103 protein-coding genes and 4 tRNA genes (2 of these 107 running past the window's edge) are annotated in these 115,343 nt (G+C 38.3%); 63 read left to right on the top strand and 44 right to left on the bottom strand.

What is annotated here, in order from left to right; all coding sequences use genetic code 11:
- From FAZ19_RS08425 to FAZ19_RS08370, 12 genes are all read left to right on the top strand, one after another.
- Nucleotides 1–83 carry the final stretch of a glycerol-3-phosphate dehydrogenase/oxidase gene (locus FAZ19_RS08425; protein WP_136820266.1) on the top strand. The gene continues 1,483 nt to the left of window position 1, outside the view, so only the last 83 of its 1,566 coding nucleotides appear in the window; its start codon lies beyond the left edge, outside the window; the stop codon is at nt 81–83.
- 31 nt (nt 84–114) lie between these two features.
- On the top strand, nt 115–1,611 hold the full coding sequence (gene glpK / locus FAZ19_RS08420) for a glycerol kinase GlpK (protein WP_136820265.1): 1,497 nt from the start codon (nt 115–117) through the stop codon (nt 1,609–1,611).
- 22 nt (nt 1,612–1,633) lie between these two features.
- Nucleotides 1,634–2,359, top strand: coding sequence for an MIP/aquaporin family protein (locus FAZ19_RS08415; protein WP_136820264.1), 726 nt, complete (start codon nt 1,634–1,636; stop codon nt 2,357–2,359).
- A gap of 74 nt (nt 2,360–2,433) precedes the next feature.
- Nucleotides 2,434–5,679 (top strand): SusC/RagA family TonB-linked outer membrane protein, encoded by a 3,246-nt coding sequence (locus FAZ19_RS08410; RefSeq protein ID WP_136820263.1) that lies wholly within the window; start codon nt 2,434–2,436, stop codon nt 5,677–5,679.
- Nucleotides 5,680–5,685: 6 nt separating this feature from the next.
- On the top strand, nt 5,686–7,161 hold the full coding sequence (locus FAZ19_RS08405) for a SusD/RagB family nutrient-binding outer membrane lipoprotein (RefSeq protein ID WP_136820262.1): 1,476 nt from the start codon (nt 5,686–5,688) through the stop codon (nt 7,159–7,161).
- Between the two features lie 94 nt (nt 7,162–7,255).
- Complete coding sequence (locus FAZ19_RS08400) at nt 7,256–8,509, top strand: DUF5689 domain-containing protein (RefSeq protein WP_136820261.1); 1,254 nt, start codon at nt 7,256–7,258, stop codon at nt 8,507–8,509.
- A gap of 20 nt (nt 8,510–8,529) precedes the next feature.
- Nucleotides 8,530–10,509: a calcineurin-like phosphoesterase C-terminal domain-containing protein gene (locus FAZ19_RS08395; RefSeq protein WP_136820260.1), complete on the top strand. Its 1,980-nt coding sequence runs from the start codon at nt 8,530–8,532 to the stop codon at nt 10,507–10,509.
- Between the two features lie 8 nt (nt 10,510–10,517).
- A complete protein-coding gene (locus FAZ19_RS08390) occupies nt 10,518–11,927 on the top strand; it encodes a calcineurin-like phosphoesterase C-terminal domain-containing protein (protein ID WP_136820259.1) in 1,410 nt (469 codons plus the stop codon).
- Between the two features lie 11 nt (nt 11,928–11,938).
- Complete coding sequence (locus FAZ19_RS08385) at nt 11,939–12,841, top strand: glycerophosphodiester phosphodiesterase family protein (RefSeq protein WP_136820258.1); 903 nt, start codon at nt 11,939–11,941, stop codon at nt 12,839–12,841.
- An 8-nt stretch (nt 12,842–12,849) separates the two neighbouring features.
- On the top strand, nt 12,850–14,190 hold the full coding sequence (glpT, locus tag FAZ19_RS08380; protein WP_136820257.1) for a glycerol-3-phosphate transporter: 1,341 nt from the start codon (nt 12,850–12,852) through the stop codon (nt 14,188–14,190).
- Nucleotides 14,191–14,746: 556 nt separating this feature from the next.
- Nucleotides 14,747–15,913, top strand: coding sequence for a cysteine desulfurase family protein (locus FAZ19_RS08375; RefSeq protein ID WP_136820256.1), 1,167 nt, complete (start codon nt 14,747–14,749; stop codon nt 15,911–15,913).
- An 83-nt stretch (nt 15,914–15,996) separates the two neighbouring features.
- Nucleotides 15,997–16,323 (top strand): HesB/IscA family protein, encoded by a 327-nt coding sequence (locus tag FAZ19_RS08370; protein ID WP_136820255.1) that lies wholly within the window; start codon nt 15,997–15,999, stop codon nt 16,321–16,323.
- A gap of 62 nt (nt 16,324–16,385) precedes the next feature.
- On the opposite strand, the gene FAZ19_RS08365 is transcribed toward FAZ19_RS08370, so the two are convergent.
- Genes FAZ19_RS08365 through FAZ19_RS08355 form a run of 3 tightly spaced genes read right to left on the bottom strand, consistent with a single transcriptional unit; the run spans nt 16,386 to nt 19,364 of the window.
- Nucleotides 16,386–17,894, bottom strand: coding sequence for a carbon-nitrogen hydrolase family protein (locus FAZ19_RS08365; protein WP_136820254.1), 1,509 nt, complete (start codon nt 17,892–17,894; stop codon nt 16,386–16,388).
- A gap of 13 nt (nt 17,895–17,907) precedes the next feature.
- Complete coding sequence (locus tag FAZ19_RS08360) at nt 17,908–18,228, bottom strand: DUF3467 domain-containing protein (protein WP_136820253.1); 321 nt, start codon at nt 18,226–18,228, stop codon at nt 17,908–17,910.
- Nucleotides 18,229–18,245: 17 nt separating this feature from the next.
- Nucleotides 18,246–19,364, bottom strand: coding sequence for a M42 family metallopeptidase (locus tag FAZ19_RS08355; protein ID WP_136820252.1), 1,119 nt, complete (start codon nt 19,362–19,364; stop codon nt 18,246–18,248).
- Between the two features lie 126 nt (nt 19,365–19,490).
- Between FAZ19_RS08355 and lgt the strand changes: the two genes are divergently transcribed.
- Nucleotides 19,491–20,348: a prolipoprotein diacylglyceryl transferase gene (lgt, locus tag FAZ19_RS08350; protein ID WP_136820251.1), complete on the top strand. Its 858-nt coding sequence runs from the start codon at nt 19,491–19,493 to the stop codon at nt 20,346–20,348.
- A gap of 50 nt (nt 20,349–20,398) precedes the next feature.
- Entirely contained in the window at nt 20,399–21,598 is a 1,200-nt protein-coding gene (locus FAZ19_RS08345) for a multidrug effflux MFS transporter (protein WP_136820250.1), read from the top strand.
- Here the strand turns inward: FAZ19_RS08345 and aroQ are convergent.
- Both aroQ and FAZ19_RS08335 read right to left on the bottom strand, forming a co-directional pair.
- Nucleotides 21,593–22,009 (bottom strand): type II 3-dehydroquinate dehydratase, encoded by a 417-nt coding sequence (gene aroQ, locus FAZ19_RS08340; RefSeq protein ID WP_136820249.1) that lies wholly within the window; start codon nt 22,007–22,009, stop codon nt 21,593–21,595. The two genes, FAZ19_RS08345 and aroQ, sit on opposite strands and share 6 nt — an antisense overlap.
- A 42-nt stretch (nt 22,010–22,051) precedes the next feature.
- On the bottom strand, nt 22,052–23,686 hold the full coding sequence (locus FAZ19_RS08335; RefSeq protein WP_136820248.1) for a gliding motility protein RemB: 1,635 nt from the start codon (nt 23,684–23,686) through the stop codon (nt 22,052–22,054).
- Nucleotides 23,687–23,960: 274 nt separating this feature from the next.
- Here FAZ19_RS08335 and FAZ19_RS08330 point away from each other — a divergent pair, with 274 nt between their 5' ends.
- Nucleotides 23,961–25,373 (top strand): glycoside hydrolase family 125 protein, encoded by a 1,413-nt coding sequence (locus FAZ19_RS08330; RefSeq protein WP_136820247.1) that lies wholly within the window; start codon nt 23,961–23,963, stop codon nt 25,371–25,373.
- Between the two features lie 66 nt (nt 25,374–25,439).
- Nucleotides 25,440–26,264 carry a glutamate racemase gene (gene murI / locus FAZ19_RS08325; protein WP_136820246.1) on the top strand — a complete coding sequence of 275 codons (825 nt, stop codon included), beginning with the start codon at nt 25,440–25,442 and terminating at the stop codon, nt 26,262–26,264.
- 15 nt (nt 26,265–26,279) lie between these two features.
- Here the strand turns inward: murI and FAZ19_RS08320 are convergent, their stop codons facing one another.
- Together FAZ19_RS08320 and FAZ19_RS08315 are read right to left on the bottom strand one after the other, a co-directional pair.
- On the bottom strand, nt 26,280–26,705 hold the full coding sequence (locus tag FAZ19_RS08320; RefSeq protein WP_229707380.1) for a SufE family protein: 426 nt from the start codon (nt 26,703–26,705) through the stop codon (nt 26,280–26,282).
- A 45-nt stretch (nt 26,706–26,750) separates the two neighbouring features.
- Entirely contained in the window at nt 26,751–27,974 is a 1,224-nt protein-coding gene (locus FAZ19_RS08315; protein WP_136820510.1) for an aminotransferase class V-fold PLP-dependent enzyme, read from the bottom strand.
- 243 nt (nt 27,975–28,217) lie between these two features.
- Here FAZ19_RS08315 and FAZ19_RS08310 point away from each other — a divergent pair, with 243 nt between their 5' ends.
- Nucleotides 28,218–29,213 carry an acyl-ACP desaturase gene (locus FAZ19_RS08310; protein WP_136820245.1) on the top strand — a complete coding sequence of 332 codons (996 nt, stop codon included), beginning with the start codon at nt 28,218–28,220 and terminating at the stop codon, nt 29,211–29,213.
- 37 nt (nt 29,214–29,250) lie between these two features.
- Here FAZ19_RS08310 and FAZ19_RS08305 read toward each other — a convergent pair whose 3' ends face one another.
- A complete protein-coding gene (locus FAZ19_RS08305) occupies nt 29,251–29,469 on the bottom strand; it encodes a hypothetical protein (protein WP_136820244.1) in 219 nt (72 codons plus the stop codon).
- 218 nt (nt 29,470–29,687) lie between these two features.
- On the opposite strand from FAZ19_RS08305, the gene FAZ19_RS08300 reads away from it, so the two are divergent.
- The 6 genes from FAZ19_RS08300 to FAZ19_RS08275 all read left to right on the top strand — a co-directional run bounded on the left by FAZ19_RS08300 (nt 29,688) and on the right by FAZ19_RS08275 (nt 37,321).
- Nucleotides 29,688–30,131, top strand: a complete 444-nt coding sequence (locus FAZ19_RS08300) for a MarR family winged helix-turn-helix transcriptional regulator (RefSeq protein WP_136820243.1) — start codon at nt 29,688–29,690, stop codon at nt 30,129–30,131.
- A gap of 1 nt (nt 30,132) precedes the next feature.
- Nucleotides 30,133–31,137, top strand: a complete 1,005-nt coding sequence (locus FAZ19_RS08295; protein ID WP_136820509.1) for an NAD(P)/FAD-dependent oxidoreductase — start codon at nt 30,133–30,135, stop codon at nt 31,135–31,137.
- Between the two features lie 14 nt (nt 31,138–31,151).
- Nucleotides 31,152–31,484 (top strand): 2Fe-2S iron-sulfur cluster-binding protein, encoded by a 333-nt coding sequence (locus tag FAZ19_RS08290; RefSeq protein ID WP_136820242.1) that lies wholly within the window; start codon nt 31,152–31,154, stop codon nt 31,482–31,484.
- Nucleotides 31,485–31,665: 181 nt separating this feature from the next.
- Nucleotides 31,666–32,985, top strand: a complete 1,320-nt coding sequence (locus tag FAZ19_RS08285) for an NAD(P)/FAD-dependent oxidoreductase (RefSeq protein ID WP_136820241.1) — start codon at nt 31,666–31,668, stop codon at nt 32,983–32,985.
- Between the two features lie 330 nt (nt 32,986–33,315).
- Nucleotides 33,316–35,529 (top strand): bifunctional alpha,alpha-trehalose-phosphate synthase (UDP-forming)/trehalose-phosphatase, encoded by a 2,214-nt coding sequence (locus FAZ19_RS08280; protein ID WP_136820240.1) that lies wholly within the window; start codon nt 33,316–33,318, stop codon nt 35,527–35,529.
- The gene (locus FAZ19_RS08275) at nt 35,522–37,321 is read left to right on the top strand and encodes a glycoside hydrolase family 15 protein (RefSeq protein WP_136820239.1); all 1,800 of its coding nucleotides are present in this window, start codon (nt 35,522–35,524) and stop codon (nt 37,319–37,321) included. Before FAZ19_RS08280 ends, FAZ19_RS08275 begins: the two co-directional genes overlap by 8 nt.
- Nucleotides 37,322–37,406: 85 nt before the next feature.
- Here the strand turns inward: FAZ19_RS08275 and FAZ19_RS08270 are convergent, their stop codons facing one another.
- From FAZ19_RS08270 to FAZ19_RS23850, 3 genes are all read right to left on the bottom strand, one after another.
- Nucleotides 37,407–37,916, bottom strand: coding sequence for an RNA polymerase sigma factor (locus FAZ19_RS08270; protein ID WP_136820238.1), 510 nt, complete (start codon nt 37,914–37,916; stop codon nt 37,407–37,409).
- A 302-nt stretch (nt 37,917–38,218) separates the two neighbouring features.
- Nucleotides 38,219–38,872 carry a response regulator transcription factor gene (locus FAZ19_RS08265; RefSeq protein WP_136820237.1) on the bottom strand — a complete coding sequence of 218 codons (654 nt, stop codon included), beginning with the start codon at nt 38,870–38,872 and terminating at the stop codon, nt 38,219–38,221.
- Nucleotides 38,873–39,662: 790 nt separating this feature from the next.
- Nucleotides 39,663–39,815, bottom strand: a complete 153-nt coding sequence (locus FAZ19_RS23850; RefSeq protein WP_169305609.1) for a hypothetical protein — start codon at nt 39,813–39,815, stop codon at nt 39,663–39,665.
- A gap of 344 nt (nt 39,816–40,159) precedes the next feature.
- Here FAZ19_RS23850 and FAZ19_RS08260 point away from each other — a divergent pair, with 344 nt between their 5' ends.
- Nucleotides 40,160–41,851, top strand: a complete 1,692-nt coding sequence (locus FAZ19_RS08260; protein WP_136820236.1) for a DNA polymerase/3'-5' exonuclease PolX — start codon at nt 40,160–40,162, stop codon at nt 41,849–41,851.
- 148 nt (nt 41,852–41,999) lie between these two features.
- Here the strand turns inward: FAZ19_RS08260 and fabV are convergent, their stop codons facing one another.
- Complete coding sequence (fabV, locus tag FAZ19_RS08255) at nt 42,000–43,199, bottom strand: enoyl-ACP reductase FabV (RefSeq protein WP_136820235.1); 1,200 nt, start codon at nt 43,197–43,199, stop codon at nt 42,000–42,002.
- A gap of 293 nt (nt 43,200–43,492) precedes the next feature.
- Between fabV and FAZ19_RS08250 the strand changes: the two genes are divergently transcribed.
- The 8 genes from FAZ19_RS08250 to FAZ19_RS08215 all read left to right on the top strand — a co-directional run bounded on the left by FAZ19_RS08250 (nt 43,493) and on the right by FAZ19_RS08215 (nt 49,535).
- On the top strand, nt 43,493–45,178 hold the full coding sequence (locus FAZ19_RS08250) for an RluA family pseudouridine synthase (protein ID WP_136820234.1): 1,686 nt from the start codon (nt 43,493–43,495) through the stop codon (nt 45,176–45,178).
- 29 nt (nt 45,179–45,207) lie between these two features.
- Entirely contained in the window at nt 45,208–45,786 is a 579-nt protein-coding gene (locus tag FAZ19_RS08245) for a Crp/Fnr family transcriptional regulator (RefSeq protein WP_136820233.1), read from the top strand.
- A gap of 8 nt (nt 45,787–45,794) precedes the next feature.
- Nucleotides 45,795–46,367 (top strand): pentapeptide repeat-containing protein, encoded by a 573-nt coding sequence (locus FAZ19_RS08240; protein WP_136820232.1) that lies wholly within the window; start codon nt 45,795–45,797, stop codon nt 46,365–46,367.
- Between the two features lie 80 nt (nt 46,368–46,447).
- Nucleotides 46,448–46,906 (top strand): SRPBCC domain-containing protein, encoded by a 459-nt coding sequence (locus FAZ19_RS08235; protein ID WP_136820231.1) that lies wholly within the window; start codon nt 46,448–46,450, stop codon nt 46,904–46,906.
- Between the two features lie 288 nt (nt 46,907–47,194).
- Nucleotides 47,195–47,614 carry a VOC family protein gene (locus tag FAZ19_RS08230; protein ID WP_136820230.1) on the top strand — a complete coding sequence of 140 codons (420 nt, stop codon included), beginning with the start codon at nt 47,195–47,197 and terminating at the stop codon, nt 47,612–47,614.
- A 15-nt stretch (nt 47,615–47,629) separates the two neighbouring features.
- Entirely contained in the window at nt 47,630–48,004 is a 375-nt protein-coding gene (locus FAZ19_RS08225; protein ID WP_136820229.1) for a MauE/DoxX family redox-associated membrane protein, read from the top strand.
- 72 nt (nt 48,005–48,076) lie between these two features.
- Nucleotides 48,077–48,517 carry a VOC family protein gene (locus FAZ19_RS08220; RefSeq protein ID WP_136820228.1) on the top strand — a complete coding sequence of 147 codons (441 nt, stop codon included), beginning with the start codon at nt 48,077–48,079 and terminating at the stop codon, nt 48,515–48,517.
- Nucleotides 48,518–48,704: 187 nt separating this feature from the next.
- The gene (locus FAZ19_RS08215; RefSeq protein ID WP_169305608.1) at nt 48,705–49,535 is read left to right on the top strand and encodes a VOC family protein; all 831 of its coding nucleotides are present in this window, start codon (nt 48,705–48,707) and stop codon (nt 49,533–49,535) included.
- 82 nt (nt 49,536–49,617) lie between these two features.
- Here the strand turns inward: FAZ19_RS08215 and FAZ19_RS08210 are convergent, their stop codons facing one another.
- Together FAZ19_RS08210 and FAZ19_RS08205 are read right to left on the bottom strand one after the other, a co-directional pair.
- Nucleotides 49,618–49,929, bottom strand: a complete 312-nt coding sequence (locus FAZ19_RS08210) for a HopJ type III effector protein (RefSeq protein WP_136820226.1) — start codon at nt 49,927–49,929, stop codon at nt 49,618–49,620.
- A gap of 261 nt (nt 49,930–50,190) precedes the next feature.
- Nucleotides 50,191–50,859 carry a CDC27 family protein gene (locus tag FAZ19_RS08205; RefSeq protein ID WP_136820225.1) on the bottom strand — a complete coding sequence of 223 codons (669 nt, stop codon included), beginning with the start codon at nt 50,857–50,859 and terminating at the stop codon, nt 50,191–50,193.
- Nucleotides 50,860–51,166: 307 nt separating this feature from the next.
- On the opposite strand from FAZ19_RS08205, the gene lon reads away from it, so the two are divergent.
- The gene (gene lon / locus FAZ19_RS08200; RefSeq protein WP_136820224.1) at nt 51,167–53,638 is read left to right on the top strand and encodes an endopeptidase La; all 2,472 of its coding nucleotides are present in this window, start codon (nt 51,167–51,169) and stop codon (nt 53,636–53,638) included.
- A 101-nt stretch (nt 53,639–53,739) separates the two neighbouring features.
- Entirely contained in the window at nt 53,740–54,249 is a 510-nt protein-coding gene (locus tag FAZ19_RS24455) for an FUSC family protein (protein WP_136820223.1), read from the top strand.
- Between the two features lie 11 nt (nt 54,250–54,260).
- On the opposite strand, the gene FAZ19_RS08190 is transcribed toward FAZ19_RS24455, so the two are convergent.
- Complete coding sequence (locus FAZ19_RS08190; protein ID WP_136820222.1) at nt 54,261–56,090, bottom strand: alpha-L-fucosidase; 1,830 nt, start codon at nt 56,088–56,090, stop codon at nt 54,261–54,263.
- A 163-nt stretch (nt 56,091–56,253) separates the two neighbouring features.
- Between FAZ19_RS08190 and FAZ19_RS08185 the strand changes: the two genes are divergently transcribed.
- The 5 genes from FAZ19_RS08185 (at nt 56,254) to rimK (ending at nt 60,152) form a co-directional block, all read left to right on the top strand.
- Complete coding sequence (locus tag FAZ19_RS08185) at nt 56,254–56,754, top strand: ribonuclease H family protein (protein WP_136820221.1); 501 nt, start codon at nt 56,254–56,256, stop codon at nt 56,752–56,754.
- Nucleotides 56,755–56,859: 105 nt separating this feature from the next.
- The gene (locus FAZ19_RS08180) at nt 56,860–57,339 is read left to right on the top strand and encodes a DNA-deoxyinosine glycosylase (RefSeq protein ID WP_136820220.1); all 480 of its coding nucleotides are present in this window, start codon (nt 56,860–56,862) and stop codon (nt 57,337–57,339) included.
- 216 nt (nt 57,340–57,555) lie between these two features.
- Nucleotides 57,556–58,734 (top strand): AIR synthase related protein, encoded by a 1,179-nt coding sequence (locus FAZ19_RS08175; RefSeq protein WP_136820219.1) that lies wholly within the window; start codon nt 57,556–57,558, stop codon nt 58,732–58,734.
- Nucleotides 58,735–58,740: 6 nt separating this feature from the next.
- The gene (locus FAZ19_RS08170; RefSeq protein ID WP_229707381.1) at nt 58,741–59,172 is read left to right on the top strand and encodes an ATP-dependent zinc protease family protein; all 432 of its coding nucleotides are present in this window, start codon (nt 58,741–58,743) and stop codon (nt 59,170–59,172) included.
- Nucleotides 59,173–59,219: 47 nt separating this feature from the next.
- Nucleotides 59,220–60,152 (top strand): 30S ribosomal protein S6--L-glutamate ligase, encoded by a 933-nt coding sequence (gene rimK, locus FAZ19_RS08165; RefSeq protein ID WP_136820218.1) that lies wholly within the window; start codon nt 59,220–59,222, stop codon nt 60,150–60,152.
- Between the two features lie 84 nt (nt 60,153–60,236).
- Here the strand turns inward: rimK and rplT are convergent, their stop codons facing one another.
- The 4 genes from rplT to thrS form a co-directional block, all read right to left on the bottom strand.
- A complete protein-coding gene (gene rplT / locus FAZ19_RS08160) occupies nt 60,237–60,581 on the bottom strand; it encodes a 50S ribosomal protein L20 (RefSeq protein ID WP_136820217.1) in 345 nt (114 codons plus the stop codon).
- A gap of 104 nt (nt 60,582–60,685) precedes the next feature.
- Nucleotides 60,686–60,886 carry a 50S ribosomal protein L35 gene (rpmI, locus tag FAZ19_RS08155; protein WP_136820216.1) on the bottom strand — a complete coding sequence of 67 codons (201 nt, stop codon included), beginning with the start codon at nt 60,884–60,886 and terminating at the stop codon, nt 60,686–60,688.
- 34 nt (nt 60,887–60,920) lie between these two features.
- A complete protein-coding gene (infC, locus tag FAZ19_RS08150) occupies nt 60,921–61,445 on the bottom strand; it encodes a translation initiation factor IF-3 (protein ID WP_373287723.1) in 525 nt (174 codons plus the stop codon).
- A gap of 48 nt (nt 61,446–61,493) precedes the next feature.
- A complete protein-coding gene (thrS, locus tag FAZ19_RS08145) occupies nt 61,494–63,419 on the bottom strand; it encodes a threonine--tRNA ligase (protein ID WP_136820214.1) in 1,926 nt (641 codons plus the stop codon).
- 210 nt (nt 63,420–63,629) lie between these two features.
- On the opposite strand from thrS, the gene rlmF reads away from it, so the two are divergent.
- The gene (gene rlmF / locus FAZ19_RS08140) at nt 63,630–64,538 is read left to right on the top strand and encodes a 23S rRNA (adenine(1618)-N(6))-methyltransferase RlmF (protein WP_136820213.1); all 909 of its coding nucleotides are present in this window, start codon (nt 63,630–63,632) and stop codon (nt 64,536–64,538) included.
- Between the two features lie 459 nt (nt 64,539–64,997).
- Here the strand turns inward: rlmF and glmM are convergent, their stop codons facing one another.
- Nucleotides 64,998–66,380 carry a phosphoglucosamine mutase gene (gene glmM, locus FAZ19_RS08135; RefSeq protein ID WP_136820212.1) on the bottom strand — a complete coding sequence of 461 codons (1,383 nt, stop codon included), beginning with the start codon at nt 66,378–66,380 and terminating at the stop codon, nt 64,998–65,000.
- A 174-nt stretch (nt 66,381–66,554) separates the two neighbouring features.
- Here glmM and FAZ19_RS08130 point away from each other — a divergent pair, with 174 nt between their 5' ends.
- Nucleotides 66,555–67,151: a phosphatase PAP2 family protein gene (locus FAZ19_RS08130; RefSeq protein WP_136820211.1), complete on the top strand. Its 597-nt coding sequence runs from the start codon at nt 66,555–66,557 to the stop codon at nt 67,149–67,151.
- A 28-nt stretch (nt 67,152–67,179) separates the two neighbouring features.
- Here FAZ19_RS08130 and FAZ19_RS08125 read toward each other — a convergent pair whose 3' ends face one another.
- A complete protein-coding gene (locus FAZ19_RS08125; RefSeq protein ID WP_136820210.1) occupies nt 67,180–67,641 on the bottom strand; it encodes a MarR family winged helix-turn-helix transcriptional regulator in 462 nt (153 codons plus the stop codon).
- Nucleotides 67,642–67,757: 116 nt separating this feature from the next.
- Between FAZ19_RS08125 and FAZ19_RS08120 the strand changes: the two genes are divergently transcribed.
- Entirely contained in the window at nt 67,758–67,997 is a 240-nt protein-coding gene (locus FAZ19_RS08120; RefSeq protein WP_136820209.1) for a FeoA family protein, read from the top strand.
- Nucleotides 67,997–70,099 (top strand): ferrous iron transport protein B, encoded by a 2,103-nt coding sequence (feoB, locus tag FAZ19_RS08115; RefSeq protein WP_136820208.1) that lies wholly within the window; start codon nt 67,997–67,999, stop codon nt 70,097–70,099. Before FAZ19_RS08120 ends, feoB begins: the two co-directional genes overlap by 1 nt.
- A gap of 304 nt (nt 70,100–70,403) precedes the next feature.
- On the opposite strand, the gene FAZ19_RS08105 is transcribed toward feoB, so the two are convergent.
- From FAZ19_RS08105 to dinB, 4 genes are all read right to left on the bottom strand, one after another.
- Complete coding sequence (locus tag FAZ19_RS08105; RefSeq protein ID WP_136820206.1) at nt 70,404–72,314, bottom strand: glycoside hydrolase family 97 protein; 1,911 nt, start codon at nt 72,312–72,314, stop codon at nt 70,404–70,406.
- A gap of 139 nt (nt 72,315–72,453) precedes the next feature.
- The gene (locus FAZ19_RS08100; RefSeq protein WP_136820205.1) at nt 72,454–74,418 is read right to left on the bottom strand and encodes an alpha-L-arabinofuranosidase C-terminal domain-containing protein; all 1,965 of its coding nucleotides are present in this window, start codon (nt 74,416–74,418) and stop codon (nt 72,454–72,456) included.
- A gap of 6 nt (nt 74,419–74,424) precedes the next feature.
- Entirely contained in the window at nt 74,425–75,972 is a 1,548-nt protein-coding gene (locus FAZ19_RS08095; RefSeq protein ID WP_229707383.1) for an alpha-N-arabinofuranosidase, read from the bottom strand.
- A gap of 95 nt (nt 75,973–76,067) precedes the next feature.
- Complete coding sequence (dinB, locus tag FAZ19_RS08090) at nt 76,068–77,114, bottom strand: DNA polymerase IV (RefSeq protein ID WP_136820204.1); 1,047 nt, start codon at nt 77,112–77,114, stop codon at nt 76,068–76,070.
- 194 nt (nt 77,115–77,308) lie between these two features.
- Between dinB and FAZ19_RS08085 the strand changes: the two genes are divergently transcribed.
- The 5 genes from FAZ19_RS08085 (at nt 77,309) to FAZ19_RS08065 (ending at nt 82,609) form a co-directional block, all read left to right on the top strand.
- A complete protein-coding gene (locus FAZ19_RS08085) occupies nt 77,309–78,184 on the top strand; it encodes a carbon-nitrogen hydrolase (RefSeq protein ID WP_136820203.1) in 876 nt (291 codons plus the stop codon).
- 93 nt (nt 78,185–78,277) lie between these two features.
- On the top strand, nt 78,278–79,324 hold the full coding sequence (locus FAZ19_RS08080) for an agmatine deiminase family protein (RefSeq protein WP_229707384.1): 1,047 nt from the start codon (nt 78,278–78,280) through the stop codon (nt 79,322–79,324).
- A gap of 15 nt (nt 79,325–79,339) precedes the next feature.
- A complete protein-coding gene (locus tag FAZ19_RS08075) occupies nt 79,340–80,542 on the top strand; it encodes a porin (RefSeq protein ID WP_136820201.1) in 1,203 nt (400 codons plus the stop codon).
- 279 nt (nt 80,543–80,821) lie between these two features.
- Nucleotides 80,822–81,937, top strand: coding sequence for a lipid-A-disaccharide synthase (gene lpxB, locus FAZ19_RS08070; protein WP_136820200.1), 1,116 nt, complete (start codon nt 80,822–80,824; stop codon nt 81,935–81,937).
- A gap of 36 nt (nt 81,938–81,973) precedes the next feature.
- The gene (locus FAZ19_RS08065) at nt 81,974–82,609 is read left to right on the top strand and encodes a hypothetical protein (protein ID WP_136820199.1); all 636 of its coding nucleotides are present in this window, start codon (nt 81,974–81,976) and stop codon (nt 82,607–82,609) included.
- A 28-nt stretch (nt 82,610–82,637) separates the two neighbouring features.
- On the opposite strand, the gene mnmA is transcribed toward FAZ19_RS08065, so the two are convergent.
- Nucleotides 82,638–83,729, bottom strand: a complete 1,092-nt coding sequence (gene mnmA / locus FAZ19_RS08060) for a tRNA 2-thiouridine(34) synthase MnmA (protein WP_136820198.1) — start codon at nt 83,727–83,729, stop codon at nt 82,638–82,640.
- A 183-nt stretch (nt 83,730–83,912) separates the two neighbouring features.
- On the opposite strand from mnmA, the gene FAZ19_RS08055 reads away from it, so the two are divergent.
- Both FAZ19_RS08055 and FAZ19_RS08050 read left to right on the top strand, forming a co-directional pair.
- A tRNA-Phe gene (locus tag FAZ19_RS08055) sits at nt 83,913–83,988 on the top strand.
- Between the two features lie 38 nt (nt 83,989–84,026).
- A tRNA-Phe gene (locus tag FAZ19_RS08050) sits at nt 84,027–84,099 on the top strand.
- A gap of 227 nt (nt 84,100–84,326) precedes the next feature.
- Here the strand turns inward: FAZ19_RS08050 and FAZ19_RS08045 are convergent.
- The 7 genes from FAZ19_RS08045 to FAZ19_RS08015 form a co-directional block, all read right to left on the bottom strand.
- Complete coding sequence (locus tag FAZ19_RS08045; protein ID WP_136820197.1) at nt 84,327–85,286, bottom strand: MBL fold metallo-hydrolase; 960 nt, start codon at nt 85,284–85,286, stop codon at nt 84,327–84,329.
- A complete protein-coding gene (gene coaE, locus FAZ19_RS08040; protein ID WP_136820196.1) occupies nt 85,286–85,870 on the bottom strand; it encodes a dephospho-CoA kinase in 585 nt (194 codons plus the stop codon). The genes FAZ19_RS08045 and coaE overlap by 1 nt, the downstream gene beginning before the upstream one ends.
- Before the next feature lie 4 nt (nt 85,871–85,874).
- Nucleotides 85,875–86,822, bottom strand: a complete 948-nt coding sequence (locus FAZ19_RS08035) for a hypothetical protein (protein ID WP_136820195.1) — start codon at nt 86,820–86,822, stop codon at nt 85,875–85,877.
- Nucleotides 86,823–86,960: 138 nt separating this feature from the next.
- On the bottom strand, nt 86,961–87,287 hold the full coding sequence (gene yajC, locus FAZ19_RS08030) for a preprotein translocase subunit YajC (protein ID WP_373287730.1): 327 nt from the start codon (nt 87,285–87,287) through the stop codon (nt 86,961–86,963).
- A 27-nt stretch (nt 87,288–87,314) separates the two neighbouring features.
- Nucleotides 87,315–87,770 carry a DUF1573 domain-containing protein gene (locus FAZ19_RS08025; RefSeq protein ID WP_136820193.1) on the bottom strand — a complete coding sequence of 152 codons (456 nt, stop codon included), beginning with the start codon at nt 87,768–87,770 and terminating at the stop codon, nt 87,315–87,317.
- Between the two features lie 73 nt (nt 87,771–87,843).
- On the bottom strand, nt 87,844–88,791 hold the full coding sequence (gene nusB, locus FAZ19_RS08020) for a transcription antitermination factor NusB (protein WP_169305607.1): 948 nt from the start codon (nt 88,789–88,791) through the stop codon (nt 87,844–87,846).
- Nucleotides 88,792–88,837: 46 nt separating this feature from the next.
- Complete coding sequence (locus tag FAZ19_RS08015) at nt 88,838–89,905, bottom strand: Leu/Phe/Val dehydrogenase (protein WP_136820192.1); 1,068 nt, start codon at nt 89,903–89,905, stop codon at nt 88,838–88,840.
- A gap of 443 nt (nt 89,906–90,348) precedes the next feature.
- On the opposite strand from FAZ19_RS08015, the gene FAZ19_RS08010 reads away from it, so the two are divergent.
- From FAZ19_RS08010 to FAZ19_RS07995, 4 genes are all read left to right on the top strand, one after another.
- Nucleotides 90,349–92,127, top strand: coding sequence for an ABC transporter ATP-binding protein (locus tag FAZ19_RS08010; RefSeq protein ID WP_136820191.1), 1,779 nt, complete (start codon nt 90,349–90,351; stop codon nt 92,125–92,127).
- Nucleotides 92,128–92,230: 103 nt separating this feature from the next.
- The gene (locus tag FAZ19_RS08005; RefSeq protein WP_169305606.1) at nt 92,231–94,210 is read left to right on the top strand and encodes a DUF3857 domain-containing protein; all 1,980 of its coding nucleotides are present in this window, start codon (nt 92,231–92,233) and stop codon (nt 94,208–94,210) included.
- Complete coding sequence (locus FAZ19_RS08000) at nt 94,203–96,116, top strand: DUF3857 domain-containing protein (protein WP_229707386.1); 1,914 nt, start codon at nt 94,203–94,205, stop codon at nt 96,114–96,116. Before FAZ19_RS08005 ends, FAZ19_RS08000 begins: the two co-directional genes overlap by 8 nt.
- 67 nt (nt 96,117–96,183) lie before the next feature.
- Nucleotides 96,184–96,257 (top strand) — tRNA-Ala (locus FAZ19_RS07995).
- A 115-nt stretch (nt 96,258–96,372) separates the two neighbouring features.
- Here the strand turns inward: FAZ19_RS07995 and FAZ19_RS07990 are convergent.
- The 5 genes from FAZ19_RS07990 to folB form a co-directional block, all read right to left on the bottom strand.
- Nucleotides 96,373–97,659, bottom strand: coding sequence for a DEAD/DEAH box helicase (locus tag FAZ19_RS07990; protein ID WP_136820189.1), 1,287 nt, complete (start codon nt 97,657–97,659; stop codon nt 96,373–96,375).
- A gap of 158 nt (nt 97,660–97,817) precedes the next feature.
- Nucleotides 97,818–98,081, bottom strand: a complete 264-nt coding sequence (gene rpmA / locus FAZ19_RS07985; protein WP_136820188.1) for a 50S ribosomal protein L27 — start codon at nt 98,079–98,081, stop codon at nt 97,818–97,820.
- A gap of 43 nt (nt 98,082–98,124) precedes the next feature.
- The gene (gene rplU / locus FAZ19_RS07980; RefSeq protein ID WP_136820187.1) at nt 98,125–98,436 is read right to left on the bottom strand and encodes a 50S ribosomal protein L21; all 312 of its coding nucleotides are present in this window, start codon (nt 98,434–98,436) and stop codon (nt 98,125–98,127) included.
- Between the two features lie 145 nt (nt 98,437–98,581).
- Complete coding sequence (locus FAZ19_RS07975) at nt 98,582–99,025, bottom strand: Hsp20/alpha crystallin family protein (protein WP_136820186.1); 444 nt, start codon at nt 99,023–99,025, stop codon at nt 98,582–98,584.
- 185 nt (nt 99,026–99,210) lie between these two features.
- On the bottom strand, nt 99,211–99,573 hold the full coding sequence (gene folB / locus FAZ19_RS07970) for a dihydroneopterin aldolase (protein ID WP_136820185.1): 363 nt from the start codon (nt 99,571–99,573) through the stop codon (nt 99,211–99,213).
- A gap of 198 nt (nt 99,574–99,771) precedes the next feature.
- Here folB and FAZ19_RS07965 point away from each other — a divergent pair, with 198 nt between their 5' ends.
- Both FAZ19_RS07965 and FAZ19_RS07960 read left to right on the top strand, forming a co-directional pair.
- Complete coding sequence (locus FAZ19_RS07965) at nt 99,772–100,512, top strand: 3-keto-disaccharide hydrolase (protein WP_136820184.1); 741 nt, start codon at nt 99,772–99,774, stop codon at nt 100,510–100,512.
- Nucleotides 100,513–100,558: 46 nt separating this feature from the next.
- Nucleotides 100,559–102,733: a S9 family peptidase gene (locus FAZ19_RS07960; RefSeq protein WP_136820183.1), complete on the top strand. Its 2,175-nt coding sequence runs from the start codon at nt 100,559–100,561 to the stop codon at nt 102,731–102,733.
- Between the two features lie 42 nt (nt 102,734–102,775).
- Here FAZ19_RS07960 and FAZ19_RS07955 read toward each other — a convergent pair whose 3' ends face one another.
- Nucleotides 102,776–104,479: a protein-disulfide reductase DsbD family protein gene (locus tag FAZ19_RS07955; protein ID WP_229707431.1), complete on the bottom strand. Its 1,704-nt coding sequence runs from the start codon at nt 104,477–104,479 to the stop codon at nt 102,776–102,778.
- Nucleotides 104,480–104,605: 126 nt separating this feature from the next.
- Complete coding sequence (locus FAZ19_RS07950) at nt 104,606–105,673, bottom strand: PLP-dependent cysteine synthase family protein (protein ID WP_136820181.1); 1,068 nt, start codon at nt 105,671–105,673, stop codon at nt 104,606–104,608.
- Between the two features lie 191 nt (nt 105,674–105,864).
- Between FAZ19_RS07950 and FAZ19_RS07945 the strand changes: the two genes are divergently transcribed.
- The gene (locus FAZ19_RS07945) at nt 105,865–106,323 is read left to right on the top strand and encodes an Lrp/AsnC family transcriptional regulator (protein WP_136820180.1); all 459 of its coding nucleotides are present in this window, start codon (nt 105,865–105,867) and stop codon (nt 106,321–106,323) included.
- Between the two features lie 39 nt (nt 106,324–106,362).
- Here FAZ19_RS07945 and FAZ19_RS07940 read toward each other — a convergent pair whose 3' ends face one another.
- Nucleotides 106,363–106,725, bottom strand: coding sequence for a hypothetical protein (locus FAZ19_RS07940; RefSeq protein ID WP_136820179.1), 363 nt, complete (start codon nt 106,723–106,725; stop codon nt 106,363–106,365).
- Nucleotides 106,726–107,570: 845 nt separating this feature from the next.
- Between FAZ19_RS07940 and FAZ19_RS07930 the strand changes: the two genes are divergently transcribed.
- A complete protein-coding gene (locus FAZ19_RS07930) occupies nt 107,571–108,359 on the top strand; it encodes an undecaprenyl-diphosphate phosphatase (RefSeq protein ID WP_136820178.1) in 789 nt (262 codons plus the stop codon).
- Here the strand turns inward: FAZ19_RS07930 and tnpA are convergent.
- Together tnpA and FAZ19_RS07920 are read right to left on the bottom strand one after the other, a co-directional pair.
- Nucleotides 108,314–108,520, bottom strand: a complete 207-nt coding sequence (gene tnpA, locus FAZ19_RS24450) for an IS66 family insertion sequence element accessory protein TnpA (protein ID WP_136820177.1) — start codon at nt 108,518–108,520, stop codon at nt 108,314–108,316. The two genes, FAZ19_RS07930 and tnpA, sit on opposite strands and share 46 nt — an antisense overlap.
- A gap of 582 nt (nt 108,521–109,102) precedes the next feature.
- Nucleotides 109,103–109,176: transfer RNA gene (locus tag FAZ19_RS07920), tRNA-Pro, on the bottom strand.
- Nucleotides 109,177–109,479: 303 nt separating this feature from the next.
- Between FAZ19_RS07920 and rplS the strand changes: the two genes are divergently transcribed.
- The gene (rplS, locus tag FAZ19_RS07915; protein WP_136820176.1) at nt 109,480–109,827 is read left to right on the top strand and encodes a 50S ribosomal protein L19; all 348 of its coding nucleotides are present in this window, start codon (nt 109,480–109,482) and stop codon (nt 109,825–109,827) included.
- Between the two features lie 74 nt (nt 109,828–109,901).
- On the opposite strand, the gene FAZ19_RS07910 is transcribed toward rplS, so the two are convergent.
- Nucleotides 109,902–110,888, bottom strand: coding sequence for a potassium channel beta subunit family protein (locus FAZ19_RS07910; RefSeq protein ID WP_136820175.1), 987 nt, complete (start codon nt 110,886–110,888; stop codon nt 109,902–109,904).
- 102 nt (nt 110,889–110,990) lie between these two features.
- On the opposite strand from FAZ19_RS07910, the gene FAZ19_RS07905 reads away from it, so the two are divergent.
- The 4 genes from FAZ19_RS07905 to yidC form a co-directional block, all read left to right on the top strand.
- Entirely contained in the window at nt 110,991–112,094 is a 1,104-nt protein-coding gene (locus FAZ19_RS07905; RefSeq protein WP_136820174.1) for a carbohydrate-binding family 9-like protein, read from the top strand.
- Entirely contained in the window at nt 112,087–113,163 is a 1,077-nt protein-coding gene (locus FAZ19_RS07900; RefSeq protein WP_136820173.1) for a family 10 glycosylhydrolase, read from the top strand. The genes FAZ19_RS07905 and FAZ19_RS07900 overlap by 8 nt, the downstream gene beginning before the upstream one ends.
- Before the next feature lie 164 nt (nt 113,164–113,327).
- Nucleotides 113,328–114,932 carry a CTP synthase gene (locus FAZ19_RS07895; RefSeq protein WP_136820172.1) on the top strand — a complete coding sequence of 535 codons (1,605 nt, stop codon included), beginning with the start codon at nt 113,328–113,330 and terminating at the stop codon, nt 114,930–114,932.
- A gap of 44 nt (nt 114,933–114,976) precedes the next feature.
- A protein-coding gene (yidC, locus tag FAZ19_RS07890) for a membrane protein insertase YidC (RefSeq protein WP_136820171.1) crosses the window boundary here: on the top strand, nt 114,977–115,343 show its start. 1,430 nt of this gene lie beyond the right edge of the window; only the first 367 of its 1,797 coding nucleotides appear in the window; the start codon lies at nt 114,977–114,979; its stop codon lies beyond the right edge, outside the window.

The following is a 115,343-nucleotide window of genomic DNA, read 5'->3' as shown; positions in this document are numbered from 1 at the left end:
CAAAAGAAATGAAAAAAGACGAAGAATGGGTAACGAAAGAGATAGAAGAGTATGAACAACTGGTAAAAAAATACACGATATAAAAAACATCATAACCACATAAACCATAAGCATATGAAGAAGGAGTATATACTGTCTTTAGATCAAGGAACGACAAGTTCTAGGGCTATTCTATTCGACAAACGGGGAAAAATAATCAATATAGCCCAAAAGGAATTTACGCAGATCTTTCCAAAATCAGGCTGGGTGGAACATGATCCCCAAGAAATTTGGTCCACTCAGGTCGCCGTAATGACGGAAGTTATTGCGAAATCCAAACTAAAAACAGAATCCATTAAGGCAATCGGAATTACCAATCAGCGGGAAACAACGATTGTATGGAATAAAAAAACAGGCAAGCCAGTTTACAATGCGATCGTATGGCAAGATAGGCGCACTGCAGATTATTGCAAAACAATTGCAGAAAAAGGCTTGGCTAAAACTATCCAAGAAAAAACTGGGTTGTTAATTGATTCCTATTTTTCAGCTTCCAAAATTAATTGGATTCTAAACCATGTAAGTGGAGCTCGAAACATGGCGGAGAAAGGGGAACTTGCTTTCGGAACAGTAGATTCCTGGCTAGTTTATAATTTAACAAACGGAGAGAAACATATTACCGATGTAACCAATGCTTCACGTACACTTCTCTTTAATATTAATACTCTTGCATGGGATGAAGAACTTCTAGATATTTTTGAAATACCCGAATCCATGCTACCAAAAGTATGTAGTAGCTCGGAAATATATGGCGAAACAAGTACTGAACTGGGAACCAATCGTATTCCTATTGCCGGCATAGCAGGCGACCAACAAGCTGCACTATTCGGGCAGCTTTGCACGCAGAGAGGCATGGTAAAAAACACGTATGGTACAGGTTGCTTTTTATTGATGAATATCGGTGATAAGCCGGTAATATCACGTAATCATTTGGTGACGACCGTTGCCTGGAAGATCGGCAAAGAAGTTAACTATGCACTGGAAGGAAGTATCTTCATAGGGGGAGCAGTGGTACAATGGCTACGCGACGAATTGGGAATAATAAGAAAATCCAATGAAATTGAAAAATTAGCGACGAGTGTTCCAAATACCGACGGCGTTTACCTGGTGCCTGCCTTCTCGGGGTTAGGCGCGCCACACTGGAACTCCCAGGCAAGAGGAACATTATTAGGTCTTTCAAGAGGCTCAAATAACGCACATATCGCACGTGCTGCCCTAGAAAGTATAGCTTATCAAACCTACGACATATTAAAAGCCATGGAAATTGACTCAAAAGCAAAAATCAAAGAATTACGTGTAGACGGTGGGGCTACTACTAACAATTTCCTTATGCAGTTTCAGGCAGACATCCTAAAAACAAATGTAATAAGACCTGCTATAACCGAGACAACGGCTATGGGAGCCGCTTTTTTGGCTGGTTTAGCTGTCGGATATTGGAAAGACATAGAGGAACTAAAAGCCCTTTGGAAAGAAGATAAAACTTTCCATCATGTACAGGGAAAAAATTTCGAGACACAGCTCCATGAATGGAAGAGAGCTACGGATACTGCGAAATATTGGGCTGATTACAACTAACTAATATAAGAACCTTATTGTTATGACACCATTTATAGCAGAATTAATCGGCACCGCAGCAATGATATTATTAGGGGGCGGGGTAGTTGCTAATGTAGTTTTAAAAAACACAAAAGGCAACAATTCGGGTTGGATTGTGATTTGCACAGGCTGGGCACTAGCCGTATTCGTGGGAGTAACCATTGCAGGTCCGCACAGCGGCGCACACTTAAACTGGGCGGTTAGTATCGCTAACTTTATGCTAGGAAAATTAGATATATCTACTACCCTATCCTACATGTTGGCCCAACTTTTGGGTGCGATGATCGGTGCGTTATTGGTATGGATTATGTACAAAGATCATTTTAACCAGACGGACGATGCTGGCGCAAAACAAGCCGTCTTCTGTACCGCTCCAGCAATCCGAAATTTACCGATAAATCTTTTTAGCGAGGTACTCGGCACCTTTGTACTCATTTTCACGATTTTACATTTTAAAGAGGCGTCGCTATCCGACTCCACTCCTATTGGATTAGGATCGATAGGCGCTATACCGGTCACCTTTTTGGTATGGGTGATTGGCCTATCTCTTGGCGGTACAACTGGTTATGCCATCAATCCGGCAAGGGATTTAGGACCGCGGATTATACATGCTATTTTACCAATTAGAAACAAAGCAGGCTTTCATACTTCGTACGCGTGGGTTCCGGTAATCGGTCCGATAATAGGGGGCACTATCGCTGCATTATTGTACGCAGTATTAAACTAAAAACGCATAAATTAACATTTTGTTAATATTAGAAACCTCATTTTTGCAACCAATATTAAAATAAAGAAAACCTTATGTTAACAAGAAAGCTTGAAAAAGTAATACCTCACAGAAACCTTTCAAAGGTTTTATGGCTTGCTTTGGCTACAACTTGCTATTCAGGAAGTACTGCGTACGCCAACATCGTCCATCCTATGGAGCAGACAAGCAGCCAAGAAAAGGTGCGGATCAAAGGAAGAACAGTAGATGGCAGTACAAGCCAACCTTTGGGATCAGTTTCGATACGTGCGAATGGACAGTCACTCATGTCTAGCAAAGCAGATGGAACATTTGAGCTCGAGGTACCTATAGGCGCTCAGATTAGCTTCCACTTGCTCGGTTATGAAAGTTTTACAAAGGCATATACAGAAAACGCTGAAAATATAGTGGTGTCTCTTATCGAATCTTCGCAAGAAATTTCGGAGGTTGTTGTCACGGCGTTGGGAATAAAACGTGATCAAAAGGCATTAGGATATGCGGTAAGCACTGTTTCCGGAGAGCAGTTAACTGATGCCATTTCAAACAACTGGTCTGACGCGTTGGTCGGAAAAGTTGCAGGTCTTAATATCACCAAATCCAATGGAGGTCCTCTTGGTTCGAACGAAATTATTCTTCGCGGGGAAACGTCACTTTCGGGCGACAATAGTGCCCTTATCGTTATTGATGGCATCGTGATGGCAGCAGGTAAAACATCGACTTCCAGCGGCAGCAACAATTACATCAGCTCAGACGCTCCGGTAGATTTCGGATCATCGCTATCCGACCTTAATCCCGATGACATAGAATCAATCTCTGTACTTAAAGGGCCGGCAGCATCGGCTTTGTATGGATACCGCGGAGCCAACGGAGCATTAATCATAACGACCAAAACCGGACGTAAAGGAGGTGGTTTTGGAGTCTCCATCAATTCCAACACCGCAATGGGCACCATCAACCGATGGCCGGATTATCAGTATGAATATGGACAGGGTAACGACGGGCAAGACCTGTACTACTCCTACGGGCAGACGGAAGACGGGGCTAGTACCCTTAGTACGTCTTCAGCCTGGGGTCCAAAATTTAACGGACAGATGTATTACCAGTACAATCCGGATTATTACCGGGAAATCCCGCCCGAACGCACCTTATGGAGAGCTTACGAGAACAATCGGGAATATTTTTTCAAACCGGAGATCACTTCCACAAACAACATCAGTATTTCCGGTTCTACCGACAAAACAGATGCTCGTTTTTCATATACCAATGTGTATAACACATGGATTATTCCAAATATGGGTTACCGTAGAAATGCGGTTTCAGCTAATCTGAGTAATAAACTAACGGATAAACTAACATTAGCAACCAAAATAAACTATAATCATAGGGGTTCTGACAACTTACCCAATACCGGCTACAACAACCAAACCTATATGTATTTCATCAGAGGTTTGACACCAAATATGAACCCGGAGTATTTCGACGAAAACTGGCGTCCAAACAGATACGGCATAGAGCAGACAACACCCTATTCTAATTTACTGGATAATCCCAAGACCATGTCGTACGACATGATCAACTCACAAGATAAAAACCATGTCATCGGTAATTTTCAGGCTGACTACAAATTCAATGAAGAGTTGAGTTTGATGGTAAGAGCCGGACTTGATTTCTCTTACGATCAACGTTCACAGGCCAGACCTTTTGACACCTACAATTTTGCACAGGGATATTATCGGGAACAAGGGGTATACAGCCAAGAAAGTAATGCAGACTTCCTACTAACATACAATAATGCAAGACATAACGACTTCAAATTTGGCGGTAGTGTCGGTGGGGCAATGATAATGAATACCTATGATAGAGAAGACGCCTGGACAAATCTACTTAATACGCCAAACGAGTATAGTTTTGCAAACTCCGCCATTGCTTTGTTATATAATCCATATTATCAACAGTATGCTGTAAACAGTGTCTACGCCCTAGGTACTTTTAGTTATAAAGAAACCTATTTCATCGATGCAACAGGTCGTATGGACTGGGCAAGTACCTTAGCTTCGCCGAAGGAAAAAACATTACTTCCATTTTTCTACCCTTCGGTCAATGCCAGCATGCTTTTAACACAGGCTTTCGAATTGCCGGAAGAAATAAGTTTCTGGAAATTACGTTTAAGTGCAGCCAGTGTAGGTAGAGCTGGCACACGGACATATTTAAACCGTTATACGTATAGTAGACAAACCGCATTCCCTGGCGGTGCAGCTAATCCAACACGCATCCCAGACGAAAAGCTATCTTTTGAGAGAAAAATATCGTATGAATTGGGGACAGACTTCCGGATGTTCAAAAATAGGGCAAGACTTGATGTTACTGTGTATAAAGCTTTCGACATAGACCAGATTTTAGAAACCCCTATTGATCCTTCCAGTGGATACCGTACCCAAATCATCAATGCCGGCAAAGTAAGTAACAAAGGTCTTGAAATTGAAACAGAAGTAGAAATTTTGAGAAATCCAGAGGGTTTGGGTTGGTCTTTATATGGAAACTATACCGCTTTCGACACGAAAGTCGAGGAGATACCGATTCAGGATGACGCTACTTCATTGGTTTTATCAACCATATTTGGGAGTCGGGGTACGGTAGAAGCCCGGATTGGCGGACGATTTGGTGACCTCTACGGATTAGGTTATCTCCGCAATGATGATGGTGCCATTATATACAGTGGCGGCGTACCACAATATACGGAGGACCTTATCTATATCGGCAACCCCAATCCGACACAGAAATTTGGGATAGGTAGCCGATTCAGTTATAAAAATTTTCGTCTGAATGTGCTTTTAGACGGTCAGTTTGGTGGAAAAGCATATTCTTTGACACATGCCGTACTAATGGAAGAGGGGAAATTAAAAAAAACACTTCCAGGTCGTTATAATGGCATCATTGGAAACGGTGTAGTACAAAACTCAGATGGTTCATTCAGTCCGAATACAGAAATAGCACAGGCATCGACGTATTATCGTGCACACTTTAACAGGGACAATATTGAAGCGAATACATTTTCTACTGATTTCGTCAAACTCAGGGAAGTACGCTTGGATTACACCTTACCTAAATCGTTCCTGAACAGATTCAAAACAGAAAGAGCAACTGTAGGTCTCTACGGTCGTGACTTGTTCGTGTTCAGCAAATGGCCAGGTTTCGATCCAGAATTTGGTTCTCTGAACTCCAGTGGCATCGAAAAGGGAGCAGAGATTGCACAATTTCCGTCGACTAGAACTTTTGGCATAAATCTATCACTTGCATTTTAAAGCAACATGAAAACGAATTTAAAATCAATCATATTAATGGCGACATTAGGCCTTGGTGGGCTAAGCAGTTGTCAAGATTTCGTAGAAATCAATACTAATCCCAACGAATCGGCTACTGTAGCTCCCCAAAGTCTATTAGGACCTGCCGTATATAAATTAGTCACGGCTAATATCAATCGAAATATGCGGATGAACAACGAGTTCACACAGGTCACCGTTACGACAAACGACAACCTAGAATTTCATCGCTATCTTGTTCGACCGTCAGAAAGCGAATACATGTGGAGAAGCTGGTATATAGAGTTAACGAACATAAAAGATATGTATAAGAGTGCCGGCGAACAACAACAGGCGGGTTACAAAATATATCAGGGAATTTCTTTAGTATTGGAAGCGTGGGTTTATTCCTTGTTGACCGACATGTTCGGTGATATCCCCTATTATGAAAGTAATAAGGGATACAGCGAACAGAATACGACTCCTATTTTTGAAAGACAGGAAGAAATTTATCGTAATCTATTTCTGAAATTAGAACAAGCAAATCAACTGCTGAACACATCAGATGCCGTGACTGGGGATAAAGGAATACTGGATCCAATTTTCAATACCGATCCGGAAAAATGGCGGAAATTCGGAAATACCTTATATCTGCGACTGCTGCTTCGCGTGGCTCATAAACCTGAACTGAACGCCGCCACCAAAATAAAGGAGATCGTGGACATTAATCCATCAGAATATCCACTTATGGAAGACAATGATGATTCCGCTGTACTGCGTTTTACGAACCAGCAACCCTACTTCAACCCCTATTTTAATGCCCGAGAAATTGATTTTAACGGAACAAAGGGATATTCAGATTTCTTTATCAACAATTTAGTTGCTTTGCAGGATCCACGACTTAAAATATGGGCAACCGAAGCTACCTTAGGCGTGTATGCGGGAATGCAATCTGGCTATAAAGAAGGATCTATACCTGAACGCGGCTCAACCCTACACAAGAATTTGATGACTGACCCACGTTTGGGCAATATAATGAACTATGCGGAACTTAAATTTATCTTGGCAGAATGTGCATTGCGTAATTATGTGAATCAAGATGCCGAGACATTGTATAAAGACGGCATCCAAGCTTCCATGAGCTTTTGGGATCAGACAATTCCAGACGAATATTTCGGTAACCCGCTAATTGGGTTCCTAGCTACTGACGACAACACAGAATTACTGCAAAAGGTACATCTTCAGAAGTATTTTTCGATGTTGTTTACCGATTTCCAGCAATGGTATGAGTACCGTAGGACTGGTTTATTGGACTTTAGTGACTATATTGGAGAAGGCGTACAAAATAACGGTAAAATGCCAGTGAGACTAAATTATCCACTCATCACCCAGTCTTTAAATACAGTCAACTACAAAGAAGCCGTAGCGCGTTTGGGAGGAGATAATCTAAACGGGCTGATGTGGTGGCAACCAAACCTGTTTTAGACTAGAAATTGATTTAGATGGACCGTCATGATTTCAAAAATGAAAACGGATTAAATAAATCATGATAATTTCATCACCGATAAAAATTACACGGATGAAAACGAAAAAATTAAACGTATTACTATACATAGGCATATCGTTCTCCTTGTTAGCCGCTAGCTGTATCAAGGAAGACACCAACTATGCGATCGGGACAAATAATCCTGAGATTTCTTTATATGCGATTAGAAACGTATTTCAAGGAAATGATATTATCCTAGACACTAAACTGCTTACGGATGCGACTTATACAAGAGCCGTGGTCATATCAGACCATACAGGAAACAATCTCCCTGCTAACTATATAGCTGTTCAAAATGTATGGCGTAATCAGCAACGCGGTATATTACTGGAAGTAGAAGATGCTGCCAAATACAACTTTGGAGACTCGATACAAATTAATCTAACCGGAGCGTTATTGACTAAAAAGAACGGCCCACTTACCTTGAAGGGTGTAAAAAAAAGTGATATTTCTGTTATCAATACGGGAAACGACGTGACTTCAAAGGGTGTCGCCATTTCGGTTTTATTAAATAAGTTTAACGATTACGAATCAACGTTTATCGATGTCACCGCAGATTTAGAAGTAGAGCCTGCTCCTGGGACACCAATCAGGGGGACAAAGACATTAATGGATCAAGATTCGTTAACAATCGAGCTGTTTACATCCGATCAAGCAAGTTTTGCAGACGAGGTTGTTGCTCCAAGTGCAACTTTCAGAGGTATAGCCTTTATTGATGGAAATAAAAAGCAGCTGCGTTTACAAAACTATGCCGGGATGGCCTTTCCAAGTGGTAAGATATATGCCGGGTGGCCAGAAACATTCGAAACAGAAACCATAAAAGGCGGTTATGCCAACGCTAATGTAACGCTATCAACAGGAACCTGGTATTTCCAACAGTGTTTACTGGGCGTAACTGCCGGTCGTGACCGCATTATCTCAGGTATAAAGGCTGTTCGCTTTCAACAAGGCTTAAGTACGGATGCACTTTTGCAGATGAACTTTGATGTACCTAACGGCGCATCCAAAGTAACACTATGGTACGGAGCCTATTATACCGACAACTCTAGTACATTTACTTTGGAATATTCGCAGGACGGCGGTGTAAACTGGCAACAGATAGGCGACCCCATCAAAGATGCACACAAGACATCCGAAAGTCTAGATAGCAAACAGGCTGTGTTCTTAATGGATATTGAAGGCCCCGTGCGATTCAGAGTAAATAAGAAGGGCATTGGGGCTAATACGAATTCTAATCCTAACGGAAGACTCGGGATGGATGATATCTCTATTTTCAGAAGCTATTAATGGTTATATAAAATAAAAATATGATGAAAAAATATAATTTTTTGGCGTTAATTATCATTAGCCTGTTAATAACAGTCTTGACCAATGCCTGCAAAAGTGATTTAGCCATAGGTGTAGAAGATAAGATTGCAACCACAATTCCTGTAACACATATCAGTATCCCTTATGTGTATAATATTAAAAGCGGGGGAACAGAAATAAACCTTGGTGGAATAGGCTTCCTCTCGGAGGATATAATATCCTTCGTCCCGAAAGGTGGTCAGGGCGAGACAGTGGAGTTACCTGTCGGTACATTGACAGAAAGCGGGTTGGTTCTGACATTAGTGGAGGGTTTGAAAGATGGAGCCTATGATATCAGGATAAAGCGAGGAGAGTTGAACCAGCTGATCGGCAAAACGTTCGTTAACTTTGTATTTAACCCTGATATTCCCGATCAAGATGGCATGACTGTGAAAGGGACCGTGTTTGCTGCCGGAAAGGGCATAGCAGACGTTGTTGTTTCTGATGGGGAAGTATTGACGAAAACAGATGCAAATGGCATTTATTATCTGCCTTCAACAAAGAAAAATGGCTATGTATTTATATCGGTTCCGTCGAATTATGAAGTCTCTGTAACCAATACAATACCTCGATTTTTCAAAACCTTGACAGGCATAACATCGGACGCTGAAATCCGAGATTTTGAACTGTTCCCTGTAAATAACGAAAACCATGTCGTTGCATTTCTAGCGGATATACACTTGGCCAATAGAAATGATGATATCGCACAGTTTCAAAGTAATTTTTTAACAGATATTAATGAAACATTCGCATATTACGAAAGTCAGGGCAAGAAGTTCTATGGGCTGACGTTGGGTGACCAATCCTGGGATCAATATTGGTATGCCAACAATTTTAAACTAGCAGAATACCTACAAATTATAAAAGATGTAGAATTCCCAATTTACAATGTTATTGGAAACCACGATTATGACCCATATGTTGCCTTCAACGATTGGCAGGCATCATCACCCTACCGGAATTTTATGGGTCCAACTTACTACTCTGTCAACATCGGCAAGGTGCACTACGTGATCTTAGATAATATGGTTTACACCAACATGGGAGGATCAAACGGAGTTATTGGTGATAGAGAATACAACAGCATCCTTGTATCGGAACAACTCGATTGGTTGCAAAAAGACTTGGCTTATATCACTGACAAGTCTACTCCAATCGTAGTTGCTATGCATGTTCCGTTGTATTCCAATCCTAATGCAAGCGGTACATCTAACATCGTTTTAGAAAACGGCGACAAATTCATAAGTGAACTAGCTGCGTTCAATAATGTCAAAGTACTCACTGGTCATTACCACGTCAACTATCGCGTTCAACAGCCTAGTTCGAATATTATGGAGTACAACATTGGTGCCGTAAGCGCTACTTGGTGGTGGACTGGAAGAAGTGGCTATGCAGGGAACCATATCTGCAAAGACGGTAGTCCGGGTGGCTATGCTGTGCTGGAAGCAGAAGAAAAAAACCAAAAGCTATACTATAAAAGCATAGGATTCGAAAAAGACTATCAGTTCAGATCATATGATCTGAACAAAGTTCTTATCAATGCCAGTATACACACGCCAAACGCAAGTGCGGCATTTAAAGACAAAGTCGCCGGATTCGCAGGAGAATACGCTACTGAAAAAGATGACAACCAAGTGCTACTGAACATCTGGGGCTACCAAGACAATTGGAAAATCACCGTTACCGAAAATGGAAATGAGCTCCCTTATATGCGCGTTCGAAAAAAAGATCCATTGCATATTATCTCGTACGATACACAACGTCTTAACGTAAATGCAGATCCAACAAGTTCTTTTATAACCAACAATACTGCTCATATGTTTTTAATTCAAGCATCAAGTGCAACGTCGACATTGGAGATAACCGTGGAAGACGACTTTGGAAATATTTACTCCGAAACTATGGAAAGGCCCAAAGCATTCAATTACTCCATGCGTTAATTATTAAAATGAACAGAAGAGAATTTCTAAAATCGACCAGTTTACTAGTAGGCGGACTTTATCTATCAGGCCGCGCTTTTGGAACCATACAACCTCTAGATAAAGGGAAGCTTATTAAAGGTCGAATAAGAAGCTCCGGAAAAGGCATCGCCGACACCGTCATATCTGACGGATACAACACTACAGTGACAGACAAGAAAGGAAGGTATGCGCTAGCGAGCAACAAAAATGCAGAATATATCTTTATTTCTACCCCTGCAGGTTATCAGATAGAACATGTAGATGGTTTTGCTGCAATCTATCTTTCTGTAACAAATAGGAACTACAATTTCGAACTCAAAAAAAACACTTTTGACGATACCAATCATTTCTTTCTTGCACTAGGCGACCCACAAATTAGAGTTGCCGAAGATGCGAACCAACTCGAAGAAGAGTCAATACTAGATATCACCCAATATCTACAGTCCACTTCTAAAGAGAAGTTTCATGGCATCAGCCTTGGTGACTCCATATGGGACAATCCTAAAATGTGGACAAAATACCAAGAGGCAATAACAAAAATAGGAATTCCCTTTTTCCAGGTAGTCGGAAACCATGACAAAAATGAGATTACTAAGGAAGAATCTGATGCTAACAGCTTATTTAAGAATTATTTCGGCCCAACCTATTATTCTTTTAACCGAGGACAGGTACACTATATTGTGTTAGACAATGTGCGTTATAAGAACATTAAAGAATACGATGGACATATCAGCGACGACCAACTAAATTGGTTACAAAAGGACCTCAAGTATGTACCAAAAGATCATGTCCTAATTATCAGCGCACACATTCCTATCTATAGTGGTATTAAAAACCGGGAAGAGCTGTATGCGCTACTAACCGAATTTGAACAGGTTCATATTCTGTCTGGACATACACATACCAACACTAATCACGTTGACCAGCAAATATACGAACACACCCATGCTTCTCTATGTGGTGCCTGGTGGACAGGGCCGGTTTGTGCGGACGGCACGCCCCGCGGATACGGTGTATTTGAAATAAATGGTTCCAAAGTAACGTGGCATTACAAATCCATTGGTCGTGACCATACCTATCAATTCAGATCCCATGTTCAACAACTAAACCACGGCATGAATCGTATTACTGTCAATGTATGGAACTACGACCCGCAGTGGCAGGTTACCTGGTATGCCGATGGTGTTTACATGGGTGCGCTAGAACAAATAAAAGGATATGATGAACTAACTTTGAAACTATATAAAGGAGAAGATCTTCCTGCCGACCGCAGAGGTTGGGTCGAACCCAAGCGTACCGAACATCTATTTTTTACGCAGTCTAATGCGAAAACAGTTAAAATAGTTGTCATGGATCGTTTTGGTAATAATTATGAAGAAACCCTCAACATAAAATAATAATTTTAAACATGGAAAAAAAAATCATCATCCTATTCTCAGTTGCTATAGCCACCATTCTCACAAATTGTCAAGTGCAAAGAAGTCCCAAATCAGAATTTCCTAGATTCTCTTACGAAGGCCACCGTGGGGCTCGCGGATTGTATCCGGAAAACTCAATTGGCGCTATGAAGACAGCTATTGACCTTTCAAAGGTGACAACACTGGAAATGGATTGTCATATCACCAAAGACAAAAAGGTGGTGGTGTACCATGATCATTACCTAAACCCAAAATTTGTACAGTATATCAATGGGAAAGAACTCAAAGGACAAGATAATAAAGGCTTAATTTACCATTATACTTGGCCTGAATTGGAAAGATTTGATATTGGCTCAAAATATTATGTGGACTTTCCCGATCAGAAAAAAATTAAAACACAAATTTCATTGCTCAGCACGTTGATCGATGAAGCCGAGGCGTACGCCAAATTGAAGCGTAAGGCTCCCATGTATTATAATATCGAGACTAAAAGCAAAAATGACAAATATCACGTCTACCACCCCGCACCCCAAGAATTTTCTGATCTCGTTTTAGAAGTCGTCATTGAAAAAGGAATTGCTCCCCGGACAGTTATTCAGTCATTTGACAAAATGACGATCCAATATATCAATAAAACTTATCCGCAGATTAAAACCTCTTACCTAATCGATGCGAAAAATACTAAAACAATTGATGAGCTCGTCGAAGAATTAGGCTTTACACCATTTATCATCAGTCCTAATTACCAACTCGTTAATACGGAATTCATCATGCAAGCGCATAACCGAGGTATTAAAGTGATTCCTTGGACGGTAAACACAAAAAAAGACATCCAAAATTTGATGGACTTAAATGTAGACGGAATTATTAGTGACTATCCAAATTTATTTTAAAAACGCAAATGTTAAATATTTTCAAGCCGGCAGCTCACAAGACGCAAATGCCGACACATCGTATTGACGGTGAATATAAGCGAATGCGATTGCAAGTTTTCGTAGGTATCTTTCTAGGATATGCTGCTTATTATTTCGTACGTAAAAATTTTTCATTTTCGATCAAAGACTTGCAGGACACAATGGGGTATACAAAAGCCGAACTAGGTTTTGCAATGTCTGCCCTGTCTATCGCTTATGGCTTAAGCAAATTTTTGATGGGAAATGTCTCTGATAGAAGTAATGCGCGCTATTTCTTGGCTGCAGGGCTCGTATTATCATCGCTTACGATGATCTTCATGGGGCTATCTTCGTTTGCAACATCATCCATTACCATCATGTTTTCGCTTTTATTTATTAATGGTTGGGTTCAAGGTATGGGCTGGCCGGCCTGCGGACGCGTAGTCGTGCATTGGTACTCAATTAGAGAACGAGGCACGGCAATGTCCATTTGGAACCTAGCACATAACGTTGGAGGTTTCCTTGTTGGACCTTTAACTATTTTAGGCGTTGAACTTTTTGCGAACTGGCAGGCTAGGCTTTATTTTCCCGGATTGGTTGCAATAATTGTCGCTTTTATCTCTATTTTGTTGGTGAGAGATACCCCTCAATCCTGTGGCCTACCTCCCATAGAGGAATATAACAAAGACTACCCTAAAACATATGATTCTTCGCAAGAAAAAGAGTTCAGTGCAAAAGAAATATTTCTCAAATATGTTCTAAACAACAGGTTACTTTGGTTTATTGCGATTGCTAATGCCTTTGTATATTTAGTCCGAAACGGAATAGTAAATTGGGCACCGACTTTTTTACAAGAAGCAAAAAACTTCTCTCCTTCAGAAGCTGCTTGGTCTGCTTCATTTTACGAGCTCGCCGCCATTCCTGGAACAATACTATGCGGAGTACTTAGTGACAAAGTTTTTAATGGACGAAGAGCACCCGTTACTGTTATTTACATGACCCTTACATTGCTCGCGGTTTTTGTTTACTGGACAGCTCCGGGCGCAAACCAATGGATTGTAAACAGCTCGCTATGGGCAATAGGTTTTTTAATTTACGGACCAGTAATGCTTATTGGGGTGCAGGCGTTAGATCTTGTCCCTAAAAAAGCCGCCGGAACCGCAGCTGGATTGACCGGTTTATTTGGATATTTCATTGGCGATCTTTTGGCAAATGCTGCACTCGGTGCCCTTGTTGATAAAAGTGGATGGGATGCTTGTTTTGAAGCTATCTTATTTGCTTGTGCTTTAGCTATACTATTTACAGCATTAACGTGGAACAAAGAAAAAGAATTCTTAAGGTTGAAGTAGCATCGTAACCGACAAGAATAAGCGTGCTCCATAGATAAAAGAGCGGAGCCAAATAGGTATTAGCTTTACTATGACTTCACTACTAAAAGAGATTTATTAGAGCTTAAATAGAGGGTTTATAGAGGTAAGTCGGTATAAACTCTCTGTTTTTGGTAAAAAAATGATATGCAATAATCGGTGCTTTTAGGGTAATTAGAGTGAATTTGTATAGGCCTTGACACGAAGCATTACAGGAGCTTTACGTGGAGTATGATATTAAAATTATAAAACTAGATAAAACAATTGCATTACCTTAGGGTTAGTTATTAATGAATGCTATGCAAAATGAAAAAAGCCCTATTTAAATTTTTAAACGATATCAATAAGGCTGTATTACCAAAATACAGCAAACAAGATCCATCAACATTAAGCAAAGTACAGCAAGGCGTTGTAGCTTACCGTTATTACGTATTAATAAACTCCTTGGATTAAAATACAACAGCTGATCCAGTGTAAAGGTTTGGGGAACTTAACCTACCCTATCAAATAGATCGAAAAATTTAAATAACTTTATCCTATGATTTATTTGGACAACAATGCTACCACGTACATCGCAGATGAAGTTTTTGAAGCCATCCTCCCCTATTTGAAAGAAGAATATGGAAATGCCTCCAGTATTCAGCATAAACTAGGTCGAAGTGCCAATCACGCGGTAGAAGGTGCAAGAGCAATAGTCGCCAACCACCTCAATGTCAAACCGAAAGAGATGATGTTTACGAGCGGTTCCACGGAATCTATCAATATGGTCTTAAAAGGTGTCTTTGAACGATACCATTTAAAAGGCAATCATATTATCACCTGCCAGACGGAACATAAAGCCGTACTCAACACCTGTGAATATTTAGAAAAAAAAGGCGCAGTTGTAAGTTATCTCCCTGTCGATCCGAATGGCAAACTAGATCTTCAATTACTACGAAGTAGTATCAACGAACGTACGATCTTAGTCTGCTTAATGGCTGCAAATAACGAGACCGGGATCATACATCCGATAGAAGACATAGCTGAAATCTGCCAACAAAACGACACCTTATTTTTTTGTGACGCTACACAATATATCGGTAAAGAAAAATTAGATTTACAGCGCATTCCTATCGATATCGTGTGTTTTAGTGGACACAAGCTACATGGTCCGAAGGGAATCGGAGCTCTTTTTATCCGGAGGAAGTCCAAACCGATACAAATCACACCTCTTATCCATGGTGGAAACCAGGAACATGGACTACGGGGTGGCACCTATCATAGTTCAGGAATTGTTGGTCTCGCTAAAGCCCTTGAAGTGATTGACTACTCGACGAATGCGAGCACACTTCGAGATTACTTTGAAGAGTCGCTACTCGCACACATCGATGAATGTCGGGTTCATGCAATTTGTCATCCTCGAATTCCCAATACCAGTAATATCTTATTTAGGGGTGTAAAAGGATCGGAATTAATGACAAACCTACCTAATATAGCCCTATCATCAGGTTCGGCATGTGTTTCGGGAAATAGGGATCCGTCACATGTGCTAAAAGCAATGCACCTGTCTGATGAAGATGCGTATTGCAGTCTGCGGCTCAGCTTTAGCCGCTACAACACAAAAGCAGAAGTAGACACTGTAATACAGGAATTAACAGATGCAGTGACCAAGATTAGAAATTCATCTCCGCTTTGGCAACTGTACAAAACGGAAAAGCTTAAATAATTTTACAATCGACAAACGATTAGCTATTGAGAAAAGCAAATTAAATGTCGAAATTTGTAAGACACTATTCTTAAGAACAACATATGGTAACTATTACTGATAAAGCAAAAGAGCGCATTCTCACTATACTCGAAGCTGAAAGCTACGATCAAAGCTATTTTGTTCGTGTTGCAGTTGAGAGTGGAGGATGTTCGGGACTATCGTACAAATTGGACTTTGATAACGAAGAAAAAAAGGGTGACCAATTTTTTGAAGATAAAGGGATAAAAATCTGCTTAGATATTAAGTCGTATCTTTATTTGGCCGGAACAGAATTAGATTATTCAGACGGGTTAAACGGTAAAGGATTTGAATTTCATAACCCCAATGCTTCCCGTACCTGTGCATGTGGAGAGAGTTTTTCCGTTTAGTATGATATGTTTAAGCTTAACAATGCCATTTCAAGGACAAATGACATTGTTAAGCTTATAATCTATTTAAGCAGGGTAACCGAATACAAATCCAATCTCCTATCCTTCAATATTTTCACCGTTCCATATTCATGTAGGTCTCTTAAAGCATATAAATCAACATCGGCAATTAATACCATTTCTGTATTCGGTGTTGCTTCTGCTTTTATGGCGTTATTCGGAAACGCAAAATCAGACGGTGTAAAGACTGCCGATTGCGAATACTGGATATCCATGTTATTGACCCTGGGTAGGTTGCCTACTGAGCCTGCAATTGCAACATAGCACTCGTTTTCTATGGCTCGGGCCTGTGCGCAAGCCCTGACACGCATATACCCATTCTGTGTATCAGTCATGAAAGGAACAAAGAGGATTTGCATCCCTTGATCCGCTAAAATTCTTCCTAGCTCAGGAAATTCAACATCATAACAAATAAGTAAGCCCACCTTACCACAATCCGTATCAAAAACTTTTACTTCATTTCCTCCTACCATACCATAATATTTAGACTCATTTGGTGTAATGTGTACTTTCTTAAAGGAATCTAGTTGTCCATTTCGGTGGCATAGGTAGGATACATTGTACAATTTATTTCGCTCATACAATGGCATAGAACCAGCAATGATGTTTATATTATAAGATACTGCAAATTGTTGGATTTTCTGAATAATTTCCTTAGTGTGTTCCGCTAACTTCTCCATTGCCATCCGTTCAGGCATTTCATTGTAAGGACGCATTAAGGGTGTATTGAAAAACTCAGGGAAAAGGACAAAATCCGACCCATAGTCGCTAACTGCATCAACAAAAAACTCTACCTGATCGTAGAATTCTTCAAGGTCTTTAAACAATCGCATTTGCCACTGTACCAGTCCCAAACGTATGGCCTGCTTCGTTGCTGAAGGCGACTTCACGTCTGGTTCGTAGTAAATATTATTCCATTCCAATAGAGTAGCGAATTCCATCGATTCCTTATCTTCAGGTAAATAGTGTTTTAAGATCTTCTTTACATGAAAATCATTCGATAACTGGAAGGTTAGTGTGGGATCGTAAATTTCTTTCCGTTTGACCCGGTCGATATATACACGTGGACTGATTTCGTCCGAATAGTTATGATAATTGGGGATCCGTCCGCCTGCAACGATACTTTTCAAATTCATCTGTTCACATAGTTCCTTTCTCGAATCGTACAATCGGCGTCCGAGTCGAAGCGAGCGATATTCAGGATGAACAAAAACTTCTATTCCATATAGTGTATCACCCTCATCATCATGTTTGAAAAATTTTCCATCATCAATTATTTCGTAATAGCTGTCAAAGATATTAGATTTTTTAGAGTTCAAGATAATCGACAAGGCACAGGCTACCACCCTCCCGTCTACCTCAACGCACAACTGACCTTCTGGAAATAAATCAATCAAATCCACTATATTTTCCCGTGTCCAAATTTCACCAGAACCCTGATAGGCTTCCGTCATTGATTTCTTTAAATCGGAATAATCCTTTTTTGTTAATACTCGAACATTAATATCCATAAATTTTGTTGCTTTAGGCTTCTCCTTTTGGTCCTCCAAAATTAAGCGGAAAGGGAACGTCTCTGGAATCTATAACACCATTTTGCTTTTCGAAGCGATTAACATTGTCCTGCAGAGCTCCCAATAGACGTTTCGCATGTTCAGGAGTGAGGATAATCCTCGACTTCACTTTGGCTTTCGGCACTCCCGGCATAATACGAATGAAATCTACTACAAATTCTGTATTGGAATGGGTTATAATAGCCAAATTGGAATAAATGCCCTCTGCGGTCTCTTCGCTTAACTCAATACTGATTTCGTTGTTATCCGGATTATTTTGATTGTTATCATTCATGATTATATCAATAAATATTAGTTGCTAAAGGTACGGAAATCTTGATCCTTTTGTATTGTTAATACCGTTTCATAAATCAAACGGATGACATTGTCGACGTCGTCCTTGTGGATCATCTCCACAGTGGTATGCATATACCGTAGCGGCAACGAAATTAATGCCGACGGAACACCTCCATTGGAATATGCAAACGCATCAGTATCTGTTCCCGTAAACCGTGATGAAGCTTGACGCTGGAACGGGATATTGTGCTCGTGAGCTACTGAAATTAATAATCTATTGAGATTAATTTGTACCGCCGGGGCGTAAGATACAACAGGACCTTTACCACACGCTAGATCTCCTTGAGTAATCTTATTAATCATCGGTGTTTGTGTATCGTGAGTCACATCTGTCACAATAGCTACATTTGGCTTAATATAATCAGCGATCATCTCAGCTCCGCGAAGCCCGATCTCCTCTTGCACGGAATTAACCACGTACAAACCAAAAGGCAACTTCTTCTTATTTTCTTTCAGTAAACGAGCTACTTCAGCGATCATAAAACCACCGGCACGATTGTCTAGTGCTCGTCCTACATAATAACGGTCGTTTAGAACCATAAACTCATCTTCATAAGTTACGACCGAACCCACATGGATCCCCAATGCCTCTACCTCCTCTTTTGACGTACACCCACAGTCCAAAAAGATATTTTTTATGGAAGGTCCTTCTTCTTTCTCGCCCGATCGGGTATGAATCGCGGGCCATCCAAAAACAGCCTTTACAATCCCCTTGTCTGTATGGATGTTTACACGTTTGGAGGGCGCAATTTGATGATCGGAACCACCATTTCGTATCACATAAATCAATCCGTCGCCCGTAATATAGTTCACAAACCAGGAAATTTCGTCTGCATGAGCTTCAATGACTACTTTATATTTTGCATCGGGGTTTATAATACCGACTGCCGTTCCGTAGTTATCGATATACGTCTTATCTACATAAGGTTTTAAATAGTCAAGCCACAATCGTTGCCCTTCCCATTCGAATCCTGTTGGAGACGGGTTATTAATATACTTTTCAAAAAATGCTAATGATTTCGTGGTAACCACAGTTTGATGTGTACCTTCTTCTTTACTACTTTTTTTTGCCATCGTAATCTATTGTTTGGTCACAAAATAAAAATTATTCAGCTAATCCAAAAATATAATCTGAAGATACTACGGTCGGGTCTTTAAAATAAAATTATAAGCTTATCTTTACATCTCAAAATTTAATTTATGGATTTTATTTTTAATGTAATTCATTGGAATATTGATCAAGAAATATTCAAAATTGGTTCATTTGGACTAAGGTATTATTCCTTATGTTGGCTGTTGGCGTTTGCAGTCTCCTATTTCTTGATGCTTAAAGTTTTCAAGCGTGAAGGGAAATCCCAAGAGGATCTCGATAAATTAACAATTTATATTTTCTTGGGGACATTAATCGGCGCACGTATTGGTCACTGTTTATTTTACGAGTTCAACTATTACATCCAGCACCCACTGGAAATGATATTGCCATTTCGAAAAATAGACGGAAGTTGGGAATTAACTGGTTTTATGGGGTTAGCTTCTCATGGAGGTGCAATCGGTATATTGATCGCGCTGTATATGTACGCTCGGAAAACAAAAACAGATTTCTTATGGATTGCAGATAAGTTGGTATTAGTGGTGCCTGTTGCCGGCGCTTTTATACGTATTGGGAACTTTTTCAATTCTGAGATCTTGGGAAAACCAGCAGATCCGACCTTACCTTGGGCTGTAGTTTTTGAAAATGCCGGACTTCGACCGGAACATCTGAATATGCTACCTCGGCATCCAGCTCAGTTATACGAAGCAATCGGCTATATCTTGTTATTTGCTCTTCTGTGGGTCATGTACCAAAAGAATCAACGTTCAAAGCGTGGCTTATTATTTGGTATATTTTTGGTGGTTTTATTTGTCATTCGATTTATTATCGAATTTTTCAAAGAAAATCAAGAAGCTTTTGAGAATGACATGACCTTTAACATGGGACAGGTGTTAAGCATACCTTTCATCCTTGTGGGCCTATATCTGATATTTCGAAAACCAAAAGAAAAGTCAAAAAAATCTTAAGCACTCGGCTCTTCATTTGAAGAGCCGTATTTTTTTCAAGAATTTGATCTATGCACAAACTCCAATCCAATAGAACGCTTACGCTGTTTATTTTAGGGCTACTGGCCGCTCTTGGCCCGTTTTCCATTGATATGTATCTCCCCGCATTTCATACCATTGCAAACGATTTCTCGACCACCGTTGAAAATGTACAACTGTCACTTACCAGTTTCTTCGTAGGTATTGCGATCGGTCAACTGATTTATGGGCCACTGCTGGATAAATACGGGCGTAAAAGACCGCTGTTGGTCGGTTTAGCGATTTATATAGGTACGACGTTACTTTGCCTTTTTACAAGAGATATCGAACACCTAATTTTTCTTCGCTTCTTACAGGCTTTAGGAAGTTGTGCGGGGATGGTTGCATCAAGAGCTATGGTACAGGATTATTACGAGCCAAGAGAATCCGCCCGGGTTTTTAGTTTGCTCATGCTCGTTATTGCGATTTCCCCTATACTGGCACCAAGTGTTGGAGCTTTTTTGTTAAGCCATCTAGATTGGCATTACATCTTTTTGACACTTTGTGTTATTGCGGTACTAATATTTCTGAGCACCTATTTCTTTTTACCGGAATCGTATGCCGGTGACAAAGCCTTTTCACTCAAGCCCAAGGCTATTACCGGCAAGTATTGGGAGGTTTTCACCAACAGAACATTCCTTTCTTACTGTTTCATTGGTTCGATTGCTTCCGCAGGTATGTATGGTTATTTAGCAGGCTCATCTTTCGTAATGCAACAGTTTTACGGACTGACACAACGGGAATATGGTCTTGCATTTGCATTTGTAGCATCTGCAATGGTCGTGGCAACGCAGTTAAACCGTAGATTACTAAAAAAATGGAATAGTGCTCAAATCAGCAAAGTAGCTAACCTTTGGCAATCTATTGTAGGCGTGCTTATGGTTATGGGATTAGTAACAAACACAATGACATTCCCCCTTATGCTTGGACTCATATTTCTATATCTTTTTGGCCATGGGTTTATTTTCCCGAATACTTCTGCAATCGCGCTTTCTCCTTTCAAAGCTCTAGCTGGAAGTGCCTCTGCCCTCTTAGGTTGTATTCAAATGGGAATCGGAGCGTTGACTTCCGGTTTAGTAAGTTACTTTCATAACGACACAGCATATCCCATGCTTTCGGTCATGTGTGGATGTGCGGTAATTTCCTTAGGTCTACACCTATATGTAAGCAAGCATGTTGAAGTAAATTTATAAAAAGCTTTCGATTGCTAAACGATAACTATCTAGGCCAAAGCCCAAAATTACACCTTTACAATTTTTTGAAAGATAGGAATGATGTCGAAATTCTTCGCGTTGATGCACATTAGATATATGAATCTCGACTACAGGCGTAGTGATAGCAGCAATAGCATCTGCAATGGCGATTGATGTATGCGTATACGCCCCGGCATTCAATACTATTCCAGTATAAGCAAAGCCAACTTCATGTAATTTATCGATGATCGCTCCTTCGTTATTATCCTGAAAATATGTCAAATCAATCTTTGTATATTGCGATTTAAGCGTTTCGAAATATTCTTCAAACGATTGGTTTCCATAGATCCCTTTTTCCCGAACACCTAAAAGATTCAAATTTGGACCATTGAGAATCAGTATTTTTTTCATCAATAAATATGTTTATGAGATGTAAATATACCTATTATCAATTTACATATCACCATAGAAATTACGGAAACTTGACCGAAGTCCTACCGAGATGACACCTGATTTTTGCGCAGTTTGATCTTCTATATATCTAAATCTCTGCGTATACCCTACCTCAAAACGAAGATTATACTTGGGATTTAGTACATAGGCAGCCTTTGCATCTGCGTAATACAGGTTATTCTCTACTCCCTGCCCAATAGAATTGCCATGTAGGTTGGGTAACGTATTATAGGATTGAAAAATATCTCCTCCCATGTTGGTTCCATCAGCTGGATCTGTACCAAAGCGACTATAAACCCCTTGTAATGAAAAATCAAACCGATCCCATGAGTAATTTGCTATACCCAACACTTCGTGAAAATTTGCTCCTCGCGGATGAGCTAGGGGCTCTCCGTGATTGCTATAATTAGAAATAGAAACAAAATGTTGGTAAGTATAGGGGCGAGCTACGTTATATTCCGCTAAAAAATTCAAATTTCGTATTCCGAAGGTGTCATAGCCCCTAACTCCTAATTGCACCCCCCATTTATTATGTGCATAGCCGTTTCCGCCAAAAAACTCTTTTGCAGTGAACTCACCCAACAAAAATTGTCCATAGGCTGTTGCATTTTTAAGAACCTTATACTTAGCATTTAATCCCATAAACATTTTATCGGGAGAAGTTGAATTGGTCGATTCGACGGGTCTTAATAAAATACCTGGATGCATATAACCAAAATCAAACCCTCGGTGTCCTGCTTGGTTAGCGTTCGACCATATGACCGATTGGAATAATCCGATCGATAAACGATTATTGACATTATAGTCCAAATATTGAAAGGCTCCCCATTTGATTCCATCTCCAAACCGCCCCCCGGAATCCAGAGAGTCTCTTCTCGGATTTTTAGGGTCTAACATATACGCCCAAATGGACGTATATTGTACATTGCCTATATTACCTGTAAATTTTAAATGGGTGTAATTAGAAGAAAAATCGGACAAAAGCATTGATCGATAACCATCTCCAATATGGTTTTTATCGTATGCCAAGGTGACTTGAAAGTACTCACTGAAATCATAAGCCAAGCTAGCTGTTGCGTACATCCAATCTTTCTTATGATTGGATAAATTTTCGACTGTACCCTGCCCTGGAATGACGTTATTTACATTCATGTAGTCGTCTAAATAGTTTGGAAATACGCCTTGGTTCTCAAACACGTTGGCATAGAAGGTAAACTTATCTTTAATAGTTAACCCTGCCTGCAATCCGCGGGTATTCAGCCAAGTTGTTCTTTTTTCGCTGTCTATCAATTCAGAGCCAATTTGAAAATCGGGTAAAAAATCCAAATAGAAGGTATGATCCTCTTTGTTCACCTCTACCAAATGTTCGTTAAATATTTTACGCATAAACCAGTTATCGGAAGAAACCGTGTGTGCACTGGTTAAAGAATCATACTTCACCAACAATTCGTTTCGAAAGAGAAAAGGTTTAGAAGAGGTATGAAGCCGTGTATCTGGATTATACAGAATTTCATTGTATTTTTGGCTGTGTTGGTATGAGTAAGGTTGATTTTTTACTTGGGCGACCAAATTAGAAACGCCACATAGTACCATTGAAAACAGGCAACAGGATAAGAAACGTAAGCTAAGCTTCATAAAAATAATACAATTAAAAGTTATTCAGAATATCAAATTCTATACCTAAAGTATACGCAAAAGTAAATCAATTTATATTATTAACAGAATAAATGAATTAATTGTATGCTAAAACGTTTTTTCTTTTTGTTTCTCAAAAATAAATCGCATCTTGTGCTAGTTTACAACATTATAAACATTGCGATAAATAAAATGAAATATCCATTGCGGCCTTCGATGAGCTCAAAATGCATGGGCATTTCATATGGCAAATCAAAAACATAATTATACACATATGAAACGCAGAACTTTTCTTCAAAATTCCGGATTATTGGGTGCAGGTGTGCTCGCAAGTAAGCTCTCTTTTGCCGAATTAAACTATCCTACAGTTAGGGTAGCAAAGGATAAAAGACATTTTAAGAGCCAAGTCGTCGAAGATGCTATTCTTGAATTTCAGAAAAAAGTATCCAATAAGGAACTTGGTTGGCTATTTAACAATTGCTTTCCGAACACCTTAGATACCACAATTTATGATGAATCTACTGCATCAAAAAAATTAACGTATGTTATCACAGGAGATATTGACGCCATGTGGTTAAGGGATAGTAGCGCACAGGTGTGGCCCTATTTGCAGTTTATGAAAAAAGACAAAAACCTGCAAAGTCTCATCCTTGGGTTAATTAATAAACAATCCCAATGTATAAATATTGATCCTTACGCCAACGCCTTTTACAACGATCCTCATAAAAAGGGAGAATGGTTTACAGATCATACGGATATGAAACCTGGAATTCACGAACGTAAATGGGAAATTGATTCTTTATGCTATCCGATCCGATTAGCCTATGCTTATTGGAAAGAAACCAGCGATGTTACTCCTTTCGACGCGGATTGGTTACGCGCGCAGGAAAACACCTACAAAACATTCGTCGAGCAACAACGTAAGGATAGTTTGGGACCCTATAAATTTGAACGTACAACAGCACGAGGTAGCGATACGCTTCAAGTGGACGGTTACGGTTACCCTGTAAATCCTGTGGGACTAATCTGCTCGAGTTTCAGACCATCTGACGATTGTAGCATTTTTCCATTCTTAATACCTTCAAATTTATTTGCCATCAGTAGTTTAAGACAAGCTGCAGAAATATTAAAAGGCATAAAAAATAATAGTGGGCTAGCAGAGAAGATGCTTTCACTCGCTAATGAAGTCGAAGAGGCTGTGAAAACGTATGGCATTATAGACCACCCTAACCATGGTCGCGTGTATGCATTCGAAGTTGATGGATTCGGCAGTTACCTGATGATGGACGACGCAAATGTCCCTTCTCTGCTAGCGCTACCTTACTTAGGAGCACTTGATGTAAACGATGAAGTATACCAACGCACACGTAAATTCATCCTTTCTGAAAAAAACCCATTCTTCTTTAAGGGAACAGCAGCCGAAGGGATAGGTGGCCCACATATCGGCCGTGATATGATTTGGCCTATGGCGATTACAATGCGTGCTTTTACATCTATCGATGATAATGAGATTCGTGAATGTATTCAAACACTCGCAAAGACCCATGGTGATACTGGATTTATGCATGAATCTTTTCACAAAGATGATCCAAAAAAATTCACACGTCACTGGTTCGCATGGGCCAACACATTATTTGGAGAATTATTATGGAAAACTTATAAAGAAAAACCATCTTTGCTTACATAATTAGGGAATAATCTCCATGATCGTAAAAGCGATTTAGGTTTTATTCCCTAAATCACTTTTTATATTATGAGCACAAGCGGTCCAATAGGCATTTTTGATTCTGGTTACGGTGGCTTGACCGTATTCAAAGAAATACACAAACAACTTCCGCAATACGACTATATATATTTGGGAGATAACGCTCGCGTGCCCTACGGCACCCGATCCTTCGAAACTGTATATGAGTTTACAAAAGAGTGTGTTTTTAAGCTATTTGATTTGGGATGTAATCTAGTTATATTGGCCTGTAATACCGCGTCTGCTAAAGCATTACGCACTATACAACAAAAAGACCTTCCGCCTGGAAAAAAGGTTTTGGGTGTAATCAGACCTACTACTGAACAGATTAATAAATATACAAAAACAAACAAAATAGGAATTCTAGCGACTCCCGGCACAGTGTTGTCGGAGTCTTATAAAATCGAAATTCAAAAGTTTTTCCCTAACATAGCAGTTTACCAACACGCCTGTCCTTTCTGGGTTCCTTTGGTGGAGAATAACGAAATTCAAAGTGAAGGTGCTGCATACTTTGTGGAGAAAGATATCCGTGAAATATTATCGCAGTCAGCAGATATCGACACATTAGTACTCGCTTGTACACATTACCCGTTGCTACTACCGGTTATTCAGCGATATGTACCGCAAGGAGTTACTATACTAGCTCAGGGAGAGCTTGTGGCAAATAGCCTCTCCAATTACCTAACTCGTCATCCGGAAGTTGAACAGATATGTAGTAAAGGAGGCAATTCACTTTTTTATACGACAGATAATGCGACGGACTTCGAGGAAAAAGCTAAAGTATTCTTTGATGAAGAGATAGCAGCTACAACGATAAGTATAGCCATACCTTAAAAGTAACTATTGGTGTTAGTTATGTTTCGCGTACAGGGCTATTGCATACAATTTCATCTGTTTAACCATTGATAATAGTCCGTTTGCTCTGGTTGGCGATAAATGTTCCTTTAGACCGATATTATCGATAAAATATAAATCAGTATCCACTATTTCCTTTGGCGTATGTCCGGACAACACTTTTACCATCAAACTAACTAAACCTTTCGTAATCACCGCATCACTATCCGCTGTAAAATATAGTTTACCTTCTTTCAATTCAGGATACAACCAAACTTTTGATTGGCACCCCTTAATAATGAACTGGTCTTGTTTATATTCTTCTTTAATCAATGGCAGTTCCTTGCCCAATTGAATAATATATTCATATTTCTCCATCCAATCTTGATAGAAGGAAAAATCTTCAATTAATTCGTCTTGTGTTTCGTTGATCGTCATCATAAAAAGTAAAAGGGCAAAAATAATAAGTAATGAATAATAAAAGAATTATTTTAACATGTTTACGGCACGTTTCACTCCTTCAACCAAACTATCCACTTCGTCTTTGGTATTATACATTGCTAAGCTAGCTCTAACCGTTCCTGGTATATGAAACTGATCCATTACGGGCTGGGCACAATGGTGTCCTGTACGAACTGCAATTCCTAATTTATCCAGAATAACGCCTACATCGTATGGATGAACACCTTCTATTACAAAAGATATGACAGAAGATTTTTGCGCAGAAGTACCGATGAATTTTATCCCCTCTACTTCTGCTAAGCGTGTTGTTGCATAGTTCAATAATTCGTCCTCATAGGCTTTTATTTGATCTAGCCCTATTTCTTCAATGTAATCAATGGCATTTGCCAGACAAATTCCAGCTTCGATATTCGGTGTACCTGCTTCAAATTTGAGTGGTAGTTCGTTATATGTTGTTTTTTCAAACGTCACATCCTTAATCATATCACCACCACCTTGATATGGAGGCATTGCATTCAGCCATTTTTGCTTCCCATAGAGTACTCCCACTCCTGTAGGTCCATACATCTTATGCCCTGAAAAAGTCAAAAAATCCACATCCAGTTCTTGTACATCAATTTTTAGATGCTGTATTGCCTGAGCAGCGTCTACTAGAACCGGCACATTACGTTCGTGTGCCAACCTGATAATTTCTTTTATTGGATTGATTGTCCCCAATGCATTGGAAACATAAGTAATTGATACGATTTTCGTTCTATCAGATAATAAATCCTTATAAGCCTCCATATCCAGTACGCCTCGTTCGTCCATAGGAATAACCTTTAACTTGGCGTCCTTTTCCTCACAGAGCATTTGCCACGGAACGATGTTGGAATGATGTTCCATTGCTGAAATTATGATTTCGTCGCCCGCATGCACGAACGCTTTTCCATAACAATTAGCAACAAGATTAATCGAATGGGTCGTACCGTTTGTTATAATTATTTCGTGTTCATACTCCGCGTTAATAAATGTCTGGACTTTGCGACGAGTCACTTCGAATGCATCCGTGGAAATTTGGCTTAGATAATGGACGCCTCGATGAATATTACTATTCATGTCTGAATAGTAAGATACGATAGCATCAATAACCTTTGTAGGCTTTTGTGTAGTTGCACCATTATCGAGGTATATTAAGGGCTTGCCATTTACCTGTTTTCTCAAAATAGGAAAATCTGCTCTTACTTTATTGATATCGAAATTTTTCAACATAACATCCTCTTTTTAATAGATTACAAATCTAAGGTTTATCTCTTCAAAAAAAGTCAACTGGATGTATCTTTTATCCTACGTAATCGTACATTACAACTACACACGATCTTTTGAAGCTTTTGGAACATTATGAGCATTTTTATTTCCGGAAAGGTCTTAAACATTTCTGTGTCATTTCGATTTTAATAATGGGAAATATACGGCTTTAATTAAATCGAATTTGATTACCTTTGTCATACTATGCAAGAATTACCATTAAATCTTCCAGAAGGGTCAAGAAAAGAAGTTATGGCTTATTTAGAGCCGTTCATGTTAAATGAAATGAGCGAGTACCTTAAGCCGGTCGAACAGATGTGGCAACCGGCTGATTTCTTGCCCGATTCCTCTAGAGACACTTTTTTCCAAGAGGTAAAAGAATTACAGGAAAGTGCCAGGGAACTTCCGTATGACTTAGTAGCTGTGCTTATCGGAGATACGGTAACAGAAGAAGCCCTGCCTACCTATGAATCATGGTTAACGATGGTAGAGCATGTCGACAAAAATGAACAAGGCGGATGGATGAAATGGGTTCGTGCCTGGACTGCGGAAGAAAACAGACACGGTGACCTTCTAAACAAATACTTGTATTTATCTGGCCGTGTAGACATGCGTCAGTTTGAAATGAGTACTCAATACTTAATTAAAGATGGATTTGATATCGGTACCGGAGCAGACCCTTACCGAAACTTTATTTATACTTCGTTTCAAGAGTTAGCCACAAACGTATCCCATCGACGTGTAGCAGCAATTTCTAAAAAAAATGGAGATAAACTGTTAGCAAAAATGTGCGGCGTTATAGCCGCCGATGAAGCCCGTCACGCCAAAGCTTATATGTCTTTTGTCTCCCACGCCTTCGTGGTGGATCCAAGTGAAGTGATGTTAGCCTTTGAAGATATGATGCGCAAGAAAATTGTCATGCCGGCTCATTTTTTAAGGGAGGCTGGAGAACCTCAGGGTGAAGCATTTGCACACTTCTCCGATGCAGCACAACGATTGGATGTATACACTGCATTAGATTATGTTGACATTTTAAAAGAGCTTATTACCGACTGGAAAATCGATCAAGTTTCAGGCCTAAATGCGCATGGTGAAAAAGCCCGAGATTATTTAATGCGCCTACCTGACCGGCTTACCCGGTTAGCAGAAAGAATTAAAATCCCAGAGAAAGAATATAAATTCAAGTGGATTTACGGATAAGGAGATCTGAATAATTTAGCCTGCAATGCAGACTAAATTATTCAGCACGCTGAGGTTCTGGTGTTGGAGGTGGAATCGCCGTAGGATTAGATGAAGCCGTATCTCTATATTGAATATTGCCCGTATCTGACGATATCGAATCACTGCCGATGATGCCGCCCTGGATGTTATCATTATATTGACGCGAAACAGGAACATCATCGCCATCCCTAACCGTTTTTTGATTGTCGCACCCGAATAAGACTGACAACGTCATGGTTGCGAAAACTAATTTAATAGATCTTTTCATAATACTTTGTTTATCTGTACGAAAATTAGACTTACTTGGTTAACTCCTCTTATTAAGTTTCGTTTATCCCTTTGACACACTTTAGGTATTTGACGTTATAAAAAGCGTATTTATTTGACTGGCTTTTTCTTAAAGCCTTTGCTCTCTCAACTAATATGCTTATATTTGTTATACTAATAATTGTCATGCTAAAAGAAAAATACAATCAATATTCATTTATTCTCGACCGTACAGCTAGACGGGTGAAGCAGTTTGCACAAACAGCATTTGCGCAAAACAATTTCGATTTAACTGTTGATCAATGGACAGCCATGCGCATTATTCATGAAAATTCGGCGATGACTAATAAAGAGCTAGCGGAACTTTGTGGAAAAGATCAACCTACATTCACACGAATAATTGACCTACTGATAAAAAAAGGTCTGGCGGAACGTGCTGTCCACCCTTCTGATCGAAGGTGCCTTACCTTACGTATTACGGAAAACGGTGTCACGAAGATCAATCAGATTGCACCCAAGGTTGCCGAGTTTCGTATGCAGGCCTGGCAAAATCTTTCCGAAGAAGATTTTAAAGATTTCGTTCGAATTTTGGATACAATTTATACTAATTTAACGATTAAAGATGAATAACATAATACAAACCGATATTTGTATAATAGGTGCCGGACCAGTAGCGCTATTTGCGGTATTTGAAGCTGGATTGCTCAAAATGAGATGTCATCTTGTTGACGCATTACCTCAAATTGGCGGACAGTTATCTGAAATCTATCCACAGAAACCGATATACGATATCCCAGGGTATCCAGCCATTAAAGCACAAGAACTAATTGATAAGCAAATGGAGCAGATAAAACCTTTCTCTCCCACTTTCACATTAGGAGAACGCGTGGACGCCCTGGAGAAACAAACTGATGGATCCTATGTCGTGTCTACTTCAGAAAACACAAAAATACATTGCCAGGTGATAGTAGTGGCAGGAGGATTAGGATGTTTCGAACCTCGAAAACCTGATGTAGAAGGTATTTTTGATTTTGAAAAAAAAGGGGTTGATTATATGGTTAAAAATCCAGAAATCTATAGAGAAAAGAAATTAGTGATTGCAGGCGGTGGTGACTCGGCCCTGGATTGGACGATCTATTTGAGTGATATTGCCCAAGAAATTACATTAGTACACCGCAGTGACAGTTTCAGAGGAGCTCCGGACTCTGCAGACAAAGTTTATGAGTTAGCGAAAAAAGGTAAAATAAACTTGTTATTATCCCACAATCTATTGGGTGTACAAGGCAATGGTTCATTATCACATGTTAAGTTAGTGAATAAGGTTAAAGAGGAGTTTTTGATAGAAGCAGACCATTTCATCCCACTCTATGGCCTAACCCCAAAACTAGGCCCAATTGCCAACTGGGGATTAAACATAGATAAGAATGCTATCGCAGTAAACACATTTGATTATTCTACCAATATTGAGCGTATATATGCGATTGGAGATATCAATACCTACCCCGGAAAGTTAAAACTGATCCTTTGTGGTTACCACGAAGCAGCTTTGATGATGCAAAGTGCCTTCAAATATGTGTATCCGGATCAAAAATTGAGTTTTAAGTACACCACCGTAAACGGTGTTAATATTTTTTAAATAACGTTATTGATATGGACGAAAACATCATTACAATAGAAGTGGAAGATCGAGATGGAACGTTGAATAATATAGCGATCCCGACAGACGTCAACCTTAGTTTGATGGAAATCTTAAAAGCTTCGGAATATGAAATTGTAGCTACATGTGGTGGTATGGCCCTATGTGCGACTTGCCATGTACAAGTTAAAGACGGTATTGAAAACCTGCCAGAAGTAGAAGATCAGGAACTCGACATGCTTGACACTTTACCCGACGCCGACAGCTATAGCCGACTGGCTTGTCAATTACGTTTGAAAAATGAGCACAACGGATTACGCCTCAAAATTAGAGGTAGTTTACAATAAAATGTGTACTTTATACACTAAGCAAACTGGATTTTAGCATAATAAACTGTGTTTTTACGCTAAAAATGCATCTTTCGAACAATATTTAATCCGATATTATTGCAAAATAATTACTGAAATGAAGTAAATTTTTAGGATATTTGGGCTATAATTTTTTAAACAAAACTAAACAAACGATTTTATGTTGTTGACCCGTTCTGAACGTTCTTTCCCCCGCGTCATTGTTATTGGAGGTGGCTTTGGTGGTGTAGAAGTAGCTCGCAAACTAAAGGATAAAGATTTAGAAGTGCTATTAATCGATAGAAACAACTTCCATACGTTTCAACCTCTGATGTATCAAGTTGCTACAGGTACATTAGCTTCAGATGCCATCTCATTTCCGATCCGGAAGATGTTTAAGTCACAACATAATTTTAGATTCCGTTTAGCAGAAGTAACTCATATTGATCCAGAGCAGAAGATGGTACACACTTCCGTTGGCAGTTACGATTACGATTACCTGGTGATAGCTACTGGTGCTACGACGAACTTTTTCGGGAATAAAGAAGTAGAAACATACTCTTTACCAATGAAAAGTATCAAAGAGGCGTTAAATATCAGAAGTTATGTTTTGCAAAATCTGGAAGAGGCTGTATTACGCAAAAATATGTCGGAAAGGGAGCGTTACCTTAACTTTGTGGTCGTGGGTGGCGGACCTACTGGAGTGGAATTGTCAGGAGCCATTGCTGAAATCCAGCTCCATATGCTAAAGAAAGATTATCCCGAACTTTCAGAACATGAAATGAAGGTATTTCTTATTGAAGGAACAGGACAAATACTAGGAGCGCTATCTGAAAAATCTTCACGGGATGCAGAACGATACTTAAATGAGTTGGGTGTGAAAATAATGTTAAACACACAGGTTACAGGGTACGATGGAAATACCATCCGATTTAGTAATGGTGAAAGCATTCCTACAAAAACAGTGATCTGGGGAGCCGGCGTAAAAGGACAATATCCGGAAGGTATAAATCCGGAAATTATAGAACGTGGAAATCGGATCCGTACGAATGGGAAATGTCAGGTAGAAGGCTTAGATAACGTGTATGCTATTGGAGATGTTTCTGCGATGCTGACTCCAGAAAACCCAAAAGGCTTTCCTGGAGTTGCTCCTGTGGCTCAGCAACAAGGAAAATACGTTGCGGAACACATCTCAGGTTTAGTATCAGGAATCGAATCTGCGGCCGATTTCAGCTATTTTGACAAAGGGTCAATGGCAACTGTAGGACGTAATAGAGCTGTTGTCGATATGGGTAAAATCCACCTAAAGGGGTTTATTGCCTGGATGACCTGGATGTTTGTCCATCTAGTCTCTATATTTGGATTCCGTAACAAAGTGGTCACTTTTGTAAATTGGTCAATTAAATTCTTAACGAAAAACTCTGGTATTCGATTAATTGTCAATAAGTACCATAGACCTGACCCGACTAGGGGTCAAAAAGAAATAGTGGAACCATCTTAGTCCCCACTTAAATAAGAAACAGAGAAAAATATATTTTATTCTGTTTCTTTGGAAAACCAATTTTAACCATTAGTGGAAGTTTCTTTATAACGCTTCCGCTAATGGCTGGTAGGGGCGTAAAAAATCCATTCATTGTTTTCCTAGATTCCCCATCCGGATTGGAAAATCGCCATAAGGAATATGCAGCTGTTTAAAATGCGGTTTTGGCAAGCTTTCCCTACAGTTTCAACATTTAAAAAAGTATCTTTAACACGTATAAATACGTGTTAAAAAATCTTTCTAAACAAATGTATATCGTAGAGGTTTTATAAAACGACATCTAAACGCATTATGACAACAGGAAAAACATTTATAGTTTCTAACAGATTACCCGTAAAAATTGAAAGAAAAAAGAACAAATTAATAGTAACCCGCAGTGAGGGAGGTTTGGCGACAGGGCTGGGATCATTCTATCGTGAAGATGGATCGTGGTGGTTAGGTTGGCCTGGAATTATTCCAAAAAACTTAGAAGAAGAAGACTTCATTCGTAAGGAACTTCACGCACTCAATCTAATTCCCGTATTTCTGACACCAGAGGATATAAGAGGATATTACGAAGGTTTTTCTAATGCCGTATTATGGCCGCTATGCCACTATAGGCCAAGTTTCATTGATTTTAACGAGTCATATTGGAACAGTTATCTAAACGTTAACAAAAAGTTTGCTGAGGAAGCACTAAGACATCTTGATAACGATACGAATATCTGGATTCACGATTACCAGTTGATGGTACTTCCTGAGCTGTTACGAAAGCAGGACCCGTCATTTACCATAGGATATTTTCATCATATTCCTTTTCCTCCCGAAGAATTATTTAGAATGTTGCCTTGGCGTAGTCATCTTTTAAAAGGTCTGTTGGGAGCAGATCTGATCGGGTTCCATACATTTGAAGATTCTCAAAATTTTATTAATTCCTGCAGCAACAACTTGCATATGGAAGCACATTATAATAATCTGAAATATAATGGACGAAGAATATTTGTAGAAGCTTTCCCAATGGGAATTGATTACGAAAAGTTCAAAACTGCCGCATTAAACCGTGAGGTGATGCAAAAGGCTAAGGAAGTAAAAGAATATTATAAAAATCAAAAGATAGTGCTTTCCGTCGATCGACTGGATTACAGTAAAGGGATAATAGAACGACTCCACGCATTAGAACGATTGCTAAAATCCCATCCAGAAGTGATCGGAAAGATCGTACTTTACATGTTGATTGTACCTTCACGAGATGAAGTCTCCGCTTACAAAAAACTACGTAACGATATTGACCGACTGGTAGGCAACATTAATGCGGTCTATGGTAAGCCGGGATGGAGTCCAGTCGCCTATTTTTATCAATCTATTCCTAGTGATGAGTTGTCAGCCTTGTATGTTGCTGCTGACGTCTGTCTGGTAAACTCAATCCGCGATGGAATGAATCTCGTAGCCAAAGAGTACATAGCCAGCAAGCAAAGCGACCAACGAGGAGTGCTACTCTTAAGTGAATTCACGGGTGCCTCCAAAGAGTTAACCGATGCCATACTCATTAATCCACACGACTCTATAAAAGTAAGTTCATCGTTATATCATGCGCTCAATATGCCTGTGAAAGAGCAAAAAGAACGAATACAAGCCTGCCAGCATATTGTTGAAAAATTCCATGTGCATCATTGGGTAAAGCTATTCATGGAAAAATTACAGGAAACTAAGCATCTTCAACGAAAAGAATTAGCACGTAAAGTGGCTCATTCCATTCGGTCAGCGATACACGACAGATACACAAATAGTGTAAATCGCTTATTCTTTTTAGATTATGACGGTACATTGGTTGGTATAAATATAAATGCCGATAAAGCTGTTCCTACGGAGGAGGTATATAGTTTGATTGACGCCCTTACCGCGGATCCAAATAATACTGTCGTAATCATTAGCGGACGTAGACATCTTGAACTAGAAAAATGGTTTGGTAAAAAGCCAGTGTATCTGATCGGAGAACACGGTATCTGGAGTAATTATCCAGATAAGAAATGGCGCTCTAAAAAAGGTATTTCCAATAAATGGAAGATGCATATCAAAGAAATACTACAATATTATACCGATCGAACTCCCGGAGCTTCCATTGAAGAAAAATCGTATGCAGTAGCGTGGCACTACCGTAAAGTCCAGAAAGGTTTAGGTTTGTTGCAAGCACACAATCTTATTGTACAATTAAAAAACCTTGCTGCCGACTACGGATTGCAAGTTGTCCATGGGGATGAGGTAGTAGAAATAAAAGTACTGCAGACAAATAAGGGAAAAGCAGCTTTAGAACTCGTTAATACCATCACTCCGGATTTTATATTAAGCATAGGCGATGATACAACGGACGAGGATATGTTTCAGGAACTCCCATCAAACACAATCTCTGTAAAAGTGGGAGATAAGCAATCGCATGCTAAATTTTATGTCGACAGTCAAATCGATGCATTGAAATTTTTAAAATCTTTTACTCAACTAAATGTAGAAAATATAGTACAATATGAATAAAAAGCATATTTATGAAAGTGGAATAATAGGAAACTGTTCTTTTATAGCTCACGTCCATAAGAGCACAAATATTTCTTGGTTGTGTTGGCCCTCTTTTGAAGATAGTTTTATTTTCGGAAAATTGTTAGATGAAAACTTAGGGGGAGAATTTTCCTTTAATCTGGAAGGTCCGATTGATAGTCAGGAACAGTATTATCTAGAAAATACCAATATTTTAGTTACTGAAATCAAAGGACCTAATGCGGGATTTAAAGTAATTGACTTTGCTCCGAGATTCAATCAATATGAACGGTATTATAAACCGCTCATGCTTGTCCGGATATTCGAACCTCTTTATGGCAATCCAAAGATTAAAGTAAATTGTAAACCACGCTATTCTTATGGAAAAGAAGGCTTTAAACGATCAAGAGGAAGCAATCATGTTCAATATTACAATACGAAAGAAAGCATACGGTTAACGACTAATATCCCTATTAGTCATTTCTTTGATAAGGAGGAGAGTTATATTATCATTAATGAAAAAAAGCATTTTGTTTTAACTTACGGAGGATTATTCGAAGCACCACTAGAAAGCACTGCAGAAGATTTTCTGCATAAGACGAAAAAATATTGGAGGGAATGGACGAAAAAGGCGAATATTCCTAATTTTTACCAAAAAGCTGTCATCCGATCTGCACTTACACTCAAACTGCATCAATACGAGGATACAGGAGCCATTATCGCTGCGAGTACAACTAGCCTTCCCGAGTCCCCGGGTTCAGGCCGGAACTGGGATTACCGATATTGTTGGGTAAGAGATAGCTTCTACGTGTTAACAGCGCTGGCGCATATTGGCAAATTTGAAGAAATGGAAAAATTTGCATCTTATGTAGCTGGAATTACCCAAACAGACGCAGGGAGACTTCAACCACTCTATGGAATTCTAGGCAAAAAAGAACTATACGAAGAAACACTTGACCACCTCGATGGCTATCTAGGCAACAAACCTATTCGTATCGGTAATCAGGCATACGAACATATTCAAAATGATGTATATGGACAAGCGATGATTGCACTGTTGCCACTTTTTACAGACTACCGCTTTCCTGTAGACGAGAGAAAAGATGTCAAAAATTGGTTATTGTATATTTTGGAAAAGATCGAAATGACCATTGATGAAAAAGATGCGGGAATTTGGGAGTTCAGAAATTTCGCAAATCACCATGCTTATTCCAATCTCTTCCAGTGGGCTGGTGCTTCAGCGGCACTGAAGATAGCAAATCAAAATGGTTACGAAGATATAAAAGATCGTGCCGAGAAATTGAAAGACAAAGCTGCTGATTATATCGAACGTTGTTATGATAGTGATCGGAAGCTTTATACTAATGCCGTGGGTAGTACCAACCTCGACGCAAGCACACTCCAATTGATTATGATGAATTATCTCATACCCGGTAGCGAACGTGCAAAAAACCATCTCGAGGGGCTGGAAAAAGAATTAAAAGGAAAAGACGGACTCTTCTATCGATACCTGCATCGTGACGACTTTGGTAAGCCCACAACCACATTCTTAGTTTGCGCATTTTGGTACGTAGAGGCTTTGGCCTGCGTCGGACGTGTTGATGAAGCAAAAGAGATTTTTGAGAAATTACTAAAATACGGTAATCATCTTATGCTTTTCAGTGAAGACATTAACGAAGACAATGGAAGTCAATGGGGTAATTTTCCACAAGCATATAGCCACGTGGGACTTATGAACGCGGCCTATCGTATTGCAACTAAATTGGATAAGCCAATCTTTCTGACCGATTAATGTTGACTATTGACCCCTGGCTATAGGCAAAAGGCAGTATATCATAAGACTGCCTTTTGCCTGTAGGGTATGGTAAAACACCCTTCTAATTTAACTTATAGCTCGATAAAGTTGATTTCAGTCTTTTTCGGGCTATATGTATTCTAGTCTTCACTGTACCGACTGGAATAGCAAGATGTGTGGCTATCTCATCATACTTGTATCCTTCATAAAACATAATAAAACACACGTACAAATCTTCGGGCAGCTTCGCCAGCGCATAATTAATATCATCCAACATGCATTTATTTTCCCCACGATTAGTAGAGGCGGAATAGCGTAAATTAGTAGCGGAAATCTCCTCCTCAACCGTAATAACAGACTTAGATTTGACAGTACGTCGGTAGTTATTTATAAACGTATTTTTCATAATTGTTACTAACCACCCTTTCAAATTAGTGCCCTCTTTGAAACTTTCAAAATAATGTACCGCCTTTAACATGGTCTCTTGTACCAGATCATTAGCGTCATCATAGTTTTTGGTTAGATTTTTTGCGTAGTCTTGTAGTAGGTTACTCTGTCCTAGCACTTGGCTGTTAAATTGTACTCTGTCCATAAAAAATTCTTTAAGGGTTTAAAATTTCAGTAATGCAAATATCACACGACCAAAAACTGGTCTCCCTCTCGTCTGTAATCATTACGTTAATATCAAATTTTATGCTGATTACGCTGAAATAGCACAAAACAAGTATAACCCACCTTAAGAAAACGTTTTATGAAAATAAAGGCACGTACATATACGGTAATACTTATATTTTCTACCGTAGCGCAACCCCAGTTGCCGCGAATGCAAATGGCCGTATCAAATAAATATGATACGGCCATTTTTTATGAGCATGTTGCACTCAGAAATAGAAACTATTTAATCAGACCGTTCAACACGGCAAACTTTATTAATGAGGCCGTATTTTTACAGCCTGTTTTTTGGATTAAATTCTGACGATGTCCTTCGATAGTTCGCTTACTGAGAAAAAGCTTATCAGATATTTCATTATTAGTCAATCCTTCGCCTAGCTTCTCTAGTACTTCCAATTCTCTTACTGACAGATTCAGTTCTACTTTATCAACTGTATCTGGGTAAGACATTCGATTAGAAATTAATCTATTCACATACTGCATACTCAATTCTTCACAGAGATACCTGCCACCAGTAGCTACATAGCGAATTGCCGAAAGTAGTTCCTCCGAACTTACATTCTTTACTAGATAAGCAGAAACTCCCGACTCAAAGGATCTAGCTATATATTGCTCATTATCCATCATTGATAATATAATAATAGCAGGCTTTATCTCGAATTTGCTAATAATTTTCGTCAATTCAATACCATCTAAAGGTTCCATGCTTATGTCGGAAAGCAATATATCGGGTTGCAAACCCTCGTCCAACAACTTCAACACATCCTGCCCATTTGTGGCCACACCTATTATCTCAATATCCTCTTGACTTTCCAATAACAGACGAATGCCGTCTCTGACCAATTTATGATCGTCGGCTAACATTATTTTTATCATTTATCTCTATTTTTTAAAGACTACTTAATAATACACCTACTATTCTCATGATCGTTAAAAAGTGTGTTTTTCATAGCCTCTACTTTCATTTGCAATATTTGGTAAAACTGTCACCTACAGCAGTCGTTCGTCAAATCGTTCATGGTATCTTGCAAATGATCTCTTTTTAGCTTTGGCTTAGCAAACTTATTAACGAGAAGCAATCTACTCTAAATTCGCTTGCATTCGAACCTCGTAAATTTTAAGTGTACCGAACTCTTACTCATCATAGCAGTCAAGTTTTTCACATGCTTTAAACTAGAAAACTTAGTAGACACTATTATATACAGACAAACGAAAAAAAAGTTTTTGTTCGCTATCTTCTATTAATTAACAATAAACTACAACTTGCTTATGAGACCTTATAAATATATAAATTAATAAAAATCAATCTCTTCAAATACCCCTAAAAAACCTTATTTAGAGTACTTATACGCAGTATTTTAAGTATTAATTTCTTTTATCGATCAATTAACACCCTCTTCCGCAGGCGATGTATGAATAACGGTTAACTGCTTAAATAATAAAGATAGCTCTCTTTTTTCAAAGCTTATCGGCTGACATCAGGTGCCAAAATGTATTATTGAGATTTCTGCACAATAGAAATAAATTCTTCTATTCGCTTTTAAGGAAGGAAGCTTATCAATTTTAAAGAAACAAGTAGCGTACCACAGTATCTAGTCTATGGCTAATATCTCTACCCCGCAATTTAGGGTCATATTTCATTTCCTATTAAAGCAATTGAATGTCCTTAATAGAAAAATATAAAATATAGTATAGTAAGCAAAACTACAGCAATAAGGATTGTCCAATTTAATGTCTTAGCGGCTGGCTTATCATTGGGTTCTTCTTTTGCTACTTCTGGCACCTCATCATTTTCAACTTTTTCTCTCCACTCTTCCATAAGATTGATATTTTAGTTATTAACGTACTTGTATATATGTATAACCCATTTCAACGCTTAAGGTTTTTTTCAAAACTATATTTTTAATATTTAATGTAAAGTAGCAGATATCAATACCTTTAAGTATTTTATATAGACCATCAAATGTTATACGCGTTAAAACATTTAATAAGATTACTTCTGGTGGTGTTAATCAACGACAGAAATCACTTTCATAAGAAAGTCGATTCTATGGTATAAAAAAATAAAAGCGAATTACGTGTTTATCCATAAGGTATTCGTGAATGCAAAGCATTTTTTCTAAGTTTGAATCTACAAAATTTCAGGTTTTATATATTTTAAAAATGGACAATAAGGCTATCGCGAAAGTATTCAAACTTTGCGCTCAATTGATGGAATTCCACAATGACAATTCTTTTCGCGCAAAAGCAATGGGAAGTGCTTCATTTAAAATCGATAAATTGCCATTTTCAGCTATAGATGCAACATTAGATCAGTTGAGTAGCCAGCAAGGCATCGGGAAAAGCACTGCTGAAAGAATCAAGCTCGTCGTATCTTCCGGTACCTTTCCTGATCTAGATAATCTTCTAGCAAAGACGCCCAAAGGTATTTTGGACATGCTTAATATCAAAGGATTGGGACCGAAAAAGATACAGGCTATTTGGAAAGATCTGAATATAGAATCCGTTGGTGAATTATATTACGCCTGTAATGAGAATCGTTTAATTGAAGCCAAAGGTTTCGGATTGAAAACTCAAGAGGATATTAAGAGATCGATCGAATTTACTATTGCTAATGAAGGATGGATACTTTACGCTAAAGCACTACCTTCCGCTAATCAGGTTTATACACATTTAAAAAATCAACTACCTACGTATCGCGTTTCTTTTACTGGTGAATTTAGACGCAAATGCGAAATACTAACTAACATAGAACTTTTGTCAGATGCTTCAGCCGACGAAATCTATAAAGCAATCGAAAAACTGAATAATGAGATTATTTTGAGTGAGGATAAGCGCAGTATTTCATTCAAAGACGAGAACAATTTTTCTTTTGTCGTTTATTCTGCTCCGGAAGACTTATATGCCAAAGAATTAGTTATAACTACCGGCTCTGAAAAGCATCTCGAATTAATAAAACAAATACAAACCGTAGTGCCGGCATTGAGTTCTGAGGAAGAAATATACCGACAGCTAAAATTAAGCTATATAGAACCTGAACTCAGGGAAGGTTTTGACGAGGTTGAATTAGCTAAAGTTAATCAATTGCCCACACTGATTACTTTTCAAGATATTAAAGGAACATTACACAACCATTCTACCTATAGCGATGGCGTACATACGCTAACTGAGATGGCCCGATATTCTAAAGAAGAACTAGGCTTAGCTTATTTGGGAATCTGCGACCACTCTAAAACAGCTGTTTATGCAAATGGATTATCTATTGAACGACTAGAAGAACAGTGGGTAGAGATAGATCATTTGAATAAAACATTAGCACCATTCAAAATATTCAAAGGTATCGAATCCGACATTCTGTCCGATGGTTCACTGGATTATCCGGATAGGGTTTTGGAAAAGTTTGATTTTGTAGTAGCTTCTGTACATAGCAACCTAAAAATGGAAGCATCAAAAGCCACAGAACGATTAATAAAAGCAATTGAAAATCCGTACACTACAATTTTAGGACATCCCACCGGAAGATTGCTTTTGTCTAGAGCAGGCTATCCTATTGATTACAAAAAGGTCATTGACGCGTGTGCCTCTAATGATGTCGTCATTGAAATTAATGCGAATCCATTACGTCTAGACTTGGATTGGCGCTGGCACAGGTATGCACTTGCTCAGGGAGTACTGTTGTCTATTAATCCCGATGCGCATCGTACAGAAGGCTTATTAGACATGCACTATGGCGTGTTTGCCGCAAGAAAAGGCGGGCTATCAAAAGAAAATTGCCTAAACACATATGGTTTAAGTGAAATTTCAGTATATTTTTCCAATAGAAAATCAAAAGTGCTTAGTAAGAAGAACACGTAGAGGAGTTCATTGGTCGTATTAATTAATAACTATACAAATTAAAAAAGGACCTATGGCAGAGCTATCGCTCAAACGATAAAATATTATTTCTTTAATAAGTCCGCAAATATAGACTTGCAGACCTATTAAAGAATATAACGTTATGAAATTAACCGAGGATGCTAGGTACGTTTACGACTTCATTTGTATCTACTTCGTAATCAATCGTATCGAGATTAAAGCCAAATAGGTTAAAGAAATCTTTTCTATATCCTTTGATATCGGAAATCTCTTCTAAATTCTCAGTGGTAGCTTGTTCCCACAATTTAGCGACCTCTTCTTGTACATCAGAACGCATTTCCAAATCATCTACACGGATACGTCCCTTTTCGTCCAACGCTATTGTATCACCACTGTATAATCGTTCAGTAAACAGTCGTTGCATTTGCTCTATAGTTCCCTCATGAATGCCCTTTTCCTTCATTACCTTATAAAGCAACGAAATATATAAAGGCACGACGGGTATTGCCGAACTGGATTGAGTTACTAATGCCTTATTTACCGATACATAAGAAATTCCCCCAAGATCTTTTAACAATTCATTCAACGCAGGAACCGTTCCTTCTAAATCATCTTTCGCTCGACCTATTGTGCCGTTTCTATAAATTGGGTAAGTTAATTCAGGACCAATGTAGGAATAGGCTACCGTCTTAACCCCCTCTGCCAATACTCCTGCAGATTTTAAATCCTCAATCCAAAATTTCCAATCTTCACCTCCCATTACGGCTACGGTATTTGTAATATCCTCTTCGTTTTCTACAGGTTGAATGGATATATCGGAAATCACGCCAGTATGAAAATCAACTGTTTTATTTGTAAAGCTCTGTCCAATAGGCTTTAAAACCGAAGCATGTGCTACACCTGTTTTAGGATGGGTGCGACGTGGAGATGCCAATGAATACACTACTAAATCTACTTGTCCTAAATCTTTCTTTATCAAATCAATAGTTTGCTGTTTAATATCATCGGAGAATGCGTCGCCGTTAATACTTTTAGCGTATAGACCCGCTGCTTGCGCTTCTTTTTCAAAAGCAGCAGAATTGTACCACCCAGCGGTGCCTGGTTTACCAGCCGCAGCGGGCTTTTCGAAAAATACGCCAATAGTAGCCGCGTCAGCACCAAAAGCCGCGCTAATACGAGAGGCTAATCCAAATCCAGTAGAGGCGCCTATGACTAATACCTTTTTGGGGCCATCGGCTATTTTACCTTTCGATTTTACGTATTCAACTTGATCCTTAACATGTTGAGCCGTTCCCTCGGGATGCGACGTCAAACAAATAAATCCTCTTACACGTGGTTGTATAATCATGTTTTTATATTAACAAGTTTCAAATTTTAATTTAAGGTACAAATTAAGCAATTTTTAAGGAATATACTGCAATAACCAAGCTTATTAGTAATCTTCTAAGAGATGGAGCAATAGTAAAGTGAAATTCCAGTGCGTAAAATTTGGGTTTCCGAATTTTATTTTATTTGGTCGATTGAATCTTTGATAACTGATCTAATTATGTGTTTATAAAAAAATGCGCTCATTCGAACTACATTTAATTATCATAAATCTCCTTATTCTTACTATTTTTGTGGCACACAATAAATTACATTATGCGGTCATTTCCCTCTTATTTTCATTCGTTTACAATAGACGTATCTCGTATTGAAAAACCGCAAAAATTCACATTTCCGTTTTATTACGACCCTCACAAGTTGAGCGTTTTAGCAGCCAAAGAGTTGCAAAGATACTTGGCGGAACAAGATGATTTCATCCACAATTTCGGATTGAATGAAGGACAGGAAGGAGCCGAGATTGGAAAAATGTTTGGCGTGCTTGTAGTGGAGACATCCTCTGCCGAAATAGGTTATCTAGCAGCCTGTTCAGGTAAACTCGCCGGCACAAATAGACATCACTATTTCGTCCCTCCTATTTTTGATATGTTGGATGACGACGGATTCTTTTTGAAGGAAGAGTCGACTATCAATCAACTGAATAGAAAAATCGAAAAACTTGAAGCTAGTGAAACACTTAAATCTGCGATTGCTAATTTGGAAGAAGCAAATGAAGCTGCAGCGGTTAAGTTGGCCAGAATGCGTGTTTTACATAAGCAAAATAAAGCGGAGCGCAAACAGATACGGAAAAATCAGAAAGTCTTACTCGATGAATTGGAATACAAAGAAGTGGAGATTGATTTGATCAAACAGAGCTACCGCGATCAGCATGAATATGATGTATTGAAGGCACTCTGTAAATCTGACATAGAGCGTGTACAAGTAACGTTAGATCAGCTTCAAAGACAAATCGCCAGCTTGAAAGAAATCCGAAAGCTAAAATCCGCTGCTTTACAGCATAAACTTTTTGATCAGTATCAATTCCTCAATGCGCATAAAGAGAGTAAAAATGTTTTGGATATTTTCGACGAAGCGAATAACATTATGCCGCCTGCAGGTGCTGGAGAATGTGCAGCTCCTAAATTGTTGCAATACGCATATCAAAATGATTTAAAGCCACTATGCATAGCTGAATTTTGGTGGGGAGCTTCACCTTCTTCTGAAGTGCGTAAACATAAAAGCTTCTATCCCGCATGTCGCGGTAAATGTGAGCCTATTCTGGGCCATATGTTGCAAGGATTAGAAATTGACAAGAACCCCATGTTACAGAACCCAGCTATTGATAAAGATTTGGAAATAATATTTGAAGACGAGCATCTAATAGTTATCAATAAACCAACAGAATTTTTATCTGTACCTGGTATACATATTCAAGATAGTGTACAGCAAAGAATTGCCGCACGCGACCCCAATATTACTGGACCGTTAATCATCCACCGATTAGACATGTCTACTTCAGGCATACTGGTGCTTGCGAAACACAAACAAGCCCATCAGTATATTCAAGATCAATTCATCCATCATAAAGTACAGAAACGGTATACAGCTCTGCTAGATGGGGTGATTGCGCAAACGAGCGGAAGAATTAACTTACCGCTACGTGTCGATTTGAATGACAGGCCTCGTCAGATAGTTTGTTATGAACATGGAAAACCGGCGCAAACGGAGTTTGTGGTAGTGAATATAGAAAATGGAAAAACGCGCGTACATTATTTTCCGAAAACAGGACGGACCCATCAGCTACGTGTTCACTCCGCACACCAACTTGGCTTAAACACGCCTATTGTAGGGGATGACTTATATGGAACACGAGCTAATAGGCTTCATTTACATGCAGGGTTTATTTCTTTTGTTCATCCAATATCTCTAAAACTAGTTAAATTTGAAGTAGCAGATCCGTTTTAATTTAGTACTTTAGTTTTAAAATGTTAACAATGGCTACAGAAGTTCTAAAATATGCGTATCAGCACCCACTTTTTCGGTTAGAAGATTTGAAATCAATATTTAAAGCGCACAGCAAACTTACGTATTCAAAAGGAGATTTTCTATTGGAAAAAGGCCATGTAGCAAATGAATACTTCATTATAGAAAATGGTCTGGTGCGCAACTATCTTCATGACTATGAAGGTAATGAGATAACAACAGGCTTTGTTGGAAATAATGAAGTTGTAATTGAAGTTGCTTCTATTTTCCAGCGTATTCCTACACATGAATATATCCAATGCCTAACGGATTGTACGCTTTGGAAGATCAAATATGATGATTTTCAAGAGTTATTTCATCAAATACCTGCATTTAGAGAATGGGGACGAGCGTGGATGTCTTTCGAATTGTACAAAAGTAAGTTGAGAGCGACAGAGATGATCACCTTACCCGCCGCAAAACGTTATCTCCAACTTATTCAGAAAAATCCGCAGATCATACAACAAGCTCCATTAAAACATATCGCAACTTATTTAGGTGTAACGGACACCTCGTTAAGCCGTATACGAAAAGAAGTATCTCATATATAGTATTTTTTATGCCCTATCCGATAATTGAAGATGTAACTTTCTTCCACGAAGACTTTGGAATCAAAAAACTTTGTTTTGCTCAATATGAAAACTGTCGATTTGAGAATTGCAACTTCGAAGGTCAAAATCTTTCTCAATTTCGATTTTTAAATTGTGAATTTCTCCGTTGTAATTTATCACTTACAGATATGCAGAATGTTACGCTGCAAGGCGACATTTTCAAAGAATGCAAAATGCTGGGCATGCGATTTGACTTATGCAACCCTTTCAATTTATCTTTCACATTCCACAACTGCTTGCTGGATCACTCTTCATTTTACAAAACTGTTGTCAAAAAGACAATTTTTCAAACTTGTGAATTAAAGGAGGTTGACTTTGAGCAATGTAATCTTACGCAGTCCGTTTTTGACAACTGCAATCTGTTGCATAGCAAATTTTTTCAAAGCATACTAGAAAAAGTAGACTTCCGATCTGCCTACAATTATACCATTGACCCCGATAACAATAAGCTCAAAAAAGCTAAATTTTCTCTGGTAGGTGTACCGGGACTACTAGAAAAATATGACATCAACATCAATTGAAAATGCGGCGGCAACGTTGCTTACATATTAAGCAAAAACCAAATATTACCTGAATTGTTATCTTTAAAATTGAAACAATCATGGAAAAGTATCTCTTCGCTAAAGCCGCCCTTCAAATTCAAAAACCTATAGCAGAAGTTTTTGAAGCAATTATAGATCCCCAGAAAATGTCTAACTACTTCATTTCAAAAAGTACAGGTAGACTAGAGACTTCTAATATAGTTAAATGGAGTTTTCTTGAGTTTGAGGGAGATTTTCCAGTAGAAGCTAAAGAAATCCAACCCTTTAGTTATATATCCTTCGACTGGAGCGGTGGTACGGATGACATGCTTGTTGAGATCTTTCTCGAACCACGGAAAAACAACTCTACTGTAGTACGCATCAAAGAAAGAAAGATGAATGTTGATGACAATGGCATCCAACAGGCCATAGGACAATCTGAAGGCTGGGCCAACTTCTTAGCCTGCTTAAAAGCCTACTTGGAATACGGTATCAATCTGAGAAAAGGAGCTTTTGATTTTATGAGGGATAATGAATAAAAAGATTACTTATCCTATGGCAAGATTTGTGACAGGAATGGATTGTATTTTTGATCTTAAACTTAACAGGAGGTCTTAATATATCAAAATATGCTAAATCGACAAATAAGGTATAGATCGATTAGATTTATTATTTTTCTGCTGCTGACATATAGTTGTCAAACGTATTCCGAACTTTACGGTCATATTCAATGTATATGAAGCACTTAAAACTATCAGATATTTTCACTAAACTTATCAAAAGAAGTTGATGTTCAAAATACAAACTAATATTTTAAAATTACTACTATGCTAATTAATCCTTATCTCAATTTCGACGGAAATGCGGAAGAAGCTTTCCATTTTTATCAAACGGTTTTCGGCGGAGAGCTATTTATTCAAAAAATGTCTGAAGCTCCAGGTACCGAATCATTTACAGAAGAGGAAAAAAATAGGGCGATGCATGTTGCTCTGCCACTCGCTAATGGACAGACATTAATGGCGTCAGATTGCGTACCTTCTGCTGGGTATGAGTTACATCCTGGCAATAATAATTATATTTCCCTCGCACCAGATAGTCGAGAAGAGGCCGATCGTATTTTTAACAGCTTATCTGCTGGCGGTAAAATAGAAATGCCACTCCAAGATATGTTTTGGGGCGATTACTTCGGTTCATTCAAGGACAAATATGGCATCTGCTGGATGATAAACTACAATAATCAACAATAACCTAAATGATAAAGAATGAAAATTTTTAAATATATTATCTGTATACTCTTTGGCGCCATGTTCGTGAATGCGGGGCTTAATAAATTTATTATGTACATGCCCGCCCCAGCGCTAGAGGGTGAATTATTAAAAGTTAGTGAAGCAATCGCTAGTATAAAATGGTTATTACCTTTGGTAGGTTTTATAGAAGTTTTGGGAGGTCTCCTGTTTATTTTTCCAAAAACACGAGCCTTAGGTGCAATAATGATTTTCCCTATTATGGTAGGTGTAATCTTACAAAATGCAATATATTCCCCATCCACTTTATCGATAGCAGGCGTATTATTTCTAATCAATTTATATATCTTATTTGACGAAAGACACAAATACAAGCCAATGATTAACAACTAACTACCTACTCCATTATTTATCGCTCATTAACACAAAAAAATACGATCAATTCAAAAGCTAACATTTAAAATCATGACTAAAATACACGCTTATTTAAACTTTAATGGCAATTGCGAAGAAGCATTTAAGTTTTACGAACAGGTTTTCAATACCGAAAACACAGGCATCTACCGTTTCGGCGACATGCCCTCTGATCCTGAATATCCCCTACCCGACGAGGCTAAAAATTTAGTATCTCACACCGCTATTGCCCTAAATGATTCGACGATGTTAATGGGATCAGACTGTTTTGAAGGTTTTAATCAGAAAGCTATCCCCGGAACAAATACTTACATTATGCTAGATACGGATACTCCGCAAGAGGCAACGAAGCTTTATGCAGCGTTATCTGTTGACGCTCAAAATATAGAAATGCCACTGGGAGAACAATTCTGGGCAGAACTTTTTAGTTCATTTACAGACAAATATGGGATATCTTGGATGATACATTACGAGGGAAACAAAAAAATGTAACGATTACTAAAATTCTCTTTTTCTGAGCATACTATTGTTAGAGAAATCTAGTATTCGAGATTCAAACAGTCAACAGATCTCGTAAATCAATCTTGCGCGGCCTTGTAGACACCCCTTATCAATATACCTGATGATATACGATTTGATTTTCTTGGCTAAATGTTATAGTTCTTTTGCCGAAAAAAACATGAAAAAGGAAATTTACCCTGCTCTTTGGTTTGACGACAAAGCTAAAGAAGCTTTGGAATTTTATACTACCTTATTTTCAGGAAGTGAAATCCTTGACGTGACCCCGGTTGTCGTAAGCGCCAACATTGGAGGTCTACATTTTATTGGAATAAATGGTGGACCACTATATTTACCAAACCCCTCAATCTCCTTTATGGTAGTATGTGAAACGATAGAGGAAGTAAATAACCTGTATAGCAAAATAACCGCAGCAGGAAATGTGTTGATGCCTTTGAAGAGCTATCCGTTCAGTAAAAGGTACGCATGGGTTTCAGACCAATATGGTGTAAACTGGCAGATTTACCTGGGCAATATTGACCAGGTAAATCATCAAAAAATAATCCCTACACTCATGTTTGGGTATAGTCAACAGGGGAATTGTCAAAATGCGCTTTCTTTTTATCAATCCATTTTTAAAAATTTTGAGTTACGAGCAGTTCAACGTTATTCAGAAGGCGCTATCCAAAACCAAATTATGCATGCTCAATTTATTATTAACGATTTCATATTTGGAGCGATGGACAGTGCTGTTTCACAAGATTTCACTTTCAATGAGGGGGTATCATTTGTTATCGAATGCGAAAATCAAGATGAAATAGACTATTATTGGGAAACATTTACGCACGATGGTACCGAAAGTCAATGCGGGTGGTGCAAAGATCAATTTGGAGTGAGTTGGCAAATAGTTCCGAAAAATCTCAATATTGTATTAGCAGAAAATCCAAACGCTAGCGCTGCTTTACAACAAATGAAAAAATTGGTAATTTCAGAATTGCAAAATGCACAATGATTAGGAAAAACTGACTCAACAAATTGAATTCCTAAGCCAGATTAATGCATAATTATCAAGAAGAGAAATTTAATAAAACACCTCAACTAAGCTTCACGCCTTCCCACCCGTTTAAAATAAATTGACGAATGTTTTGATGATCGGTGCCATCAGGGGATGACAATACAGCGTCTCGATGTTCTGCGAATAAAAGTAAAGTATCCTCTTTTGACAAACCATTTATATGTGCAAAAGAGAAAACCTTTGCACTACCCTGATTTTCATTTTCAGTATTATATTGTTTACCGTTTGTAAAAGCTGTCGGAGTATATGAGTATCGTTCATCGATAAACGCTAATACATCCGAAAATTTTGCCTTCTTATTCTGTAATTGCTGTATTAATTCCTGAATCATAACGTTGTTTGTATGCAAAGATAGTAAACAAAGTTGAAAAAACTCACCTATGGGCGCTGGGAAGCATATAGCTATTGCAAAGGAATTACATAAACTAATATTGGTTTCTTAGGTAATGTTGGGATATAAACAAAACTTTCATGGTCCATTAAATCACCAACAGAAATGAAAGTTCTTGATGGCCTTTGAGAAGTAGACGCTTTCAGAAAAAAAGGCGAAAACCAACATATTTTCGCCTGATTAACCATAAACAAGAACAGCTTATTTTAAGTTATCTCTATACACTTTTGCTTTTTTTACTTCCGTTTGGATATCTTTACGAGCAGCATCGTAAGTCAACACTTTTTCGTAATCTACGATCGCTTTATTGTAAGCATCTGTTGCAGCTACTTTATCATAATTTGCCGCTCCCGAAGTACCTTTTAAAATTCCTAGATCACGATAAGCGATAGCACGATTTTGATATAATTTAGCGTCATTCACATTTACAGCAATTGCTTTAGTATAATCATCGATAGATGAAGTTAACAACTGTCCTTTTTGAGCTAACGATAATTTACTTTCTTTCGCAATGGCCAAATTATTATTTGCTTTTGCTTTATAATAGTATGCGTTTGCATTTTTGCTATCTAAAGCAATGACTTTGCTAAATGATGAAGCGGCTTTCACATAATCACCATTATGAAATTGTGAATAGCCTAACAAATACAACACATTGGGATCTTTACTTTCTGCGGGAAGAGCTTTTTCTAAATGCGAGGCTGCGCTTCTAAAGTCGCCATCTAACAGCGCTTTTTGCCCAAGACGGACATTAGGATTACTGTGTTCTTCTTGCTGTGCGTGGGCTGATATAGTAGTTATTGCTAGCGCTAAGGTAGCAATTCCGAGTTTTAATGTTCTTAAATGAGTACCCACAAATTTTAAATTCATATCCTTATTTTATATAGTTTATATGTAATAGAGTAAAAATGCCGGATTAAGTTTAAGCAAACAATTAATATTTATAAACATTTCCACATTCTTCATTGTTACTTCGATAATCGCTATTTTTACGTTTATGAAAATTATGCCAATCTAGATTGTTTTCTGACGTTTTAGCAGTATCGAATTTAATATAGCATAAATAATACCAAATATTCAACTTGGCATCCGACTTGCACTATAAGCAATCATAGTTTATTAAAGATTTTATACTAAACAATCTGACATCTTGTCGGATTAATCAAATAACATATAGATGAGCAAATTTGACACATTCGACTTCAACCAGGCTATACCGATGATTAGTGAAGATACAGAATTCTTTCCTTTGCTAAGTCAACAAGATGAAGACGAAATGAGTAAAGCAGATATTCCTGAAGACCTATCCATTCTTCCTCTTCGCAATACCGTTTTATTTCCGGGCGTTGTAATACCGATTACAGTAGGAAGAGATAAGTCTATCAAACTGGTAAAAGACGCATATAAAGGAAATCGGACTATTGGAGTGATTTCTCAAAAGGACATGAATATTGAAGACCCAGACTTTGATCAGCTATACAAAGTTGGTACAGTAGCAAATATCATTAAAATCCTGCAAATGCCTGACGGGAATACCACAGTAATCATCCAAGGTAAGCAGCGCTTCAAACTTATAGAGTTAATTCAATCAGAACCTTATATTAAAGCAAAAGTTGAACGTTTCCCAGAGGATAAACCAAAAACCAGTAGCAAAGAGTTTAAAGCGTTGATTTCTTCCATCAAAGAGCTAGCGCTCCAAGTGATTCAACTTTCTCCTCACCTCCCTAGCGAAGCTGGCATTGCGATAAAAAACATCGAAAGTCCTACGTTTCTAGTGAACTTTATATCTTCAAATTTATCTCTTGAAATGATAGACAAGCAGGATCTTTTGGAAATGAAAGATTTTGTAAAACGTGCCAAATTATTATTGGAACATTTGACGACTGAGATTCAGATGTTAGAGCTTAAAAACCAGATCCAAAACAAAGTCCGGATAGATTTGGATAAGCAACAACGTGATTATTATCTCAATCAACAATTGAAAACAATCCAAGAAGAATTAGGTGGGAATACACCGGATTTAGAGATGGAAGAGTTAAAAAAGAGAGCTAAAGCGAAAAAGTGGTCTCCAGAGTTGAAGCAGCATTTTCATAAAGAAAGTGAAAAATTAGCACGTATCAACCCTGCTGCGGCCGATTACTCTGTACAATTGAACTATTTAGAATTGCTTTTGGATCTACCTTGGGGTGAATACACAAAGGATAATTTCGACCTAAACCGTGCCATTAAGATATTAGATAAGGATCACTACGGACTAGAAAAGGTAAAACAACGTATTATAGAATACCTCGCCGTATTGAAACTTAAAAACAATATGAAAGCGCCTATACTTTGTTTGGTCGGCCCTCCTGGAGTAGGAAAAACTTCTCTAGGAAAGTCTATCGCACGTGCACTAGGAAGAAAATATACGCGTATGGCGTTGGGGGGAGTACGTGATGAAGCTGAAATTCGCGGCCATCGTAAGACCTATATTGGTGCGATGCCCGGTCGTATCATTCAGTCACTAAAAAAAGCAGGAACCTCAAACCCAGTTTTTGTATTAGATGAAATAGATAAAATAGGCTCTGACTTTAAAGGCGACCCATCATCTGCTTTATTGGAGGTATTAGATCCGGAACAAAACACTAATTTCTATGACCACTACGTAGAAATGGAATACGATCTGTCTAAAGTGATGTTCATTGCAACAGCAAATTCATTAAATTCCGTCCAACCAGCATTGCTTGATCGGATGGAAATTATCGAAGTAAACGGCTATACGATTGAAGAAAAAATAGAGATTGCAAAAAAGCATCTATTACCAAAACAACGTGAAATGCATGGTCTGAACACCAAAGATGTATCATTATCTCCTAAAGTTATTGAAAAAATAATTGAGGAGTATACAAGAGAATCTGGTGTGCGGGGCTTAGAAAAGAAAATAGGCTCTGTAGTACGCGGTATAGCAACTAAGATCGTGATGGAAAAACCCTATAACGCAAGTATATCCGCCCCTATCGTGGAAGAGATATTAGGTGCACCAATTTTCGACAAGGATCTTTACGAAAATAATGAAGTAGCAGGCGTTGTTACTGGATTGGCTTGGACTTCAGTAGGTGGCGACATCTTATTTATTGAATCGAGCTTGAGTCCAGGAAAAGGCAAGTTGAGCTTAACGGGTAACTTAGGTGATGTGATGAAGGAATCCGCAGCTATTGCGATGGCTTATCTTCGCTCGCATGCAGAAGAATTTGGTATTGATTACGGCATATTTGATCAATGGGACGTGAATGTGCACGTTCCCGCAGGAGCCACACCGAAAGATGGACCTTCGGCGGGTATCACCATGCTTACCGCATTGACTTCTCTATTTACACAGCGCAAAGTAAAGGAGAAGTTAGCAATGACTGGAGAAATTACACTTCGGGGAAAAGTATTGCCTGTGGGGGGGATTAAAGAAAAAATACTTGCCGCAAAACGTGCTAACATTAAGGAAATCATCCTGTGCAAATCCAATAAAAAGGATATCGTAGAAATAAAAGAAGATTATATTAAAGATCTTACATTTCATTATGTAAGTGAGATGTCAGAAGTAATTGAGTTAGCTTTGCTCAAAAATAAAGTGAAAAATGCTAAAGTTCTAGAAAGAGAATCTGCCGAGAAGAAATAAAAGTTGGAAAGCCATCAAAAATAAGTTTTGATGGCTTTCCAAATAAAAATAATATGTAAGCCATTCTTCCAAAAGAAAAGCTAATTTTGTATCGTAGTGATATGATTGACAAATTCATCAAACGATTCGTTTCTTCGCCTTTATTAGTTTATACCTTACGATGTCTTATTGGTTTCTTGGTAGGTTTCTCTTTGTACAATTCCTACCCTCAATTCGAACTATTCTGGACGCTATTATCCATTATTCTAGTTATATCTCCTGAAGAAAAAGATTCGAGGCGCTTATCTATTGAACGGTTTAAATCCAACCTTATTGGTTCTTCTGTAGCAATGGCATGTCTGTTCGTACACGAATCAAACATTTACAATATTATTATTGGAATAATATTGACTATCATAGTTTGTCGACTATTTCATGTAATGAATATGGCTCGAGTGGCAGTAGTAGCGCTGTTAATCATTATGGTTCAGCCGCACCACACTGCTATGAATATTACACCAATTTTCCGTTTTCTATCGGTGGGTTTGGGGTGTATAGTAGGTTTATTAATAGTGGTATTTACGTCCATAATTTTCCGTTATTTTAAACGCAAATACGGAATTAAATATTAGAAAATCTATATCTACAAATTACTTTCTATAGCTCCCACATCCTCACGGTATAATTCAATATATTTATCTAATAAAACTGCAACAACAGTTATATCATTATCCAATCTAGATTCTGGCAGGTTTATATATACGATACCAGGAACAGGTGACCAATACAATTTATTGAAAATATCATGACCTAGCATGGAACCTTCGCCCACAATGCGAATACGCGCTATACTATTTTTCAATCCCTTTACTGCTAGAGGTCCTGTCGGCTTACCTTCGACAAACAAATACAAGGTCTGTTTATCTTCTGAAAGAGCTGTCATCCCTGTGTAATGTCCAGATTCTATACCAGCATGCGCATTATGCAATACTTCTGCGTGTTTCAATACCCATTCCTTTAAACTTTTATTTCCAAATTTTAAAGTGCTATCTATTTCACTCCCATCACTTCTTAATTTACCTTTTAACAGATTTGCTCCAGCATCAGTCCATTTAGCTAACATTGAAATAGATTGTGAAGCATCCTCCATATTCAAAACTCCTTGCACCGTGGGTACATCTTTAACTGTGTCGAGGCGGAATTCAGGCTTTTCATCAAATTCAATAGCAACAACTGTAACAGCGGGGTCAAAATTGCTATGGGGTAATGAAAGACGCAACTGATATCCATCATAATTAGGAATAATTGGTTCAGATGTCCCTATCATCCGAATTGATTTGGGTTTCGTTTGCAACCCGCTTATGTGGATTTCATTTTTCACATTTTCCAAATATACAAACAAAGTCCTCCCATCTTTAGAAAACGCATTCCGGTCCCTTAAAAATAACGATGCTAATCCCTCTCTGGTTTCATAGACAGCCTCTTTATGTTTCGCAGTCCACCGTCCCAGTTCCTTCAATATGGCTACTTGTGGCTCAGGAATAGTTCCGTCTTCTTTTGGCCCGATATCAAGCAGCAGATTTCCACCCATCGCAATACATTCAACGAGTGTACGAACAATCATATTCGGAGTTTTATAGTGTGTATCAAAAGACTGGTATCCCCACGAGTCGTTCATTGTATAACACAATTCCCAATATCTATTCTTCGGTCTAGTGACAGGTACCCCCTGTTCTGGAGTTTCATAATCTCCGTGATGATTCAACCTGGAATTAATAATAATATCCGGGTTATGGGATCTCAAACGTGATAGAGTTTGTGAAGCCTTCCACTCTTCAGAAGTATGTTCCCAATCACCATCAAACCAAATCAGATCAGGTTCGTAGGCATTACAAAGCTCCCAAAGTTGTAATTGATAATAATCGACAAAATCAGTCCACCGCTGCGGCTCATCTTCAAGACTATAGCGTTTTTTTGTACGCGTATAGACATTATACCATGGGTGGCTCCAATCGGGAAGCGAGTAGTATAAGCCCGTTTTTAAGTCTGTTTTTTTTAAAGCAGAAACAAAAGGTGTTAATAGATCTCTTTTTGCAGCAGCATTTTGTACCGTAGTAATGGCATGTTGGGCTTTACTATCCCATAAGGATACTCCATCATGATGTTTCGTTGTGATGACGGTATACTTGGCACCAGATTTTTGAATCAGATCCACCCATTCCGCTGGATTGTAATTAGAAGCTGTAAAGCCATCTAATTGCTTCATGTAATTTGCATGACTAATATAATTATTAAAAAACGCCCATGACTCAGATATACCATTAACGGAATATATACCCCAATGAATAAATATACCAAGCTTTGCGTCTTCAAACCATTCCATCTTCCTTTCCGAATTGTTCTGAGCCTGCAGATTTATCCCCAGACTTAACACTAAAAACGAGAGTCCGGTAAAGAGTTTGCGTAGATTCATACATGATTATTTAATCTGTGAAAATAATCAAATTTATAGCATTTTCAAACTCTGATAATTCGCTTCTATTTGCAATTATAATCTCATTAAGTATATGTAGATTATTCTTTCATTTATATCCATAAGAGATTATTATATTCAGATTAAGTGTATTTTTGTACGGATGATTGAATTATATACAGACGGAGCCTCAAGCGGAAATCCCGGTCCAGGAGGATACGGAACGATTTTAAGAACGGTATATCAAGGTTTGAATCCTGAATTTCAAGGAAAACTAATCGAAAAAGAGTTTTCGGGCGGTTTTAGAAAAACGACCAACAATCGTATGGAATTGCTGGCCGTAATAGTTGGACTAGAAGCGCTAAGGAATATAAAACAAAAAGTGACCATATTCTCTGATTCGAAATATGTCATTGATGCGATCGAAAAGAGGTGGGTATATGGTTGGATCCAAAAAGGCTTTCAAGGAAAGAAAAACAAAGACCTTTGGATGCGATTAATACAATCATACAAACTTCACGATGTAAATTTAGTGTGGGTAAAGGGACATTCTGGCCATCCTTTAAACGAGCGTTGTGATCAGTTGGCGGTAGCAGCCTCTAAAGATAAAACAAATTGGAAAATTGATTCAGTCTTCGAAATGGAAGAACAGATTGCCCGCTAGCAATAATCAAACAAGAACACCGTTCTACTCTTGTATCTCAAAGATATCTTAAAATAAGGGGTCATTCGCTTTTTTACGGATCTTATATAATTTACAATATAAAAGATGATCAAACAATCCTTCCCTCCTATATTGCATATGGAAGCTACTGTACTGATTTTAGGTTCCTTGCCCGGCGATCTTTCTATAGCGTATCAACAATATTATGCGCATCCTCAAAATCGATTTTGGAAGGTATTATTCCGATTAACAAACGAAGAGTTTTCGATAGATTATAAGGACAGGATAGACCTGTTATATAAGAATAAGATTGCACTATGGGACGTTTGTGCAACAGCAATAAGACAAGGAAGTATGGATACGGCCATATCAAATGAACATCCAAATATCATTCACGATATACTAAAAAAGCACGTTTTTGTAAAAAAGATCTGTTTCAACGGACAAAAGGCACAAAAGTTATATGACAAGTATTTCCAACGTATACCTCAAATCAGCTACCATACCTTACCGAGTACCAGTCCGGCCAATGCAAAATTTACATTAGAAAAATTAGTGACAGCATGGTCAGTTATTAGAAATTAGCGGTATGACCTCTCTATATATTAACAATAATTTATTGAGGACCTTTTATTCCATCTTAACGCACGAACAGATGACACAATTGACGATACCGCCTGACAAAAAACTTCGAAAATACGGAGTGTGTAAGCATGCGTTGCTGATGTGGGAAACAAGTGGCACAAGGGGAGAATAAAAAGTTTACCAATAGTCGTTCAGTTTGTTTATTTTTGCACTGAAATGTCAGATTTAAAATACAATCAAAGAGGTGTATCCGCTGGTAAAGAGGATGTACACAATGCTATAAAAAATATCGACAAAGGTCTTTATCCTCAAGCTTTTTGTAAGATTATACCAGATATATTAGGCGGAGATGTGGAGTGGTGTAACATTATGCATGCAGATGGGGCGGGCACGAAATCGTCTTTGGCCTACGTGTATTGGAAAGAAACAGGAGACACTTCTGTATGGCGTGGCATTGCTCAAGATGCAATCATCATGAATATAGATGACTTAATCTGTGTTGGTGCTATCGACAATATCCTGCTATCTTCGACCATTGGACGTAATAAAAATCTCATTCCTGGGGAAGTTATTGCAGAAATTATCAATGGTACGGAAGAAATACTGGCAGAATTACGCGAATTAGGTATCGGTATCTTTTCCACCGGGGGGGAAACTGCTGATGTTGGAGATTTGGTGCGTACGATTATCGTAGACAGTACGGTAACATGCCGAATGAAACGTGAAGATGTGATTTCTAACCACAACATTAAGCCTGGAAATGTAATTGTAGGCTTAGCCTCGAATGGCCAAGCTACTTACGAAAGAGCGTACAATGGTGGAATGGGGTCAAATGGACTAACCTCGGCACGCCACGATGTGTTTAATAAAGCAGTAGCTGAGAAATATCCAGAAAGCTATGATCCTGCTGTACCTTATGAACTCGTATTCTCAGGTGGAAAAGCGTTGACTGACAAAATAACGGTGGAAACCGGAGAGCAGATCACAGCTGGACAATTGATTCTTTCGCCTACCCGTACCTACGCTCCTGTTATCAAAAAGATATTAGACAAATACCGTAAACAAATCGATGGTCTGGTACATTGTTCAGGCGGAGCGCAGACGAAAGTACTACACTTTATAAACAGTATGCATATCATTAAAGATAACTTATTCCCTCTTCCTCCGTTATTTGACCTTATTCAAAAACAATCGAATACAGATTGGAAGGAGATGTATAAAGTTTTCAATATGGGCCATCGCATGGAGCTATACGTCTCGGAAGAGGTTGCTGCCGATATCATTGCCATTTCGGACTCTTTCGGTATTCCTGCTCAAATTATCGGTCGTGTAGAAGCCTCAGACAAAAAAAAGGTTACCATTAGTTCGCCATATGGTGAATTCATATACGAATAAATAGGTTTGAAACAAAAAATCATCATTGGACGTCATGAAATTGTGGATCTGCCCGAGTTGGGCATGTATAACATTCACGCTAAAGTAGACACTGGTGCTGAAACTTCTGTATTACATTGTGAAGATTTTAAGGTATTTGAAAAAAAAGGGCACCGCTACATTACCTGTCACATTAAGCCGCATTTAGAGGAAGAAGAAATTCTAACATTGACATTTCCTGTACACCGCGAACGCGTCGTAAAAAGCTCTTTCGGGCAGACAGAAACCAGACATATTTTTATCACTAAGATTAGAATGTTTAATCGTTTATTTGACATCAAACTCTCATTAAGAGATCGTTCATCTATGTCCTATCCAATGTTATTAGGAAGAAACTTTATCAACCAAAAATTTCTGGTTGATGTTTCTCAAAAGTACCTGGCTAAGAATAACTTTTAATCAAACTTATCTTTTTCATCTTTGTTACTAATTATAAACAACTCTTTGTGAAAATCGCCGTATTATCCACGAACAAACATTTATATTCTACCCGACGACTTGTAGAAGTTGCATCAGCCCGCGGTCACGAATGTATTGTTATTGATCATAGCAAATGTTACGTTGGCATCCGACAAGGAAAACCGAGTATACATTACAAAGGTCACGATATAGCCGACATAGATGCTATTATACCTCGAATCGGAGCTTCTGTTACGTTTTATGGATCAGCTATTGTAAGACAATTTGAAGTAATGAATGTTATTTCAGCCAACCCTAGCCAAGCCATCACACGTTCTAGAGATAAGTTACGCTGTATGCAAATCCTTTCCGGTGCAGGACTCGGGCTTCCAATAACAGGGTTTGCACGTACGGCTTCGGACGTTGACGATTTGATTAGTATGGTAGGCGGAGCCCCTCTGGTCATCAAACTTTTAGAGGGAACGCAGGGTATCGGAGTGGTGCTTGCTGAAACAAAGAAAGCAGCATCTTCTGTAATTGAGGCTTTTTACGGTTTGGGAAACAATATTCTCATTCAGGAATACATTAAAGAGGCAAAAGGTAGCGATATTCGTGCCTTCGTAGTAGATGGGAAAGTTGTGGGAGCGATGAAGCGTACCGCTAAAGAAGGTGAATTCCGCTCAAACCTGCACCGCGGCGGAACAGCAGAAATTGTTAAATTGACGCGGAATGAAAGGGAAACAGCTGTCGCCGCCGCAAAAGCTATGGGCTTAACGGTTGCAGGGGTAGATATGTTACCTTCCGATAGAGGTCCTTTAATTTTAGAAGTAAACTCTTCTCCAGGTTTAGAAGGAATTGAAACAGCCACACATAAAGACATAGCTAGCGAAATTATAAAATATCTAGAAAGACAGTATGAAGCTAAACAGCTATCAAAACCCATCGTAAAACGCACAATCAAGAAGGAAAGCAAATTATAGTTATAATTTAAGATACAATAAAAAAAGGAACCCAATTAGGTTCCTTTTTCTATATCTAACAAATTGATTTGCGGGGTTAAAACTCTATTTTACTGCGTCTATAACTGCTTTAAAAGCATCTGGATTATTTAAAGCTAAATCAGCTAAAACCTTACGGTTTAGTCCAATATTTTTAGCGTTTAATTTACCAATCAACTGAGAATATGAAATTCCGTGTTGACGAGATCCTGCGTTAATACGTTGAATCCATAAAGCTCTAAACTCGCGTTTTTTAGTTTTACGGTCGCGATAAGCGTACTGCAAACCTTTTTCTACTGTGTTTTTAGCAATAGTGTATACTTTGCTACGTGAACCGAAATAGCCTTTAGCTAATTTCATGATTCTTTTTCTTCTTCTTCTCGAAGCTACTGCGTTAACCGAACGTGGCATAATTTTAAAATTTTAGTTTGGTACAAGGTGTTACGTTTCTCAGCAATCTTACTACCCGATACCCGGTTAAAAAAAATGTTATTAATAAATAATGATGATAAAACTTATTTACCGATACCTAGCATACGTTTCACGTTACCTATATCACCATCAGAAACATAACTAGTTGTTGTCAAGTTACGTTTTTGTTTGGTAGTTTTCTTAGTCAAGATGTGGCTTTTGAAGGCATTCTTTCTTGCAATTTTACCTGTTCCAGTCAATTTGAAGCGTTTTTTCGCGCTGGAATTGGTTTTTACTTTTGGCATAATACTTAAATTTTATATCAATCTGTTAGATTTTCTATTTTTTAGCAGCCTTTGGAGCTAAGGTCAAGAACATGCGCTTACCTTCTAATTTCGGCAGCAACTCTACTTTACCATAATCCTCTAATGCTTGTGCAAATCGAAGCAGTAATATCTCTCCCTGCTCTTTAAATACAATAGCACGACCTTTAAAATGTACGTATGCACGTACTTTCTCTCCTGCTTCTAAAAAGCGGACGGCGTGCTTCAATTTAAAGTCAAAGTCATGCTCACTGGTATTAGGTCCGAAACGGATCTCCTTAATGACAGTTTGTTTTGCATTAGCTTTAATTTCTTTTTGCTTCTTCTTTTGTTCGAAAGCGAACTTACTGTAGTCAATTATTTTACAAACCGGCGGAACAGCATTTGGCGAAATCTCCACTAAATCAAGTTCCAATTCATCGGCTAGTTCCAATGCTTTGCGCGTAGAGAAAACCCCCTGTTCCACATTATCTCCCACTAAACGTACCTCAGGCACGCGAATATGTTCGTTAATGCGGTGATCTGGTTCTTTCTTTCTCATTGGTGGTCTTGGACCACTCGGTCTTTTTAATGCCAAATGTTTAAAAATTTAAACGGTTATTTCTTTAATTAATACTTCTCTAAACTCATCAGAGGTCATTGAACCCAAATCTACTGACCCGTGCTTACGAACAGAAACTGTGCCACTTTCCATCTCCTTTTCGCCTACAATCAACATATAAGGCAATTTTTTAACTTCGGCGTCACGAATTTTACGACCAACCTTCTCATCACGAAGGTCAATCAGACCGCGAATATCGGAATTATTTAGCGATTCTAAAAGTTTTTGTGCATAATCTTCATATTTTTCTGAAACGGGCAATACGATAAATTGCTCAGGCGCAAGCCATAATGGAAACTGCCCCGCACAATGTTCGATCAATACTGCGACAAAACGTTCTAATGAACCGAACGGTGCCCGATGAATCATTACGGGGCGATGTTTTTGATTATCGCTACCTGTATACTCCAATTCAAAACGTTCTGGCAAATTGTAATCAACTTGTATGGTACCTAATTGCCACTTACGCCCCAACGAATCCTTCACCATAAAATCTAGTTTAGGACCATAGAATGCAGCTTCGCCATATTCCACTACCGTATTTAGCCCTTTTTCAGCGGCTGCTTCAATTATTGAATTCTCGGCTAGCGCCCAATTTTCATCCGTGCCGATATATTTTGTTCTATTATTCGGGTCACGTAACGAGACTTGAGCGGTATAATCCTCAAAGCCCAAGGCTCCAAAAACGTATAGCACCAAATCAATCACTTTTTTGAACTCTTCTTTCACTTGATCTGGGCGACAGAACAGATGGGCGTCGTCTTGTGTAAAACCACGTACACGAGTTAGACCATGCAACTCACCCGACTGTTCATATCGATACACAGTACCAAACTCAGCAAAGCGAACCGGTAACTCTTTGTATGATCGAGGTTTCGTTTTATAAATTTCACAGTGATGCGGACAGTTCATCGGTTTCAAGAAAAACTCTTCTCCCTCTACTGGCGTATGAATAGGTTGAAAAGCATCAGCGCCATACTTCTCGTAGTGACCTGAAGTAATGTATAACTGCTTATTTCCGATGTGCGGTGTGATCACCGGTTCATAACCGGCCTGTAGCTGTGCCCTCTGTAAAAAATCCTGTAATTTCTGACGTAGAGCCGCTCCCTTTGGCAACCATAACGGTAGTCCAGCTCCCACTTTTTCAGAGAAAGCAAACAACTCCAATTCTTTCCCCAATTTGCGGTGATCCCGTTTTTTAGCCTCTTCGATAAATCTCAGATAATCTGAAAGTTCGGAAGCTTTAGGAAAAGTGACTCCATAAATACGGGTCAATTGCTTGCGGGTTTCATCCCCCCTCCAATACGCCCCGGCTACATTTGTAAGTTTTATTGCTTTTATAAACCCTGTATTTGGGATATGAGGACCGCGACACAGATCTGTAAAATTCCCTTGCGAATAAAACGTAATCTTCCCGTCTTCCAGGTCTTTGATGAGATCCAGTTTATATTCATCTCCTTTTTCAGTGAAATAAGACAATGCATCTGTTTTGGAAACGGCTTTACGCTCAAAGATTTCTTTTTGCTTCGCCAATTCCAACATCTTATCTTCGATCTGTTTAAAATCATCTGAAGAAAATTCACGATCACCAAAATCTACATCGTAGTAAAAACCGGTTTCGATAGAAGGACCGATTCCAAATTTGATACCGGGATAAAGAGATTCCAAAGCCTCGGCCAACAAGTGAGCAGAAGAATGCCAAAAGGTTGATTTACCTTTATCGTCATTCCACGTCAATAATTTTACGCTAGCGTCTTCTTCAATAGCACGAGAGGCATCCCAAACTTCGCCGTCTACTTCTGCTGCCAATACATTTCTTGCTAAACCTTCGGAAATAGAAAGGGCCACTTGCATAGCAGTAATACCTTTTTCATACTGACGTACCGAGCCGTCAGGGAGTGTAATGTTAATCATGAACAACTATGATTTTTAAATTATTTAAAGTTAAAGAAACCCTTGAAATCAGTATGCACAATTATACTGTTAAATATCAAGTGATTCTATGAATTAATAGGTTGCAAAGCTACCTAATATTTAGCAGGATAGAAAGGGAAATAACATCTAATCTCTAGATTTTCTTACATCTCAAATCTAAACAGTACCTTTGCATCAAAACACACATAGATGGCTAATAACGCAAAATCCACTCCCAAACTACATGCTCGGAATAAGCACCAATCAGGATACGATTTAAAAAAGTTGAGCAGCAGATACGCAGGACTTAAACAGCATATATTTATCAATGATTTTGGCAAGGAAACCGTTGACTTTTCTGACCCTAAGGCCGTTTTTGAACTGAATAAATCCATATTATTAACCGATTATAAGCTAAAACACTGGGAGACAGCAAAGAACAGTCTCTGCCCGGCTATCCCCGGACGAGCAGATTATGTGCATTACGTGGCCGATTTATTGGCTTCTGAGAATGACGGTGAGATTCCAAAAGGACCAAAAATAAATATCTTAGATATCGGAACGGGATCGAGTCTGATCTACCCATTGATAGGTGCTCAAGAATATGAATGGAAATTTGTAGGAACAGAAATCGATAGAACTTCCATCCACCACGCCGAAATTAATATCAGTAAAAATGTATGGTTGAAAAAGCAGATCGATCTACGTTTTCAAGACGATAAAAATAAAATTCTTGCGGGCATAATATACGACAACGACAAATTTGATGTCGTAATGGGCAATCCGCCATATTACGGTTCAAGGGAAGAACATTGGAAAAGTACCACCAAAAAATTCGACAACCTGAACAAAAAGAAAGACGCTTTACCGGTTCAAAACTTCGGCGGCCACGCCAATGAGCTATGGTATGAAGGAGGCGAAAAAGCTTTCATCAGTAAACTCATTTATGAAAGTATGGAATTTAAGAAAAATCTAAATTGGATTACTTCTTTAGTTTCTAGCAAAGATCATTTAAAACCGCTTATATCTATTTTAGAATATCACAAAGTTTCCAAAATCGAAATCATCGAAATGAAACAGGGTCAAAAAACATCACGTATATTAGCGTGGAAATGGTAGTTTGGATCTTTATCTGAAAGATGCAAAATTTGGGACATAAAAGCTACCGGAGCTTAGTCCTTTTGAGGCATACGTTTCTCGACAGATGACGTACCTCACACCCGAAATGAGGTACATCCGGTCGCACGAAGTGTACCTCTCCTGCCACGAAGCATACACCTCACGCCAGGACGTACGTCTAAATGCACGAAGTGTACGTCTAAATTCAGTAAGTGTACGGAAATTTGCTAGTTTTTAGTTAGTCGATTCTTAAAAAGGCAGTTACAGCTTTTTAAGAATCGACTAACTAAAACAAAACGGACAAGAATAATTCTGGTGATTAAACAGACCTTTGAGATAACACTGGTCTAATATTATATTGTCGACTCATTGAAATACAACAAAAACTTTCAAAAAAAAGAGCACTGAATACATATACTTTCAGTGCTCCCGGCAAAAAAATCGTGTATTTTACAACACTTAACCAATGATTTCTTTCATCTCGGCAATAATCCGTTTCGCAATTGCTTCTGCTGCCTGAGGAGTTGGTCCTTCGGAATAAATACGGATAATCGGTTCCGTATTCGATTTACGAAGGTGTACCCATTCATCTTCAAAATCGATTTTCAATCCATCTATAACCGAATGATTTTCATGGGCATATTTTGACTGCATTTTAGCCAATAAGTTGTCAATGTCTAATTCAGGCGTTAACGTAATCTTGTTCTTAGACATAAAATACTGCGGAAGTTCGGCTCTGTACTGTGAAACTTTCTTGCCTAACTTGGCCAGATGTGATAAGAAAATTGCGACCCCGACCAGTGCATCACGTCCATAATGAGAAGCAGGATAAATCACACCACCATTTCCTTCTCCACCAATCACTGCATCCACTTCCTTCATCTTAGTCACGACGTTTACCTCGCCGACTGCTGCTGCAAAATATTCTCCACCATGTTTTTGTGTTATATCCCGTAAGGCTCTAGTAGATGAAAGATTTGACACAGTATTACCTTTTGTATGTTGAAGGATATAATCGGCTACTGCAACTAACGTATATTCCTCGCCAAAAAGCTCTCCATCTTCCATCATGAATACGAGACGGTCGACGTCCGGGTCGACAGCGATTCCAAGATCAGCACCATGTTGTAATACGGCAACGGATAAATCCGTCAGGTTCTCCTTAAGAGGTTCAGGATTATGTGGAAATTTTCCGTTTGGCGTACAATGAATCTGATATACGGTCTGAACGCCTAACGCCTCTAACAACGCAGGGATAAATATACCACCTGTACTATTTACGGCATCAATAGCTACACTAAAATTAGCCCTCCTTATCGCTTCGACATCTACGTACTCCAGAGCCAATACAGCATCTATATGTTTCTGTAAGTAACTTTGATCAAGAACGACTCCACCCAAATCCTGTACCTCCGCAAAATCGAAATCTAAACTTTCACCCAATTCAAGTACGGCCTTACCTTCTACATCAGAAATAAACTCTCCTTCGTGATTTAGCAGTTTCAAAGCATTCCATTGTCCTGGATTATGTGAAGCAGTAAGAATAATTCCTCCTGCCGCTTTTTCAAGCGGCACAGCTATTTCTACAGTAGGGGTTGTAGACAAGCCTAAATTGACCACCTCAGCGCCTATACTTTGTAATGTCCCAATTACAAGATTACTCACCATCTCTCCAGATTCTCGAGCGTCTCTTCCTACTACTATTTTTTTATTCCCGGTCTTACCGATTAAAATCTTGCCAAAAGCCGCTGTGAACTTAACAATGTCTATCGGGGTTAACGACTCACCTGATCTTCCACCTATAGTACCTCGAATTCCAGATATAGATTTAATTAAAGTCATAATTTTCTAATATATAATGGTTGTAAAAATAAGGTAATAATGAGAATTTACAATAGATACTTCAATATTTCAGTATGAAAATGTAATTTTGTTGTAACCTTGCGCATATAAACAGTTTCTACTTTTTTTTATTCCTTATAAAATAATGTACTTTTATCGGATAAAGCCACTAGCATGTTGCAGCAGATTATAGAATTAGATAAAGAAATATTCCTGACAATAAATCAGGGAATAAGTAATCTCGTATTTGATTGGTTACTCCCTATACTTAGAAATCCCTACACGTGGGCACCGCTCTATTTATTTCTAATCATTTTTTTTATAAAAAACTATGGTAAATTCGGTATTGCAATTGTAATCTGTACGCTAATTAATTTTGGCATTTCTGATTCTATTTCATCTCACATTATCAAAAATACAGTAAAGCGTCTTCGTCCCTGCAATGATATAGAATTCAAGCATGATATTAATCTTCGGGTTCGATGTGGTTCGGGCTATAGCTTTACAAGCTCACATGCTACGAATCACTTCGCTATGGCTTTTTTTTGGATTGTACTGTTCCGAAGAAGATGGAAACACACCTTGTGGCTGTCAATTACGTGGGCTGCATTAATTTCAATTTCTCAAGTATACGTAGGTGTACATTATCCTTTTGACGTCTTATGTGGAGCTATCTTCGGTACGATAATAGGCATCCTTAATGGAAATCTCTTCATAAGGTTACTGCCGAGATTTGCAGACAAAAATATCGACGAAAAAATATCCATATGAGTTTTGCACTATTTTCTAATAATTACTTTCACTTATCCTTAGCTCCATGAAATTTGTCGAGCAGATTACTCAGCTGAAGAGCCTCTTGTTCCGTGATATTACTGTTAATTAAATCCCTTAACATCATATCTTCTTCGATCTCGTCGAGAAGTTGTAGACCTCTCTCCGTAATCTTTAGGTCGACCGATCTTTTATCCTTACTATTTTTAGCACGCATTACTAAGCCCTTTGCGACAATACGATCCACCAATCTTGATATATCGGGTGTGCTGTTAATCATTCTTTCTTTTAAAAGGTTATTGGACGCAGCTTTGGGATATTGCCCTCTTAGAATTCGGAGCACATTAAATTGCTGAAGTGTAATGTCCTTTTTATTTGCTCGTTGCTCTAAATTTCTTATAATCCAGTTATTTGTATAGATGATATTTACGGTTGCTTTATGCCACTCATCTCTAAACTTTTTGACTTTCACTAGCTCGTTAATCTTCATATTTATAATAATTCTAAATAAAACAAAAGTGTGACAGATTTTACCAAGGTAAGCCGCGCATTTTGATTATATTTGGACATTTCTAATGAATAATAATATCTTATCTAAGATACAAAATGCAAAACAATATTACTTTAGACAAATTAAAAAAAGGTGAAAAAGCAACAATTCACTCATTTAAAAGTAATGAACTTCCTGCTAAGTTCTATGAGCTAGGGTTCACGCCAGGGGCTCCCATCGAAATAAAACATATAGCTCCCTTAAAAGGGCCAATGTGTATAAACATCATCGAACAAGATTCGTTAATTGCTATTCGTAGAAAGGAAGCTAACTTAATTTTGATTAGTAGGATATAATGAAGAGGAAAACAATAGCTTTATTAGGAAATCCCAATGTAGGAAAGACTTCGTTATTTAATAGATTAACTAAATTAAATCAAAAAGTCGGCAATTATCCCGGAATCACGGTAGATAAGCGCATTGGTACATTAAAGACAAATACAACTGAATATAAAATAATTGATCTTCCGGGGACTTATACTTTGTTTCCTAGTTCGTTAGACGAGGAGGTTGTTTTCAATATTTTAAGTAACCAAACTAACGAAGATTTTCCGGATTTGACCGTAGTTGTCACTGAACCTTCGAGTATCAACAGAGGCATAGTGATATACCAACAAGTTCGTGAATTAGGCTTGCCTGCTATTTTTGTCGTTAATATGATCGATGAAGTTGACCAAAAGGGACTGCATATAGATTATCCGGCACTCGAAAACTATTTACAAACCAAAGTTTTAAAAACCAATGCACGATCGGGCGAAGGCATAGATCAATTAATACAAAACTTCAATATCGAATTAAAGCCTTACTTTGGTGCATTTGATTTACCTCAAAAATATCAAGACGCATTACACGACGCCAAACAGGTGTTCCCGTTAGCAACGGAGTATCTAACGTGGCAATACTTGGCTCAAAATAGCATAAGCAACCTTTCTTTGGAGAAAAGATCTGCTTTGCAAAGAATACGTCAATCTCATCAGTTAGATATCCAAGAATTGCAAAAAGATGAATCTATATCTCGACATGATAAGATCGCAAAAAATCTAGCATCTATTATATTAAAAAAAGAAAACAAACGATTATCTATAACAGAAAAAGTTGACAACCTATTAATACATCCCGTATTAGGTTATGTCATATTTTTCGGGCTCCTTTTCCTTATATTTCAAGCTATATACAGTTGGGCTGGTCCGTTAATGGATGGTATAGACACCCTTTTTGTTTCTTTATCTGACGCGATAGCAGCGACATTACCGAAAGGGCCTTTAAGTTCGCTATTGATAAACGGAGTCATCGCTGGTATTGGAGGGATTGTCATATTCCTTCCTCAGATTGTAATTCTTTTTCTATTTATCGCTATCATGGAAGAAACCGGTTATATGAGTCGGGTGGTATTTTTGATGGATAGGTGGTTAAGGCCTTTTGGATTAAATGGAAAATCTGTCATTCCACTAATGTCGGGTGCTGCCTGTGCGATCCCTGCAGTCATGTCTGCACGCAATATTGAAAACCCCAAGGAACGACTATTAACGATTTTGGTTACACCATTTATGACCTGTTCTGCTAGACTTCCAATATATATTGTTATTATTGGGCTTGTTATTCCAGACGAAACGTTCCTCGGCTTCAATTTACAAGGCATTACACTATTTGGAATGTACATATTAGGTATAGTTGGAGCTTTATTATCTGCGCTTATCCTCAATAAGATAATAAAATCAATTCGGAAATCATTTCTAATCTTCGAATTGCCTACTTACAAAGTTCCGGATTGGAAGAACGTGTTGAATACCGTGTGGGAAAAATCTTTAGGCTTTTTAGTTGGAGCGGGTAAGATAATCTTGGCCATTTCCATCATACTATGGGTATTAGGAAATTTTGGGCCTAATGACAGATTTTCAAATCCGGAAACATATATTGCCGAAGCCAATCCTGAGTTTTCGCAAGAAGAAATAGACAATGAAGTAACCGCTTACAAAACTGAATACTCATTCTTGGGTTACCTGGGACGTGGGATTGAACCTGCGATTAAACCATTAGGATACGACTGGAAAATAGGGATAGGTTTGCTCGCCTCATTCGCCGCAAGAGAAGTATTTGTCGGTACTATGGCCGTAGTTTATAGCTTAGGAGAAGACATAGATATCGAAGATGAAAGTCAAAAACAAACGCTATTTGGGCGAATGAAAAGTGAAATAAACCGTAATACGGGTAAGCCCACGTATAATTTTGCAACCGGAATATCGTTGTTGTTATTTTATGCCTTTGCAATGCAGTGTATGGCAACAATCGGCGTTGTAAAAAGAGAGACAGGCTCCTGGAAATGGACGTTGATACAAACAGGGTTTATGACGGGGCTAGCGTATTTGGTAGCATTGGTAGCTTATCAACTTTTAAAGTAAATTAATATGGAAACTATTCAATATTTAATCATCACATGCGTATTTGTAGGAGCCGTAATATATGTAGCGAAAAGATTTTTCCCGTCTAAAAATCAACAAGGTAGTTGCAATAAAGGCTGTGGCTGCAATTTTGATAAAACGAAGTAATCTAAAGAAACGCATTTAGATTCCTCTATCCCTAACCGCAATGGAATTGGATTCGAGCGAGCGCAGTATTCGTATAAAGTGCTCCTTCTGCCAATTTCTTCGGAGCCTCTAATGAAATGTTTGCTGTGCACGAGATTATTAGTCCATCTATAAATGGCTAGTTTTTCAGTACAAAACCGTCCTGAGCACCCATAATTATCCTTATGGATTGTGTATTATTCAAATTCTTAGCTTCTATAGCAAGGCGATCTTTGCCCATCCGGAATAATCTCAATAGATCTCCCTCGATAAAAGAAAGGTCAATATCAATCGTCTTTTCTCGGTCCTCCCCATTTATACCAGCAATATACCAAGTTTTTCCACATCGTCGCGCCAGCACGACGTACTCTCCAGGATACCCAGCTATAAAACGAATATCATCCCATTGAGAAGGAAGGATTTTCAATAAATCCTGGACTTCTGCAGACACATGATTCATACCTTCAGGAGATTCAGCATAGTGTTGAATTCCCGACTGAAATAATACAGCGGTCGCTAGTTCAAAAGCAGAGCTCGTCCTACGTAACACTTGGCTAGGGATCTTATATAGGTTCATCGGCGTAAAATCCATTGGATCATATAGGTTACGGGTAAAGGGGAGCATCGTACTATGTTTTGCTTGCCTATCCGCTTCCTTTTGTTCAAATGTTACCATTTCAAAGCCTTTTACTGCTTCTACCGTTACCAAATTTGGGTATGTACGAGACCAAGATCTGGGTAATGTAGCCCCATGAAAGTTTACTAATATTTTATAGGTAGCAGCATCTTTCAAAATCTCGTGGTAATAGGCTATTACACTTCGGCCATCACCACCGAAAAAATCAATTTTCACACCTTTTATGCCCATTTTCTGTAGAAGAGCGAACTCCTTCTTACGAACATCGGATGTTAACATTTTATTTTTAGGGGAATATTCAACCGTATTCCAATCTCCTGCCGAATTATACCAAAGAATCAAACCTACATTTTTAGTTTTCGCGTACGCAGCCAGTTCTTTTATTTTATCATATCCTATTTTAGTATCCCAATTTACGTCGATCAGACAATACTCCCAGTTCATAGCGTGAGCAAAATCAATATATTTTTTTTGCTCATCGTAAATTATAAAATTATCCTTCGAATTAATCCAACTCCATGAAGATTTTCCGGTTCTCACAAATGAAGTATTTTTAATACGAGAAGGAGCTGCCAAATCAGATCCAATAGTGGATTCTACTATATCTGCTAGCGATCCTACTCCAATTATCCTCCAAGGGGAATAAAATTTCTTGTTTGATTTCGGATTGATCCTTTCTCCATACATAGTCTCCTTTTCGTCAGGGAAAGCGATAGAATATTCTCCTTTTGGAGATAAGTGAGACAGGCGTGTAGCACAGTAATTCCCTTCGAGTCCCGTTTCGGTAATGGATACCCAAGTATCTTTATGCTGGAAAAGTGCTGGATATACCCAACCCGAGGCTGTAGCCTCAGTAGTTCCTACAGGAATTCCATATTCATAGTTTTCTTCGTATGAGGGATTGGTTTGCTCCCAGCCAGATTTAGCTACTGCAACTGGCTGCAGCCATGCTTTTGCATCATTATGAAAATGGTACGAGGTTATTTCACGTTCTACATAAGTTTCCTTTCTAATATCTGGAAAGAAGTACCTAAAAGCTAGTCCGTTGTCTGAAAGATGAAATGTAACATCTAATAATCTGCCTTTCTCATTGACTAAGCGAATTGTTTGGGTCTGCGCTCTATATACATTGTGAAAACGTTTCCCGTTGATATAGTCGTATGTATCTAACACATACTTAGGCTTGGAGGCTTTTATCAACCGAAGACCTTGCGACAAATCCGCGTCAGAGAGCACAACTCCGAGTTTCGAGGCCTTAATAACACTAGTTCCTGATCTATAAAGCTCATATACCATCTTACCATTCGTAATTTCATACCTGAGTTCTAATGACTTGTTGGGGCTCCAAAGTGAATTAGCTAAAGCGAAATGGCCCACTACCATCCATGTAATTAAAATGCTGAAACTTTTCATTTGTTTATTTGTATTGACTATTTATTAAATGTATTATGCATTTTTATTTATTCATAAAGAAATCACACGCACTATACCGAATTTGCATGACCGGTACACTGATTTCTTTCTTCCTTTAAACCCATAAACGTGCAAGCATCTATTTAATCGGAATCTTAATAACTGTAAAAGAATAGGGCAAGAAAGATTCCTTGATTATCGCTCCTGAATATTTAACGGCCGATTCCTGAGGTTTTATCTTTAAAGGATCAGCAATGCTGTTGTAGGCCGCCATATCGTTACTACTTAATGTTATTTTGGTAGCATTGCCATTTATTTGTTTGTTCGAGTCAAGCTGAAAAGTTCCATTTACGGTTTTATTATTGTGATTGACAAACTTGATGATGAGCTCTTTAGATACCTCATCATACACTGTTGATGCATACAGGCTATCTTGACCAACAACGTTATTATCATTCCATTTTATTGGTATAATAGCGGTTCCTTTATTTGTTGAATATAATTTTTGAACGTGATAGCTCGGTGTGCCATAAACATTCAGGTTATCGACCCAAATAAGATCCGGGGTCCACTGCCACCCATCCACATGTCCAAACAACGGGGCATAAGATGCCATTGTCACCACATCTCCGTTCCGTTCAAGTCCAGTTAAAAATGCTGCTTCTGAAAGTGCTGCGTCCCACGAATTTTTGTTGGGTCCATTTGGTCGGGTAGTATGTGAGGCATATTCACCTGCAAATATTTTAGATCCATTTCGGTCATAATCATCATAGCGCGCTGCACTTGACAAAAACCATGAAGGTGGGCGATAATAATGTTCGTCAATAACATCGATCTTCATCTCCCTTAGTTTTTTATCCAAATAATCAAACCGCTCTCCATCGGGACCAGTTCCCGAACTTGCAATAATAGCAATTTCAGGATGCTTAGCTTTTAAAACCACTTGGAAGGCAGCTAGTCGTTCAATATACTGTGGACCCCAATTTTCATTTCCGATCCCTAACATCTTAAGGTTAAATTTTTCGGGATGGCCCATTTCTGCCCTTAGTTTTCCCCATTTTGTATGTACATCTCCGTTCGCAAATTCAATTAAATCTAGTGCATCCTGGATATAGGTATCCAGCTCGTCTAGAGGCACCACTTCTCCCGTATTAAACTGACAAGCCATTCCGCAATTTAGGATTGGCAACGGTTCGGCACCGATATCCTCAGACATTAAAAAATATTCGTAAAATCCTAAACCAAAAGTTTGAAAGTAATCAGGTGTTAAACGATGATTGAATTCTGTATTCCACCTGTTAATAATCAGTTCTCTTTCCTCTATAGGTCCGACCGTTTTTTTCCATTGGAAGCGATTTGCAAGATCCCTGCCTTCTACAATACATCCCCCTGGAAATCGTAAAAATCCAGGTTTCATATCTGCTAAAATTTGAACCATATCTTTTCGTAATCCTTTCGATCTCCCCCTCCAGGTATCCTCTGGGAAGAGGGAAAGCATATCAACTTCCGCACTTCCTATTCCTTGTATCCAGATATTAAGTTTACCTTTTTTCGATTCGGCAGCAGATCTAAATCTAACGGATATATTTTTCCATGCAGCGGTTTCGGTCAGACTTATCTTGGAACTACCACATACCTTATCCGTGTCATCGAGTAATTCTACATGTAAAGTTAAGCCCGGTTTAGAACACTTAAATAAGAGGGAAAATTCATATTGTAATCCTTCTTTGATTCCCATGCCTCGAAATCCTTCATTTTGTAATCCCAACAAAAAGTCTGTAGGTTTATTAATTAACAAGGAGCGTGCATTACCTTTTCGTTTACCGTTATTTTGAATGACCAACGTTCCCTCGGGAACATTTTCCCCCAATGTTTTCCAACCCATTAAAGGATTACTAAATTCAAAAGAGCGATTTTTGACCAGTTCGGCGTATATACCTCCATCTGCCCCTAGATTAATATCTTCAAAGAAAATCCCCCACATATTTGAGGAAATCTCACCAGAAGGGTTATCCAGATCAATTTTAAAAGTTGGTATGTTTTGAGCAAAGGAAATGGAACTGCATATCGAGAGGATCGCGCCAATAGAAAGTAGCTTTTTCATATATAACTAATTAACATTTAACACAATAACAGAGAATGGCGGGATCTCGACTTCTATCTTTCCTTGGTTTAATTTTGCAGCGGTAAAACGCTTCGGAGAAATTTTCTCAGGCTCTTGAAACGAATTATAATCGCGCAATTTTTTCGCGGTCAGAATTCTTCCTTCAATCGCTTTCGGTTTAATTTGGCCCATATCTACACTTATCTTCTTAGTAGAAGTCGGATCAACGTTTACCAATGAAATATGTATTTGTCCACCCGTATTCTGCGATGCGGACACCGACACCGCAGGAATACGTTCGTCCTTAAACGTAAAATCTTCTGAAGTCAATTTTAATGGAATAAGTATTGCATCCTGATGTACCTTATACATTTCCATCACATGATACGTAGGTGTTAGTAACATCTTCTCCTCCTCGGTAAGAATTACCGCTTGCAATACATTGATAGTCTGAGCTAAGTTAGCCATCTTCACCCGACGCGCATTATTATTAAAAATATTCAATGTCATTCCAGCAATCATCGCATCACGCATTGTATTTTGTTGGTATAAAAAACCTGGATTAGTGCCAGCCTCCACTTCATACCATCCTCCCCATTCATCTACCACAAGGTCAATTTTTCCTTTCGGATCATATTTGTCCATAATGGCAGAGTGCTTTTCGACCAGTTCATTCATAAACCACGCTGATTTCATCGTTCTAAAATACTCTTCCTCGGTAAAATCGATCGAAGGTCCCTTTTTACTCCAATCTATCACTGCATAATGATGTAGCGCAACACCTTTCATCAGCCCACTTGGAATTTTCTTCATCAATGTCTCCGTCCAGTGGTAGTCATCTCCGCTCGCACCTGAGGCTATACGATACAGACCGCCACTATTGTCCCAATCTGCCATAAATGTCGAATATTTGCGATAGATATCCGAATAGTATTCCGCCGTCATATTCCCGCCACATCCCCAAGCCTCATTTCCTACTCCCCAATACTTCACGTTCCAAGGATCTTGACGACCGTTTAATTTTCTCAAATCTGACATAGGTCCTTTGCCCGAAAAATTGACGTATTGTACCCAATCAGCCAACTCTTGTACTTCACCACTACCGACATTGCCCGCTAAATAGGGTTCGGCACCTAGTAGCTCGCACATATCTAAAAAATCGTGTGTACCAAAGGAGTTATCTTCAGTCACTCCACCCCACCAATTATTTACAATAGTCGGTCGAGATCCCTTTGTTCCTATTCCATCCTTCCAATGATAGGTATCCGCAAAACAACCTCCCGGCCACCTCAAATTGGGTATTTGTAACTTTTTCAAAGCCTGCACAATATCGTTTCTTATCCCTCTCGTATGCGGCACTGTGGTATTACTTTCGCCCACATAAAAGCCGTCATAAATACACCGCCCTAAATGCTCTGCAAAATGACCATAAATATGCTTACTGATAGTTATGTTTTGTTTGCCATCAAATTCTAATTGGACAATATTTTGCCCTACACAAAAAAAGCAGGTAAATAAAAGTATACTTCCTAAAAAAAATTGTTTTATCATCATATAACTGGTTATTATACCACTAAAATACAAATAATTGTTACAATAACAATTAAAAAATAAAAAAAGTTACTCTATAAACTGCCTTATCAAAAAGATCAAAACAGAGACAGTTGATTGCTTTCCAACTTTTTCAAATCTTCTTCATAGAAATTGGAAAGTGTAACACCGAGAAGTCGTACTTTTTTCCCATCCAAATCGAGATTATCAAATAATTTCTCGACTTGAGCATAGATATCGGAATAGGAGTTTATATAGTAAATGGACGTATAGCTACGGCTAATTTGTGTGAAATCTGAGAACTTCACTTTTAACGTAACCGTTCTTCCTATTTTTGCTTTGTTGTCTATTCTCCTTTCAACTTTTAGAACTAAATTCTGCAATTCTGCTTTGAGTATTATTAGGTCCGAAATATCGGTTTCAAATGTATCTTCAGCGCCGATAGATTTACTTATTCGATTAGGCTGAACCGGCCTGTTATCCTCACCTCTTACAATATGGAAGTAAAATTTACCAGACTTTCCAAAATATCGAACGAGCTCCTCTTCCGAATATTTTTTTAGATCTTTACCATAGTGGATCCCCTTTCCTTTCATTTTTTGAGCGGTAACTTTCCCGACTCCAAAAAATTTATCAATAGGCAATGCTTCCATAAATGGAATTATCTTGGACGGGCCTATGAATGTTAATCCATCAGGTTTATGATAATCCGAAGCAATTTTTGCAATAAATTTATTGATCGACACACCTGCTGAAGCAGTAAGACTTAACTCTTTACGAATAGCGTCTTTTATTTGCTTTGCGATTTCTAGTGCCGATCCAATTTTCAGCTTATCTTCTGTAACATCTAGATAAGCTTCGTCGAGAGACAATGGTTCGATTATATCCGTGTACCTCTTGAAAATAGCACGAATCCGAGTAGAAACATCCTTATAAATATCAAAACGAGGCGGCGTAAACAACAAATGTGGACACAGTTGAAGGGCTTGGCGAGAAGACATTGCAGATCGCACCCCATATTTACGTGCCTCATAGCTTGCAGCAGCTACCACTCCTCTTCCGTCTGGAGATCCCCCAACAGCTAAAGGACGGTCTCGGAAATTTGGAAAATCGCGTTGCTCTACCGATGCATAAAATGCATCCATATCGATATGTATAATTTTACGCAAAAGATTCTTAAGATATATTTTTTCGACAAGCTTCCATGTTACATTTATCGATTTTAGCACTACCGTTTTAGATAGGTAAATTTACGTAATAAATAATCGAGTTTATTCCCTTTAATGATAATTGATGCAATAATCTTATCTTTGCAACATACTAATATAATTTACGAGAAATGAGCAAAGTAAACGTTGGCATAATTCAAATGTCTTGTGTTAAAGATAAGCAACAAAACTTAGAAAAAACAATCAGTAAGGTGAGGGAAGTTGCTGCTAAAGGAGCTCAAATTATATGTCTTCAAGAATTATTTACTTCATTGTATTTTTGTGATGTAGAAGATTATGACAACTTTGACTTAGCGGAAACTATCCCCGGTCCATCAACAGATGCATTATCAGCTGTTGCAAAAGAACTTAATGTTGTTATAATTGCGTCTCTCTTTGAAAAACGCGCGCAAGGTCTATATCATAATACGACAGCTGTACTAGATGCGGATGGCAGCTATTTAGGAAAATATCGTAAAATGCATATACCAGATGATCCTGCATTTTATGAAAAATTCTATTTCACTCCTGGGGATTTAGGCTATAAAGTATTCGGTACTCAATTCGGAAAAATAGGCATCTTGATCTGTTGGGATCAATGGTATCCAGAAGCATCGCGTATTACAGCTTTGATGGGGGCCGAAATTTTATTCTATCCCACTGCAATTGGCTGGGCAACGGATCAAGACGAAGAAACAAACCAAGATCAGTATAACGCTTGGCAAACGATACAACGATCGCATGCAATAGCCAATGGCGTACCTGTCGTATCTGTGAATCGTGTTGGTTTTGAACAAGAAGGTGCAATGAAATTTTGGGGAGGAAGCTTCGCTACGAATGCCCAAGGTAAACTATTATATCTTGCTTCTCATGATAGCGAAGAAGTGGATGTGGTGAAGATCGACCTGCAACAATCGGATTATTTCCGTAAGCATTGGCCTTTTTTACGCGATAGACGCATCGAAACCTATTCACCAATAACAAAGCGATTCTTGGATGAAGATTAATATCTAAATGAAGATGATAATTCCCTACCCTGAAAAATGGAATACCTATGGATATAGCAATAACACATTAGAATTACTAAATACACGATAAAATTGAATAACTCACATACACCAAAAAAGGAGGGTTTTAGTTTTCCAGCTGAGTGGGAAAAACAGGATGCCATGTGGCTAAGTTGGCCGCACAAAGAAGAATCGTGGCCCGGAAAAATTGAATCGATTTTCAAGCCTTATTCTGAATTTATAAAAGCGGTAGCAGAAGCTCAAAAAGTACGAATTAATGTGAAAGACGAAGAGATGAAGTCTTTAGCATTGAAATACCTTATTGAAATATCCGCTAACTTAGAAAACATTGAATTCTTTTTTCATCCTACCAATGATGCTTGGTGTAGAGACCACGGTCCAGCTTTCTTGTTGAATAAACAAACCGGAGAAAAAGCAGTGGTAGATTGGGGTTATAATGCATGGGGAGACAAATATCCTCCATACGACTTAGATGATATTATTCCAACTCAGATCGCCAATCATTTCGGGCATAAACTCTTCACCCCTTCTATTGTTATGGAAGGTGGTTCTGTCGAATTTAATGGGAGCGGAACAATTTTGACGACCGCTGCCTGCCTGCTTAATAAAAATCGTAATCCACATTTGAACCAAGAACAAATCGAAGAATATCTAAAAGAATATTACGGGCAAAAACAAGTTTTGTGGCTCGGAGACGGTATTGTAGGAGATGATACAGATGGGCATATTGACGATATCACACGTTTTGTTAACGAAGATACCGTATTGACTGTTGTAGAAGAAAATCAAGAAGATGATAATTATGCCATTCTGCAGGACAATCTTAAAACGCTGAAAAATATGCGGCTATTAAACGGACGTCCGCTAAATATTATTGAACTTCCTATGCCCCACCCCGTCGCTTATGAGGAAACAAGACTTCCAGCATCATATGCAAACTTTTATATCGCTAATGAAGTGGTCGTAGTTCCCACTTTTGAGGACAAAAATGATCAAAACGCATTAAGTATCATTCAAAGTTGTTTTCCAGATAGAAAGGTTGTCGGAATCAATTCAATAGATATTATATGGGGATTAGGGAGTTTCCATTGTTTAAGTCAACAAGAACCCTCCATCTAAACCTAAGAATATACCATGAGATTATTTAAAAATGTATCAATAGCCTTAATTTCTATATTAAGCGTATGCAATTTTGCCAAAGCCCAGGAACGCGATGATCGTGCCACTATTTTAAATTTTAAAGGTATTCAATACACTTCTAAAGACTCGCTATTCTATACGAATTTTAGATTCCGCATGCAAAACCGTGCAGGTTTTGCAAATACGTTAGACGGCGAAGACAATGGAAAATTTGATGCGCGCATACGCCGTCTGAGGATGCGAATGGATGGCTATATTTATACACCTAAGATCTCGTATTCAGTACAACTTGCCTTCACAAGAGGCGATCAGGATTTTGATGATACCGGTATTCCCAACATTGTACGTGACGCCGTATTATTCTACAATTTCTCGGATGATTTCTACATATCTTTTGGCCAAAATAAACTACCTGGAAATCGCCAACGTGTTAATTCGTCCGGACAGTTACAATTTGCTGATCGATCTCTTGTAAACACCAATTTTACCGTAGACCGCGATTTTGGTTTGAGTTTAAATTTAAGCAAGAAAATAGGCAACATGCCGTTTAATGCAAAGGCGGCCATTTCGACTGGAGAAGGAAGACCCGTAAATTCTACGGATAAAGGCTTGGCATATACCGGTAGGATAGAATTTTTGCCGTTTGGAAAATTCACGAATGACGGAGATTATTCTGAAGGAGACATAGAACGCGAGGAAACACCTAAACTATCAATCGGAACGGGGTATAGCTACAACGACAATACGGTGCGTGAGGGCGGACAGACGGGTCGATTCGTTAAAAATCCTTTTACATTAAAAACAGCATTTGCTGATGCTATTTTCAAATACCAAGGTTTCGCCTATCAAGCCGAATATATGCAACGCGATGTCGATAATCCGCTTAACGTAATTGACGATGATGGAGCGGAGGAAACCTATGCATATAAAGGCTGGGGGCTCAACCAACAGAGCTCATATTTATTAAATCATGGCTATGAAATCGCAGGACGCTACACATATGTACAACCTCATACAGACATCGCCAACTTTGAAGATCAAATCGAGGTACTTGAAATTGGTCTAACGAAGTATATGAAGGCCCATAGGCTCAAATTCCAATTGAATGCAAACTATACTGTAAAAGACGGCGTATACAGTAACACCAATAACAAAAATGCGTGGGGAGCCCTGTTCCAAGTAGAACTCGGAATCTAAAAATAGGGCCTAAAAAAATCAGGTCCTATTTTTTAGTTAAATCTTCAACGATAGTTTTTAATTTGCATTGAAAACAAGTCGTTAACATTATTTTCTCATTATTTATGGAATTCCGTTCTTTGCTGCATCATGTAGCAAAGTTTTCCTAATTTCAACGTTATTCGCAATGTACACGAGTCTGAATGGAAAAATATTCGAAGGAAGAAAGAAGTGACTAAGGTTGAGCAATGAATTCATTTTATGATATTGAATTCTTATATTCATAAATAATTTACGCTAATGAAATACTATATAATAGCAGGCGAAACATCTGGCGATCTACATGGCTCCAATCTTATAAAAGCACTGCAGACGGAAGATCCTTCAGCAGAATTTAAAATTGTCGGAGGAGACTTGATGGAGGCCATCACGGGACAAAAAGCACTAATACACACGTCCGAAATGGCGTTTATGGGGTTTATAGAAGTCCTTAAAAACTTAAAGACCATATCCCAAAACCTTAATACAGTAAAACGAGATTTATTGAAATACAACCCAGACACGGTTATACTCATTGATTTTCCCGGATTTAATTTAAAAATCGCCTCTTTTGCAAAAAAGAATAATATCACAGTCTCCTATTATATTTCACCAAAAATATGGGCTTGGAATCAGGCCCGCATACACCAAATCAAAAAGGTTGTAGACCACATGTTCTGTATACTTCCTTTTGAAGTTGATTTTTATAAACGCTTTGGGGTAAAAGTTGATTATGTCGGAAATCCACTTTTAGACGCCATCTCCAGCTATTCTTTTAATCCAACCTTCATTGCGGACAACGGTCTAGGATCGGAACCGATTATAGCACTGTTGCCAGGTAGTCGCAAGATGGAAATCGATCAAATCTTGCCCAATATGGTAGAACTCTATTACGCATTCCCAGGGCATCAGTTAGTGATTGCCGGAGCACCTAATTTCGATGAGTCTTACTATAGAAAATACACTAATGACTTGCCAATTCCTATCGTTTTTAACCAAACCTACGACTTATTAAAGCACGCGCAAGCAGCGGTCGTCACGAGTGGCACAGCGACATTGGAAACAGGGATATTAAAAGTTCCGCAAGTGGTCGTTTACAAAGCCAATCCCATTACCATTATGATCGCGCGCAAGTTGATCAAAGTACGCTTTATTTCTTTAGTGAATCTGATCAACAATTTTTTATCTATAAGAGAACTTATACAACAAGACTGTAATCCGGAGGACATACGAGATGAGCTTAAAGAATTGATTATGAATCCCGAACACCGCGCAAGCGTGTTAGAAAATTATGAGCTGCTGGCTGAAAAACTTGGCACCCCCGGAGCATCGGAGAAAACAGCTAAGCTAATTGTAACATATTTAAAGAATGATTAAACCTTTGGATTTAATCAAAGTTAAACTATTATAGATATGAAAACAAAAATAATATTAGGCGTATTTGTGGCTATACTTGGTGTTCTTAATGCTCAAGCGCAGGTGAATGAGCATCATTTTGATAAACTGGTGCTCAACAAAAAAGAAAAGAAAGTCTTTTCTGAACGGGATTCTTCGGCTGTTGTTTATATTGACACCTTAATTATGAAGGATAAGTCTTCTTTGCAATTCTTTGGTAAAAAAGATGTAAAACTTATCGTGAAGCATGCGGAAATAGGAAATAAAGCACTGATCAGCGGACAGGCTGGTCAAAATAATGCATCAGACTTCGACATAACGATAAATTTTCAAAAATTAGGTTCGCTATTCGTGGTAGCTCGTGGTATAGATGCATTCAATGGCACTAGAACATTCCCTAACGGCAATGCCGGAAATGTTAATATCACATATAATAGGGAGGGGATTTCTCCGCAGACGACAAATAAAAAAGGTAAATATTATTTATTCGTAGATGTTACTCCGGGTGGCCTCCGTCTCACACCAACCTCGGAGGTAGCAAATATTTATAGTCGAATTGCGACTTCAGCCCCTGGTTTAAGAGGTCTACCGCAAGGACAGATATACTCGGGATCACCAGGCTTAGAGGGAAAAGTGAAGATTACGAGCGATTAGAATCGTGCGCTGTTAAAAAACAGACTTATTATTTCACTAAAAACCCCCCGCCTATTAAATCACTGCCTTCGTAGAAAACGGCAGATTGACCGGGTGCAATTCCTTTTACATTATGCGGGAAGTCAACCCGCATGAGATTTCCTTCTTGGGTGATAATTGATTGTGCTCCCGCATCTTTATAACGAATTTTTGTGATCGCATTCATCGGTTCCTCCAAAGAAGCATATTTAATCAAATTAATATCCCTTACGAAAGCTTCTGCCTTCTCTAACTCATGTTCCTCACCTATCATTACCGAGTTGCTTTCTGGCAGAATTTCAATAACATACATGGGTTTACCAAACGCGACCCCTAATCCTTTACGTTGTCCGATCGTGAAATAAGGATAACCTATGTGCTGTCCTACCACAGTGCCATCAGAAAGAATAAAATTACCTGGACCTATCTCTTGATCCAAAGTGGGCCTCTTGTATCTCAAAAACGCCCTATAATCATTCTCAGGCACAAAACAAATCTCATAGCTCTCCGATTTATTCGCGAGTTCTTGTTGTCCCATCTCCAATGCCATCTGGCGAATTTCCTTTTTCGTAAAGTTTCCTAGTGGAAACTGCGTCCGCGCTAAGTTTTCCTGAGAAACTCCCCACAATACATAGGATTGATCCTTATTCTCGTCACGACCTTGGGAAATTACATAACGTCCATTATCATGCATACGAATATTTGCATAATGCCCAGTAGCAATAAACTCACAATCCAACTTGTCGGCTCGTTTCATTAAAGCAGACCATTTGATATGTGTGTTGCACAATACACAGGGATTTGGTGTACGTCCGGCTATATACTCATCCACGAAATTATCGATTACAAAATCACCAAACTCATCTCTAATATCTAAAATATAATGTGGAAATCCATAACCTACGGCTAAAGCTCTCGCATCGTTAATGCTATCTAGGCTACAACACCCTGTTTCCTTTGAAGAACCACCCGAATTCGCATAATCCCAGGTTTTCATGGTAATTCCGATGACTTCATATCCCTGCTCATGTAACATAACTGCCGCCACCGAACTATCCACTCCCCCGCTCATTGCAACCAATACTCTACCCTTTTTACTCATAACATTTCAATAAAGTGCAAAGATACCCTAAATTCGTCGATTAGAGTGTTTATTTGATGTAATTTTATCTCGATAAGAATCAAGGGATTGGGCTTCCTTCCGAAAATATTTAACTTAAAAGTTTCAGAATTAAAAAAAAGAAATTACATTTGCAACGCAACAAAGATAAAAAGTAAAGCTAACGGTGCCATAGCTCAGTTGGTAGAGCAAAGGACTGAAAATCCTTGTGTCGCTGGTTCGAATCCAGCTGGCACCACCAAAAAATCTGAAAGTAACAGATTCAAATCAAAAACTTGAGGTGCCATAGCTCAGTTGGTAGAGCAAAGGACTGAAAATCCTTGTGTCGCTGGTTCGAATCCAGCTGGCACCACGAATAGGATTTGTTCAACTGGACAAGTCCTTCTTTTATTATCCTAAGTATCCCAGGAGATAATAAATGATGACAAATATAATAATGCTTCCAAAGCAACCAAGACCCATTTTCTTCGCACCCCACCCCGCAATTAACACCTTAAAAAAATTATTCATGCTTTCCTCTTTTTAAATAATTTATTGTTATATACATATAAATACATAACAGCTAGTCATCAAGAAGGTTTAGAGCGTAGAAATTTTTGCGATATCTCGAACAGCAATCTTTCCGTTAAAATAGTCTCTGAGCATAGCACCATCGCCGTGTACGGTCCATACTTCTTTAGGATCTGATTCCTCAATATATAGAAGCAAATCTTTCCAATCTACATGATCTGAGATGTACAGCGATAAATCATTATTGTGCTGTAAACGCTTCCAGCCAGAGGCAAAGACCCTTATAACATTCTTTGCACGGAGATAACTATTAAATGTTAAGGGGGGCACTAAATACACCTTGTTTACACCATCCTTCATCACCTTACGATTATAAATTTCATACTTTAAAGGAACAAAACCAAAGGTGTTATAAATATGGTGTATCGGCGCTATATTGTGGTGTACATATATAGCCTTTTCAGGACAAACCATATTCAAAAGGTAAGTTAATCGCTGCGCTTTGCCAAGCGAATAACATCCTAGCATTACGTTATGATTTGTTGTGGCTATTTTTGAAATCTCTTCTATTTGATCCGGATGTGATATTGCTGGGTTGGCAAAAGTGGTTTCTGTTATCAATACATCGGCTTTTACAAATACAAGAGGTTCACATGTAGCATCGTCTTGCAATTTATAATCTCCTGTGTAAAGATATCTTGTATCATTGTACTCCATGAGTATCTGTGCGGAACCCAAAATATGGCCCGCAGGAAAAAAAGTAATCTTCACGCCAGCCAGAAAGAAAGACGCACTATAATCTATCACCTTGTAGGAGTTTAAATCCTGTTTCGCAAAACGATGTTGCATAAAGACTATAGTCGCGTTAGTCCCTAGGATATGAAGGTGTCCAGGTCGAGCATGATCTCCATGAGCATGAGATATTAATGCTGTATCTACAGGCATTAAGGGGTCAATGTAAAAATCACCATATCTACAATAGTAACCTTTTGTGGTTTCTACCAAAAAATCAGCCAATATATTAGCCATTATTTTTTCAAAAATATATGGTGAATATCCAACACCTGTGATAATAATGGTACAATTTCATCATTAATAATGATAAAATCCGCGTATTTTTCTTTCTCTTCTTCGGACATCTGTTTACTCATCCTATCCAGTACCTCTTCTTCCGAAATTTCATCTCTCTTCATAACTCTTTTTATTCGTAGATCCAATGGCGCAGCGATTAATATCGTATAATCTAGCGATTTATAAGAACCACTTTCGTAAAGCAACGCGGCTTCCTTAAGGCTATACGCACCTCTTTGCTTATCTGCCCAATCCTTCGAATTTTGGATGACAACAGGATGAACAATACTATTCAATATTTGAAGTTTTTCTGGGTCTTTAAATACCTTATCAGCGAGCCATTTTCGATTCAACGCACCATCTCTATTATAACTTTTGGCCCCAAACGCATTGATCAGACCCCGACGCACAATATCACTTTTAGACATGATATTTTTTGCTTCCTTATCTGCATCATAAAATGGAATACCCATACTTTTAAAAATTTTGCTAACAAAACTTTTTCCAGTACCTATTCCTCCTGTTATTCCTATTCTTAGCATGTTATTACTTTCTGACGAAGAAATCTACATTTTGGGGTTCAATCTTAATAATTTTACAGAAATCAGGAATTTGTGTTAAAATTACAGGCAGGCTAGTCACGCCGTGTTCCCCCCAACTATCCAAATCGACAACTGCTTCGAAGTCACGTGCAGACCACTTATTATAATCTTTTAAAGACACTAATGCAGTGAGGGTTACTTTACTAGGAACAGTTCGTACAGACGTGAATTTCTTTGCATTTTCGATCTTTAAAGGTACTTCGATCACCTTCTCCGTGAGTTCTCCTACCGGAATCACAATCTCCGCTATAGTGGGATAGATAGTGATATTCGCACGCTGGTTTCGATTGATATTAGCTACCGTGCGCACATCAGTTTGTATCTGTACTCCACGAACAGTATCCGTCTCCAGAAACTCAATATTTGCGACGTCCTCCAAAGGGCCTGTAATGGTAACATATGCAGGATTTACTTTGGTTTCACCGGCGATACCATATTGATTGCGGAAGGAGATATTATAAGGCACTTTTACAGGTACTTTTCGCTGTGTTTGCTTCGAAAAATCAAAATAGAGCGTATCTGGGGCAACATGAGTTACCTGTTTATTTACTGGAAATTGCCGATTGATAAATCCCAATTGATTGCTAAACACAATAAAGTTTCGACTCTTCAGATTACTTAAATCCACTTGAATATTGGTGCTGTCGGGATTAAACTTGCTAATTAACAAATCCCACCCACTCATTTTAACACGCACCCTCACGGTGTCTGATTGCAGCGGATGAAAAGCTCTCTTTTCCGGAATATTAATATATTCTATTCCAGTCTTCAACGTAACCGTGTATTTATTAGAAATAGCAATTAAGGTCCAAGCAATAAACGAAATAATAATACAACGTACAAATATCGAAATCTTCCGACGCTGGTTCTTATTAAATCTTCTTTGCTTCATTACACAAAGTTAATAAATAGTCTGAGATCAATCTGAAAAAGTAGGAGTATAATAAAAACGAAGGATTATAGCCTGCTATAAAACAATAAAGCCATTCAGCATCCTGAACGGCCTTAAAATATTATGCTTTGAAAAGTATTACGCTTTTTTAGCAACTTCTCCATTGGCCACACGCGATGCATCCAAAGAGATTGCAGACTTGTCAAAACGCATCTTTACGCCCGAACCCACATCCACTAAAAACGTCGTATCACTTACTTCTACGATCCTCCCGTGGATACCTGCCGTAGTTACCACCTTGGAATTCACACCTAGTTCTTCAATATATTTTTTGTGATCCTTTTGCTTCTTCATTTGCGGTCTGATCATGAAGAAATAAAATACCACGACGATTAAAATCATTGGCAAGAAACTCATTATACTGCTCCCACCTGTTGCTGCTTGTAATAAAACTGTTGACATTATTTATTTTTTTATTATGAAAATACTTGTTTATTTCTCTACGGTTCCTTTAATTTGGACTGTAGTTACCTTATTTGTTGCATTAGAACTAACAGTAACTATCTTTTGCTGGCTACCTACTTGTCCTTGACTATTAAAACTAACTTTTATCTCACCTTCCTTACCAGGTAATATCGGATCTTTCGTATAATTCGGAGTCGTACATCCGCAGGAGGCGCTCACCGCCGCTAGGATTACCGGCTCGTCACCCGTATTTTTGAATTTAAAGACGTGGTTCACTACTTCGCCTTCTTTAACCGTACCAAAATCAAAAGCATCTGCTTCAAATTCGATCTTACCTTTGCCGGATAATACCTCTGTATTTTCCGCGGGTGTATTCATCTCCGTAGGATCTACCTTATTTGGTTCTTCTGTCTTTTGCTGATTATTACAAGCTGCAAAAAAAACGACCGTAGCCAGTCCTATACCCAATTGTCTAAGTTTCATCTGTATATTATTTACATTGTTACACATATAATTTCTTCTCCACCCTGTTTATCAACCACAAAGGCATTTATATTTAATCTTTTAATCCACGACCTACCTTACGAATACGGCCCTGTTTCGTCAAATCAGCTAAAATTTTATCAAGTATACCGTTTATAAATGTGTTACTTTTTAGCGTACTGAACGATTTCGACAACTCAATATACTCATTTATTGTTACTTTTACAGGAATACTCGGAAAATTTATGAGCTCACTGATAGCCATACGCATCAATAACGTGTCCATCAATGCGATACGATCAGCTTCCCAATTTTTTGTTTTATCCGAGATTAGTTGTTGATATTCTGGTGTATAACGGATAGTCGACTTCAGCAGCTCCTCAATAAATTCACTATCTTCATCCCAATTAGGTGTCAAATCTGCAAGTTTATTTTGCAAGGGATTTTCCGAACTGAAATTCTTGAATGTTTTAGCAACCATTGCTTGAAGAACTTCCTTGTCCACCGACCAATTGATAAATTTTTCATCAAAAACCTGCTCAATTTCAACCGTTTTCAGAATAATTTTTTTAAAGATATACTTAATGATATCCTTTTCTCCTCCAATGCTGCGGTCATCACCTGATAGATATTCTAAATAAGCTTCTGAATCTTTTAATTGTGCAAATATCGAACGTACAATCTCCGGATCAAACTCCCAAGATACTTTATATTTTTTGACCAGCTCTAGGTATTCCCTATTCTGACGAAGTGATTCAATAAAAGTATTTGTGTTTAATTTGGTCGTAAGGATTCTATCTTTTTCTGTTGGTAAAAATTTTGCAGCGCGACTTTCTGCATCTAATAACACATATTCAGCTACTTCATCCAATAGATTTAGTGTCCAGATGTACATCTCATTTACCTCTTCTACACTTTTAAAAAGTGCCTTTTGGAAATCTTTAACTTGTTTATCTTCTGACAAGCTATACGCATAAAGCGTCTGCATTACTTTCACCCTAAGGTGTCTTCTATTAAGCATATTTATTTAAAGAACGATTTTTTAATAAAGAACGATTTTGTATTTATTATCTTTTTAGCTTACCAATATCCTTGATCCGCTTTTCCGCGATTTGTTGAGCTGCCTCAAACGTGGTAATTCCTTCGTCACGAGACTTTTGTATTACGTGCCTTGTAGCACTATAAATGTTTCTAATCAAGGATTCTGTGCGGTCTACGCCGTATCCTTCCAATTCGGAAAAACAACTGATCAATGCACCTGAATTTATCAAGAAATCCGGTGTATATAAAATATTATGGTCTTTTAATGCTTGAATAGTTGCTTCCTCATCTTTTAATTGATTGTTTGCCGAACCTGCAATAATTTTACAACGCATCTTTGGAATTGTCTCCGTGTTGACGGTTCCTCCCAGCGCACATGGAGCATATACGTCTACATCCAACTCGTAGCTTGTTGAATATTGAATAGGCTCCGCTTTATACTTAGCGGCAATTTTCATTTTACGCTCTTCGGTCATGTCCGATACATACACGCGCGCATTTTCTGCACGCAACATTGCTACTAGTTGTTCGCCTACACTTCCTACACCTTGCACAGCAACTTTGCGACCTGCTAATGAGTCATCACCGTAAAGTTCTTTGATAGCGGCTTTAATTCCATAAAAAACACCTTTGGCAGCGAAAACTGTAGTATCTCCTCCCCCATTAAGAGCAGTAGGCAGCCCTGCCACGTAATTGGTCTCCGCATGAATATATTCTAAATCCTTTTGAGAAGTACCCACGTCAATAGAAGCAATAAAGTTCCCGTTTAAACCTTCAATAAAGTTCCCAAAACGACGCATTAATACTTCCGTTTTATCTGTTCTATTATTGCCGATAATTATAGCGCAGCCCCCTCCTAAGTTCAATCCAGCTAGAGAAGCTTTGTATGTAATCGCCTGTGACAAACGCAACGCATCTTCAATAGCTTCCTCTTCCGACGCGTAGGGTAACATCCGTACTCCACCGATAGCAGGGCCCAACGTTGTGTCGTGAATAGCTACAATTGCTTTCAATCCAATCTCCGGATCATTGCAGAAGAACAGATTTTGGTGTCCTAAAGGACGCATTAAATCAAAAATAGAAATATTTTGCATGTCTAATAACACAAATTAAGGTGGCCTTATGACCTTGCAAAAATACAAATAAAATCCGTCTCCATTGTAATTATTCCAACATAAAATCTACAAATTTACGAAGTGCACCGCCCCAAATCTACTAAAAAGGAGTGTCTGTTCTATAAAATAACTCAACGCTCATAATCATAACCACAGATAATCTGTATAGGATACTATAACCATATGAAATGTTGCATAAATCTTTACGGCTTTTCTTAGTTATAAGAAAGGGAAATTCGAAGGAAAGCACCCCATTTTCTTTGATAGATAAGTACTAAGACGAAGAAGAATCGGGCCTCTAAGCACCCAAAAGGTAAATAGACAAACAGGGAATGTTCATTCATATATCATAAATCTACGGGCATGAATAATTGCTTTCATATACAAAGCTATTTATCTAAGTTTGTAATCTCAAAACACGCATGAAAGAACTCGCATATCTCAATAAATACTTTTACAAATACCGTTGGCATTTAGTTCCGGGAGTGATATTTGTAATTATCTCCAATTATTTTGGCATTTTACCTGCAAAAGTAATTAGAGAGGCCTTCGATTTGGTTAAAGAAAACATTGATTTATACAGACTATACAATGGTTTTGAACGACAAGACCTTATTTACAAGATATTTGGCAGTAGCTTACTTTTCTTTGGGGCGGTAGTGCTTTCCCTTTCATTGCTCCGTGGAATTTTCCTTTTTTTGATGCGCCAAACTATTATTTTGACATCACGACGTATAGAATACGATTTAAAAAATGAGATTTATGCGCACTATCAGGAGTTAGATTTTTCATTTTTCAGAAAAAACAATACCGGTGATTTAATGAACCGGGCTACCGAAGATGTCAATCAAGTAAGAAATTATCTTGGTCCGGCTATTATGTATGCGATCAACACGGTTGTGCTTTCCGTCATGATCATCTTCGCGATGTATGATGTCAATCCCACATTAGCGACCTACGCACTATTACCTATCCCCATTATCTCTATCGTTATTTTATTTGTTAACCGCATAATAAACAAAAGGAGTACGCGTATTCAAGCCCAACTCTCCAAATTATCTTCTTTCGTACAAGAAACTTTTTCTGGCATTCGCGTGATAAAGACATACAATCGCGAAGAAGATAAAATGAAGGAGTTTGCAAAAGAAAGCAATATTTATCGCGCCATATCGCTAGATTTAGTACGTATACAAGCTGTTTTCTTCCCTCTAATAATATTTTTAGTGGGATTCAGTACAATTATCACCGTGTATATCGGAGGTATTGAAGTTAATAAAGGAACGATTACAGCCGGCAATATTGCGGAATTTATTATGTACGTGAGTCAGTTGACCTTTCCAGCTATGTCTTTGGCATGGGTTACATCCCTTGTTCAACGGGCAGCTGCATCGCAAAAACGGATAAATGAATTTTTAAAAACAAAGCCGGAAATTAAAAATGGCACGCTCACTCGTACTTTACATGGAGACATCGTTATAGAAAATCTTTCTTTCACCTATCCTGAAACGGGGATAAAAGCGATAGACAATTTAAACGTACGTATTCCTGCCGGAAAAACCTTAGCCGTAATTGGCAAAACAGGCTCTGGAAAATCGACTTTAGCAAATTTATTGCTCCGCATGTACGATGCTGACCAAGGAACAATCAAATATGACGATACACCTATCGAACAGTACAACTTTAAAAATCTACGACAACAGATCGGATTCGTACCACAACAAGTCTTCTTATTCTCCGACACTATTGCAAACAATATCGCATTCGGGTTGGATGAATGCGAGGATCATCGAATAGAGCAATCCGCAAAAGATGCTGCTGTTTACGAAAATATTATGGTATTTAATGAGGGATTTCAAACACATATTGGAGAAAGAGGGATTACTCTTTCAGGAGGACAAAAACAACGTGTTTCTATCGCACGAGCATTAGCTAAAGACCCGGAGGTATTAATATTTGATGATTGCCTATCCGCTGTAGATACCAAAACCGAAGAGGAAATACTTCACAATCTAGGTCGCATTATGAAAGGAAAAACCTCTATATTCATTGCCCATCGCGTCTCTACCATAAAGAATGCAGACCATATTATCGTACTTGACAATGGCAGAATCATTGAAGAAGGCAACCACGAACAACTACTGGCACTAGCGGGGGCCTATGCTGAACTTCATGAGTTGCAATTACTTCAAACGGCGGATTAGAACCAATCCTGTGAACGCATAGATGCTAAATAAAAAACTTCTTGTTTGCCCCATAAATAATTTCTATCTTTCCTCCTCATTATTGACTTTTGTTAGAACCCGTATGAGGATTATACTTCTCCTTTTAGGAGTATTATTTAGCCATTTCTCTTTTGGACAGTTTGTTGAGCTTGATCCTATTAGACACAGTGATTTTTCGGTCGATTACTCACAACTTGACAGCAACGCGCGGGCGGTTGTCATTTCGGAATTAGGAAAAACGACAATAGATCTGGTAGAGGCAGAAAGATCTATCCGTGTACTACACCGTTATGCCATTCGAATTAAAATAAATAAACAGGAAGGATATGATAAAGCTAATTTCTCACTTCCACTTTATAAATATGGAGGCGATTTTGAAACGATAGAGGACATAAAGGCTAAAACATACAACTTAACAGAAAATAAAATTAATATTTCAGAGCTCAAGAGTAAAGATATTTATACAGAAAATAAAACGCCGTTTGTCAAACTAAGCAAATTCACTCTACCTGATGTGCGTGAAGGATCAGTCATTGACATTGAGTACACTATTATCTCGCCCAACATTTTCAATTATAGAAGCTGGGAATTTCAATCTGATATTCCAAAACTTAAAAGTACCTATACGGCAATAATTCCAGGATTATACAAATACAATGTGACTCTTCGAGGTGCCTTGAAATTGGAAGATGTAAAGTCCAGGATAATACGGGACTGCTTTAGAGTGGCTGGAGCAAAAGCTGATTGCTCTGAGCTGACATATTCCATGAAAAATATACCAGCCTTCGAAGAAGAAGACTATATGCTATCAGCACAAAACTATATCTCTGCCATTAATTTTGAAATGGAAGAAGCGCAACATTTAAACGGCTCTAAACAGACATTTACAAAAAAATGGAGTGATGTAGATCGCGAACTCATGACAGAAAAAGATTTCGGCGGGCAGATAAAAAAGACAAAATTTTTTATCGGAGCTCTTCCAGACTCTATATTATCGCAAACAAACACGTACCTGAAAGCGAAACTGATTTATTCCCATATACAAGAAAGGATAAAATGGAATGACATGTACGGAAAATACAGTCAACTCGGTGTGGAAGAAAGTTACGAGAGAAGATCCGGCAATGTTGCCGATGTGAACCTTTCTCTTATAGCAGCGCTAAATGCTGCAAATATAGAGGCTTATCCTATACTCGTTTCCACGCGTGAGAACAGCCTACCGAATCCATTACATCCTGTATTAACGGATTTTAACTATGTTATTGTAGGCGTCAAAATCGACAATGCAATAATACTTGCAGATGCAAGTGAAAATCTGCTCGCCTTTGGTGAGCTACCTTTACGATGCATAAACGAAAGAGGGCGCATCATTTATTCCCGAAAATCATCCGAGTGGATTCCATTAGAAAACAAAACTAAATCCCTGACGGCATACTCTTTCAGCGGAAAATTAGAACTTTCCGGAAAATTAGTAGGCAGTCTAACCATAACCTACAATGGATTGGATGCACTTCGTAAGAGAAAAGAAATATTAATGTACCCATCTCTTGAAGAGTATGAAGAAAAATTAGATGAACGGATGACCAACATTTCTTTAGCAAATACAGAAATAAATAATTTGGAAAATCCGTATCTTCTTTTGTCCGAAAAATTTGACGTAGTAGTCGATATCGGAGCCCCAGATATTCGATCTAATTCACTCATTAACCTCAACCCTATCTTTATTGATCGTATCGCGCGCAATCCGTTTAATCTAGACGAGAGAACATACCCCGTAGATCTTGGGTCACAGCGAGAGGAAAGACATCAAATCAGCATTCTACTGCCCGAAGGAATCTCTGTTCAAACCAGTCCTAAGTCCGCTAATCTTACCCTACCCGATGGTGCAGCACGATACGTGTACAAAAACAGTATAGATGACAACGTGTTGATGGTGCAACAACATCTCTCTTTGAATAAGGCCATCTACAATACAGATGAATATTTCTTTCTGAAAGAACTATTCTCACGCGCCATCCAACAATTAAAAGTTGATTACATTTTAAAATACAGCAATGATTAACCGATTCGTTTTCACGTTATTTTCACTTCTATTTGTTCAGTTTAATCTTCTTTCACAAGAGTATGCCATTGAAAAGATACCTACTGAATTAAGAAGTCGCGCTACCGCAATAATACGACACGAATCGATCAACATTGACATGAGGAATGAGACCAACATCGTCGAGTCCGTAACCCGCGCTATCACTATCTTAAATAAGGCAGGCGAATCCCATGCTGAATTACTATTATTTTATGACAAAAGCAAATCTATAAAAGGGGTGAAAGGTGCAGTTTATAATGAGTTTGGTATTCAAATGGATAAGTTCAGTTTAAAAAATTTCAGAGATTACAGTGCCACAGGACAAGTAAGTATGTACGATGATATTCGGGTAAAACATTATCAGCCTTCATCTATAGTCTACCCTTACACTGTTGTGTATTCATATGAAATAAAACACAGTCAAAACCTTTTTATTCCATATTGGAGACCTAATTATTATTCTGATCTGGCCGTCGAAAAAAGCATTTACCAAGTCCAATGTCAACCACAGCAAGCTCTACGTATCAAAACTGAAAACATCCCATCTGAAGTAAAAGTAGAAACTACAGATAAATCCAAAAGTTATATTTGGACGGCAACCAATCTTTCAGCGCGTAAAGACGAACCATTTTCACCCATTACATATGCTTCAGAAATATGCGTAAAAGTAGTACCCGAACATTTCAAATATTATAAAAAAGAAGGTCAGGTAAATGATTGGAAGCAATTTGGAAAATGGATATATGATGATCTACTAAAAGATAAAAAAGACCTTCCTCAATCCGCCAAAAATAACGTGAGAGATATCATCAAAGATATGAGCTCCCCGAAAGAAAAAGCAAAGGCGTTATACGAATACATGCAAGGTAAAACAAGATACATAAGCATACAAATAGGGATAGGTGGCTTGGAACCATTCCCTGCATCATATGTAGAAAGATTAGGATACGGAGACTGTAAAGCTCTAGTAAACTATATGCAAGCCCTTTTGGATGAAGCAAACATCACTTCATATTACTGTATTGTAGAAGCAGGCAATGCCAAGAAGAGCCTAGATACAGAATTTGCAAATGCGGTTGACGGTAATCACATTATTTTGTGTATACCTTTTGATAGCGATACGACATGGCTTGAATGTACAAGTCAAAAACAGCCATTCGGGTTCCTAGGAGATTTCACTGATGACAGACTAGTACTTGCTTGTACCCAAGAAGGAGGAAAAGTGCTACGCACGCCGAAATACAATTGGGCGCAAAACTTACAAATTAGAAATGCAGCCCTTCAGGTACAACCTGATGGAACAGTGACCGGACAAATCAAAACGACTTTTAGCGGAGCTCAGTTTGACAATCATTTTAGTAACATTTTTAAGAATCCGGTCGACCAAAATAAAACGTTGAAAGAGTATTATGATGTAGACAATATATACTTCAACAAGGTGAATTATGAAATCAGCGACGCAGATGCCCCGGTCGTAGTTGAAGAACTGGATATCAACATTAAGAGTTATGTTGTAAAAAGCGGCAACAGCATTATTATACATCCGAATATTTTCAATATATCGCGGGCCATTCCAGAATCTAGAAACCGACAAAATCAACTTTATATCAATCGAGGATACACCGATATTGATGAATTGACTTTTGAACTTTCTGAAGAAATCAAAGGAAAAATCATGCCGGTACACAAAGTTTTGGAAAGTCCAATGGGAGCATACAGCCTGGCAATAAAACAAGAAGACAACCGTATCCATTTTTACAGAAAACTGGAAATCAAGGAAGGCCTTTATGCTTCAGAAGATTACCAAAAATATTTCGATTTCATGAAAGAGGTTTCGGCATCGGACAAAGGGAAATATAATCTCCCTCTTGCAGTAAACGAATAATAATTTACTTTTATAGGTCAATCAACTTGCATATAAAATTGAATTTATCTATACTTGCAGAATATAAGGGGGATTAGCTCAGTTGGCTAGAGCGTTTGGCTGGCAGCCAAAAGGCCATCGGTTCGAATCCGATATTCTCCACCCTATTTAAACATACAAGAAGAGGGATTGCTAAAAGCGATCCCTCTTCTTGTATATTATTACCTCACATAGCGTCATCGCAAGGAGGAACGACGTGGCGACCTAAAAACAAACACTATGCCTGCCTTCTTCTTCGCTCTTTACTCGTAGGTTTGCTTTTACGATAACGATTTTCCGGCCTCCCTGTAGCAGGAGCTGCGGCCTTGCCTTTCCCACCTTTGCCCGCTTTTACGCTCACGGAAGATTTGGCTACAAAACCAGGCGACATCGTAAGTCCTTCAATCTCCATGACCGGAAGTGCTATTCCGATCGTTTTCTCAATGTCCTGCACATACGGTATTTCTTCTACGTCGCATAATGAAATAGCAAATCCTTCTGCCCCCGCTCTACCGCTCCGGCCGATACGATGCACATAAGATTCCGGCACATTCGGTATTTCATAATTGATAACATATTTCAATAAGTCAATATCAATCCCCCGCGCCGCAATATCCGTAGCCACCAATACCTTTATTTTTTTATTTTTAAAGTCCTCTAATGCCCGTTGACGTTGGTTTTGAGATTTATTACCATGAATAGCCGCTGAAGAAATCTCATACTTAAATAAAACCTTCACCAATTTGTCAGCTCCATGTTTAGTACGTGTAAATACCAAAACACTGTCATGGACATCATTCTTCAACAACTGCAAAAGTGCTTTATTTTTATTCGCCTTCTCGACATAATATAGCGTTTGCTGAATAGTTTCGGCCGTTGTAGACTCTGGTGTCACCTCTACTTTTACAGGGTTATGTAATATGCTATCAGCGAGGGCCTGAATCGTTTTGGGCATCGTCGCCGAAAAAAATAAGGTTTGACGACGTTGCGGGATGACCTGTAATACCTTTTTCACATCATGGATAAAACCCATATCCAGCATACGATCTGCTTCATCTAAAACAAAAATTTCAATTTGATGAATAGATAGCACTTTCTGATTCATCAAATCCAATAACCTCCCCGGTGTAGCGACTAAAATATCAACACCTGCCTTTATTTGATTAACCTGAGAGAACTGATTTACACCACCAAAAATAACAGCATGCTTCAATTTCAAATTTTTCCCATACTCTTGGAAAGATTCATCAATCTGAATCGCTAACTCTCGTGTTGGCGTCAATATTAACGCGCGAATAGTACCTCGCTTTTGACCTTGTGGTTTTGTGTTATTTAGTAGCTGTAATATAGGTATGGCAAATGCTGCTGTTTTGCCCGTTCCCGTCTGCGCACAGCCAAGCAAATCTTTTCCATTCAGTACATCAGGTATAGCTTGCGCCTGTATCGGTGTAGGTGTTTTGTACCCTAATGTATCAAGTGCTGCTAGAATAGGTGCACTAACCTTTAAATCTTTGAAAGTTGTCATTCAATAATTTTAAGACAATAAAGTATTAATATACTGCCTAGTGAACATTTTACTTTCAAATCCGTGTGAAAGTAGCACGAAATAGACCCACGGTCTATTCAAAAAAACAAAGCCGTTAAGCAAAAACTTAACGGCTTTACATCGTATCATATCAATTCCTAGTTTTGTTCAACAGGAAGCACTGAAACATAAGACTTGTTATTCGCTTTTTTACGAAAAACAACAGTACCTTCCACCAAAGCGTACAATGTATGATCTTTACCAATACCTACATTAGCATCAGGGTTGTGTTGCGTACCGCGTTGACGAACAATGATATTACCAGCGATAGCTCTTTGACCACCGAATATTTTGATACCTAATCTTTTACTGTGTGACTCGCGACCGTTCTTAGAACTACCCGCACCTTTTTTATGTGCCATTTCTTTATCTTAATTTATGACTTTCGTCAGATTAAAAATTCAATTATAAACTGATACCAGTAATTTGGATCTTAGAAAACTGTTGACGGTGACCGTTTTTCTTTTTGTAACCTTTACGACGTTTTTTCTTGAAAACGATAACCTTATCGCCTTTTAAATGAGACAAAATCGTAGCCGAAACTTTAGCACCTGAGATACTTGGCGTACCCACAGTAAATTTACCACCATCTTCTGCTAACAATACGTTGTCAAATTCAATACTAGCGCCTTCTTCTCCCTGTAAACGGTGCACAAAAAGATACTGGTCTTTTGCAACCTTAAATTGCTGCCCTGCTATATTTACTATTGCGTACATTGTTATTAATATATTTTGTTAATATTTTATGAACGGCAAAGATAGAAGTTTCTTTTCAATCTTGCAAGTATATTTTAAGCTCTAACTATAATACAACAAAAGCCCCTGCTTCCGCAGAGGCTTTCCTTTCCAACATCCTACTTTCCTATTTCACTTCAATTAATCGCTTTGCAACAATAGCTTCTTCTTTTTTACCTATTTTCACGTGAAGGACACCCTCTTTATAGGTAGCGTCTATATTACTATAGTTTACCGTGTCAGGCAAGGTAAAAGATCTTGTAAAAGAGGTATAACTGTATTCTTTTTTACTGTACAACTTATCTTCTACTTCATTGTCTTCTTTCTTTTCTACGGAAATAGAGATAATATTTTTGTCTACGTTAATTTTAAAATCCGATTTTTGCAAACCTGGAGCCGCTAATTCAATACTGAATGCCTCCTGTGTCTCTGTGATGTTTACTGCAGGAACACGTGTTACCAAACGATCCGTGATGAATGAATCATTGAATAAATTATCGAACACACTGTTTACAAATGGATTTACCCCATCGGTATTGACTGCTTTGGTTGGAATTTTAATTAATGCCATTTTAATATCCTCCTATTAAATTTTATTTTTATGAATTAACAACAATTGGAATTATTCAATTTATATACCAACTGTATTTCTTACAAAAAAAAGAGACAAAATGTCATTTTAACCTAGCAAGAAGAGACAAATAGTCTCCTTTTAACGAACACGTTCCATAAAATCTAATTTTACACCTACCGTTATTAATCTCGTGTATAATGCAGCGAGACCTTAGAATTTGCTAAATCTCCTCCAAAGGGAGGATTGGTCTTCCTAATAGAAACGTTCATATGAGAAATAAAGTTATATTTCTTAAGCACAAGATCGAGAATATCTTCTGCTGCAGACTCCAACAATTTTCTCTTTGGAGACATCACCTCTACCAGTACTTGATACAGTTCCTCATAATTAACCGTATTTTTCAGATCTTCAGCATCCGGATTCTCGAAAGAAAAGCAGACTTCTATATCGATGTAAAATTCATTTCCTAACAGCTGTTCTTCTTCATAAAAGCCAATAGGAGAAAAAAAACGAACTTCTGTAAGTGCCACCTTTTGTAAAACCATGATCTAATATACAAAAAATCCGAAAACACATTACAAGAAATTCTTTATATTTAGGATAAAATACAGTTAAATTTTCCTTTTTTATCTTTTTTGATTTTATGTCGACTTGTACCTTCCGAATAAATTTTTCATGTATTTCGACTCAATTATAATTGCCGATAAAACAAAATTTTCTAAGTTTATAAAAAATCAATACATATGCGTAACAAATCTTATTTTCTGACAGTTGTCCTAACGGGGCTATCTCTATATGGCAACGGACAGACAAAGTTCCAGCCTCAAGACACCGAATTCTATGAACCGAAAATCCGCACCGTCACAACCTCCGACAATCAAGCACCGAGCGATGCAATCGTACTTTTCAATGGCACAGGTCTTTCTCTATGGTGTAGTGCCAATGACAGCACAAAAGAAGCTAATTGGCACATCGAAAATAAAATTCTACAGGTGAAACCAGGAACCGGAAACATTCGCACGAAAGAAAACTTTGAGGACTTCCAGCTACACATCGAGTGGAAAAGCCCCGAAGCAATCAAAGGCGAAGGACAAGGCCGAGGAAACAGTGGTGTTTTCCTGCAAGGCTACTACGAAATCCAGGTTTTAGACAATAATAAAAACCCAACCTATGTAAACGGACAAGCAGGCTCACTCTACAAGCAGCAGCCTCCATTGGTCTCTGCCGTTAAAAATCCCGGAGAATGGCACAGCTACGACATGATATACACAGCCCCCCGCTATAATAGAGACGGTATAAGGATTCGGAAAGGCAGCATCACCGTAATCCATAATGGTGTCGTCGTACAATACAATACAGAGATCGCCGGGACTACAGAATACATTGGAATGCCTAGGGTAATCCCTCATGGTGCAGGGCCCATTGTATTACAAGATCATGGCGACCTAGTTCAATTCAGGAATATCTGGCTCCGGAAACTATAAAAAAGAGGAATAATTCTTAATTTCGGCTAGATTCTTAAAATAACATATGAACAAATTTTTTCTCATTTTGCTCTTATTGGGTTCTACGTACAGCTACGCGCAACGAAACTTCACAATAGATGAAACCGTTTTTGGTCCCGGAAAATTTTCTCCAAAAACATTAACCGCCATGAAATGGATGCGTATTGAGGATGCGTTTACGCATCTGGATAGTACATACCAAAATTTGGTCGTTCGGTCTGCCAAAGAAAATTGGTCACCGCAAAACCTGGTCACCGTAAACCAGCTTCAATCTGCCGTTAATTCGGTTCTCCCCAACGAAAAAATTGAACTGAAATATATTCCTTTTGACTATTCATGGACGGGAGATCAGCTATTATCTTTTGCCACGCAGGCAGCCAACAATTCATATGTAATTGAGTACAACATCAAATCCCAGAAAGCAACTGTAAAAAGCAGCGTTCCTTCCAATGTATCCAATACAGAATATGGAAATGATAGTGATCGTACAGCGTATCTAGTAGGTAGCAATATTGAAATCATAGATGCTAATGGAAGAAAGATACAAGTAACAAAAGACACTGTTGACGGGATAGTAAATGGTAGTGATTACACACATAGACAAGAATTCGGCATAAATAAAGGAATGTGGTGGAGCCCCGATAACCAAAAGCTCTTGTATTATCGAAAAGATGAGACAATGGTATCTAAGTACCCTCTTCCTCAATGGGATTCAAGAGTGGCAACTATAAAAGATATCCGCTATCCGATGGCGGGGATGAAAAGCGAAGAGGTAACCCTCGTTGTCTTCAATATAGAAAAGAACCAATACATCACCCTGCAGACCGGAGAACCCAAGGAACAATATCTTACGATCGCAACGTGGGATCCCACAGGTCAGTTTATTTATGTCGGGGTATTGAATCGAGGTCAGGATCATCTTAAACTAAATCAATATAATGCAAATACGGGTGCTTTTGTAAAAACACTATTTGAAGAAAAATCCTCCACATGGATCGAACCTCAGAAACCACTCACTTTTCTACCCAACAATACGCAACAGTTTCTATATCAAACGGATAAAGATGGCTACAATCAATTATTTCTCTACAATACAGAGGGTAAACTAATCAGGCACCTGGGCCATCAAAATATCATTGTAACTGATCTAAAAGGATTTGATGCTAAACACCAGAAAGCTTATTATGTAGGCGCATCAAAGAACGGAATGGAAAGACACCTATTTGAAGTGGAGCTAAAATCAGGTAAGACTACTCAATTGACAACAACAAATGGCGTTCATAATGCGTCAGTTAGTCCAACCGGCAGTTTTATATTAGATCAATATAGCAATTTAACCACCCCTAATATTGTGCAAATAGTGCGTACAAAGGATAAAAAAAAGCTTACAATTACCGAGGCAACCAACCCATTTACCGGAAAGATAAACCAGCCCCATATTGAATTCAAAGAGTTTATCGCCTCAGACGGCAGCACACCTTTGAATGCACGAATTACGTACCCCTTGAATTTTGACAAGGCGAAAAAGTACCCCGTTATGGTATACCTGTACGGTGGTTCGCATGCACAATTAATTACGGATAGGTGGTTGGGTGGTGTGGGATATTTTGACCTCTACATGGCACAGAATGGATACCTAGTATTTACATTAGATAATAGAGGGTCAGATGCCAGAGGAAGAGATTTCACCCGTATTACCCATCGTAATCTGGGTGAAGTGGAGATGGACGACCAGTCAAAAGGCATCGAATACCTAAAATCCCTCCCCTATGTCGATACGGATAACATGGGTATATTTGGATGGAGCTATGGTGGCTATATGGCCACTTCTTTCATGACCAAACACAACGAAACGTTCAAAGCGGCTGTAGCTGGAGGTCCGGTAATAGATTGGAAATATTATGAAGTTATGTATGGAGAACGGTATATGGACACGCCACAAGAAAATCCTGAGGGTTATAAGAAGACCTCTCTTTTGGATAAAGTAGACCGGTTAAGAGGCAATCTTCTAATTATACATGGCGCACAGGATCCAGTGGTGGTACAACAGCACAGTATGGACTTTCTTGAAAAATGCATAAAAGCAGGAAAGCAAGTAGATTACTTCCTCTACCCTAAGCATGAACATAATGTAGGTGGCCAAGATCGTATTCATCTATACCAAAAAATAGCAACCTATTTTAATTTACATCTTAAATAGAAAAAGCGAGCTCAAGCTCGCCTTTTCTATTCTTAATCCAAGCTAGTTAGCAATCCGATCTTTATATGCTTCCATACCGGACTGCAGAAAAGCAGCATACTTTTCAATATCGTAATTAGCACCGCTCGAGGGCACAAGAAGCTCGCCGTTGTTATCCACTAAGGCATACAATGGCTGAGAATTGCTTCCGAATTTGCTGATCTGAAAATCTGTATTCTTTTTACCCACCGTATTTATTTTTTTGCCAGATTGTGGAGATATGTATTGTTCGGTCTCAGGAAGTTTTAAGTCGTGCTCATCTACATATAGTTCCACTAAAATAAATTCCTGATTAATCAAATTTCTGATTTTCTGATCAGACCAAACATCGGCTTCCATCTTACGGCAATTTACACAAGTCCATCCCGTAAAATCTATCATCAATGGTTTGTTTTGTTCCTTCGCTGCTGCTAGAGCCTCCTCATAATCGTAATACGGATCAAACCCTTTAATCGTTGCCCTGCTGTGAAAATGCGCATAATGCTTACGACTCTCTGCATCCGTCGAGTGGGCATTACCTAAACTATGCACGGTCGATATATCAAAATCCTGCGTACCTATAGGTGGCAAAAACGCAGCTATAGATTTCAATGGGGCTCCCCACATACCAGGCATCATATACACTACAAATGAAAAAACAATGATTGCCAGCATTGTTCGGGGAACAGACAAATAGCTAAGTGGGCTATCATGTGAAAATTTGATCTTGCCAATAAGATACAACCCCATCAAACCAAAAATAACAATCCATAGAGAAAGAAAAACTTCTCTATCCAATAATTGCCAATTGTACGCTAAGTCAACATTCGATAAAAATTTCAAAGCAAGTGCAAGTTCCAAAAATCCTAAAACAACTTTTACACTATTAAGCCAGCCGCCAGATTTAGGCAACGACTTCATCATTGAAGGAAACATCGCAAACAAAACGAAGGGCACTGCCAAGGCCAAAGAAAAGCCGAGCATACCAATTGCTGGCCCCAATCGCTCACCTTTAGTAGCAGCCTCCACCAGCAAAGTACCTATTATTGGACCTGTGCAAGAAAATGAAACAACCGCTAAACTAGCTGACATAAAAAATAACCCTACTAATCCTCCTCTATCTGAATTTGAATCTATTTTGTTCACAAAAGAGCTTGGCAACGTAATTTCAAATGCACCAAAAAAGGAAGCAGCGAAAACAACGAGTAATAGAAAGAAAAGAAAGTTAAATACACCATTCGTAGAAAGTGCATTTAAGGCATCCGCACCAAACGCCATAGTGATCAACATCCCTAAGGCAACATAAATAATGATAATAAATATACCATATAATAGCGCCTGAGAAATCGCCTTCCCTTTAGTACCTGATTTTTTGGTAAAAAAACTTACCGTTAAGGGTACCATTGGAAAAATACAAGGCATCAAAAATGCGGCAAATCCCCCGATCAATCCCGCAATAAATATTGCCCACATCGATTGCTTTTCCGCCTGGTCTGCCGGCAGCAGAGTAGCAGTCGAAGCATCACTTCGATCGCCCTCTAATTTGTTTGTGTCAACATTACCGTCTGAGAAAACAACGTCGTCAGCTCCATCAATCAGCCCTGCACTATCGGGAGTACCTTCCGAAAATTCAATATCGTCAAACGAAACCAAGCTATCCTCCTGTGCAAAACCAGATCCTTGAAGCAAGAAGCTAATTGTTACTAAAATTTGAAAAAATATTTTCATCATAATATATTTTTGGTCGATTTTTAAATTTCAAAAAAGAGGTACCGGTCTTACTCCTGACCGGACACCCCTCACACAAACAATACCTAAAAATTCACACTCTTAGGCTGAAACAGCATTTAAATATTAGCGTGCACCAATCAATGGTTTCTCCAAACGACTAATTGGCAGATATCCCGTAAATGAGATGTCTGTCGATACATACCCAGGTTTAACCAACTCTTCACGTACGAGATCAGTACTTAAGTATTTTTTATTATCATCACAGAGTAACGTCACCACCACAGCATCATCAGCAAGCTCTTCTTTTAACTTAATCGCGCCGATAATATTGGCTCCAGAAGAAATTCCAACCGCCAACCCCAGTTCCCTAGCCAGTTTTTGGGCCATGATAATTGCGTCGCCATCGCAAGCCTTGATTACGGAATCCATCTCATCTAATTTTACAATAGCTGGAATAAATTCATCTGAAATCCCTTGTATTCGGTGAGATCCTACTTTGTATCCTGTAGTCAGTGTCGGGCTCTCTGCTGGCTCGAGCGGGTGTACCTTAACAAACGGATTACTACTTCTAAGTTGCTTTCCGACACCCATCACCGTCCCCCCTGTGCCTACCCCCGCGACAAAAGCGTCAGCCGCGAGTCCTACCGAAGCAAGTTGATATACAATTTCTTTACCCGTTGTCAGCTCATGTGCTTCCACATTGAATTCATTCTCAAACTGCCTAGGCAAAAACACCCCACCATGCGCAGCTAACTGCTCACTTAGTTTAATACTACCAAGGAAACCGCCCTCTTCTTTGCTCACCAGCTGTATATCAGCTCCCATACTTTTTATAATGTCGATACGTTCCTTGCTCAACCAATTGGGCATGATGATTTTTACCTGATGTCCCAAAGCTTTACCAATCGCCGAAAAAGATATTCCGGTATTACCACTTGTAGCCTCAACAATCATATCGCTAGGATTAATCTGGCAATTCATATACGCTTTATAAAGAATATACAGTGCCATACGGTCCTTTATACTTCCGGTCAAGTTGTAGTTTTCACACTTCACATATATCTTTCCTGCTTTCCCTTTATAGTGGTATTGCAATTCCAACATAGGCGTATTACCTACTAAACACCACAAGTGTTTAAATCTACTATCCAATTCAGGAGAAAGACATTTACTCATCGCTTCTTCTATCATTTATATTTTTTTTGAATCGTTGACACACTAGCCCTCTAATTTCTATATCATCAACAAAATTGCAGTTTAACGAGATAATATTCACCATACTTGATGAATTTCCATAAAAATTATTGAAAATTCGTTATAATAAAATAAATTATTCATAAAAAATATGTAATTTAGTAAAACACCAAGAAAAAGTACATGTTATGCATTTAGATGATACAGACGTAAAACTACTTCGCTTACTTCAACAAGATGCCACTTTGAGCAACAAAGAGTTATCTTTTAAATTACATAAATCGATAGCTGCAGTCCATGAGCGGGTCAAAAAGCTCAAAGCGCAAGGTTATATTAAGCGAACTGTTGCCATTTTAGATAGACATAAAATAGGCATTGGCCTAATATCGTTTTCCCAAGTCTTCCTTAAAGCGCATACAGCCGAGGTACTCAATGAGTTTGAACGCGATGTCTCCAAGTTTCCTGAAGTTATGGAATGTTATCAAATGGCAGGATCGTATGACTTTATGCTACGTATTGCTACGAAAGACATGGATGCTTACCATATGTTCCTTCGGCACAAACTAGCTGTGTTGCCTCAGGTAAATACGGTACAAACCTATTTTGTACTGTCAGAAACCAAAAGTGAAACGGCATATTCTATTTGACAAAATGGATCATTTGTCGATACTAGATTAAAGACTGCCCTAATTCGGTCGGAGGTTTTCCCAATTGGGCCGAGCATTAACCCAACCAGATTGAGCACTACCCCGATTAGGTTGAAGGTTTTCCCAATTGGGCCGAGCATTAACCCAACCAGATTGAGCACTACCCCGATTAGGTTGAAGGTTTTCCCGACTGAGCCAAGTATTAACCCAACCAAGTTCAGCTCTACCCCGATTATGTTGAAGGTTTTCCCGACTGGGCCGAGTATTAACCCAACCGGGTTTAACACTAACCCGATTAGGTTGAAGGTTTCCCCCACCGGGCCGAGTATTACCCCACCCGGGTTTAGCACTACCCCGATTAGGTTGAATGCTTTCCCGACTCGTCCGAGCTGTAACTTCCAAAAAAACTTGACAGGTTAAACGGTTATTTTATAGACTATATTAACTATCAAATTTGTAATCACTGAACCAAAGCGTATCAATATCATTGAATATACTTTGTTCAAATATGCGGACAGCATCGGTCTGGTCATCATAGATGGAACCAGGGATCTTGTTTATGATATCATAATGCCACAGAAGCAACTGAAATTACAGGCAAGCTAATGAAATGATCACAGGAACTAAATATTCATAACTATACTGTACTTCACCTGAACAAAGTAGATGACAACATAAGAGGTCATCCGGGAACTCTAAATCCGAACTACAGTATTGTAGCGCCAAAGTTTATCAGGGATAAAGAGTTTGAGTCGTTTATCAAGCCATAACAGCATATCTTTCGTTACTTGAAAAAGTAAATTGGGATAAATTTACCTGGTCTGGAGTAAAAGATAATTTTCGTGTAGATTCTGATTTTGACCCGTCTGGTAATCTTCCCTTAAAGAAAAGAATTAAGCTTAAATTAGCACGAGAATATCATAAATCATCAAAGCACAAAGAATTCAGACAACAGATAAAGTTAATATCTACTGACTTAAGTGATGTCTATTAAAAAAACGATGCTATATATATTGAAAAATTTTGACACGATTATTGAAAACTATTTTAAAACAAGTCTTCAAGCACCACAACAATATTTGCCGGAACAGGTCAGCCCTGAAGAAAAGGCACAATAATCAATTGTTGTTTTATTTAATCCAGTATTGTGTAGTTTTAAATAAAACTATTATTTTGCAGTGAAATAATTGGAGGTCGGCAAAATTCAAATTTAAACCATTTTGTTAAACCCAGATAAGAAACAAATAATGGATATTCTAGACGCTATCATACTTGGTATCATACAGGGACTTACTGAATTCTTACCCGTGTCTTCAAGTGGGCATTTAGAATTAGGAAAAGCCATTCTTGGCGATCAATCAGTTCCTGAAGAAAGCCTTCTCTTTACAGTAGTTTTACACTTTGCTACCGCATTAAGCACCATGGTTGTTTTTAGAAAAGATATAGTAAGTATTGTAAAAGGTGCATTAAAATTTGAATGGAACGAAGATTTGCAATTTATTTCAAAAATTGCTATTTCAATGATTCCCGCTGTTATTGTTGGATTATTTTTTGAAGAACAATTAGAATCTCTTTTTGGTGGTAATATCTTTTTGGTGGGTTGCATGCTGATAATTACAGCTATTCTATTATTTCTTGCCGACAGAGCCAAAAATACCGGCAAGAATGTGTCTTTTGAAAATGCCTTTATTATTGGTGTTTCTCAAACAATTGCTATGCTTCCAGGTATATCACGTTCTGGAGCCACCATATCTACATCTGTGTTACTTGGTAACGACAAAACCAAAGCTGCTCGCTTTTCATTTTTAATGGTAGTTCCTTTAATTTTTGGAAAAATAGTTAAAGATATTTTAAGCGGAGAACTTACTTATAACAGCGGAAATTTTACACCACTTTTTATTGGCTTTGTAGCTGCATTTATAGCAGGATTATTTGCTTGCACCTGGATGATTGCTCTGGTTAAAAAAAGTAAACTCTCATACTTTGCAATCTACTGTACTATTGTTGGCGTCATTACAATTATATATTCTGTATAAAAAAACCCGTTGTGCATTATGCCGCTGAAAGTGTCATTTTCTTTACTGCGCGAAAACCAATAATAAAAGGTCGCTTCGTTGATCCCATTTTCCGCGCAATAAGCTTTCTTGCTTTTTCCACCATAGACAGCGTACGCACACGTTTTTTCTAAGTTGTTCATACAACAAAGCTAAAGCCTAATGGGATCTGAGTCAATTCATTGAATAGCTCCATCTATATCATCACCGATATCCAGAAATCCACTTTTTCCTCTTTCTTTTCCGATAGAATCTTGTTCCATTTTCGATTATATATAGACAAACTTACGAATATACTTTAGCTTGTATTTTGGGATTGACAGCATTACGCAACAACTTTTGTATCGTCTATATAAATTTTGAAGGCAATTTCAGGCATCGAATCCTCTTAATATGGGATCTGTATTTTTTTAAGTATGTGATTCAACGAAGGAATACAAGCCTAAAACCAATGTTTTCCTCAAAATCATAACTTGTCTCTTAAAATACATCCACCCCTGATTTACCTTAATTCAACTTATTAACAATTCGAAAATCTATTCAGTTTTGTCCGAAATATGTCCGAAAAAAGCAAAAGCCACTGATAATCAGTAGATTTCGTCGGGGTGGCAGGATTGCCTCAGTCCCTCGAATCCCCAACACGACCCTGAAGCCTCCTGTGGATCGAACCTCGGTTCTCATTCCGCCACAAACAAAAAAAGTCCGACTTTCGTCAGACTTTTTTGTCGGGGTGGCAGGATTCGAACCTACGACCTCCTGCTCCCAAAGCAGGCGCGATACCGGGCTACGCTACACCCCGAAAGGTATCATCCTTTTTGTGTGGCACAAATATACAGGTAAAAATGAGTTTATCAACAATAAAGACCAACATTCATATTAACACACTGATTCATTGCAAAATATTTTTTTCAACGTTTCCTTTTTGGTGTTGAAAACATCTCATATTTTTTTACAAAAAAAAGTATTTTTTTCCTAACTTTGCAGTCGCTTCAAAAAAGAGGTGGATAAGTTTTTTAAAATACTTTTTTTTAATTAAAATAAAAGCTGTAATATTGCATTCCGATTTTTACAGGATGTAAATCGTTAATAATTACTCAAAATCATGGATTTAGTAAAATTTGTAGAAGAACAAGCGGTCGTCAAAAATGAAAATCCCGCTTTCAAAGCAGGAGATACCATCAGCGTTCATTATAAAATTCGCGAAGGAAATAAAGAGCGTGTTCAAGTGTACCAAGGTGTAGTACTTCAATTAAATAGCGAAGGTGCCAACGCTACTTTTACCGTTCGTAAGATGTCTAACGGAATAGGTGTTGAACGTATTTTTCCTATAAATTCACCAAACATCGAAAAAATTATAGTAAATAGCTACGGTAAGGTTCGTCGCGCTAAATTATTCTATTTGCGTAGCCTTACTGGTAAAGCTGCTCGTATCAAAACTAGACGCGTTTAATTCTTAGCAGGAAGCTACTTAAAATAAAAAAGGATGTAATATCAATTACATCCTTTTTTATTTTAAGAGTCACTCTAGCGGAACAATTCCGGTTTCGTCCCCATAATATCATCTATCCTTTCCATCACGTTCTCCGTCAGCAAGGATAACACTTCGAGTGCCTTAAAGTTCTCCAACAGTTGAGTTTCTTTGGTTGCACCCAATATCGCCGTAGTAACATTTGGGTTCTTAATACACCATGCTATGGATAATGCTGGCAAAGAAACACCTAACTCCTGTGCAAAATCGCCTAATTGCATGACGCGGGAAATCTTATCATTAAGCAACGCCCTATCTTTTAACCATTCATAACCTTCCAAAGACATACGCGTACCGTCCGGAATTCCGTTATTATATTTTCCGGTTAATAGTCCTGAAGCTAAAGGACTCCAGATAGTCGTGCCCATTCCGATATTTTCGAATATACTCAAAAATTCAGATTCCATTTTCCGTCGGTTAAACAGATTATATTCAGGTTGTTCTACTGAAGGCCCTTCCAACCCCAATTCCCGCGCGATCATATGTGCTTCCACGATCTCCGAGGCAGACCACTCGCTCGTACCCCAATAAAATATCTTACCTTGTTGTATCAACACATTCATTGTCCGTACCACCTCTTCGATAGGCACATTCTTATCAGCACGATGGCAATAATATAAATCAAGATATTCCACCTGTAACCGTTGCAATGCTTCATCACATGCTTCTATTAAATGTTTCCGACTCAATCCATGTTGATTAGGTTTTTTATCCTCTCCTTTCCAACCAAAAAAAGCTTTACTAGAAAGCACAAATGAACTCCTATCCCAATCTTTCCCTTTCAATATCCTTCCCATCATTTCTTCCGACTTACCGGCAGAATATACTTCGGCATTATCAAAAAAATTGACACCGTTTTCGTAAGCAATAGACATTAACCTATCATTAATATCGTCGTCTGTCTGTCTCGCAAAAGTAACCCAAGAGCCAAATGACAATACACTCAATTGGAGCCCACTTCTTCCCATTCTTCTATATTCCATATTTTTATTTTTAGCAGCTTAAAGTTAAGTATAAATGAGTTTTTAAAAAATTATTGTTACAATATACTTGCTAAATCATTTTATAGCTATCTTCAACCATTTATGAACAGCTACCAAATTCTGATTTTCATTGTGTGCTTAAGCCTGAATGCACCTACAGGAGTAGCACAGTCATCTATAGATGAAATTGCAACGATGCAATCGTTGCCCTTAAAATATCAGGTTTTTAAAACAGACGAGCGCATTTCAATAGATGGGAAAGCTGACGAAGTCGTCTGGAAAAAAGCTCCCTGGACATCGGATTTTATGGATATAGAAGGGGCGCACCAATTAAAACCGATGTATAAAACCGCTACAAAGATGCTTTGGGACAATGAATTTCTGTACATCTATGCAGAGCTTGAAGACCCACATATCTGGGGCGACATCACGACACATGATGCCATAATCTATCATAATAATGATTTCGAAATATTTATTAAGCCGTTTGAGCAACATCCCTTTTACTATGAAATAGAAATCAATCCCCTTAATACTGTTATGGATCTAATGATGCCCAAACCATATCGTTTTGGAGGAGAAGCTATCATGAGTTGGGACGTGAAAAATCTAAAATCAGCCGTACATATCGAGGGCACACTCAACAATCCGTCAGATAAGGACAGCTATTGGTCTGTCGAAATAGCTATTCCATTTACATCTTTAAATACATTTGGACGCCCTACTACACCCAAGGTAAATAGCTTATGGCGAATCAATTTTTCCAGAGTCCAATGGCAATACGAATACATAAACGGAAAATATAGTCGTAAAAAACACGAAAACGGCAAACCTATCTCAGAAGACAATTGGGTGTGGTCACCTATAGGAGTAATTAACATGCACTATCCAGAGCGGTGGGGCTATCTCCAGTTTATGGAAGAAGACAAAAAACAAGATGACTACATTACCCATGCCAATCAAAAAATAGCGTGGAATATATTTTATTTACAGCAGTTACACCGACAAAAGAACGGACGCTTTTCGGTAGACATTGCAACATTAGAAGGATACAGATTATTTTTAGAAAATGATCTAAAGAGTACCCCCCTTACCTTTTTAACCAATGACGATCAAACATTTTTCCATATAATAATCAAAGATCCAGCAACACCACATACATTTTCGTTAGATAGTCACGGCAATTACAACATCAGTTATGAATAAAAGAAGAGATTTTCTAAAAGCAACATTTGCAGGCATAGCAGCGCTGCAACTTCAACCGCTAGCAAGTCTAGCTAATTCACAAAGCAATGGACTTTTATTTGACTATTGGATGTGGGTACGCCCCGATCAAAAAGACTCAGAAACCGTGTTAAAAAACAGATACCAGTCTTATCGGGATGTGGGTGTTAGAGGACTTTTCTTTGAGGATTACAATAAAAAACATTTTCAAATTGCAAAAGAAATCGGATTAGAAACCCATCGCTGGATGTGGACAATGAATAGAGGAGAAAAAGATCTTCTTGCACAGCATCCCGAATATTATGCCGTCAGTAGATCAGGGAAATCCTGCGCCACAGCGCCCCCATATGTAGACTATTATAGATTTCTCTGTCCATCGCATCCAGATGTTCCGAAATATTTAGAAGAAAAATCCAGAGAACAACTTGAAAAAGAAGACGTGGATGGTTTACATCTCGACTACATTCGATATCCAGATGTTGTATTACCTGTTAACTTATGGAAAAACTACAACCTTGATCAATCTGCTGAACTAGCTGATTATGATTTTTGCTACAGCAAATACAGTAAAGCTACTTTTTTAAAAGAAACAGGTATTGACATTGACAAGGTAGAGCGTCCCGACCAAAGCCCCTCGTGGCGCTCGTTTCGGTACAAGCAGATCAATAAAATCGTCAATCGCATTGCTGATGTAGCAAAAAAATACGACAAGCCCCTGACTGCTGCGGTATTTCCTACGCCAGACCTTGCAAAACGAATTGTAAGACAAGATTGGACCAACTGGAAACTGTCAGGCGTATTTCCAATGATATACCATGGATTTTATAGTGAACCTGTCAGTTGGATTGGTACTGCCGTGAATGAAGGAGTAGAGGCATTAAATGGGAAGTTCCCCCTTTATGCCGGACTTTATCTACCTGATTTCAAAGCAGCAGAAGAAATAAGACAAGCTATATCCCTTTCAAAGAAAAACGGTGCTGCAGGTATCTCGCTATTTGGTGAAACAGACTTTACACCGGCAATATTAGAGGTGTTGAAATCTTTCCGTTAAAAGAATTTAAGAAATGATACATCAATAATAAGACCCACTAAATTGACAACAATATTGATTAGATTCAAAAAATGTCAAAAAAATACTTACCTTTGTATCCCGTACATGAGGCAGATGTTTGGAGCTCTAGAGTTCCAAACATTAGTTAAAAATCCATAATTGCTATGACTAAATATATCTTTGTTACGGGCGGCGTAACCTCGTCGTTAGGGAAAGGCATTATTGCTGCATCCCTAGCCAAACTTCTACAGGCGCGGGGTTTTAAAGTAACCATTCAAAAATTCGACCCTTACATCAACATTGATCCAGGAACATTAAATCCCTACGAGCATGGGGAATGTTATGTAACTGAAGATGGTGCAGAAACCGATCTTGACTTAGGACACTACGAACGTTTTTTGAATGTACCTACTTCCCAGGCAAATAACGTTACGACAGGTCGTATCTATAAACATGTCATCGAAAAAGAACGAGAAGGTGCTTACTTAGGAAAGACAGTTCAAGTCATACCACATATTACAGATGAAATCAAGCGCCGTATGCAGCTGTTGGGCCAAACCGGCGAATATGACATTGTAATCACCGAGCTTGGAGGAACAGTAGGCGATATTGAATCACTTCCTTTTATAGAAGCAGTACGCCAGTTGCGGTGGGAATTAGGTAACAATGACTCATTAGTTATTCACTTGACCTTAGTCCCTTATTTAGCTGCTGCCGGCGAATTGAAAACCAAACCTACCCAGCATTCTGTCAAAACTTTATTGGAATATGGTGTGCAACCAGATATATTAGTATGCCGTACTGAACATAAATTAACCCCGGAGATTCGTAAAAAACTCGCATTATTTTGTAATGTAAATATCAATGCTGTAGTAGAATCAATTGATGCAAGCACAATCTATGATGTTCCGCTACTCATGTTAAAAGAGCAATTAGATAAAACAGTATTATCTAAACTCAAATTATCAACAAAGAACGAACCTAATTTAGAAAACTGGAAAAACTTTCTAGGAAGATTAAAAAACCCAACAAATGAAGTTAATATCGCTTTAGTTGGCAAGTATGTTGAACTTCCAGACGCCTATAAATCGATTGCAGAAGCCTTTATACACGCTGGCTCCGCCAATGAGACCAAAGTGAAAGTACGCTATATCGCCGCAGAAAGTATTAATGATGACAACGTAGCAGATAAGCTAAGGAATTTAGACGGGGTATTGGTAGCTCCCGGATTTGGAGAACGTGGATTAGTTGGCAAATTATCAACTATTGAATTCGTACGTAAAAACAAAATTCCGTTCTTTGGCATCTGCCTAGGCATGCAGTGTGCTGTTATTGAGTTTGGCCGAAATGTATTAGGCCTTAAAGACGCTAACAGCTTTGAAATGAACGATAAAACGACTAACCCTGTAATTAATTTGATGGAAGAACAAAAAAACATCAAAAATATGGGTGGCACCATGCGATTAGGAGCTTATGATTGTGAAATTAAAAAAGGAACTAAAGCATTCGGTATTTACGGAAAATCAAAAATTTCAGAAAGACACCGTCATCGTTATGAATTCAATAATGATTATTTAAAAGACTATGAAAAAGCAGGAATGATAGCTTCTGGTATCAACCCAGAAACCGGACTAGTCGAAATAGTAGAGCTAAAAGATCATCCGTTTTTTGTAGCTGGTCAATTTCACCCCGAATTAAAATCGACAGTAGCAACCCCTCACCCACTTTTTGTTAACTTTGTAGCCGCATGTTTGGCTAACAAAAAGTAGAACGTAGTAAATAATAAAAAGATACTAGAAATAAAAAGCAGTAAATGGATAGAAATAATATCATAGGATTAGTACTTATTTTCGCAATTTTTGCGGGTTCATTTTATTTAATGAAACCTTCAGAACAGGAAATCAATCAAGAACAAGTCTTACAAGATTCACTAAAAAATGTAAGGGAAGGTAACGTCGTTGTAGATACTACCCGTACTGTCAACGTCGCAGCAGTAGACTCTATCGCACTAAAAAAGCCTTTTGGTGCAACAAAAGTTGGACAAGAGCAACTTGTTAAATTAGAAAATGAATTACTGGTAGCAGAAATTTCCACAAAAGGTGGTAAGGTAAAATCTGTACAGCTTAAAAATGAGACAAACTATGACGACACCCCATTATATATCTTAGAAGGCGAAAATA

The sequence above is a fragment of the Sphingobacterium alkalisoli genome (genome assembly GCF_005049105.1).
In the GTDB taxonomy this organism is placed as follows: Bacteria; Bacteroidota; Bacteroidia; order Sphingobacteriales; family Sphingobacteriaceae; genus Sphingobacterium; species Sphingobacterium alkalisoli.
This window is presented reverse-complemented; position numbering and strand designations above follow the sequence as displayed.

Bases quoted from the DNA above. Each gene is read 5' to 3' on its own strand.
- FAZ19_RS08085 (WP_136820203.1), top strand. From the start codon at position 77,309: ATGAGCAAAGTAAACGTTGGCATAATTCAAATGTCTTGTGTTAAAGAT.
- FAZ19_RS08290 (WP_136820242.1), top strand. From the start codon at position 31,152: ATGGACGAAAACATCATTACAATAGAAGTGGAAGATCGAGATGGAACG.
- FAZ19_RS08045 (WP_136820197.1), bottom strand. From the start codon at position 85,286: ATGGCTAATATATTGGCTGATTTTTTGGTAGAAACCACAAAAGGTTAC.
- rplU (WP_136820187.1), bottom strand. From the start codon at position 98,436: ATGTACGCAATAGTAAATATAGCAGGGCAGCAATTTAAGGTTGCAAAA.
- FAZ19_RS08360 (WP_136820253.1), bottom strand. From the start codon at position 18,228: ATGAATGATAACAATCAAAATAATCCGGATAACAACGAAATCAGTATT.
- coaE (WP_136820196.1), bottom strand. From the start codon at position 85,870: ATGCTAAGAATAGGAATAACAGGAGGAATAGGTACTGGAAAAAGTTTT.
- FAZ19_RS08400 (WP_136820261.1), top strand. From the start codon at position 7,256: ATGAAAACGAAAAAATTAAACGTATTACTATACATAGGCATATCGTTC.
- FAZ19_RS08305 (WP_136820244.1), bottom strand. From the start codon at position 29,469: ATGACGTTGTCAGTCTTATTCGGGTGCGACAATCAAAAAACGGTTAGG.
- FAZ19_RS07965 (WP_136820184.1), top strand. From the start codon at position 99,772: ATGCGTAACAAATCTTATTTTCTGACAGTTGTCCTAACGGGGCTATCT.
- FAZ19_RS08180 (WP_136820220.1), top strand. From the start codon at position 56,860: ATGATCAAACAATCCTTCCCTCCTATATTGCATATGGAAGCTACTGTA.
- dinB (WP_136820204.1), bottom strand. From the start codon at position 77,114: ATGGATGCATTTTATGCATCGGTAGAGCAACGCGATTTTCCAAATTTC.
- FAZ19_RS08225 (WP_136820229.1), top strand. From the start codon at position 47,630: ATGAAAATTTTTAAATATATTATCTGTATACTCTTTGGCGCCATGTTC.
- FAZ19_RS08230 (WP_136820230.1), top strand. From the start codon at position 47,195: ATGCTAATTAATCCTTATCTCAATTTCGACGGAAATGCGGAAGAAGCT.
- thrS (WP_136820214.1), bottom strand. From the start codon at position 63,419: ATGATTAACATTACACTCCCTGACGGCTCGGTACGTCAGTATGAAAAA.
- FAZ19_RS08220 (WP_136820228.1), top strand. From the start codon at position 48,077: ATGACTAAAATACACGCTTATTTAAACTTTAATGGCAATTGCGAAGAA.
- FAZ19_RS08190 (WP_136820222.1), bottom strand. From the start codon at position 56,090: ATGAATCTACGCAAACTCTTTACCGGACTCTCGTTTTTAGTGTTAAGT.
- lgt (WP_136820251.1), top strand. From the start codon at position 19,491: ATGGATTTTATTTTTAATGTAATTCATTGGAATATTGATCAAGAAATA.
- FAZ19_RS08210 (WP_136820226.1), bottom strand. From the start codon at position 49,929: ATGATTCAGGAATTAATACAGCAATTACAGAATAAGAAGGCAAAATTT.
- rplT (WP_136820217.1), bottom strand. From the start codon at position 60,581: ATGCCACGTTCGGTTAACGCAGTAGCTTCGAGAAGAAGAAGAAAAAGA.
- FAZ19_RS08240 (WP_136820232.1), top strand. From the start codon at position 45,795: ATGCCCTATCCGATAATTGAAGATGTAACTTTCTTCCACGAAGACTTT.
- FAZ19_RS08275 (WP_136820239.1), top strand. From the start codon at position 35,522: ATGAATAAAAAGCATATTTATGAAAGTGGAATAATAGGAAACTGTTCT.
- FAZ19_RS08250 (WP_136820234.1), top strand. From the start codon at position 43,493: ATGCGGTCATTTCCCTCTTATTTTCATTCGTTTACAATAGACGTATCT.
- rpmA (WP_136820188.1), bottom strand. From the start codon at position 98,081: ATGGCACATAAAAAAGGTGCGGGTAGTTCTAAGAACGGTCGCGAGTCA.
- FAZ19_RS07905 (WP_136820174.1), top strand. From the start codon at position 110,991: ATGAACAGCTACCAAATTCTGATTTTCATTGTGTGCTTAAGCCTGAAT.
- FAZ19_RS08330 (WP_136820247.1), top strand. From the start codon at position 23,961: ATGAAACGCAGAACTTTTCTTCAAAATTCCGGATTATTGGGTGCAGGT.
- FAZ19_RS08120 (WP_136820209.1), top strand. From the start codon at position 67,758: ATGCAAAACAATATTACTTTAGACAAATTAAAAAAAGGTGAAAAAGCA.
- fabV (WP_136820235.1), bottom strand. From the start codon at position 43,199: ATGATTATACAACCACGTGTAAGAGGATTTATTTGTTTGACGTCGCAT.
- FAZ19_RS08285 (WP_136820241.1), top strand. From the start codon at position 31,666: ATGTTGTTGACCCGTTCTGAACGTTCTTTCCCCCGCGTCATTGTTATT.
- FAZ19_RS08405 (WP_136820262.1), top strand. From the start codon at position 5,686: ATGAAAACGAATTTAAAATCAATCATATTAATGGCGACATTAGGCCTT.
- FAZ19_RS07900 (WP_136820173.1), top strand. From the start codon at position 112,087: ATGAATAAAAGAAGAGATTTTCTAAAAGCAACATTTGCAGGCATAGCA.
- FAZ19_RS08265 (WP_136820237.1), bottom strand. From the start codon at position 38,872: ATGATAAAAATAATGTTAGCCGACGATCATAAATTGGTCAGAGACGGC.
- FAZ19_RS07990 (WP_136820189.1), bottom strand. From the start codon at position 97,659: ATGACAACTTTCAAAGATTTAAAGGTTAGTGCACCTATTCTAGCAGCA.
- FAZ19_RS07910 (WP_136820175.1), bottom strand. From the start codon at position 110,888: ATGGAATATAGAAGAATGGGAAGAAGTGGGCTCCAATTGAGTGTATTG.
- FAZ19_RS07955 (WP_229707431.1), bottom strand. From the start codon at position 104,479: ATGAAAATATTTTTTCAAATTTTAGTAACAATTAGCTTCTTGCTTCAA.
- rpmI (WP_136820216.1), bottom strand. From the start codon at position 60,886: ATGCCAAAAGTAAAAACCAATTCCAGCGCGAAAAAACGCTTCAAATTG.
- FAZ19_RS07945 (WP_136820180.1), top strand. From the start codon at position 105,865: ATGCATTTAGATGATACAGACGTAAAACTACTTCGCTTACTTCAACAA.
- FAZ19_RS08245 (WP_136820233.1), top strand. From the start codon at position 45,208: ATGGCTACAGAAGTTCTAAAATATGCGTATCAGCACCCACTTTTTCGG.
- rplS (WP_136820176.1), top strand. From the start codon at position 109,480: ATGGATTTAGTAAAATTTGTAGAAGAACAAGCGGTCGTCAAAAATGAA.
- glmM (WP_136820212.1), bottom strand. From the start codon at position 66,380: ATGACTTTAATTAAATCTATATCTGGAATTCGAGGTACTATAGGTGGA.
- FAZ19_RS08130 (WP_136820211.1), top strand. From the start codon at position 66,555: ATGTTGCAGCAGATTATAGAATTAGATAAAGAAATATTCCTGACAATA.
- FAZ19_RS07950 (WP_136820181.1), bottom strand. From the start codon at position 105,673: ATGATAGAAGAAGCGATGAGTAAATGTCTTTCTCCTGAATTGGATAGT.
- mnmA (WP_136820198.1), bottom strand. From the start codon at position 83,729: ATGAGTAAAAAGGGTAGAGTATTGGTTGCAATGAGCGGGGGAGTGGAT.
- FAZ19_RS08300 (WP_136820243.1), top strand. From the start codon at position 29,688: ATGCTAAAAGAAAAATACAATCAATATTCATTTATTCTCGACCGTACA.
- lon (WP_136820224.1), top strand. From the start codon at position 51,167: ATGAGCAAATTTGACACATTCGACTTCAACCAGGCTATACCGATGATT.
- folB (WP_136820185.1), bottom strand. From the start codon at position 99,573: ATGGTTTTACAAAAGGTGGCACTTACAGAAGTTCGTTTTTTTTCTCCT.
- FAZ19_RS24455 (WP_136820223.1), top strand. From the start codon at position 53,740: ATGATTGACAAATTCATCAAACGATTCGTTTCTTCGCCTTTATTAGTT.
- lpxB (WP_136820200.1), top strand. From the start codon at position 80,822: ATGAAATACTATATAATAGCAGGCGAAACATCTGGCGATCTACATGGC.
- FAZ19_RS08395 (WP_136820260.1), top strand. From the start codon at position 8,530: ATGATGAAAAAATATAATTTTTTGGCGTTAATTATCATTAGCCTGTTA.
- FAZ19_RS08105 (WP_136820206.1), bottom strand. From the start codon at position 72,314: ATGAAAAGTTTCAGCATTTTAATTACATGGATGGTAGTGGGCCATTTC.
- FAZ19_RS08410 (WP_136820263.1), top strand. From the start codon at position 2,434: ATGTTAACAAGAAAGCTTGAAAAAGTAATACCTCACAGAAACCTTTCA.
- tnpA (WP_136820177.1), bottom strand. From the start codon at position 108,520: ATGAACAACTTAGAAAAAACGTGTGCGTACGCTGTCTATGGTGGAAAA.
- FAZ19_RS08270 (WP_136820238.1), bottom strand. From the start codon at position 37,916: ATGGACAGAGTACAATTTAACAGCCAAGTGCTAGGACAGAGTAACCTA.
- FAZ19_RS08345 (WP_136820250.1), top strand. From the start codon at position 20,399: ATGCACAAACTCCAATCCAATAGAACGCTTACGCTGTTTATTTTAGGG.
- FAZ19_RS08005 (WP_169305606.1), top strand. From the start codon at position 92,231: ATGAGGATTATACTTCTCCTTTTAGGAGTATTATTTAGCCATTTCTCT.
- FAZ19_RS07930 (WP_136820178.1), top strand. From the start codon at position 107,571: ATGGATATTCTAGACGCTATCATACTTGGTATCATACAGGGACTTACT.
- murI (WP_136820246.1), top strand. From the start codon at position 25,440: ATGAGCACAAGCGGTCCAATAGGCATTTTTGATTCTGGTTACGGTGGC.
- FAZ19_RS08365 (WP_136820254.1), bottom strand. From the start codon at position 17,894: ATGGATATTAATGTTCGAGTATTAACAAAAAAGGATTATTCCGATTTA.
- FAZ19_RS08010 (WP_136820191.1), top strand. From the start codon at position 90,349: ATGAAAGAACTCGCATATCTCAATAAATACTTTTACAAATACCGTTGG.
- FAZ19_RS08065 (WP_136820199.1), top strand. From the start codon at position 81,974: ATGAAAACAAAAATAATATTAGGCGTATTTGTGGCTATACTTGGTGTT.
- aroQ (WP_136820249.1), bottom strand. From the start codon at position 22,009: ATGAAAAAAATACTGATTCTCAATGGTCCAAATTTGAATCTTTTAGGT.
- FAZ19_RS07960 (WP_136820183.1), top strand. From the start codon at position 100,559: ATGAACAAATTTTTTCTCATTTTGCTCTTATTGGGTTCTACGTACAGC.
- FAZ19_RS08185 (WP_136820221.1), top strand. From the start codon at position 56,254: ATGATTGAATTATATACAGACGGAGCCTCAAGCGGAAATCCCGGTCCA.
- FAZ19_RS08095 (WP_229707383.1), bottom strand. From the start codon at position 75,972: ATGATGATAAAACAATTTTTTTTAGGAAGTATACTTTTATTTACCTGC.
- glpT (WP_136820257.1), top strand. From the start codon at position 12,850: ATGTTAAATATTTTCAAGCCGGCAGCTCACAAGACGCAAATGCCGACA.
- FAZ19_RS08310 (WP_136820245.1), top strand. From the start codon at position 28,218: ATGCAAGAATTACCATTAAATCTTCCAGAAGGGTCAAGAAAAGAAGTT.
- FAZ19_RS08100 (WP_136820205.1), bottom strand. From the start codon at position 74,418: ATGAAAAAGCTACTTTCTATTGGCGCGATCCTCTCGATATGCAGTTCC.
- FAZ19_RS08125 (WP_136820210.1), bottom strand. From the start codon at position 67,641: ATGAAGATTAACGAGCTAGTGAAAGTCAAAAAGTTTAGAGATGAGTGG.
- infC (WP_373287723.1), bottom strand. From the start codon at position 61,445: ATGAGAAAGAAAGAACCAGATCACCGCATTAACGAACATATTCGCGTG.
- FAZ19_RS08075 (WP_136820201.1), top strand. From the start codon at position 79,340: ATGAGATTATTTAAAAATGTATCAATAGCCTTAATTTCTATATTAAGC.
- FAZ19_RS08320 (WP_229707380.1), bottom strand. From the start codon at position 26,705: ATGATGACGATCAACGAAACACAAGACGAATTAATTGAAGATTTTTCC.
- FAZ19_RS08205 (WP_136820225.1), bottom strand. From the start codon at position 50,859: ATGAATTTAAAATTTGTGGGTACTCATTTAAGAACATTAAAACTCGGA.
- FAZ19_RS08035 (WP_136820195.1), bottom strand. From the start codon at position 86,822: ATGAAGCAAAGAAGATTTAATAAGAACCAGCGTCGGAAGATTTCGATA.
- FAZ19_RS07895 (WP_136820172.1), top strand. From the start codon at position 113,328: ATGACTAAATATATCTTTGTTACGGGCGGCGTAACCTCGTCGTTAGGG.
- nusB (WP_169305607.1), bottom strand. From the start codon at position 88,791: ATGCTTAATAGAAGACACCTTAGGGTGAAAGTAATGCAGACGCTTTAT.
- FAZ19_RS08175 (WP_136820219.1), top strand. From the start codon at position 57,556: ATGTCAGATTTAAAATACAATCAAAGAGGTGTATCCGCTGGTAAAGAG.
- feoB (WP_136820208.1), top strand. From the start codon at position 67,997: ATGAAGAGGAAAACAATAGCTTTATTAGGAAATCCCAATGTAGGAAAG.
- FAZ19_RS07975 (WP_136820186.1), bottom strand. From the start codon at position 99,025: ATGGCATTAATTAAAATTCCAACCAAAGCAGTCAATACCGATGGGGTA.
- glpK (WP_136820265.1), top strand. From the start codon at position 115: ATGAAGAAGGAGTATATACTGTCTTTAGATCAAGGAACGACAAGTTCT.
- rlmF (WP_136820213.1), top strand. From the start codon at position 63,630: ATGGCTAATAACGCAAAATCCACTCCCAAACTACATGCTCGGAATAAG.
- FAZ19_RS08370 (WP_136820255.1), top strand. From the start codon at position 15,997: ATGGTAACTATTACTGATAAAGCAAAAGAGCGCATTCTCACTATACTC.
- FAZ19_RS08415 (WP_136820264.1), top strand. From the start codon at position 1,634: ATGACACCATTTATAGCAGAATTAATCGGCACCGCAGCAATGATATTA.
- FAZ19_RS08260 (WP_136820236.1), top strand. From the start codon at position 40,160: ATGGACAATAAGGCTATCGCGAAAGTATTCAAACTTTGCGCTCAATTG.
- FAZ19_RS08390 (WP_136820259.1), top strand. From the start codon at position 10,518: ATGAACAGAAGAGAATTTCTAAAATCGACCAGTTTACTAGTAGGCGGA.
- FAZ19_RS08000 (WP_229707386.1), top strand. From the start codon at position 94,203: ATGATTAACCGATTCGTTTTCACGTTATTTTCACTTCTATTTGTTCAG.
- FAZ19_RS08215 (WP_169305608.1), top strand. From the start codon at position 48,705: ATGAAAAAGGAAATTTACCCTGCTCTTTGGTTTGACGACAAAGCTAAA.
- FAZ19_RS08235 (WP_136820231.1), top strand. From the start codon at position 46,448: ATGGAAAAGTATCTCTTCGCTAAAGCCGCCCTTCAAATTCAAAAACCT.
- FAZ19_RS08335 (WP_136820248.1), bottom strand. From the start codon at position 23,686: ATGAAGCTTAGCTTACGTTTCTTATCCTGTTGCCTGTTTTCAATGGTA.
- FAZ19_RS08025 (WP_136820193.1), bottom strand. From the start codon at position 87,770: ATGAAACTTAGACAATTGGGTATAGGACTGGCTACGGTCGTTTTTTTT.
- FAZ19_RS08375 (WP_136820256.1), top strand. From the start codon at position 14,747: ATGATTTATTTGGACAACAATGCTACCACGTACATCGCAGATGAAGTT.
- FAZ19_RS08015 (WP_136820192.1), bottom strand. From the start codon at position 89,905: ATGCAAAATATTTCTATTTTTGATTTAATGCGTCCTTTAGGACACCAA.
- FAZ19_RS08355 (WP_136820252.1), bottom strand. From the start codon at position 19,364: ATGGCAAAAAAAAGTAGTAAAGAAGAAGGTACACATCAAACTGTGGTT.
- FAZ19_RS08385 (WP_136820258.1), top strand. From the start codon at position 11,939: ATGGAAAAAAAAATCATCATCCTATTCTCAGTTGCTATAGCCACCATT.
- FAZ19_RS08280 (WP_136820240.1), top strand. From the start codon at position 33,316: ATGACAACAGGAAAAACATTTATAGTTTCTAACAGATTACCCGTAAAA.
- FAZ19_RS23850 (WP_169305609.1), bottom strand. From the start codon at position 39,815: ATGGAAGAGTGGAGAGAAAAAGTTGAAAATGATGAGGTGCCAGAAGTA.